Origin of the sequence: Paenibacillus sp. 1A_MP2, assembly GCF_052244825.1 — a bacterium.
Lineage (GTDB): Bacteria > Bacillota > Bacilli > Paenibacillales > Paenibacillaceae > Paenibacillus > Paenibacillus vandeheii.
Window position 1 is genome coordinate 2,477,519 of sequence record NZ_JBQQCS010000001.1, and the last position, 115,343, is coordinate 2,592,861.

General features: G+C 47.4%; 93 protein-coding genes, 1 other RNA gene, 18 pseudogenes and 1 other annotated feature (2 of these 113 running past the window's edge). Of the genes and pseudogenes, 98 read left to right on the forward strand and 14 right to left on the reverse strand.

Annotation, left to right across the window (positions count from 1 at the left end; translation table 11 throughout):
- A protein-coding gene (locus ACTWJ7_RS12135) for a metal-dependent hydrolase (protein WP_079349689.1) crosses the window boundary here: on the forward strand, positions 1 to 364 show its 3' portion. It extends 344 nt beyond the left edge of the window; only the last 364 of its 708 coding nucleotides appear in the window; its start codon lies off the left edge, out of view; it ends in the stop codon at positions 362 to 364.
- Between the two features lie 148 nt (positions 365 to 512).
- Here the strand turns inward: ACTWJ7_RS12135 and ACTWJ7_RS12140 are convergent.
- A pseudogene (locus ACTWJ7_RS12140) lies at positions 513 to 1,585 on the reverse strand (M42 family metallopeptidase).
- 603 nt (positions 1,586 to 2,188) lie between these two features.
- On the opposite strand from ACTWJ7_RS12140, the gene spoVAC reads away from it, so the two are divergent.
- The 16 genes and pseudogenes from spoVAC to leuS all read left to right on the forward strand — a co-directional run bounded on the left by spoVAC (position 2,189) and on the right by leuS (position 18,353).
- Positions 2,189 to 2,692 (forward strand): stage V sporulation protein AC, encoded by a 504-nt coding sequence (spoVAC, locus tag ACTWJ7_RS12145; RefSeq protein ID WP_079349687.1) that lies wholly within the window; start codon positions 2,189 to 2,191, stop codon positions 2,690 to 2,692.
- Positions 2,689 to 3,705 carry a stage V sporulation protein AD gene (spoVAD, locus tag ACTWJ7_RS12150; protein ID WP_024628528.1) on the forward strand — a complete coding sequence of 339 codons (1,017 nt, stop codon included), beginning with the start codon at positions 2,689 to 2,691 and terminating at the stop codon, positions 3,703 to 3,705. The genes spoVAC and spoVAD overlap by 4 nt, the downstream gene beginning before the upstream one ends.
- Positions 3,706 to 3,708: 3 nt before the next feature.
- Positions 3,709 to 4,059, forward strand: coding sequence for a stage V sporulation protein AE (gene spoVAE / locus ACTWJ7_RS12155; RefSeq protein ID WP_053781314.1), 351 nt, complete (start codon positions 3,709 to 3,711; stop codon positions 4,057 to 4,059).
- A gap of 210 nt (positions 4,060 to 4,269) precedes the next feature.
- Positions 4,270 to 5,225 (forward strand): annotated as a pseudogene (locus ACTWJ7_RS12160) (AAA family ATPase).
- 3 nt (positions 5,226 to 5,228) lie between these two features.
- Positions 5,229 to 6,475: pseudogene (locus ACTWJ7_RS12165) on the forward strand (DUF58 domain-containing protein).
- Entirely contained in the window at positions 6,472 to 8,685 is a 2,214-nt protein-coding gene (locus tag ACTWJ7_RS12170; RefSeq protein ID WP_301878055.1) for a DUF4129 domain-containing transglutaminase family protein, read from the forward strand. The pseudogene ACTWJ7_RS12165 and the gene ACTWJ7_RS12170 overlap by 4 nt, the downstream one beginning before the upstream one ends.
- 108 nt (positions 8,686 to 8,793) lie before the next feature.
- Positions 8,794 to 9,321 carry a YqeG family HAD IIIA-type phosphatase gene (locus ACTWJ7_RS12175; protein WP_064636329.1) on the forward strand — a complete coding sequence of 176 codons (528 nt, stop codon included), beginning with the start codon at positions 8,794 to 8,796 and terminating at the stop codon, positions 9,319 to 9,321.
- Positions 9,318 to 10,445 carry a ribosome biogenesis GTPase YqeH gene (gene yqeH, locus ACTWJ7_RS12180; protein WP_024628522.1) on the forward strand — a complete coding sequence of 376 codons (1,128 nt, stop codon included), beginning with the start codon at positions 9,318 to 9,320 and terminating at the stop codon, positions 10,443 to 10,445. Before ACTWJ7_RS12175 ends, yqeH begins: the two co-directional genes overlap by 4 nt.
- Positions 10,446 to 10,486: 41 nt before the next feature.
- Positions 10,487 to 11,350 carry a shikimate dehydrogenase gene (gene aroE, locus ACTWJ7_RS12185; RefSeq protein ID WP_301878054.1) on the forward strand — a complete coding sequence of 288 codons (864 nt, stop codon included), beginning with the start codon at positions 10,487 to 10,489 and terminating at the stop codon, positions 11,348 to 11,350.
- Positions 11,351 to 11,629: 279 nt separating this feature from the next.
- A complete protein-coding gene (gene yhbY, locus ACTWJ7_RS12190) occupies positions 11,630 to 11,923 on the forward strand; it encodes a ribosome assembly RNA-binding protein YhbY (RefSeq protein ID WP_024628520.1) in 294 nt (97 codons plus the stop codon).
- Between the two features lie 15 nt (positions 11,924 to 11,938).
- Complete coding sequence (locus ACTWJ7_RS12195) at positions 11,939 to 12,529, forward strand: nicotinate-nucleotide adenylyltransferase (RefSeq protein ID WP_301878053.1); 591 nt, start codon at positions 11,939 to 11,941, stop codon at positions 12,527 to 12,529.
- Complete coding sequence (gene yqeK, locus ACTWJ7_RS12200) at positions 12,513 to 13,079, forward strand: bis(5'-nucleosyl)-tetraphosphatase (symmetrical) YqeK (RefSeq protein WP_301878052.1); 567 nt, start codon at positions 12,513 to 12,515, stop codon at positions 13,077 to 13,079. The genes ACTWJ7_RS12195 and yqeK overlap by 17 nt, the downstream gene beginning before the upstream one ends.
- Before the next feature lie 22 nt (positions 13,080 to 13,101).
- A complete protein-coding gene (gene rsfS / locus ACTWJ7_RS12205) occupies positions 13,102 to 13,449 on the forward strand; it encodes a ribosome silencing factor (RefSeq protein WP_024628517.1) in 348 nt (115 codons plus the stop codon).
- A complete protein-coding gene (locus ACTWJ7_RS12210) occupies positions 13,446 to 14,351 on the forward strand; it encodes a CvfB family protein (protein ID WP_079349680.1) in 906 nt (301 codons plus the stop codon). The genes rsfS and ACTWJ7_RS12210 overlap by 4 nt, the downstream gene beginning before the upstream one ends.
- A gap of 139 nt (positions 14,352 to 14,490) precedes the next feature.
- A pseudogene (locus tag ACTWJ7_RS12215) lies at positions 14,491 to 15,260 on the forward strand (class I SAM-dependent DNA methyltransferase).
- 309 nt (positions 15,261 to 15,569) lie between these two features.
- Positions 15,570 to 15,837, forward strand: a binding site (T-box leader).
- A 71-nt stretch (positions 15,838 to 15,908) separates the two neighbouring features.
- On the forward strand, positions 15,909 to 18,353 hold the full coding sequence (leuS, locus tag ACTWJ7_RS12220; RefSeq protein WP_301878051.1) for a leucine--tRNA ligase: 2,445 nt from the start codon (positions 15,909 to 15,911) through the stop codon (positions 18,351 to 18,353).
- On the opposite strand, the gene comER is transcribed toward leuS, so the two are convergent.
- Positions 18,334 to 19,179: a late competence protein ComER gene (gene comER, locus ACTWJ7_RS12225; RefSeq protein ID WP_024628513.1), complete on the reverse strand. Its 846-nt coding sequence runs from the start codon at positions 19,177 to 19,179 to the stop codon at positions 18,334 to 18,336. The two genes, leuS and comER, sit on opposite strands and share 20 nt — an antisense overlap.
- Before the next feature lie 186 nt (positions 19,180 to 19,365).
- On the opposite strand from comER, the gene ACTWJ7_RS12230 reads away from it, so the two are divergent.
- The 6 genes and pseudogenes from ACTWJ7_RS12230 (at position 19,366) to ACTWJ7_RS12255 (ending at position 23,576) form a co-directional block, all read left to right on the forward strand.
- Positions 19,366 to 19,956, forward strand: a complete 591-nt coding sequence (locus tag ACTWJ7_RS12230) for a ComEA family DNA-binding protein (RefSeq protein ID WP_301878050.1) — start codon at positions 19,366 to 19,368, stop codon at positions 19,954 to 19,956.
- 134 nt (positions 19,957 to 20,090) lie between these two features.
- Positions 20,091 to 20,612 (forward strand): deoxycytidylate deaminase, encoded by a 522-nt coding sequence (locus tag ACTWJ7_RS12235; protein WP_301878049.1) that lies wholly within the window; start codon positions 20,091 to 20,093, stop codon positions 20,610 to 20,612.
- 156 nt (positions 20,613 to 20,768) lie between these two features.
- Positions 20,769 to 22,198: pseudogene (locus ACTWJ7_RS12240) on the forward strand (ComEC/Rec2 family competence protein); the annotation flags it as partial.
- A 345-nt stretch (positions 22,199 to 22,543) separates the two neighbouring features.
- A complete protein-coding gene (locus ACTWJ7_RS12245; RefSeq protein ID WP_443146370.1) occupies positions 22,544 to 23,200 on the forward strand; it encodes a ComEC/Rec2 family competence protein in 657 nt (218 codons plus the stop codon).
- On the forward strand, positions 23,164 to 23,337 hold the full coding sequence (locus tag ACTWJ7_RS12250; RefSeq protein ID WP_443145493.1) for a hypothetical protein: 174 nt from the start codon (positions 23,164 to 23,166) through the stop codon (positions 23,335 to 23,337). The genes ACTWJ7_RS12245 and ACTWJ7_RS12250 overlap by 37 nt, the downstream gene beginning before the upstream one ends.
- Entirely contained in the window at positions 23,331 to 23,576 is a 246-nt protein-coding gene (locus ACTWJ7_RS12255) for a ComEC/Rec2 family competence protein (protein ID WP_443145494.1), read from the forward strand. Before ACTWJ7_RS12250 ends, ACTWJ7_RS12255 begins: the two co-directional genes overlap by 7 nt.
- A 614-nt stretch (positions 23,577 to 24,190) precedes the next feature.
- Here ACTWJ7_RS12255 and ACTWJ7_RS12260 read toward each other — a convergent pair.
- Complete coding sequence (locus tag ACTWJ7_RS12260) at positions 24,191 to 24,493, reverse strand: hypothetical protein (RefSeq protein WP_024628508.1); 303 nt, start codon at positions 24,491 to 24,493, stop codon at positions 24,191 to 24,193.
- A gap of 350 nt (positions 24,494 to 24,843) precedes the next feature.
- Here ACTWJ7_RS12260 and ACTWJ7_RS12265 point away from each other — a divergent pair, with 350 nt between their 5' ends.
- The 3 genes from ACTWJ7_RS12265 to holA all read left to right on the forward strand — a co-directional run bounded on the left by ACTWJ7_RS12265 (position 24,844) and on the right by holA (position 27,914).
- Complete coding sequence (locus ACTWJ7_RS12265; protein WP_024628507.1) at positions 24,844 to 25,392, forward strand: RNA polymerase sigma factor; 549 nt, start codon at positions 24,844 to 24,846, stop codon at positions 25,390 to 25,392.
- Positions 25,389 to 26,639, forward strand: a complete 1,251-nt coding sequence (locus ACTWJ7_RS12270) for an anti-sigma factor family protein (protein WP_301878047.1) — start codon at positions 25,389 to 25,391, stop codon at positions 26,637 to 26,639. Before ACTWJ7_RS12265 ends, ACTWJ7_RS12270 begins: the two co-directional genes overlap by 4 nt.
- A 258-nt stretch (positions 26,640 to 26,897) precedes the next feature.
- The gene (holA, locus tag ACTWJ7_RS12275) at positions 26,898 to 27,914 is read left to right on the forward strand and encodes a DNA polymerase III subunit delta (RefSeq protein ID WP_301878046.1); all 1,017 of its coding nucleotides are present in this window, start codon (positions 26,898 to 26,900) and stop codon (positions 27,912 to 27,914) included.
- A gap of 165 nt (positions 27,915 to 28,079) precedes the next feature.
- On the opposite strand, the gene rpsT is transcribed toward holA, so the two are convergent.
- Complete coding sequence (rpsT, locus tag ACTWJ7_RS12280) at positions 28,080 to 28,352, reverse strand: 30S ribosomal protein S20 (protein ID WP_024628504.1); 273 nt, start codon at positions 28,350 to 28,352, stop codon at positions 28,080 to 28,082.
- Between the two features lie 175 nt (positions 28,353 to 28,527).
- Here rpsT and gpr point away from each other — a divergent pair, with 175 nt between their 5' ends.
- The 19 genes and pseudogenes from gpr to ACTWJ7_RS12375 all read left to right on the forward strand — a co-directional run bounded on the left by gpr (position 28,528) and on the right by ACTWJ7_RS12375 (position 46,401).
- Positions 28,528 to 29,529 carry a GPR endopeptidase gene (gene gpr, locus ACTWJ7_RS12285; RefSeq protein WP_079349674.1) on the forward strand — a complete coding sequence of 334 codons (1,002 nt, stop codon included), beginning with the start codon at positions 28,528 to 28,530 and terminating at the stop codon, positions 29,527 to 29,529.
- A gap of 289 nt (positions 29,530 to 29,818) precedes the next feature.
- A complete protein-coding gene (locus tag ACTWJ7_RS12290; RefSeq protein ID WP_443145495.1) occupies positions 29,819 to 30,028 on the forward strand; it encodes a hypothetical protein in 210 nt (69 codons plus the stop codon).
- Positions 30,029 to 30,048: 20 nt separating this feature from the next.
- Positions 30,049 to 30,981, forward strand: a complete 933-nt coding sequence (locus tag ACTWJ7_RS12295) for a stage II sporulation protein P (RefSeq protein ID WP_443145496.1) — start codon at positions 30,049 to 30,051, stop codon at positions 30,979 to 30,981.
- Positions 30,982 to 31,026: 45 nt separating this feature from the next.
- Positions 31,027 to 31,386, forward strand: coding sequence for a hypothetical protein (locus ACTWJ7_RS12300; protein ID WP_024628501.1), 360 nt, complete (start codon positions 31,027 to 31,029; stop codon positions 31,384 to 31,386).
- Positions 31,387 to 31,532: 146 nt separating this feature from the next.
- Positions 31,533 to 33,347: a translation elongation factor 4 gene (gene lepA / locus ACTWJ7_RS12305; RefSeq protein WP_301878044.1), complete on the forward strand. Its 1,815-nt coding sequence runs from the start codon at positions 31,533 to 31,535 to the stop codon at positions 33,345 to 33,347.
- Positions 33,348 to 33,527: 180 nt separating this feature from the next.
- Entirely contained in the window at positions 33,528 to 34,712 is a 1,185-nt protein-coding gene (gene hemW, locus ACTWJ7_RS12310; protein ID WP_024628499.1) for a radical SAM family heme chaperone HemW, read from the forward strand.
- A 116-nt stretch (positions 34,713 to 34,828) separates the two neighbouring features.
- Positions 34,829 to 35,298: pseudogene (locus ACTWJ7_RS12315) on the forward strand (N-acetyltransferase).
- Positions 35,299 to 35,552: 254 nt separating this feature from the next.
- The gene (gene hrcA, locus ACTWJ7_RS12320; protein WP_062328691.1) at positions 35,553 to 36,584 is read left to right on the forward strand and encodes a heat-inducible transcriptional repressor HrcA; all 1,032 of its coding nucleotides are present in this window, start codon (positions 35,553 to 35,555) and stop codon (positions 36,582 to 36,584) included.
- Positions 36,585 to 36,623: 39 nt separating this feature from the next.
- Positions 36,624 to 37,193, forward strand: coding sequence for a nucleotide exchange factor GrpE (gene grpE, locus ACTWJ7_RS12325; protein WP_301878043.1), 570 nt, complete (start codon positions 36,624 to 36,626; stop codon positions 37,191 to 37,193).
- Between the two features lie 156 nt (positions 37,194 to 37,349).
- Positions 37,350 to 39,194: a molecular chaperone DnaK gene (dnaK, locus tag ACTWJ7_RS12330; protein ID WP_079349668.1), complete on the forward strand. Its 1,845-nt coding sequence runs from the start codon at positions 37,350 to 37,352 to the stop codon at positions 39,192 to 39,194.
- Positions 39,195 to 39,323: 129 nt separating this feature from the next.
- A pseudogene (dnaJ, locus tag ACTWJ7_RS12335) lies at positions 39,324 to 40,444 on the forward strand (molecular chaperone DnaJ).
- Positions 40,445 to 40,593: 149 nt separating this feature from the next.
- Complete coding sequence (locus ACTWJ7_RS12340; RefSeq protein ID WP_063567301.1) at positions 40,594 to 40,962, forward strand: hypothetical protein; 369 nt, start codon at positions 40,594 to 40,596, stop codon at positions 40,960 to 40,962.
- A gap of 270 nt (positions 40,963 to 41,232) precedes the next feature.
- Complete coding sequence (locus ACTWJ7_RS12345) at positions 41,233 to 41,412, forward strand: YfhD family protein (RefSeq protein ID WP_079349667.1); 180 nt, start codon at positions 41,233 to 41,235, stop codon at positions 41,410 to 41,412.
- Positions 41,405 to 41,797, forward strand: coding sequence for a hypothetical protein (locus ACTWJ7_RS12350; protein ID WP_301878041.1), 393 nt, complete (start codon positions 41,405 to 41,407; stop codon positions 41,795 to 41,797). The genes ACTWJ7_RS12345 and ACTWJ7_RS12350 overlap by 8 nt, the downstream gene beginning before the upstream one ends.
- Positions 41,798 to 41,960: 163 nt before the next feature.
- On the forward strand, positions 41,961 to 42,926 hold the full coding sequence (gene prmA, locus ACTWJ7_RS12355; protein ID WP_301878040.1) for a 50S ribosomal protein L11 methyltransferase: 966 nt from the start codon (positions 41,961 to 41,963) through the stop codon (positions 42,924 to 42,926).
- A 3-nt stretch (positions 42,927 to 42,929) separates the two neighbouring features.
- Positions 42,930 to 43,607, forward strand: a complete 678-nt coding sequence (locus ACTWJ7_RS12360; protein WP_024628489.1) for a site-2 protease family protein — start codon at positions 42,930 to 42,932, stop codon at positions 43,605 to 43,607.
- 137 nt (positions 43,608 to 43,744) lie between these two features.
- Entirely contained in the window at positions 43,745 to 44,551 is an 807-nt protein-coding gene (locus tag ACTWJ7_RS12365) for a 16S rRNA (uracil(1498)-N(3))-methyltransferase (protein ID WP_443145497.1), read from the forward strand.
- Positions 44,511 to 45,857: a tRNA (N(6)-L-threonylcarbamoyladenosine(37)-C(2))-methylthiotransferase MtaB gene (gene mtaB, locus ACTWJ7_RS12370; protein WP_301878039.1), complete on the forward strand. Its 1,347-nt coding sequence runs from the start codon at positions 44,511 to 44,513 to the stop codon at positions 45,855 to 45,857. Before ACTWJ7_RS12365 ends, mtaB begins: the two co-directional genes overlap by 41 nt.
- Before the next feature lie 109 nt (positions 45,858 to 45,966).
- Positions 45,967 to 46,401, forward strand: coding sequence for an NUDIX hydrolase (locus ACTWJ7_RS12375; RefSeq protein ID WP_079349663.1), 435 nt, complete (start codon positions 45,967 to 45,969; stop codon positions 46,399 to 46,401).
- A gap of 56 nt (positions 46,402 to 46,457) precedes the next feature.
- Here ACTWJ7_RS12375 and ACTWJ7_RS12380 read toward each other — a convergent pair whose 3' ends face one another.
- Positions 46,458 to 47,459, reverse strand: a complete 1,002-nt coding sequence (locus tag ACTWJ7_RS12380; RefSeq protein ID WP_079349662.1) for a Na/Pi cotransporter family protein — start codon at positions 47,457 to 47,459, stop codon at positions 46,458 to 46,460.
- A 611-nt stretch (positions 47,460 to 48,070) separates the two neighbouring features.
- On the opposite strand from ACTWJ7_RS12380, the gene ACTWJ7_RS12385 reads away from it, so the two are divergent.
- The 31 genes and pseudogenes from ACTWJ7_RS12385 to rnpB all read left to right on the forward strand — a co-directional run bounded on the left by ACTWJ7_RS12385 (position 48,071) and on the right by rnpB (position 85,877).
- On the forward strand, positions 48,071 to 49,447 hold the full coding sequence (locus tag ACTWJ7_RS12385; protein ID WP_443145498.1) for a class I SAM-dependent rRNA methyltransferase: 1,377 nt from the start codon (positions 48,071 to 48,073) through the stop codon (positions 49,445 to 49,447).
- A gap of 193 nt (positions 49,448 to 49,640) precedes the next feature.
- Positions 49,641 to 53,146 (forward strand): annotated as a pseudogene (addB, locus tag ACTWJ7_RS12390) (helicase-exonuclease AddAB subunit AddB).
- A complete protein-coding gene (addA, locus tag ACTWJ7_RS12395) occupies positions 53,143 to 55,965 on the forward strand; it encodes a helicase-exonuclease AddAB subunit AddA (RefSeq protein WP_443145499.1) in 2,823 nt (940 codons plus the stop codon). The pseudogene addB and the gene addA overlap by 4 nt, the downstream one beginning before the upstream one ends.
- The gene (locus tag ACTWJ7_RS12400) at positions 55,944 to 57,458 is read left to right on the forward strand and encodes a PD-(D/E)XK nuclease family protein (RefSeq protein ID WP_443145500.1); all 1,515 of its coding nucleotides are present in this window, start codon (positions 55,944 to 55,946) and stop codon (positions 57,456 to 57,458) included. Before addA ends, ACTWJ7_RS12400 begins: the two co-directional genes overlap by 22 nt.
- 71 nt (positions 57,459 to 57,529) lie before the next feature.
- Positions 57,530 to 58,714, forward strand: coding sequence for an exonuclease SbcCD subunit D (locus tag ACTWJ7_RS12405; protein ID WP_301878034.1), 1,185 nt, complete (start codon positions 57,530 to 57,532; stop codon positions 58,712 to 58,714).
- Positions 58,711 to 62,130, forward strand: coding sequence for an SbcC/MukB-like Walker B domain-containing protein (locus ACTWJ7_RS12410; RefSeq protein WP_301878033.1), 3,420 nt, complete (start codon positions 58,711 to 58,713; stop codon positions 62,128 to 62,130). The genes ACTWJ7_RS12405 and ACTWJ7_RS12410 overlap by 4 nt, the downstream gene beginning before the upstream one ends.
- A gap of 508 nt (positions 62,131 to 62,638) precedes the next feature.
- Entirely contained in the window at positions 62,639 to 62,932 is a 294-nt protein-coding gene (locus ACTWJ7_RS12415) for a hypothetical protein (protein WP_285078309.1), read from the forward strand.
- 206 nt (positions 62,933 to 63,138) lie between these two features.
- The gene (locus ACTWJ7_RS12420) at positions 63,139 to 63,498 is read left to right on the forward strand and encodes a histidine triad nucleotide-binding protein (RefSeq protein WP_024628477.1); all 360 of its coding nucleotides are present in this window, start codon (positions 63,139 to 63,141) and stop codon (positions 63,496 to 63,498) included.
- 198 nt (positions 63,499 to 63,696) lie between these two features.
- Positions 63,697 to 63,870, forward strand: coding sequence for a 30S ribosomal protein S21 (gene rpsU / locus ACTWJ7_RS12425; RefSeq protein ID WP_005547957.1), 174 nt, complete (start codon positions 63,697 to 63,699; stop codon positions 63,868 to 63,870).
- 15 nt (positions 63,871 to 63,885) lie between these two features.
- The gene (locus ACTWJ7_RS12430) at positions 63,886 to 64,329 is read left to right on the forward strand and encodes a GatB/YqeY domain-containing protein (RefSeq protein WP_024628476.1); all 444 of its coding nucleotides are present in this window, start codon (positions 63,886 to 63,888) and stop codon (positions 64,327 to 64,329) included.
- Between the two features lie 334 nt (positions 64,330 to 64,663).
- On the forward strand, positions 64,664 to 65,986 hold the full coding sequence (locus ACTWJ7_RS12435) for an NfeD family protein (protein ID WP_179132823.1): 1,323 nt from the start codon (positions 64,664 to 64,666) through the stop codon (positions 65,984 to 65,986).
- 161 nt (positions 65,987 to 66,147) lie between these two features.
- Positions 66,148 to 67,158, forward strand: coding sequence for a flotillin-like protein FloA (gene floA, locus ACTWJ7_RS12440; RefSeq protein ID WP_079349654.1), 1,011 nt, complete (start codon positions 66,148 to 66,150; stop codon positions 67,156 to 67,158).
- Positions 67,159 to 67,171: 13 nt separating this feature from the next.
- Positions 67,172 to 67,792: a hypothetical protein gene (locus ACTWJ7_RS12445; protein WP_094937326.1), complete on the forward strand. Its 621-nt coding sequence runs from the start codon at positions 67,172 to 67,174 to the stop codon at positions 67,790 to 67,792.
- Positions 67,793 to 67,967: 175 nt separating this feature from the next.
- Complete coding sequence (gene yqfC / locus ACTWJ7_RS12450; protein WP_024628472.1) at positions 67,968 to 68,261, forward strand: sporulation protein YqfC; 294 nt, start codon at positions 67,968 to 67,970, stop codon at positions 68,259 to 68,261.
- A pseudogene (gene yqfD / locus ACTWJ7_RS12455) lies at positions 68,258 to 69,449 on the forward strand (sporulation protein YqfD). Before yqfC ends, yqfD begins: the two are co-directional and overlap by 4 nt.
- Positions 69,450 to 69,455: 6 nt before the next feature.
- Complete coding sequence (locus ACTWJ7_RS12460; protein WP_024628470.1) at positions 69,456 to 70,427, forward strand: PhoH family protein; 972 nt, start codon at positions 69,456 to 69,458, stop codon at positions 70,425 to 70,427.
- Positions 70,428 to 70,442: 15 nt separating this feature from the next.
- Positions 70,443 to 72,692 carry an HD family phosphohydrolase gene (locus tag ACTWJ7_RS12465; protein ID WP_079349651.1) on the forward strand — a complete coding sequence of 750 codons (2,250 nt, stop codon included), beginning with the start codon at positions 70,443 to 70,445 and terminating at the stop codon, positions 72,690 to 72,692.
- 33 nt (positions 72,693 to 72,725) lie between these two features.
- Positions 72,726 to 73,222, forward strand: a pseudogene (gene ybeY / locus ACTWJ7_RS12470) (rRNA maturation RNase YbeY).
- Positions 73,222 to 73,593, forward strand: coding sequence for a diacylglycerol kinase family protein (locus tag ACTWJ7_RS12475; RefSeq protein ID WP_024628467.1), 372 nt, complete (start codon positions 73,222 to 73,224; stop codon positions 73,591 to 73,593). Before ybeY ends, ACTWJ7_RS12475 begins: the two are co-directional and overlap by 1 nt.
- 277 nt (positions 73,594 to 73,870) lie before the next feature.
- Complete coding sequence (locus ACTWJ7_RS12480; RefSeq protein WP_024628466.1) at positions 73,871 to 74,284, forward strand: cytidine deaminase; 414 nt, start codon at positions 73,871 to 73,873, stop codon at positions 74,282 to 74,284.
- 41 nt (positions 74,285 to 74,325) lie between these two features.
- Positions 74,326 to 75,224 (forward strand): annotated as a pseudogene (gene era / locus ACTWJ7_RS12485) (GTPase Era).
- Between the two features lie 101 nt (positions 75,225 to 75,325).
- Complete coding sequence (locus ACTWJ7_RS12490) at positions 75,326 to 75,466, forward strand: YqzL family protein (protein WP_079349649.1); 141 nt, start codon at positions 75,326 to 75,328, stop codon at positions 75,464 to 75,466.
- Between the two features lie 33 nt (positions 75,467 to 75,499).
- Positions 75,500 to 76,252, forward strand: a complete 753-nt coding sequence (recO, locus tag ACTWJ7_RS12495) for a DNA repair protein RecO (protein WP_079349648.1) — start codon at positions 75,500 to 75,502, stop codon at positions 76,250 to 76,252.
- 402 nt (positions 76,253 to 76,654) lie between these two features.
- Positions 76,655 to 77,541 (forward strand): annotated as a pseudogene (glyQ, locus tag ACTWJ7_RS12500) (glycine--tRNA ligase subunit alpha).
- Complete coding sequence (gene glyS / locus ACTWJ7_RS12505; RefSeq protein WP_301877940.1) at positions 77,534 to 79,609, forward strand: glycine--tRNA ligase subunit beta; 2,076 nt, start codon at positions 77,534 to 77,536, stop codon at positions 79,607 to 79,609. The pseudogene glyQ and the gene glyS overlap by 8 nt, the downstream one beginning before the upstream one ends.
- Positions 79,610 to 79,815: 206 nt before the next feature.
- Positions 79,816 to 80,304, forward strand: coding sequence for a YaiI/YqxD family protein (locus tag ACTWJ7_RS12510; protein WP_029880647.1), 489 nt, complete (start codon positions 79,816 to 79,818; stop codon positions 80,302 to 80,304).
- A 46-nt stretch (positions 80,305 to 80,350) separates the two neighbouring features.
- A pseudogene (gene dnaG, locus ACTWJ7_RS12515) lies at positions 80,351 to 82,169 on the forward strand (DNA primase).
- A 43-nt stretch (positions 82,170 to 82,212) separates the two neighbouring features.
- Positions 82,213 to 83,352: an RNA polymerase sigma factor RpoD gene (rpoD, locus tag ACTWJ7_RS12520; protein ID WP_024628459.1), complete on the forward strand. Its 1,140-nt coding sequence runs from the start codon at positions 82,213 to 82,215 to the stop codon at positions 83,350 to 83,352.
- A gap of 184 nt (positions 83,353 to 83,536) precedes the next feature.
- Positions 83,537 to 84,295, forward strand: coding sequence for a tRNA (adenine(22)-N(1))-methyltransferase (locus ACTWJ7_RS12525; RefSeq protein WP_079349645.1), 759 nt, complete (start codon positions 83,537 to 83,539; stop codon positions 84,293 to 84,295).
- Entirely contained in the window at positions 84,271 to 85,386 is a 1,116-nt protein-coding gene (locus ACTWJ7_RS12530) for a Nif3-like dinuclear metal center hexameric protein (RefSeq protein WP_079349644.1), read from the forward strand. The genes ACTWJ7_RS12525 and ACTWJ7_RS12530 overlap by 25 nt, the downstream gene beginning before the upstream one ends.
- 81 nt (positions 85,387 to 85,467) lie before the next feature.
- Positions 85,468 to 85,877: RNase P RNA component class A (gene rnpB, locus ACTWJ7_RS12535), an RNA gene on the forward strand.
- A 242-nt stretch (positions 85,878 to 86,119) separates the two neighbouring features.
- Here rnpB and ACTWJ7_RS12540 read toward each other — a convergent pair.
- Positions 86,120 to 87,349, reverse strand: a complete 1,230-nt coding sequence (locus tag ACTWJ7_RS12540) for an aminotransferase-like domain-containing protein (protein WP_301877938.1) — start codon at positions 87,347 to 87,349, stop codon at positions 86,120 to 86,122.
- A 108-nt stretch (positions 87,350 to 87,457) separates the two neighbouring features.
- Between ACTWJ7_RS12540 and pdxR the strand changes: the two genes are divergently transcribed.
- Together pdxR and ACTWJ7_RS12550 are read left to right on the forward strand one after the other, a co-directional pair.
- The gene (gene pdxR / locus ACTWJ7_RS12545) at positions 87,458 to 88,978 is read left to right on the forward strand and encodes a MocR-like pyridoxine biosynthesis transcription factor PdxR (protein WP_301877937.1); all 1,521 of its coding nucleotides are present in this window, start codon (positions 87,458 to 87,460) and stop codon (positions 88,976 to 88,978) included.
- Positions 88,979 to 89,063: 85 nt separating this feature from the next.
- Complete coding sequence (locus tag ACTWJ7_RS12550) at positions 89,064 to 89,279, forward strand: hypothetical protein (protein WP_443145501.1); 216 nt, start codon at positions 89,064 to 89,066, stop codon at positions 89,277 to 89,279.
- Positions 89,280 to 89,415: 136 nt separating this feature from the next.
- Here the strand turns inward: ACTWJ7_RS12550 and ACTWJ7_RS12555 are convergent, their stop codons facing one another.
- Complete coding sequence (locus ACTWJ7_RS12555; protein WP_301877936.1) at positions 89,416 to 91,290, reverse strand: S8 family peptidase; 1,875 nt, start codon at positions 91,288 to 91,290, stop codon at positions 89,416 to 89,418.
- Positions 91,291 to 91,578: 288 nt separating this feature from the next.
- On the opposite strand from ACTWJ7_RS12555, the gene ACTWJ7_RS12560 reads away from it, so the two are divergent.
- Positions 91,579 to 92,085, forward strand: coding sequence for a YpuI family protein (locus ACTWJ7_RS12560; protein WP_079349640.1), 507 nt, complete (start codon positions 91,579 to 91,581; stop codon positions 92,083 to 92,085).
- A 9-nt stretch (positions 92,086 to 92,094) separates the two neighbouring features.
- Here ACTWJ7_RS12560 and ACTWJ7_RS12565 read toward each other — a convergent pair whose 3' ends face one another.
- Complete coding sequence (locus ACTWJ7_RS12565) at positions 92,095 to 92,358, reverse strand: hypothetical protein (protein ID WP_301878461.1); 264 nt, start codon at positions 92,356 to 92,358, stop codon at positions 92,095 to 92,097.
- On the opposite strand from ACTWJ7_RS12565, the gene ACTWJ7_RS12570 reads away from it, so the two are divergent.
- From ACTWJ7_RS12570 to thiI, 5 genes and pseudogenes are all read left to right on the forward strand, one after another.
- Positions 92,269 to 92,469 carry a DUF1540 domain-containing protein gene (locus ACTWJ7_RS12570; RefSeq protein ID WP_306440240.1) on the forward strand — a complete coding sequence of 67 codons (201 nt, stop codon included), beginning with the start codon at positions 92,269 to 92,271 and terminating at the stop codon, positions 92,467 to 92,469. The two genes, ACTWJ7_RS12565 and ACTWJ7_RS12570, sit on opposite strands and share 90 nt — an antisense overlap.
- Positions 92,470 to 92,503: 34 nt before the next feature.
- Positions 92,504 to 92,920 carry a hypothetical protein gene (locus ACTWJ7_RS12575; protein WP_301877935.1) on the forward strand — a complete coding sequence of 139 codons (417 nt, stop codon included), beginning with the start codon at positions 92,504 to 92,506 and terminating at the stop codon, positions 92,918 to 92,920.
- A 252-nt stretch (positions 92,921 to 93,172) separates the two neighbouring features.
- Positions 93,173 to 93,928 (forward strand): lytic transglycosylase domain-containing protein, encoded by a 756-nt coding sequence (locus ACTWJ7_RS12580; protein ID WP_301877934.1) that lies wholly within the window; start codon positions 93,173 to 93,175, stop codon positions 93,926 to 93,928.
- Positions 93,929 to 94,104: 176 nt separating this feature from the next.
- A pseudogene (locus ACTWJ7_RS12585) lies at positions 94,105 to 95,252 on the forward strand (cysteine desulfurase family protein).
- A 6-nt stretch (positions 95,253 to 95,258) separates the two neighbouring features.
- A pseudogene (gene thiI / locus ACTWJ7_RS12590) lies at positions 95,259 to 96,502 on the forward strand (tRNA uracil 4-sulfurtransferase ThiI).
- Positions 96,503 to 96,632: 130 nt separating this feature from the next.
- Here the strand turns inward: thiI and ACTWJ7_RS12595 are convergent.
- Positions 96,633 to 97,334 carry a TerC family protein gene (locus tag ACTWJ7_RS12595; RefSeq protein WP_301877931.1) on the reverse strand — a complete coding sequence of 234 codons (702 nt, stop codon included), beginning with the start codon at positions 97,332 to 97,334 and terminating at the stop codon, positions 96,633 to 96,635.
- A 105-nt stretch (positions 97,335 to 97,439) separates the two neighbouring features.
- Here ACTWJ7_RS12595 and ACTWJ7_RS12600 point away from each other — a divergent pair, with 105 nt between their 5' ends.
- The 6 genes from ACTWJ7_RS12600 (at position 97,440) to ACTWJ7_RS12625 (ending at position 103,163) form a co-directional block, all read left to right on the forward strand.
- Positions 97,440 to 98,099, forward strand: a complete 660-nt coding sequence (locus tag ACTWJ7_RS12600) for a TerC family protein (RefSeq protein WP_024628445.1) — start codon at positions 97,440 to 97,442, stop codon at positions 98,097 to 98,099.
- 280 nt (positions 98,100 to 98,379) lie between these two features.
- The gene (locus tag ACTWJ7_RS12605; protein WP_301878425.1) at positions 98,380 to 98,874 is read left to right on the forward strand and encodes a hypothetical protein; all 495 of its coding nucleotides are present in this window, start codon (positions 98,380 to 98,382) and stop codon (positions 98,872 to 98,874) included.
- 177 nt (positions 98,875 to 99,051) lie between these two features.
- Positions 99,052 to 100,893, forward strand: a complete 1,842-nt coding sequence (gene typA / locus ACTWJ7_RS12610) for a translational GTPase TypA (protein ID WP_443145502.1) — start codon at positions 99,052 to 99,054, stop codon at positions 100,891 to 100,893.
- A gap of 305 nt (positions 100,894 to 101,198) precedes the next feature.
- A complete protein-coding gene (locus tag ACTWJ7_RS12615; protein ID WP_079349632.1) occupies positions 101,199 to 101,495 on the forward strand; it encodes a YlaH-like family protein in 297 nt (98 codons plus the stop codon).
- A 90-nt stretch (positions 101,496 to 101,585) separates the two neighbouring features.
- Complete coding sequence (locus ACTWJ7_RS12620; protein WP_301877929.1) at positions 101,586 to 102,647, forward strand: LCP family protein; 1,062 nt, start codon at positions 101,586 to 101,588, stop codon at positions 102,645 to 102,647.
- Positions 102,648 to 102,746: 99 nt separating this feature from the next.
- Positions 102,747 to 103,163 carry a pyridoxamine 5'-phosphate oxidase family protein gene (locus ACTWJ7_RS12625; protein WP_443145503.1) on the forward strand — a complete coding sequence of 139 codons (417 nt, stop codon included), beginning with the start codon at positions 102,747 to 102,749 and terminating at the stop codon, positions 103,161 to 103,163.
- 79 nt (positions 103,164 to 103,242) lie between these two features.
- Here the strand turns inward: ACTWJ7_RS12625 and ACTWJ7_RS12630 are convergent, their stop codons facing one another.
- The 3 genes from ACTWJ7_RS12630 to ACTWJ7_RS12640 all read right to left on the reverse strand — a co-directional run bounded on the left by ACTWJ7_RS12630 (position 103,243) and on the right by ACTWJ7_RS12640 (position 105,170).
- Positions 103,243 to 104,127, reverse strand: coding sequence for an IS3 family transposase (locus ACTWJ7_RS12630; RefSeq protein ID WP_301879581.1), 885 nt, complete (start codon positions 104,125 to 104,127; stop codon positions 103,243 to 103,245).
- Positions 104,076 to 104,393 (reverse strand): helix-turn-helix domain-containing protein, encoded by a 318-nt coding sequence (locus tag ACTWJ7_RS12635; RefSeq protein WP_079350485.1) that lies wholly within the window; start codon positions 104,391 to 104,393, stop codon positions 104,076 to 104,078. Before ACTWJ7_RS12635 ends, ACTWJ7_RS12630 begins: the two co-directional genes overlap by 52 nt.
- A gap of 81 nt (positions 104,394 to 104,474) precedes the next feature.
- Positions 104,475 to 105,170, reverse strand: coding sequence for a YhcN/YlaJ family sporulation lipoprotein (locus ACTWJ7_RS12640; protein ID WP_024628439.1), 696 nt, complete (start codon positions 105,168 to 105,170; stop codon positions 104,475 to 104,477).
- A 152-nt stretch (positions 105,171 to 105,322) separates the two neighbouring features.
- Here ACTWJ7_RS12640 and ACTWJ7_RS12645 point away from each other — a divergent pair.
- Together ACTWJ7_RS12645 and ACTWJ7_RS12650 are read left to right on the forward strand one after the other, a co-directional pair.
- Positions 105,323 to 106,656 (forward strand): annotated as a pseudogene (locus ACTWJ7_RS12645) (PhoH family protein).
- 221 nt (positions 106,657 to 106,877) lie between these two features.
- Positions 106,878 to 108,158 carry an extracellular solute-binding protein gene (locus tag ACTWJ7_RS12650; RefSeq protein WP_301877927.1) on the forward strand — a complete coding sequence of 427 codons (1,281 nt, stop codon included), beginning with the start codon at positions 106,878 to 106,880 and terminating at the stop codon, positions 108,156 to 108,158.
- Here the strand turns inward: ACTWJ7_RS12650 and ACTWJ7_RS12655 are convergent.
- Both ACTWJ7_RS12655 and ACTWJ7_RS12660 read right to left on the reverse strand, forming a co-directional pair.
- Positions 108,150 to 109,229, reverse strand: coding sequence for a coiled-coil domain-containing protein (locus tag ACTWJ7_RS12655; protein WP_301877926.1), 1,080 nt, complete (start codon positions 109,227 to 109,229; stop codon positions 108,150 to 108,152). The two genes, ACTWJ7_RS12650 and ACTWJ7_RS12655, sit on opposite strands and share 9 nt — an antisense overlap.
- A gap of 180 nt (positions 109,230 to 109,409) precedes the next feature.
- Positions 109,410 to 109,646 (reverse strand): DUF2626 domain-containing protein, encoded by a 237-nt coding sequence (locus tag ACTWJ7_RS12660; RefSeq protein WP_017687281.1) that lies wholly within the window; start codon positions 109,644 to 109,646, stop codon positions 109,410 to 109,412.
- A 313-nt stretch (positions 109,647 to 109,959) separates the two neighbouring features.
- Here ACTWJ7_RS12660 and ACTWJ7_RS12665 point away from each other — a divergent pair, with 313 nt between their 5' ends.
- The 6 genes and pseudogenes from ACTWJ7_RS12665 to ACTWJ7_RS12690 form a co-directional block, all read left to right on the forward strand.
- Positions 109,960 to 110,610, forward strand: coding sequence for an RsfA family transcriptional regulator (locus ACTWJ7_RS12665; protein ID WP_024628435.1), 651 nt, complete (start codon positions 109,960 to 109,962; stop codon positions 110,608 to 110,610).
- A gap of 143 nt (positions 110,611 to 110,753) precedes the next feature.
- A complete protein-coding gene (locus ACTWJ7_RS12670) occupies positions 110,754 to 111,716 on the forward strand; it encodes a ketopantoate reductase family protein (RefSeq protein WP_301877925.1) in 963 nt (320 codons plus the stop codon).
- A pseudogene (locus tag ACTWJ7_RS12675) lies at positions 111,716 to 112,089 on the forward strand (DUF3397 domain-containing protein). Before ACTWJ7_RS12670 ends, ACTWJ7_RS12675 begins: the two are co-directional and overlap by 1 nt.
- 150 nt (positions 112,090 to 112,239) lie before the next feature.
- Positions 112,240 to 113,937: a peptide ABC transporter substrate-binding protein gene (locus ACTWJ7_RS12680; protein WP_079349625.1), complete on the forward strand. Its 1,698-nt coding sequence runs from the start codon at positions 112,240 to 112,242 to the stop codon at positions 113,935 to 113,937.
- A gap of 189 nt (positions 113,938 to 114,126) precedes the next feature.
- Complete coding sequence (locus tag ACTWJ7_RS12685; RefSeq protein ID WP_079349624.1) at positions 114,127 to 115,059, forward strand: ABC transporter permease; 933 nt, start codon at positions 114,127 to 114,129, stop codon at positions 115,057 to 115,059.
- Positions 115,060 to 115,124: 65 nt separating this feature from the next.
- Positions 115,125 to 115,343 (forward strand): annotated as a pseudogene (locus ACTWJ7_RS12690) (ABC transporter permease) (it continues 644 nt past the right edge of the window).

Consider the following 115,343-nt stretch of genomic DNA (forward strand, 5'->3'; position numbering starts at 1 on the left):
CTATGGCCATGCATTTGCACCATGGAATCTGATCGCGGGCAGTCTGTTAATGCTGTGCACGACGCTAACTCACCGGGGATTGACGCATTCCCTCTATGGAACCGCCGTATGGGCAGGATTGCTCTACAGTACGACTCATTTGCAGGGGCCTGAGATCTGGGTAGCTGGAGGTACGGCATATGCCATGCATCTGCTGGCTGATTCGTTGACGAATCGGGGTATTCGTCCATTGCCGCCACTCAAGTGGCGTATACGGTTCAATCTCATGAGTACAGGTACGAAACATGGGGCTGTTGTGGAGAATGTCTGCATTGTGCTGGCACTTATTTTGGCCTGGATTGCGTTTTCGCCTTTATTTCTGTAAACCACCAAATCATGCCAGTCTTTGCTTCTGCAGGGCTGGCATTTTACTATTCATTTCTACTTCGCACCTTAACCTGATGATTGAAACGAATGTCCTGTTCTGAACATAAAAAAGATGCCCTTAAAATTAGGGCATCTCTTAATGGTAGTTATGCGTTTTCGATTATTGTGTTCAGTGTTGTCTGATCCAGACCCTTCACCAGCTTCACGAGCAACTCTTTTGCTGCATCATAGTCATCCGTATGAATAATGGAAGAGGATGTATGAATGTAACGTGCGCAGATGCCAATTACCGTTGAAGGCACACCGATTCCGCTCAGATGAACCGCTCCGGCATCTGTACCCCCAGGAGAGATGAAATATTGCATTTTGATCTGATTGGATGATGCTGTGTCCTGAACATATTCAACAATACCGCGATGGGTGAACATGCCCGGATCGAAGATGCGCAGCAGGGCCCCCTGACCAATATGTCCGAATGATTGTTTATCTCCGGTCATATCATTCGCGGCACTGCAGTCCAGTGCAAAGAAAATATCCGGCTCAATCAGATTGGCAGCCGTGCGTGCACCACGGAGTCCCAATTCCTCTTGAACGGTTGCACCGCAATAGAGGGTGTTTGGCAACTTTTCCTTATGTAGTGCTTCAACCAGCTCAAGTGCAAGCCCTACTCCGTAACGGTTATCCCAAGCCTTTGCCATAATTTTCTTCGGATTGGCCATCGGTGTGAACTCACAGATCGGCACGATCTGCATACCCGGATGAATGCCCAAGATTCTGCTTCTGCACGGTTATCCGCCCCAATATCCAAGTACATATGGTTGAGATCAACCGGTTTATTACGCTGGGATTCATCGAGTAAATGAGTAGGTGTTGAACCGACAACCCCGGGAATTCGGCGTTCCGGAGTGATGAGTTCCAGACGTTGAGACAGTACAGCCTGACTCCACCATCCACCGAGTGGACGGAATTTGATCATGCCTGTTTCCGTAATGCCTGTAGTCATGAAACCAACTTCGTCGAAGTGACCTGCAACCATGACTTTGGGTCCGGACGCCTCTCCTCGCAACACGCCAAAAAGGCTGCCCAACCGATCCTGGACAAATTCATCTGTATAGGGAGACATTTGTTCCTTCATCCATCCGCGAAGCTCGCGTTCAAACCCGGAAACGGAAGGGAATTCCGTCAACGTTCGAAACATTTCCAACGTTTTTTGATTCATGTGTCGACAACTCCTCTGCTTGTATGTAGATCAGGTCTCAGCAGAACGGCTGCCGGACTGTTGTCCTTCGAAAGAGAAGAACGTTTATTTAACCACTGGTCACACTACAGTATGAACCTTGCGCAAGTAATTGTCCATGGTTATGTCACGTATCTCAGGCATGAATGATTGTGCGTTTGATGCTTCATCGGGCTATTAAATCCGCACCAAACACAGTCGCGAGGCTGTTGCAATGAATATGCATATAGTGAGGAACAGTTTTGCTTAACCTTTATTTTTAATAAACCCGTCATTTCACTTGCCTAACAACAGGAAGGAGCTTGGACAATAGATGATTCCACCCGATGAAGGCAATGAAACCATCCTTTGTATCGTCCTTTTTATTTTGCTCGTGATCATTCTGCTTTATTTATAAATTTCATCTGACCTCTGATCCGGCGCTGAGCGACTCATCTGATTCGGCTGCTTCATCTGCTGGAAACAAATGCTGTCTTCCGCCGGATACATAACTTTCCCAACCTTAACAAACAATGAATACAGGATTACACACAGTACATGCAGTCACATCAGTTGACTCATTTTCACTAAGGGAGGTTCTGTATATTGCCAGCTCAATCTAAGGGTAGTGGAAAAAAATCATCATCATCCCTGTCCATCAGTGAACAGGAATATAAAAAAGTCGCCAAAAAACACGAGCCTGCCCGTCCAATCTGGGCGAACTGTATTAAAGCATTCTTCGTCGGCGGATTCATCTGCGTCATTGGACAGGCTATCCAGGAAGCGTTTATGGCCGGGTTCCACATGACATCCAAGGAAGCTGCCAGTCCAACCGTTGCGGTCATGATTCTCATTTCAGTCATTCTGACTTGTTTGGGTGTCTACGATAAAATGGCGCAATGGGCTGGGGCCGGGACGGCTGTCCCTGTCACCGGGTTTGCCAACTCCATGTGCTCGGCAGCACTAGAGCATCGTGCCGAAGGGCTGGTACTTGGTGTCGGTGCGAACATGTTCAAACTGGCAGGCTCGGTCATCGTGTTTGGTGTCGTTGCTGCCTTCATCGTGGGGATCGTGTATGCCATTCTCGGCTTCGGAGGTGGACATCTATGAAACGCTTGGGCCAACAAACCTGGCAATTTGAGAACCGTCCACGCATTATCGGCAGGTCAGCAGTCGGAGGGCCGGATGAAGGCCAAGGGCCTCTTGCATCTGATTTTGATTATGTATATGACAATTTGGAGATTGGGGAGAAAACCTGGGAAAAGGCAGAGCGCAAGCTCCTTGAACAGGCCTCTCAAATGGCTTTGATCAATGCCAATATCACGAAGGAAGAGCTTCAATTCTTTGTTGGCGGAGATCTGATGAACCAGATTATCAGCAGTTCTTTTTCTGCCCGCAAGTTGGGTGTACCCTATCTGGGGGTATTTGGTGCCTGTTCAACCTCAATGGAGACCTTGGCTCTGGCCTCACTCATAGTGGATTCTGGTGCAGGGGATTATGTACTAGCAGGTACGGTGAGTCATAATTGTACGGTGGAAAAGCAATTTCGTTATCCAACAGAGTACGGTTCTCAGAAGCCGCCATATGCGCAGTATACTGTTACGGGGTCGGGTTGCAGTGTGATATCCCGCACGGGTCAAGGCCCTGTAGTCACCAAAGCGACAATTGGCCGAATTATGGATATGGGCATTAAAGATCCGTTTAACATGGGGGCTGCAATGGCTCCTGCGGCAGCAGATACCATTGTTTCGCATTTCCGGGATACGGGCCTGGAACCCGGTTATTATGATCTGATTGTTACAGGTGATCTTGCATCGGTAGGATTGCCCATCGTTAAGGAGCTTTTGCATAAAGAGGGTGTTCCGATGGAACAAACGGTCTTCAATGATTGTGGCCTGATGATATATAACCTGGAAAAGCAGCCTCAGGTTGTGGCTGGGGGCAGCGGCTGCGGATGTTCAGCGACCGTGACCTACGGTCATATTTTGAACCGGATGCAAAAGGGTGAACTCAATAAGGTATTGGTTGTTGCTACTGGTGCATTATTGTCCCCACTTTCATACCAGCAGGGCGAGAGCATTCCTTGTATTGCGCATGCCGTAGCCATAGAAAAGGAGGGATAAAGGATGCAGTTTTTGTGGGCATTTATTGTTGGCGGGTTGATCTGTGTTGTGGGACAGCTTCTGATGGATGGTGTCAAGCTGACTCCTGCACATACGATGAGTACACTTGTTGTGGCCGGTGCGGTTGCGGATGCGTTTGGACTATATGATCCACTCGTCAAATTCGCTGGGGCGGGAGCCTCCATTCCCATTACCAGTTTTGGTAACTCCCTTGTGCACGGGGCATTGACGGAGCTGGAGAAAGAGGGATGGATCGGTGTTATTACGGGGATATTCGATTTGACCGCGGCGGGTATTTCCTCAGCGATTATCTTTTCTTTTCTCGCGGCATTAGTGGTTCGACCCAAAGGATAACAAACAAAGCATGCAGAGCTAAACATTATATAAGGATCCAGCAGAGGCTTCGGATAACTTCTATCCGGGCCTCTTTTTGTCGTAATCATGCGATAACTGCGGTGAATCTGACGGATGGAAACAAAATATGAGTTCCTTCGAGTGTACTCGCGCCCGTGGATCATGTACAATAAAAGGAAATCTGTATGCTTTTTTAGGAGGTTAGACCACATGCCTGTGCGCAAAGAGTCGATCCAAATCATATCAGCAGTTCGTTCTAATCTGGAATCATGCATAATGGGGAAATCCTTTGAAATTCAACTTTTGCTCACAGCTTTGCTTGCAGGCGGACACGTTCTGATTGAAGACGTACCGGGAACAGGCAAAACGCAGTTGGTTAAAGCGTTATCGAAATCCATGCGCGGAGAGTACCGCCGCATTCAATGTAATCCTGATATTTTGCCGAGTGACATTACAGGGGTATCCGTTTTCCATCCGCGGGACGAGCGCTTTACTTCCGCCCGGGTCCGGTTATGACCAACATTTTGCTGGCAGATGAGATTAACCGGGCTACAACGAAAACGCAGTCTGCATTGCTGGAAGTCATGGAGGAGCGGAGTGTAACGGTAGATGGTGATACGTATGATCTGCCCCATCCATTTATGCTCTGTGCAACCCAGAATCCAATCGATTTTGAAGGAACGTACACATTGCCGGAAGCGCAGCTGGACCGGTTCATGTTGAAAATAAGTTTGGGTTATCCCGACAAAGATATCGAGAAAACGCTACTGAAACAGCATCAGTCCGGTCAGCCTGTGGATCGGCTTGAATCCGTAACCCACATGGATCAGATATCTGCCATTCAACAGGAAATCAAGGAAGTGTTCCTCGGTGATCCAGTCATGGATTATCTGCTTGACGTGGTTCGCAAAACACGCTCCCATCCATCCGTATTGCTTGGCGCCAGCCCAAGGGCAGCCATTTCATTTATGATGGCAGTGAAGGCTTTTGCCTTCTTGCAGGAACGTGACTACGTGCTTCCGGATGACGTGAAAACGATGGCACCTTACGTAATCTCTCATCGGATCGTGCTGCGTCCCGAATCGAGACTGGACAGCATGAGCTCCGAAGCTGTATTAAATTCCGTACTTCAGCAGGTTCGTGTGCCCGTCTCCATGGGGCAATAATTGATGAAGCCGCTTTTGAGTACAGTCCGAAGGGGAATACGCCACCCTCGCGTATGGAGCATCGCGGCGGTGTGGATGTGCTGTTTGGCTTATGTTTTATTCCAGGGCGGGAAGACCTCCCTGATGTTGCTGTCGATGGTGACTCTGCTTTGTCTTTACCTTGCGATTGCTGGTTTTAGCGGTGTACGGCGTACTCAAGGCGTACGCAAGCTCTCTTCCGGTCAGGATCATGAAGAGCTGCTGCATGCCGGTGACCAGGTACAGGTGCAGTTAAGTCTGAGCATCCCGGGATTTTTGCCACTCCCTTATGTGGTTGTGCGTGAAATGCTGCATCGGCATAACGGCGAATCTTGGTCTTTCAAAGAAAGCCTTATTCCGAGCATGCGTGGGTATGGTGAATTGTCATTTCAGACCCCACCGCTGGAGCGAGGCAAGTATGTCTTTTCAGAAACGGAATGTGCCAGCGAGGACATCTTTGGGCTGATGGAGCATCGGGGCACGTTCAAAGCGAAAGGGGAATTCCGGGTTCTGCCGCGGACCGTATTTATTCCGTACTGGCAGCTATATGACCGTAAATCGCGGTTATCCGGCCCCCAGACGGCCCTGACCCGCTCGCGCAGGGAAACGACCCAGATCAATGGTGTGCGTGATTATGTGTACGGAGACCGTCTTTCCCGGATTCACTGGAACGCTACTGCGAAGACAGGCGCGTGGAAATCCAAGGAATTTGAACATGAGTCTGTGCCGAAAACGATTCTGGTGCTGGATGCGCTGGCAGGCAGCTATGAACATGGTGAGGCCTTTGAACTGGCTGTGTCCACGGCTGCTTCCCTCCTGGAGTATGGCACAAGAGAACGAATGGGTATGGGACTGCTGACACTGTCGGAGAAGACTTCATTTTTTGCTCCCAGCGAAAGTTCGCTGGAACGGCAAAAGATGATTCATCATCTGGTGGATATCCAATATAACGGCCAGGAGAATCGTTTGCTGCCTGGTGTCGAGAAGATATCGCGTCAGTTTCCTCAAGGCGCTTATTTTGTAGTGATTTCTCCCAGAAAGATGAAAAAGTTCTGGAGCTGCTTCGATGGGCTGACACACGGGGAATGACTCCTTGTCATATTCTAATTGAGCCCAGTGATTCCCGCCGGAGTTCCGAGTGGAATGCGATGCTGCGCGGAAGAGGCACAAGATCCTTCACCGTTTCCCATTTGCAGGAGCTTCCAACGGTTATGGGGGGAGGTAATGTATGAGTACTAAAGGCAAAGAGCTGGCAGCGGGGAGAAGATCCTGGTATCATGCAGCTTCGTTGCTCTGGATTTTCCTGATTGGGATGCAGTGGATATCATTTACACAGGAAACCTGGTATACCGAGACAACTTCATTAGTGCTGTGGACGCTCGCAGCGGTAAGTATTCTGGAAGTGATTCTGCCTTTCAAAATTATGGTTCGAACTATAATCAAGGCGATAGTCCTTTTATATATTTTGCATAAGACATTAATCGATTATACGGTTTATATCCCTTACGGCACGTTAGCGGAGCGCACAGAGCAGTTCATAATGCATCTGACGCCTTACATCTGGTTCACTCTGTGCGCATGGGTCATGCTTGAAGCTGCCCTTCGCCTGGTGAACACGACACGCCGAATTCTTGTTTTTCTGGGCATCAACATTATTTCGATGGGAATTCTGGATTCCTTTACCCAGATTCCACTCTGGATTGAAATTGCCTGGGTCATGTTTGCGGGAATGGGATGGCTGGTATGCCAGCACTTCCGTAATTTTCAACTGCAATATCCACAAGGCTGGAAGCGAATTATCCGGTATCCTTACAAAATTCTGGCGAACATTGCAATCATATTTTCTTTAATTATCGTAGCCAGTGTGAACATGCCGGAAGTTCCTCCTACCTTGACGGACCCGTATACCGCGTGGCGTAATTATACCGGAAGTTCGACGAATCAGGCCGGGAATGGAACACTGGACATTCCGGCAGCAACCGAGTCGGGATACAGCAGGGAAGACAACCAGCTTGGCGGAGGATTTAACTTCGACTATACACCTGTCATGTCCGTCACCACCAATGAGCGCAGTTACTGGCGTGGGGAGACACGCGCTGAGTATACGGGAACAGGCTGGGATGATCGCGGACGAAGTGCGACAGAGGATGTTGAGGCGGGACAGGCTCTGGAGAATGACGAACCCGGAAATGTGAGCACCAAACAAGTCACTCAGAAAGTGACGATGTTGAATGACAACGTGTATCCGATCCTCTTCGGAGCCTATTCTATTTCGGAAGTAACGTCTGTCAATGGGGAAGCTAATTCGGAACGGATGTTATGGAATCCGGAGCAGGCAGAACTGCATGTCGTTACAGACCGCCAGCAGCCGCAATATCCGAAGACGTATACGATTGTATCCGAGGCGCCAGTCATTGTGGAAGATGAACTTCGCACCAAATCTTTTGATGATCTGTATACGAGCAATCCGACAGATGATATGTACCTGCAGCTGCCATCCCGATTTCCTGATCGGGTGACGGACCTGGCTGCTGAAATTACAGCATCGGCAAATACACCGTATGAAAAAGTAGCATTACTGCAAAACTATTTACAACATAATTTTGATTACACAAACAATCCGGATTTATCCCGAAAAGTAAGCAGTGACTTTGTCGAAGGATTTTTATTTGACATTCGTGAAGGGTATTGTGATTATTTCTCGACTGCGCTGGTTATGATGGCGCGCTCCGAAGGCATTCCTGCCCGCTGGGTGAAAGGGTACGCGCCTGGTCAGCTGTCGCTGAATTCGGACATGCAGGCCCCTCGTCAACCTGGGGCTGAGATCGAGACGACCTACACCGTAACGAATGCAGATGCGCATTCTTGGGCTGAGGTTTATTTTGGTGAGTATGGCTGGATTCCGGTTGAAGCGACTCCGGGCTTTGATATGCCATTGCTAACCGAACAACCCGATGTACAACCTGTAGATGAGCCTGAAGTACAACCTGAAGAGGAACCGGTAAAAGAGGAAGAGCAGACTCCTGCGCCTGAGCAGGCCTCATCCAGCATCCCGGCTTTTGTGATCTGGGCTGCGGGAGCCATCATTGTATTGTGGGTGGCTTATATGTTCTGGCGGAATCGCCTCTCACTTCGATTCTTCGTGCTTCGACTGCGGACAGGTGGACCGCTGACACCTGAACAAAAGGTTGTGGCAGAGACTGAGCGCTGGATTCGTTATGCGAAGCGCAAAGGATTAACCCGGAGCGGGGACGAGACCCTACGTGAATCGGTAACCCGCTGGAGTCAGGCGAAGCCAGCTGCAGCAGAGACATTGTACGAACTTCTCGCGAAGTTTGAGCAGACTCGCTATAGCCCTGCGTCTGTAACTGCAGACGACTGGAAGGCCGTCTATCAGACAGCCTCGAAGCTGCGTAAGGAACTTAAAGCGGAACGGGCGTAATGTCGCCCGTCCCGTTTTTCCTTTTTCCTAAGCTATCAGGCGCTGTATGCATTTTCAGGAAAGACGGATTTGTGATATAGTGTGTCGTATGAAACTGAGGTGACTTCTTTGTTTGAAATGTTAATGCCCAAGCTGCGTGTAGACACGGTTTTTGACATTAATCTGGAAGAGCTATACGCTCAAGGCTACCGTGGAATTATAACTGATCTGGACAATACGCTCGTTGGGGCCAAAGCTCCTGACGCCACGCCCGAACTGATCGAGTGGTTCGCACGTGTCAAAGAGGCTGGTTTCCAACTCATGATTGTGTCCAATAACAATTTGAATCGTGTATCCCTGTTTGCGACGCCACTGGATATCCAGTTTGTGCATAGTGCACGCAAACCATCGAATGTTCCGTTTCGTAGAGCAATGAAGATGATGGAGTTAACTCCAGAAAAAACGATTGTGGTAGGCGATCAGATGCTTACGGATGTCTATGGAGGTAATCGGCTGGGACTCTATACGGTTCTGGTGCTGCCGATCTCCATTGGAGATGAAGGCTTCATGACCCGCTTCAATCGGCGCGTGGAACGGATTGCTCTAACGAGTTTGCGCAAGAAAGGCTTATGGCTTGAGGAGGAAAAGAAGAAATGACAGAACCGCATAACGGCAATATTGCCGTAAGGTGCAGCGGATGCGGAGTGCATCTGCAAACGGAAAACCCGGAATTACCAGGATTCATCCCCGAGAAAGCGTTGGATCGTGAACCCGTCATTTGCCAGCGTTGTTTCCGTATCAAAAATTACAATGAGTCATCATCCGTTACAGTGGATCAGGATGAGTTCCTGGCCCTGCTGAGCAAAATCGGGGATAAGGATGCACTTGTCATCCATATCGTTGATCTGTTTGACTTTGATGGCAGTATCATCTCTGGTTTACAGCGTTTTGTAGGCAACAATCCGGTATTGCTTGCCGTGAACAAAACGGACTTGCTCCCGAAAGTAACCAACTGGAACAAGGTTCGCAACTGGGTACAAAAGCAAGCCAAAGAACAGGGTTTGCGTACGGTAGATGTCGTTCTGTGCAGTGCGAAGCAAAATCAGGGCTTCGATCGACTGCTTGAGCTAGTCGGAACGTATCGCGGAGATCGTGACGTATATGTGGTTGGTGGTACGAATGTGGGTAAATCCACATTGATTAACCGTCTGATTCGTGACTACAGTGATCTTGAGCAGGAACTCACAACATCCCGTTATCCGGGAACGACGCTGGATATGGTTAATATTCCGCTGGATGATGGAAAAGCTATTATTGATACACCGGGAATTGTATACCCTTGGCGTTTCAGTGAGATCGTATCCCGTAAGGATCTGGCTGCCATTATGCCTGAAAAACCGCTTAAACCTGCTGTTTATCAATTAAATTCTGGTCAGACGCTGTTCTTTGGCGGCATGGCTCGTTTTGACTTTGTGGAGGGGGATCGTCAGTCCTTCACTTGTTTTATCAGCACTGCGCTTGATATTCACCGGACGAAGCTGGAACGTGCAGACGACTTGTACCGTGACCATCTGGGTGAATTGCTGTCTCCGCCAACGCGTGAAGATGCAGCAGATATGCCTGAGTGGACCAGACATGAATTCCGTATCAAACGTGGCAGTCAGTCGGATGTATTTATTTCCGGCCTGGGCTGGATTAAGGTTAACGGAGAGAATGGGGCGCTTGTTGCTGTTCATGCTCCAAAAGGTATTCGTGTACTGATCCGTCCATCCTTGATCTAATGTAACCTCAGCAGCATTTTCATCAGATCGGAGGCGGAAGTATGTCGGAACAGAAAAAAGCCAATCCTTCACTCCCTGTCCTGCTTGGCGTTATGGGTGATCCCATTGCACATTCCAAATCGCCTGCCATGCATAATGCGGCTTTGCAGGCTGCAGGAGTGAATGGAATGTATATGCCATTGCATGTTCATCCCGCGCAGCTGGAAGCAGCCATTCGTGGAATAGTGGCGCTGGGGTACCGTGGTGTGAATGTAACTATTCCTCACAAGGAACAGGTCATGCAGTATCTTGATGAGATTGATGAAAGTGCACGTCTGATTGGTGCGGTGAACACCATTGTCAATGAAGAAGGCAAGCTGACAGGGTATAATACGGATGGCATCGGTTATGTGCGTTCTTTGAAGGAAGAAGCTGTTCCGGAACTCGCAGGTAAGCGTATCGCTGTTCTAGGGGCTGGAGGAGCAGCAAGAGGTGTGATCTATGCCCTCGCTTTGGAGAAGCCTGATCGGATTAGTATTCTTAACCGTACAGCCGACAGAGCCGTTGCGCTTGCTTCAGATCTGCGGGCCCATGGACTGGGTGATATCACAGGTGGCGGAATGGAAGAAGCCGCTGCGGTGCTGGCTTCAGCCGATATTGTGATTAACACAACAGCCGCAGGCATGCATCCGCATGTAGATGACGTGCCTGTTGATCCTGCACTCATTCGAGCAGGCGCAGCAGTAAGTGACCTCATCTACAATCCATTGGAAACTCGCCTGCTCCGTGAGGCAAGGCAGCGTGGATGTACTGTGCACGGTGGCCTGGGTATGTTTATATATCAGGGCGCGGTAGCGTTCGAGCACTGGCTCGGCATCCCGGCTCCCGTGGAGACGATGAGACGAGCTGTGTTAGACAGTTTTTGATATTGTAAAATGAAAATAAGATTACACGATGACGAAGAGTGCAGAACCAATCTGAAGAAACGAAGTGCTCGCCTTTATCCCCGGATTTCCCCCTTTAGAATATGAAATGAAGAAATCTGGGGATAACAGTGATCGTAAGATGGTACTGCAATCGTAGTCACACTGTGTAAACTTTGTTAGTTCGTTTTATGAATGTAAAAATATAATTGAACGGTCAAGCCTCGGACAGACATTGTACTGTTACTGAGGTTTGCTCACCATAAGGAGTATGGAGTATTCATGTTAAACGGTAAACAAAAGCGCTTTTTGCGTTCACAAGCACATCATCTGACCCCTGTGTTTCAAATTGGTAAAGGGGGAACGAATGAGCACCTGTTCCGTCATATCGAAGATGCGATTGAGAAGCGTGAATTGATGAAAGTGCAAGTGCTGAACAACAATCTGGATGACAAAAATGAAATCGCGGAAGAAGTTGCCCGTGAAACAGGAAGCGAACTGGTGCAAGTCATCGGTAGCACCATCATCCTGTATAAAGAATCACGTGACAACAAACAAATTGAACTACCTAGGTAAGGGAGAGTGACACGGGTGAAGATCGGCATCATGGGTGGTTCGTTTGATCCGATCCACATGGGGCACCTGCTGGCAGCCGAAGCGGCCAGGGATTCATATGCATTGGATGAAATCTGGTTTATGCCATCCCATGTTCCTCCTCATAAACGCGGAACCGGGGCATCGGGACAGCAACGTCTTGAAATGACGGAAGCAGCAGTGAAAGATGTGCAGCACTACGAAGTGCTTGGCATCGAGATGGAGCTTGGCGGCGTGTCCTATACCATCGATACGATGAAGGAGCTGTGGAACCGTTATCCGGAGCATGAATTTTACTTCATTGTTGGAGCGGATATGGTGAACTATCTTCCCAAGTGGGAACAGATCGAAGAACTCGCTGAACGTTTGATCTTCATCGGTGTGGGACGCCCGGGATTCCAGCTGCATCTGGATGACCTGCCTGACGTATTACAGGATCGGGTACTGTTGGCTGAGATGCCTTTGGTGGACATATCATCCACAGCAGTACGCAGACGTTTCTCCAAAGGGCATTCCGTGCGCTTTATGATTCCTGACGCGGTCCATCAATACATTGTAAGGAGCGGTTTATATGGAACTAAGCCGTGACGAACTGATCCGCGCAGTTTCCGGTCAAATGCCGGAGAAGCGTTGGAAGCATACGCTTGGTGTCATGGAGTCGGCAGTAATGCTGGCTGAAAAATATGGTGCTGACCCTGTAAAAGCGGATCTGGCAGCGATATTGCATGATGTGGCCAAGTATTGGCCTGTATCGGAGATGGAAGCGGTCATCCGTGATAATGGATTGAACGAAGAACTTTTGCAGCATGACAAGCAGCTCTGGCATTCCGAAGTGGGTGCTTTTGTTGCAAAGCGTGACTACGGCATTAGTGATGCCGAAATTATTAATGCCATCCGCTGGCATACCTCAGGTCGGGTGGGCATGAGTCTGCTGGATAAAGTGGTGTGTCTGGCGGATTATATTGAGCCTGGGAGAGACTTCCCGGGAGTGGATCATATCCGTGAACAGGCTGAGCATAGTCTGGAAGAGGGTTTAATTGCCGGTTTTGACTCGACGATCAGCTTGCTGATCTCGCAGCGCCGTGTCATTTATCCTTTGACCATGTTGTCGCGAAATGACTTGATTGCACAATTATAGATTAAATTATGGAGGTTGGTTCATGACAGTATCATCGAAAGAACTTATGAATATGGCGGTTGCCGCCGCTGACGATAAAAAGGCATCCAACATTGTAGCGCTGGATCTGATTAACATCTCGCTGGTAGCGGATTATTTTGTTATCTGTCACGGGAATTCCGATACACAGGTACAGGCGATTGCAACAGAAATTCGCAAACAGGCACATGCAGCCGGAGTGAATATCAAAGGCATCGAAGGTATGGATTCTGCACGTTGGGTATTGATGGATATGGGTGATGTGGTTGTTCATATCTTCCACCGCGACGAGCGTGAGTATTACAACATTGAACGACTGTGGTCTGATGCCAAAGTGGTGGAAACGGTATGAGTTTGATCGCAGGAACAGTTGTCAATTTGCCGGTTTCACGTGAAGTGTCTCCGTTTGGCTACTTTTTGACGACAGGATCGGAAGATGTACTGCTTCACTATACGGAGCTTACACGGGACGTTAAAATTGGTGAAATGCTGGAGGTCTTTCTGTTCTTTGATACGGAAGATCGTCTCGCGGCAACCATGAAAAAACCATATCTCACACTCGGTGAAATGGGACGACTGGTTGTGGCTGATATTCATCCACGCCTCGGCTGTTTCCTCGAAATGGGGCTTGGACGGCAATTGCTGCTCCCGATTCGTGAATTGCCTGAGTTGGAAGAATTGCGTCCCCATGTAGGGGATGAAGTTTTTGTTCTTATGGAGCATGACAAGCAAGGACGTTTGCGGGCAAAATTGGCTGGGGAACGTGAGCTTGCGCCATTGTCTTTCCATGCGCCAACCTCTTGGGTGAACGAATGGGTTGAAGCAACAGTGTACAAGCCACTTCAGATGGGTACTTTTGTACTTGTTGACGGTGGTGTGCTCGGCTTTGGCGCGATCGGCATGATTCATTCCTCGGAGCGAAATCGTATGCTGCGTCTTGGTGAAAAGGTAAAATGCCGGGTAACCATGGTACGTGAAGACGGACGTGTCAATCTGGCGATGTCCCCTCTCAAAGAGGTGGGTCGCAATGAAGATGCGGACAAACTGCTCGCTTTCATGAAAGAGCGCCCTACGGGCGGCATGCCCTATTCGGATGCTACCCCGCCGGACATTATCAAGCAGCGTTTTGGCATCAGTAAATCTGCGTTCAAGCGTGCCTTGGGCAAACTGATGAAGGACGGTCTGGTCACTCAAAAGGAAAACTGGACCTATCTGACAGAGTCTGTACCCCAGGATCAGAACGAGGACAAGTAAGCAAACAGCTATCATGGATCAAGCATGTGCTTGAATCCACACGTAAAGGCAGGGCAAGGCTGGGTGAACTCCGGACGCCCCTGCTTTTTCTTTTGTTCAAATGAGCTTCGAAAATGAAATTGAAAGTGCGGTGCCTGACATGTCTTACCGGAAATTTGCCTATGTGTACGATGAATTAATGGAGGATATGCCTTATCCGGACTGGATAAGGTTTGCGAGAACGGCTTGGGAACGGCATGGCATGCCAAAAAGTGTGGCTGAACTGGGCTGCGGTACCGGTTCAATTACGATCCCCCTGGTGAACTCCGGCTTCGAAGTTACAGGCATTGACCTGTCAGCGGACATGTTGTCTGTTGCACGCAGTAAAATGGAGGCTACACCTCAAGGTCACCGCTTATATCGGGAGGGCAGCGTCCGCTGGGTGCAGCAGGATATGCGGGACTGGAGAGTACCGGAGCCCGTGGACTCGGTGATATCGTTCTGTGATTGCGTGAATTATTTGCTTGAAAAGAAGATGTTGTCCGTACATTTCAGCGTACTTACGAGATGCTGAAGCCTGAGGGGACTTTCCTGTTTGATGTACATCATCCGAATACCCTTATTCGATACGAAGAGGAGCAACCTTTTGTGTTGGATGAACGCTCCGTGTCGTATATTTGGACCTGTGATATGGATCATGATCGGTGTGAGATTGAGCATCATCTGAGTATCTTTTCGCGTGCGGCTGAGAGTGGCAAGGATATGTACCAGCGGTTTGAAGAGGTTCATGTTCAGCGTGCATACGATCCAGACTGGATGAAGCTGGAGCTCACGAAGGCTGGTTTCAGAGATGTGCGTGTGTATGCTGATTTTGAGTGGAAAGAAGCGGGAGAAGGCGCACAGCGTCTGTTCTATGTAGCTGTGAAATAAGATTATGATGTTGAACTGTCCTTATGATACATAGGGGCAGTTTTTGTTACAACAGATAGCAAACGGAAAATAAGAAGGTTATATGAACTCTACTTTGATCTGATGCTGAGAGAGAATCAAGTGTACTTATCGTCAATACAATAACCAGGAACACATTCAGTGGACGATGGATAACCTGAAAGAAGGAATCAAGCGATTCCGGTCGTCTTGATGTGTATACTCATGCATGGCATTGTTTATAGTCAACAAACAGTGTAATATTGACTTTAATGCTTCTTTTTTATATAATGTTCCCGATCATATCGTATACATATTTCGATGATAAGGATCAGTAGTGAGTCCTGTACATGACAGAGAGCCGGCGGTTGGTGCAAGTCGGTTGACAGTATTTCACGAACTCGCCTTGGAGAAATGCGGTGATTACACCATCTTGCAACCGACCGAAGCAACACTCGTGTTCAGGAATGGAAATCCGCATCGGTTAACCGCCGTTACAGGTCCAAAGGGAGTGGATGACGAAGCACGATCGTCCGCTAACTAGGGTGGTACCACGGGAATTCAACCTCTCGTCCCTAGCGCTGCAAACGCTACGGGATGCTGAGGTTTTTTTGTTGCAATAAATGTGAATAACCAGAGGAGGAACAATAGATGAGCGAGAATCAACAGCCAAAACACGGCTATAAGCCACAAGTTATGGAAAAAAGTTGGCAGCAATACTGGGATGACAATAAAACGTTTAAAACGGGTGAGGACCCTTCTAAACCGAAGTTTTACGCACTGGATATGTTTCCGTATCCATCCGGCTCAGGCCTGCACGTAGGTCACCCGGAAGGATACACGGCAACGGATATCGTATCCCGTTTCAAACGTATGCGCGGCTTTAATGTACTGCATCCAATGGGTTGGGACGCTTTCGGCCTGCCTGCCGAGCAGCATGCATTGGATACGGGTGAACATCCGCGTGATATCACCTTCCGTAACATTGATAATTTCCGTCGTCAGATCAAATCACTCGGTTTTTCCTATGACTGGGATCGGGAGATCAGCACAACAGACCCTGAATATTACAAATGGACGCAATGGATCTTTATCCAGTTGTACAATAAAGGCCTGGCTTATGTTGATGAAGTACCTGTTAACTGGTGCGAAGCTTTGGGTACGGTACTGGCGAACGAAGAGGTTATTGACGGCAAGAGTGAGCGTGGTGGACATCCGGTCGTTCGTAAACCAATGCGCCAATGGGTATTGAGAATTACGGAATATGCAGAGCGTTTGCTGGAAGATCTGGAGGAGCTGGACTGGTCAGAGAGCATCAAGGATATGCAGCGCAACTGGATCGGCAAATCGACCGGGGCTGAAGTTACTTTTGCCATTGAGGGTCATGAAGAAGTTATCAAAGTGTTTACGACACGTGCAGATACGTTGTTCGGCGCAAGTTATGCTGTATTGGCACCTGAGCATGAGCTGGTGGATGTCATTACAACCCCAGAACAGCGTGAAGCAATCAAGGCATATCAGGAACAGGCTGCTCGCAAGAGTGATCTGGAACGCACCGACTTGGCTAAAGACAAATCAGGTGTGTTCACAGGAACTTACGCAATCAATCCGGTAAACGGAGCGAAGGTACCTATCTGGATCGCCGATTATGTTCTGGCTGGTTACGGCACAGGGGCAATCATGGCCGTTCCGGGGCATGACACTCGTGACTGGGAGTTTGCGAAACAGTTTGGTCTGGACATCATCGAGGTTGTACAGGGTGGCGACGTAACCCAAGAAGCGTATTCCGGAGACGGACCGCATGTGAACTCCGATTTCCTGAACGGATTGAACAACGAAGAAGCGATTGCGAAGATGATTGCCTGGTTGGAAGAGAACGGTAAGGGACAAGGCAAAACGACCTATCGTCTGCGTGACTGGTTATTCAGCCGTCAGCGTTACTGGGGTGAGCCAATCCCGATTCTGCATCTGGAAGACGGAACGATGAAGACGGTGCCGGAAGATCAGCTGCCTTTACTGCTGCCAGATATTGACCAGATCAAACCTTCGGGTACTGGAGAATCACCGCTGGCGAATGTTACGGAATGGGTTAACACCGTAGATCCGGAAACAGGAATGAAAGCTCGTCGTGAGACGAACACGATGCCACAATGGGCCGGTAGCTGCTGGTATTACCTGCGCTTTATCGATCCACACAATGACAAGGAACTGATCTCTCAGGAGAAACAGCAGCAGTGGCTGCCGGTTGATCTGTACATTGGGGGAGCTGAGCACGCGGTGCTTCACTTGCTGTACGCTCGTTTCTGGCATAAAGTGCTGTATGATCTGGGTGTGGTGCATACCAAAGAGCCATTCCACAAATTGGTCAACCAAGGCATGATCCTGGGAACCAACAACGAGAAGATGAGTAAATCCCGTGGTAACGTTATTAACCCGGATGAGATCGTCAATGAATTTGGTGCAGACACATTGCGTCTGTATGAAATGTTTATGGGGCCTTTGGAGGCTACAAAACCGTGGAACGCTAACGGGGTTGAGGGCATGCACCGCTTCCTGTCACGTGTATGGCGTCTGTTCATCAATGAAGATACAGGTGCAATCAATGACAAGATTACAGCAGATGGTGGTACCGATGAGTTCAAACGGACGGCTCAGAAAACCATCAAAAAGGTTACAGAGGATCTGGAACATCTGCGTTTCAACACAGCAATCAGCCAGTTGATGATTTTCATCAACGATGCATACAAAGCAGATACGCTGTCACGTGAAGCGATGGAGAACTTTGTACAGTTGCTGGCACCACTGGCACCACATATGGCAGAGGAGCTGTGGAGCCGTCTCGGTCATGAAGGTGGAATCTCTTACGTAGCTTGGCCTGAGTATGATGAGTCCATGACGGTGGATGCCGAAGTGGAGATTGTTGTTCAAGTGAATGGCAAAATTGTAACTCGTGCTACGATCGCGAAGGATCTGGACGCACAGGGCATGCAGGACTTTACAATGGAACTGGCACCTGTGAAGCAGGCACTGGAAGGCAAGACCGTTCGCAAGGTCATTGCCGTTCCAGGCAAACTCGTTAATATTGTTGCCGGTTAATCTCACCGGCTTTGAATAGCTCATCCAGCTTCAATAAATCTTCATCATATTTGTCATGAGTCGTCTGGATCAGGCTGTCAAAAACACCATCTAGACTCACCTTCAGCAGGGCTAGTGCCTGTGCGGTGATGCCGCCAGGTACAGCCACGCGAGCCTGAAGTTCTTGCGGTGTATATCCTCCCTCGGTGAGCAGCTTGCCTGTTCCCAGGAGCATCTCGCCAGCAAGAGCGCAGGCATCGGCTCGCTTGATATCTGTGAGCTTGACAGCACTCTCGATCCATTGCTCCAGAAAGAACGATATGAATGCAGGTCCGCAGCTGGAGAAGTCGGATGTGATCCGGGTACAGGCTTCATCCACTTGATAGGGTCTGCCGATATGACTGAGCAGCCCTTCCAGCAAAGCGCGGTCTTCGGTAGTCATTCGCTCACCGTGTATACACAGGGACGCTCCGCTGCCGACCTGGTGCGTAACACTGGGGATCACTTTGGAGACTTTGCAAGGAAGTGAAGATTCCAGATGGCGCAGCTGCACGGGACTGGTGATCGAGACGATTATATGATTGGGATTCACGACAGGCAGGATGTCGTCAATGACATGTTTGAATTCAAGCGGCTTCACGCATAGAAAGACGATATTGCTGCGGATGACGGTTTCCCGGTTGCTCTGTGATTCATGCAGACCAGGGTAACGGAGGGCTAGCTGCCGTACTTTGGAAGGGGTTCGATTGCTGGCGGCGATCTGCCGTGGCTCAAGTGCACCGGATTGAATCAAGGCATAGATCAGCAGGCTACCCATGCTGCCGGTTCCGATAAATCCAACCTTCATTGTTCAGGCCTCCTTTCATGCTTTACGGTAATGGCGCAGTTCTTTCCCTCTAGTGTATGCGTCAGGACCTGCTTGACATGACATGAAAAAAGTACAGCTTGGTTTACCAGGCAAGTCCAACGGTTCGGAAGCACCGCCCGTGTTCAGAATAGATTTATTTTGAATCCAGGGAGAGGTGTGGAAGACATGAGATGGAACAAGGGAATGACCATTGCTGCTGCGGTGGTTGGATGTATATTGATATTATGGTCGGGCAAAAGTGAACAGCCACCTTCTGGCTGGGAACCTATGCAGCTCGCCACCGAGAAGCCGACGATAGTGCAGGAAACCTCTGCTGTACAGTCGGCTACTTTGGTTCAGGAACAAACAAAGGCTCCCGGTGCAGATCAGAGACCTTCAACTACTGAGGCCTCCACAGAGACGAACCAGATTAATGCCACGACGGAAAAGGTAGCTAATCAGAGCAATGCAGGCAACAACCAAATGGATGTTTCAATAGGTGTGGCAGAAACGAAATCGGATGTACCTGTGGTTTCACCAGACAATAATCAAGCATTGGTCGGCAATGAAGCTGTTGACAATGGTAAAATTGATGTCAATACAGCTCCTGTAGTCAAGCTTATGGACCTCCCTGGAATTGGGGAGAAAAAGGCGCAAGCCATTATTGATTATCGTAATTCGCATGGACCTTTTACCAAAGTCAGCGACCTGACTAAAGTGAAAGGAATCGGAATGAAAATGCTGGAGAAAATGGCTCCTTATGTGCAGATCAGGTAGTAACAATATATTAAATATCACGATATAAGTTGGATTTGAAATGACATTACAGCAATCGTAAGGTTTTCTGTACGCTGAGTGTCTGGATGACATCTATATGGATTCAACTTGTATCGGACGGGAGGGAAACGGTAATGAGTACAACAGACGTACGCAAAGACTGGGATACGTATTTCATGGACATCGCATATATGGTCTCAACCCGTTCCCGCTGTTCACGCCGTCATGTTGGCGCCGTACTTGTTCAGGGGAAGAAACTGCTTGGAACAGCTTATAATGGTGCGCCCATGGGAGTTCCGGACTGCTCTGAAGCAGGGTGCATGATCTCGGAAGAATATGAGCTGGTAGTGACCGACGGTCAGGAGGAAATGGTCAAAAAGCAACGCTGTATTCGTACCATTCATGCGGAGCAGAATTTGCTTTTGTTCACTGATCGCATTGACCGCGAAGGCTCTTCTGTATATGTTACGGATGAACCTTGCTGGACTTGCTCCAATATGCTCGCGAATAGCGGCATTACAGAAATCGTATTTCATCGCCCATATCCCAAGGATACAGGCAAGGTTACGGACATGATGAAGCAAAAAGGCATTACGTTTCGCCGACTGGAAAATTACCAGGCTCCGCGTGAGACGATGATGACGGTAAGTAACTAGAACACATATAATATCAAATTTGCGGGGAAGAACCTCCGGTTGCTGGAACAGCTGCCGGGGTTTTTCTGTGTTCATACGCGTGAAAAGAAGGAGGCAAAGAAAATGAAAGGCAGACCTTTACTGGTATTTACCGTCTGCTGGTTATGCGGTAGCGGGATGGCATGTGCGTTATCAGGCTGGTCCCTGTTCATAGGAATGATTGGCGCTCTCGTTTGTCTGCCGTTGTTGCTACGAATGATTGATATACGCGGTTGGCCCATCTTGTTACTGATCGTAGCACTCATCGGCGGTGCTGTGCACTGGGAATGGAATGATACGCGGAATCGGAGCAGTCTGCCCGAGATCACACATACGGCTGCAGAGGATTTGGATGGTTATGCAGCTACATTTGAAGGAACCCTGATGTCGGATGTACGCATAGATGGGGATCGGGCCGATTTTGAAATGCAGATTACCTCCATGCTCCCGCAATCCGATATAACATCGGCATCAGCGTCAGAAGCGCGAACTGAGCCTAACTTGAGAGAACGTCTGATGGTCCAAGTCCGTCTGGCTGAGGAAGAAGAACAGCAGGTAGCAGCAGGCTGGAAGCGAGGGGATACGATAACGTTGACGGGTTCGCTTGCGCTTCCCGGCGAAGCCAGAAACTTTGGCGGATTTGACTATCAAAATTACTTAAGGACTCTTCATATCCATTGGTTGTTTAAAGTGAAGGGTGCCAACTCGGTAACGAACATTGCGCCTGAAGGGCTGGGGAAATTCAATATTCTTCGGTGGAATGACGTGGTCAGACATAAGCTCGGCTTAGCTGTAGAACAGTTATTCCCCGAACCTCATGCTGGCTACATGAAAGGTCTGATTATCGGGATGTCTAAAGATATCGATCCAGATACATATGGTCAGTTTTCACAACTTGGTTTAACTCATATCTTGGCGATCTCCGGAACACATGTTGCAGTGTATGTGGCATCGCTGCTGCTCCTTTTATCCTGGCTTAGGTTAACCCGGGAAACATCGCTCACCATTGTGTTGCTGCTAATACCAGCATACGTACTGTTGTCCGGGGTTCACCGTCGGTCATTCGTGCGGGAATTATGTCGATGATTGGTTTGTATATGGCGCGGCGTGGGCTTGCCAGGGATGGCTTGCAGATGATCAGTGCAGCAGCGTTGTTGATGATGTGGTGGAACCCTTATTTTTTATTAAGTGTGAGCTTCCAGCTATCCTTTCTGGTAACAGCCGGACTGATGATCTATATGCCGCTGATTAATCGACTATTTAGCAGTTGGCCCAAAGGACTTGCAGCAACAGCTTCCGTGACGGTAACGGCACAGCTGATTTCTTTTCCGGTAACGATTCTGTATTTCAACCAGTTTTCACTGCTGTCATTTGTTGCAAACTTCCTGCTAGTCTCCTTGATTAGCGCGATTGTGCTTCCGCTTGGAACGGTTGCCCTGATTTTATCGCTTCTTTGGATGCCTCTTGCTAAACCGTTGGCGTGGACTGCTATTTTGCTGAACAAAATGACCTTTGCAAGTATGGAGTGGATGAACAGCTTGCCGGGCTTTGTGCTGATCTGGGCTACACCTTCGTTGCTGTGGATTGCAGCATATTATGCTGTTCTCTATGCGCTTTTGCGTACCCTTCATCGCGGCTCAGGTGAACAGCCTATTGCCCAGGGCACAGAAGAGGACACGGCTCCTCTGGTTCATCGGCATGCTGGAGGATCGTCCAGAGCAGCTCTGGGTCTATCTGCGTTGTCTAACGCATCATCACCATCACAAGGATTAAATAAAGGTGGACGTGAAGCTAATCATGGTTCAATGACCACATTAAGTGCAAGCATTGCGTGGCCGGAATATAGCAGTGCATTTGCTGCGCGTGGAGCGGGTTTTTACTCTGGTGAACGGATGAACTTCTTCCACAAATGGATGTGTGCCCTGTTGGCCATTAGCTTTGTAGCGGGACTATGGTGGGCATACCAGACGCCCCAGCCTGCGGGTGCGGGAGTGGTGCAATTTTTGGATATTGGACAAGGCGACAGCACACTAATTACAACTCCCGGAGGTAAACATATTTTGGTCGATGGCGGGGGCACGGTCCAGTTTGGAAAGTCCGAACAATCCTGGAAGACACGGCGTGATCCATATGAAGTAGGGGTCAAGGTGGTAGTTCCTTTATTGAAAAAACGGGGCATTCATCGGCTGGACGCCGTAATCGTAACCCATGCTGATCAGGATCATGCCGGGGATTACAGGCGGTGCTCGAACAAATTCCGGTGGAACGATTCATGTTCAATGGGACAACCAGCGGTACAGCCAATTTTGAGAAATTGCTGGATACAGTTATCGAGAAGAAGATTCCGTTATATGCCATTCGCCAAGGGATGTCCTACGCGCCGGATGAAGAGACCAGATTACATTTTATATATCCGGATCTGGAGAAAACGATGGATACAGGAGAAAGATTGCCCGTTTCGGAACATCAGAATCATGACTCGGTTGTCTTTATGCTGGACATGGCAGGCGCCTACCTATTGTTCACAGGAGATATGGATGCTGCAGCCGAGCAGGATCTGCTCTATATGATTCAGGATGGATCGCTCGCAGCCTCATTTGGACAGCAGGGTGCAAATGCTGCATTAGCAGATGTTTCTGTTCAGGAGATGTTTACACGTCAGGCGGGGAGAATCATGAGGATGCTCCGGTCACCATTGATGTGTTAAAAGTTGCACATCACGGGAGCAAAACTTCTTCTACCGAAGCTTGGTTACAGTACTGGAATGCATCGGCTTCCGTGATATCTGTAGGAGCCAACAATACATATGGACATCCCAATTCTGGAGTGCTTGAACGTCTTGTGGATTCGGGTACAGACATCTATCGTACAGACCAGATGGGGGAGATTCAGATGAGGATTAAAGATGGGGAGATTGATGTGCGCTATAAACTAGAGGGTGGATGACGTTACCTTTATGACTAGATAGATAATTCATCTTAAGTAATGAGTTACCTTTTCTTACTTCTTATAGTAGAGGAAGATCTACAACGAATGGTTGGAACGCTAATAATCCCTTAGGGGAGCTGACTAATTGAATTATTTTCTTGCCTTCAAAATGCCTACTGTTAAGCTAATTATCGTAACACTGAATATGTTTAGTATATAATCGATTTCATTCCATGTTTTATGCTGTATCCCAATATTAAATACAATTATTAACAAATTATAGAGAACAAATAATCCTAAAAAGTATTTTAAAAAGATTTTTAATTTCATTTAATCTGCCACATTTCTATTTAAAGTGTGTTACAGGACTAACTCTCTTCAACTTTGGTTGTTGTATCCAAGGACAGGATTTACCACTAAGTGTATATATTTTCTATTTTATATTATTATTTGAATTGAATTGTATTCGCTTTGTTAATTTAATGTAAGTTATGGTATTACAGTTTCAATAACAAGTTGGTAATCACATTTGCACGTAGAATAATATAACAAAAGCCCGCTATCCGTTATACTCCTCGGGGAGAATACCGGAAAGAGGGCCATTTTTTAAACATTTGGGAATAATGTAAGAATTATTCAACGCCATCTTTGAAATGTTTGCTCCAATGTTTGTCGCCTTTGTGCAACAGATCTTCCACCGTTTTCTCAAGCGTCAGCAAGAGCTGTGCTCGTACATCAAGCACGGTTTCTCTGTACAAGCGTTCTTCCGTTCCGACGATTTTGTCGCCGTATAATGCTTGTGCAGCGGTGTACTTCCGATGTTCCTCAACCAGAGTATCAATAGACTGCAATGCATGTTCCACAAAATGGGATATGCTTTGATATTCTTTGGGCATTTGTTCTTTTAACGCTTGAATTTTTGCAAGAGCTGGCATGCTCATCACCTCGTGTTATGAATGTAAATTTACAATACACTGTTTTCATGAAAATTACATTAAAATGAGCTTAAATTTGTACAAAATTTGAACTTTTTTATTTTCAATGCTATAAGTGTTGTTAGCTATAATGTATGCCATTGTGATTAAATTGAGTCGTGTAAGTACTGGAATGACTTTTGAGCTGGCTTGATGACTCGTTATGCAATTTCTGTTATTCTAAGAGAAGATTTCAGCGGCCCCAATACATAAGCCGTTATTTTGTTATGGCAATATAAAAATATACTTAACTTTGCAACAATTTTATTGATGGTCACGTCTGTAAGGTTGCAGGGAGAGGGGGATCCTTTGTGGTAGAGCCGGAACTCATCAGAGCCGCTCAATCGGGCGATCGCGACGCTCTAATTACCCTATTGCGGGACATTGAACAGCATGTTTATCGGACCGCATATTACATTCTAAATAATGAACAGGACGCTTTGGATGCTGCTCAGGAAGCGTTGATCCGAATTTACACCAAGATTAACTCATATGAGGAAAAGGCCCAGTTTAAGACATGGGTACAGCGCATCGTCACGAATATCTGTATTGATAAATTCAGAAGAACCAAGCCTTCCGTCTCCATTGACGAGCATGATATGGTTTTTCAGGACAATCAGGACGTGGAATTCGAAGTGATGTCCACGTATGTGGCAAAGGATATACAGGATGCTATTAATAAGCTACCTGAGCATCACCGTACCGTTATTGTTCTAAGATATTTGCAGGACTTATCCTATAACGAAATTGCGGATTGCCTCGATCTTCCGTTGAATACGGTTAAATCTTATTTATTTAGAGCCAGACAACAATTACAGAATCTACTACAGGAGTATCAGAAAGGTGGTGTGACAGGATGAAATGCGAAGAGGTGGTGGAATGGATGCACCGGTATCTGGATCATGATCTGGGCGAGGCCGAAACCGCGCAGATGCTACAGCATGTAGCCCAATGCGCGGAGTGCGCCGAAAATTTTAGTTTGCTCAGAGCTCTCTCCAGAGAACTGGAAGATTTGCCGCAGGTAACCCCGAGATTCAGTCTGGTTGACGCCATTATGCCGCAATTGGATGCAATCGACGAAGCGAAAAGAGAACAAAGCAGTACTATACAGGAAATGAGTCCTGTCCCTGCTGCATTTGAGAATTTACAGCGTTCAAGTGAGCGGAAACCGAAGCAAAAATGGTTGAATTCCATGGCTGGTCGGATGTCCTTGGGTGCAGCAGCAGCAGCTGTTGTTCTCGGTATAGCAATCTTTGGATATCAGCCAGAGAAGATAGAGAATGCCGAAGTGATGATGAGCACTGGAAGTAATCAAGAAGGCGGAAATACCGATCAAAATCCAGTGAGCAGAGAGATTAACAACGATGAACCATCCGCTGCATCGAGTGATAGCAGTTCATTAATTGAAGATTTTAACCAGCCATTTGTTGAAGATAAAAAACTTCAAGAGACTGCTCCTGAGGAAGATGGCTCCGAGAAGGCACAGGAACCTGTAATAAAGGAAAATCCAACGCCTAAACAGCCAGCTTCCGGGTCCGAAACGAACAAGAGTACTGATACGAAGGGCACTCCTTCCAGTTCCGATTCTGCTGATAGTACGAAAAGTGTAAATCAGCAAAAAAATGAGGATACAGGAACTGCTACCGCACCACCAGCAGGCACTGATGGAAACGGAGCAACGGAGCCTGAAACTGGGGACGCACAATCATTCACTTCTCAGGATATGCCCGACATTAAGGTAGAAGAGCCAACGGAGAGTACGACGACTCCTGATTCCGAGACGGGCATGGATGCAGCGGGAGGCAACAAAGGATTCGCTGCCACAGATTCGGGTGCCCTTTCCAATACAACTCCAAAAGAATGGAAGTCACCAGATGGCTCCTATCTGGTCATGCTGCTCGACGATCAGATCAGCATCTACTCTAAATCTGCCAATGACCCGGATGTGCTTAATTTGGTCGAGCAGCGAAATGTGGGTGGTACGCTAAAATCTGCGAGTTGGTCCACGGATAGTACCGTATTCAATTATGAGACGGATAAAGATGGGACAACAGTGAAGAAATCATTTAATGTTTCCACTGCTTCGAGTGGAACTTCTGCCAAATAGGCGGTAAATCACACATTTGGACTCCAGACTTGCCGAACATTTCTGTTGCATTGAGAATATACTGGGAGTAACAACAACGTCCTATCTCAGTTACAACAACTGACGTCGTATGACCGCTATACCAGCCTTTTCTAGAATTGTTGGTGTTAGCGTTTATATAGATGTAGGACAGGGGGCCTTCATCCGTTAAGCGGATGTAAGGTCCCTTTGTTGTCTGTCACGTTTTCTGGTAGGATAAGAGGATAAGGGGGCACCGTGATGGATGTAAAGAGTGCGACAAAGGCAATACGTAGTGGGGAAACGGCTCCGGTATATGTGCTGTACGGAACGGAGAAATACCAGATACAGCAATTTACGGATATGTTAAAAGAACAGGTTATTGAAGAAGAACACCGTGATTTTGCAATCATTCCATATGATCTCTCCGAAACAGCTGTGGAGGTGGTCATTGAAGAAGCGGAGACGGTTCCTTTTCTTGTTCCACGTAAACTTATCATTGTTCGCGATGCCAATTTGTTTACAGCGGGCAAGGATTCTAAAATTGATCACCAGGTTGACAGACTGCTTACATATATGGACAATCCGGCAGATTATAGTACTATAGTTTTCCTGGCACAAGGGGATAAGCTGGATGAACGTAAAAAACTGGTGAAGGCAGCCAAGAAACAAGCGGTTGTCCTTGCATTTGCTCCGCTGAGCGGTGAGGAGCTGCTGAGTTGGATTATAAAGCTGGCGAAGCAACGGGATGTTTCTTTTGAAGCTGGAGCGGCTGAAACGCTTGTGAGTTATGCAGGAACAGGCCTGCAGACGTTATCTGCGGAAGTGGACAAGTTGTGTTTGTTCGCTGGTAACGGAGGCACGATCAAACGCGCAGATATCGAATCACTGGTGGCACGAAGTACGGAGCAGAATGTATTCGCAATGGTGGAAGAGCTTGCTAACTTGAGGCTGGAGAAGGCTTTGGGCCTTTTTTATGAGCTTCTGAAGCAGCGTGAAGAACCAATCAAAATTGCAGCGTTGATCGCCCGTCAATTCCGAATCATGATCCAGGTGAAAGAGTTAGGTCAGCAGAGTTACTCTCAACAGCAGATTGCCAGCCAGCTTGGTCTGCATCCGTACGCTGTGAAGATCGCCGGCGAGCAGGCACGTAAATTTCAGGCGGAACGTTTAAGGCTGATTTTGAGTCATCTCAGTGAACTGGATTATCAGATGAAGACAGGGGCAGTGGATAAAGTGTTGGGATTGGAGTTGTTCTTGTTAAGGCTTGGTGCATAAACATAGATATAACGGTAAGACAAAGCGGCCTCTATTCCGTTGATCGTATGATCATCCGAATAGAGGCCGCTCTGTATGTGGGAAGCTTATAGAATCAGATACTAAAAAATCCTGAAAGCTCTTGCTGTTCAGGATTTTTCCATTAGATCGTATAAGTAACGCTTCTTACGCTTGTGCGGAAAGAGCGTTCAGTTTTTTCGCCAAGCGAGACTTTTTGCGGGCTGCAGCATTTTTATGAACCAGACCTTTAGTTACAGCCTTGTCCAGCTTTTTGGAAGCAGCTTGAATCGCAGCTTTTGCAGTATCAACTTCGTTACTTACCAGAGCAGCATCAGCAGCTTTAACAGCTGTACGGAGTGCAGATTTCTGGGAAGCGTTGAGTGCGCGGCGCTTGTCGCTCGTTTTTACGCGTTTAACAGCGGATTTGATGTTTGGCATTACATTCACCTCCTGTAAGGCATTTGCATGAATACAAACGTTTCACAACTTAAAATATTCTAGCATGCTGGCATGCAAATTGCAACAGATTTTCCTATGATGTTCGATAGTGCTGCATAAAGCACACCATTTTCCCACACAATATGCTCAAATGCGGTAAGGGAGGCAGGGACAGATGACACTGGATTTGCAAAATTATGCAGTTCGCACCGACTTGGCGATTGACTCCAAGGAAATGGCGCAGGGTGGGCAGAAGCAGACGATTCCCGGGCTACGGGAAGATGTGGAAAAGAAAGATGGTATCACTATCACGCGTATTGACGTGCTGGATGAAGCAGCTGCTACAGCCATTGGACGTGTGAAGGGGCACTACGTCACATTGGAGGTCCCTTCGCTTCGTAATGGGGATACCGATCTTCAGGAACGGGTGGCTGCAGAATTTACGCGAGAGATGGAAGATTTTTTGGCAAAGGCAGGCATCAACAAGACCTCCAAGGTGCTGATTGTCGGTTTGGGCAACCTGAACGTCACACCCGATTCACTGGGTCCGCTGGTTGTGGAGAATTTAATGGTTACGCGCCAGTATTTTGAACTGGTACCGGATCAGGTTGCACCCGGTTATCGTGAAGTCAGTGCTATTGCGCCGGGCGTATTGGGCACAACAGGTATTGAATCCAGTGACATCGTGCAAGCGATTGTGGACCGGACGAAGCCGGATGCAATTATTGCGATTGATGCACTGGCCTCACGCTCCCTGGAACGTGTCAATACAACGATTCAGGTCGCAGACATCGGCATCCATCCTGGCTCGGGCATTGGCAACAAGCGACGTGGATTGACACGTGAAATATTGGGTGTTCCCTGCATCGCCATCGGTGTGCCTACCGTATGTTATGCGTCCACTATCGTGAATAACGTCATTGAAATGATGCGTACTCATTTTAGACAAGAGACCGATCAGACGAAACAGATCATGGGCATGCTGGACGATATCGGTGAAAATGACCGCCTCAGTTTAGTAAAAGAAGTATTGGAGCCGCTGGGTCATGATCTGATTGTAACCCCCAAGGAAATCGACGAATTTGTCGAAGATATTGCCAATATTATTGCAACAGGTCTGAACGCAGCTCTCCATGATGCGGTAAATGCTGAGAATGTAGCTGCCTACACTCATTAATTGAAATTTGTAAGTTAAATGTTTGAGGCTCCTGAGAAGAAGGTCCGAATCTATCGGACTTTCTTTTTGTGCAATCTTCTTTTTCCTGTTCTATCAAATCTGGCAGGCTCATAGAGTTGAAGTATAAGCGTTGTCCAGCAGGGAAGGAGACAGAAGCAATGAACAAAATATTGGCATGGAATATTGGTAAATGGAAAAAAGATGTTTGCACGTGCTGGCCATGGGCCGTACGTTGTTGTTGCTTATGATTATATCGGCTTTGTTTTTTGTAGTCCTCGGTCTGGGAGGTATGGCAGAGAAGCGTTTGAATAACTCGCCAGTCTCTTCTATGAAAGGATTTGCGGGAGCTGTATCAAGCAGCTTTTTTGTGGACATGCTCGGCATGGAGATGCCGCATCTAACTCAAAAGGAACAAGCTTCTGCATTTTCTGGTGAAAATCTCACTTCGTTTGTATTTCAACTGCTAACGAATGTGAACCCCAGGATCCCAAAAGCCTGATTGCTAGGGAAATGCCAGGCATGGGTTCCAATCAACCTGTACTGCTTCGACCAGGGTCAGGTAACGCCAAGGCTGAAGCCCCAGAAGATTATCAGCCGGGTCCGGGACTCATTGATACCGCCTCCGCAGGCGGTGGAAAGTCAGGTGGCGAGCAGCATGTTCCGCCGGGTCAGGATAATACCGATCCATCCAATCCCCAGGAACCGGGGGATGGCGAAGTCAAGGGAGATCCACCACCGCAGAGTGGCGGGAAGAATGAACCTAGTACACCAACGACAGGGAAAAAAGCGGTCCTTGTCTATCATTCCCACCCACGTGAAGGATACAACCCACTTTTGGGCACGAAAAGTGACAATCCTTCCTCTGGTAAATCTACGGGCAATGTTTTTCAAGTGGGAACCTACTTGTCCGACAGTCTGGAGAAGCTGGGCATTGGCGTGGAACACGCGCAGGAAGATTACCCGACCAAGGTTAAGGATTATAACTGGAATTATTCCTATAAATACTCCCGACAGACCGTGAAAGCTGCACTTGCTCAAAATGACGATCTTACGTACCTCATCGACATTCACCGTGACTCACAGCGTCATAACAAAACAACGACGACCATTAATAATCTGGGCTATGCCAAAGTATATTTTATTATTGGACATGAAAATCCAAACTGGCAGCAGAATGAAGCCTTTGCAGCGAAAATCCATAAAAAGCTGGAAGCCAAATATCCAGGGGTATCTCGCGGCGTGTGGGGTAAGGACGGTGGCGGAGCCAACAATGGCGAGTACAACCAGACGCTTTCACCCAACAGCATATTGATTGAGATTGGCGGCATCGACAATACAGCTGCTGAACTGGAGCGGACATCCAAAGTGCTCGCCGACATGATTGCAGAGGTGTACTGGGATGATCAGAAGGTGGACAAAGCGAGTGCGGAAAAAACATCTCAAGGCGGCTAGTATTCTTAAATAGAAGAATCAAAGATATAACAGGAGGCGAGGAATGTGTCCAGATTCGGTAAAAGATTGTTTTCCATCTGTGTATTAATGTTGCTGGGTGTTCTGTTTGGAATGCAGCTGGCAGGCAGCAACTTTAATAGAGGCGATGATTCGGCCGGCAACCCTGCAGTTGTGAAAACTCAGCCGGTGTCACCGTCTGCCGAATCTGTTCCGACCGAGCCTGTACAACAGGAGGTCAAAGAACCTCCAGCTGTACCTGTTCCGACACCGAGTCAGGTGCTTGGCGCAGAACAGAGTAAAGCACCCGTGGACGTGCTTGCCGACAAAACGGCAGGACTTCTTCAAAATCTGTCTCATAACGGAATGAAGTGGGTTGTATCCTTATTTAGCGGAGTCGCTGAATAAAAGACGTTGAAATACAGGCAAAATAAACCCTTGGGAGCTTGCGAATATGACGCATATTATAAAGTTGAGACAACGCGGGATTGATGCACCCTGCATCAACTGTTATAATGAAGTGATTGACACTAGGCTGTTTCTGGGGGTAAGGAATGACTGACATTCGGGCAAGACAACGTAAAATTCGTAACTTTTCTATTATTGCACATATAGATCACGGCAAATCAACACTTGCGGACCGGATCTTGGAGTACACAGGTGCGCTCACTTCACGTGAAATGCAGGAACAAGTTCTGGATAAGATGGACCTTGAACGCGAACGTGGAATAACGATCAAGCTACAAGCAGTAGCACTGACTTACAAAGCAGATGACGGTGAAGAGTATTTATTGAATCTGATTGATACACCGGGACACGTAGACTTCACGTATGAAGTCTCACGTAGTCTTGCTGCATGTGAAGGTGCTCTGCTGGTTGTGGATGCGGCTCAGGGAATTGAAGCCCAAACACTTGCCAACGTGTATCTGGCATTGGATAACAACCTTGAAATTTTACCGGTTATCAACAAAATTGACCTTCCAAGTGCTGATCCTGAACGGGTGAAACAGGAAGTGGAAGATGTCATTGGCTTGGATACAAGCAATGCAGTTCTGGCTTCGGCCAAAGCAGGAATCGGAATTAAAGAGATTCTGGAGCAAGTTGTACAGAGTGTACCGGCACCTCAAGGTGATCCTGACGAGCCTTTGAAAGCGCTGATTTTTGACTCGCACTATGACCCTTACAAAGGTGTAATCGTCTATGTGCGTGTGATCGATGGCATGATCAAATCGGGTTCCAAAATCAAAATGATGGCAACAGGTAAATCGTTTGAAGTGATTGAAGTTGGAGCGTTCAAACCTCGCATGACCATCGTGGACGAGCTGAACGTCGGGGACGTTGGATTTATCGTTGCAGGTATCCGGCATGTAGGCGATACACAAGTCGGGGATACGGTAACAGACGCCAAAAATCCAACGCTTGAACCGCTGGCGGGCTACCGCAAAATTAATCCAATGGTATACTGCGGTCTCTATCCGATTGAAACATCGGACTATGTTGACCTGCGTGAAGCACTTGAGAAATTGCAGTTGAACGATGCGTCTCTGAGCTTTGAACCGGAAACATCCAGTGCACTCGGTTTTGGATTCCGTTGTGGATTTCTTGGACTGCTTCACATGGACGTTATCCAGGAGCGGATCGAGCGGGAGTTTAACATTCCGTTGATCACAACTGCACCAAGTGTAATCTATCATGTAACCTTAACGAATGGTGAAGTGATGAGAATCGACAACCCATCCAACTATCCTGAGGTGGGACGGATTGATTACGTCGAGGAACCATACGTCAAGGCAGATATTATCGTACCGAATGATTATGTAGGTACTATTATGGAGCTGTGTCAGAATAAACGCGGTGAATATGTGAATATGGAATATCTGGACACCACGCGGGTTACCATTACCTATGAGATTCCGTTGTCCGAGATTGTATATGACTTCTTCGACCAGTTGAAATCCGGTACCAAAGGATATGCATCCCTGGATTATGAACTGTCCGGTTACCGTCAGTCCAATCTGGCGAAAATGGATATTGTACTTAATGGCGAACAGGTTGATGCTCTGTCCTTCATCGTTCACCGTGACCGTGCCTATAACCGCGGACGCATTGTCTGTGAGAAGCTGCGCGAGCTGATTCCACGGCAGATGTTCGAGGTGCCGATCCAGGCATCTGTAGGTACCAAGGTTGTAGCTCGTGAAACGGTAAAAGCAATGCGCAAAAACGTACTTGCCAAGTGTTATGGCGGTGACATCTCGCGGAAACGGAAACTGCTTGAGAAGCAGAAGGAAGGTAAGAAGCGGATGAAGCAGGTCGGTAACGTAGAGGTGCCGCAGGAAGCGTTCATGGCGGTGCTGAAAATTGATGATTAATAATTCAATTTTGGGTACAACACAGAATGTGTGTATCAAAATTGAATTGTAAGACGTTTGGTTACAAACGCGGGTACAATACAGAATGTGTGTATTCAAATTAGATTACAGAATAACCAATAAACCAAGCTGAAAGGGAAGCCGGATGGCTTTCCTTTTTCAAATAGAGGGGGACTTGCCATGACATTGGCAGCACACAGCCGGAAGACAGGTGCACCCCAAGCGGTGTATCTTCACATTCCCTTTTGCACAAATAAATGTTTCTACTGCGATTTTAACTCCTATGTATTGAAGGACCAGCCTGTTATGCAGTATCTTGAAGCGCTGGAACGGGAGATGGAACATACAGTTAAAGCGAATCCGCCGGGAGAAATCAAAACCATATTTGTAGGCGGCGGCACGCCGACTGCACTAAAACCGGACGAAATGGCCGTATTCCTGAAGTCCGTTAAAACCTATTTCCCGAACTGGGCAGACGATATCGAGTTTTCAATGGAAGCTAACCCGGGCACGACCGATGCAGAGAAGCTCGCAGTTATGAAAGAAGGCGGAGTGAACCGCGTCAGCTTTGGGGTACAGGCTTTTCAAAATGACCTGCTGACAGGCATTGGCCGGATTCATAATACAGATGATGTATACCGCAGTTTGGAAAATGCCCGAGCAGCTGGATTGCATAACTTGTCCATTGACCTGATGTTTGGTTTGCCAAACCAGACTGTCGAGATGCTGAACGAAAGTATCGACAAAGCGCTGGAACTGGATCTGCCGCATTACTCCATATACAGCCTGAAGGTGGAGGAGAATACTCTTTTCCATACGTTATATCAGAAGAACCAGCTGCCGCTTCCTCATGAAGATGACGAGTTGCAAATGTATCTTCTATTAATGAAGCGTATGAAAGAAGCAGGTTACGGACAATACGAGATCAGTAACTTTGCCAAACCCGGCTTCGAGAGCCGTCACAATATCACGTACTGGCGCAATGAAGACTATTACGGTCTGGGTGCAGGTGCACATGGATATGTAGGCCGCGAACGCCATATGAATATAAAAGGTATAAACCCGTATGTTGAAGCTTCCAAAGGAGGCCTGCCGCGTCTCGATCATTTTGAAATCAGCCGTGCCGAGGCCATGGAAGATTACCTGATGGTTGGGTTGAGAATGCTGGAGGGTGCTTCCTCCTCACGGTTTAGCGATCAGTTCGGCGAGCCTATGGAGGAAGTGTTTGCTAAGCCTTTGGGCAAAATGTTGAATGCAGGACTGCTGGAGAAGACGCCAGACGGCTTCCGGCTTAGTGAACAGGGCATCCTGTTCGGAAATGATGTTTTTGCTGAGTTTATCGGGTCCATATCGCTGAATTCGTAGCTTGAAATTCTATACGCTCTGTTGTATATTTATTCATATTGATTTTACAGAGCGTGTAATTTATACAACTACGAAGTCGGCTTTCCTCTGGAAAGCTTCTATAGGAGGAGAGCTGGATGTCGGCCATATGCAGAAAAGCCGTACCGGAAGATGTTGAACCATTATTTGAAATGATTAAGGGCTATGCAGAGCGTGGGATCATGCTTCCGCGTTCACGGGAAGTACTGCAACGGCAGCTGGATCACTTTGTCGTGGCTGAAGTGAATGGTGAGGTTGTGGGCTGTGGATCTCTCTGCCGTTTGGGCAATGATCTGGTTGAAGTCAGATCGCTCGGCATCTCCGAAGGTCACAAAGGCATGGGTATTGGTTCACTGCTGCTGGATCGGCTGGTAGAGGAAGCGGAGAAACAACAGATTCCCAAGGTCATGGCGTTGACATATGAAGTATCTTTTTTCTCAAAAACGGTTTTGCCGTGGTGGATAAGGAGATTTTCCCGGAAAAAGTATGGACGGACTGTGTTCATTGCAGCAAACAGGATTGCTGTGATGAGATTGCCGTATTGAAAGAGTTGAACATTTCAGCCTGATAAACGAATGAACCGTATGGATTGAGCCGAGTAACACTCTATCTCACCTGCGGTTCTTTTTAATTCATGAGATGTACAGTAAAGTGGTTATGTCTTGGAGACATTGGTCTATACTATAAATAGATGAGCGTACTCATCAAACTGACTTGACAATGTTCACGTCATTTTGGTATTTTTGTATTACCGCTTAGCACTCATCTAGCTGGAGTGCTAACGACATGGGACAGTGCAGTCAGAAGGAGGGAATACTCACCATGTTAACAGAGCGTCAACGAATGATTCTGAACGCTATAGTGGATGACTATATCCGTTCAGCTGAGCCCGTAGGGTCCCGGAGCATTTCCAAAAGGGGAGATGTTGGATACAGTCCGGCGACGATCCGTAATGAAATGGCGGACCTTGAAGATATGGGGTTTCTGGAACAACCGCATACCTCTGCTGGACGCATTCCTTCGCACAAAGGCTATCGATATTATGTCGATCATTTGGTTCCGTGGAATCAGGTGGAGCCGCAAGAGCTGGACGATCTAAAGTCATTCTTTGCGGAAAAGCTGAACGTGATGGAACAAGTGATTCAGCATGCCTCGGTCATTTTGTCTCATATGACGAACTATACTTCGATCCTGCTCGGACCGGAAGTTTTTCACACGTCACTTCGTCATTTTCAACTGCTTCCGCTTAATGAAAGCGAGGCTGTGGCCATAATCGTAACGAACACGGGTCAGGTGGAGAACAAGACCGTTCAGATTCCACCCGAAATTTCGGTAGCGGAGATGGAAAATGTAGTTCGTTTATTAAACAGCAAGCTGGTCGGCGTGCCGATTTACAAATTAAAGTCTCGTCTCTACACCGAGCTTGGGCAAGAGATGGAACGGCATATTACACGTTATGAGGAAGTCATGCAGGTGCTGAACAGCGCCTTTGACAACGAGCATGACAATCGTCTGTTCCTTAGCGGTGCCACCAATATGTTGACCCAGCCAGAGTTTAAGGATATCGAAAAAGTAAAAGATATTCTGGACTTGCTAGATGAAACACCAACACTCATGAAATTGATGATGCCCGTGCAGGGTGGATCTGGTATTCAGGTGCGAATAGGCACCGAGAATGATCATGAAGCCTTCGCCAATTGCAGCCTGATAACGGCATCCTATTCATTGGATGGAGAGGCTTTGGGCTCCATCGGAATATTGGGACCTACGCGAATGGATTACGCACGTGTCATTCATATTTTAAATACATTATCCCGTGATTTGACGGCAATGCTAACACATCGCTTCAAATAAGGGAATGAATCATTTCATTCTTATAAGGAGGTGAACATCTTGAAAGAGGAGCAATCATTCGCAGCAGAAGAACAGGAAGCAACTACAGCAGCTGAGCAGGAGCCTGTCAACGAAGCCGGAGCTGCAGAAGCACAGGCGGAAGAGATGACAGATCAGGAGCAAGATGAGATCGCACATTTGAAGGCGGAAGCTGAGGAACAACAACAACGTTTTGTTCGTGCGCAAGCTGATTTTGATAACTTCCGTCGTCGTACACAAAAGGAAAAAGAAGAACTGGCGAAATACGCTTCGATGAAGCTGGTTACCGAACTGGTGCCGGTCATTGATAACTTCGAGCGTGCCATGGCTACTGTACCGGAAGGTACTGAAGTCGAGTCCTTCTCCAAAGGCATCGAAATGATCTTCCGTCAGCTGGAGACAGTACTGAGCAATGAAGGTCTGACGTCAATGGATACGGTAGGACAACCGTTTAATCCCGAATTCCACCAAGCAATCATGTCCGTGGAGAGCGACGAGTATGAAGAAGGTACCGTTGTTGAGGAAGTCCAAAAAGGCTATATGCTGAAGGATAAAGTACTTCGTCCGGCTATGGTTAAAGTTAGCTCATAATTTCTGTTACAGAATGAATTGAGTTCACTCTTGATTGTACGATGCCACCGAAGTTTAATATAAAGGTCAGTACACACATAGAGCACGATTAGGAACAACAAATACAAATAAGGATCAATCTGATCCATTTAAATTGTCGAGGGAGGAAATTTTCCGATGAGCAAAGTAATCGGTATTGACTTAGGAACAACAAACTCATGCGTAGCGGTTATGGAAGGCGGCGAGGCTGTCGTTATTCCAAATCCGGAAGGCGCACGTACAACCCCATCCGTAGTGGGTTTCAAAAAAGATGGAGAACGCGTTGTCGGTGAAACGGCTAAACGTCAAGCAATCACAAATCCGGATCGTACAATTATCTCGATCAAACGTCATATGGGTACATCCCACAAAGAAACAATCGATAGCAAAGATTACTCTCCACAAGAGATCTCTGCAATCATCCTGCAAAAACTGAAATCCGATGCTGAAGCATATCTGGGTCAAACCGTAACTCAAGCGGTTATCACGGTACCAGCTTACTTCAATGACAGCCAGCGTCAAGCAACCAAAGATGCAGGTAAAATCGCAGGTCTGGAAGTTCTGCGTATCGTCAACGAGCCAACAGCAGCAGCTTTGGCATACGGTATGGAGAAATCCGAAGACCAAACGATTCTCGTATATGACTTGGGTGGCGGTACGTTCGACGTATCCATCCTTGAACTGGGTGACGGCTTCTTCGAAGTTAAAGCGACCAGCGGTGATAACCAACTGGGTGGCGATGACTTTGACCAAGTAATCATTGATTATCTCGTAAGTGAATTCAAAAAAGATCAAGGCATTGACTTGAGCAAAGATAAAGCAGCGGTTCAACGTTTGAAAGATGCAGCGGAAAAAGCGAAAAAAGAACTTTCCGGCGTATTGACTACAACGATTTCCCTGCCGTTCATCACGGTAGCTGATGGCGTTCCTCAACATTTGGAGTTGAACCTGAGCCGTGCGAAATTCGAAGAAATCTCTGCTGGTCTGGTTGAGCGTACGCTTGAACCAACTCGTCGTGCACTGAGCGATGCTGGAATGACAGCTAATGATATCGACAAAATCGTATTGGTTGGTGGCTCCACACGTATTCCTGCAGTACAGGAAGCAATCAAAAAACTGACAGGTAAAGAGCCTCATAAAGGCGTTAACCCGGATGAAGTTGTAGCTTTGGGTGCTGCTGTACAAGCGGGCGTACTGACAGGTGACGTGAAAGACGTTGTATTGCTTGACGTAACTCCATTGTCCCTGGGTATTGAAACTGCGGGTGGCGTATTCACTAAGATGATCGAGCGTAACACAACGATCCCTACAAGCAAATCCCAAGTGTTCTCCACTTACGCAGACAACCAACCGAGCGTTGAGATTCACGTTCTGCAAGGGGAGCGCGAAATGGCAGCGGGTAACAAATCCCTCGGTCGCTTCATGCTGGGAGACATTCCACCAGCTCCACGTGGCGTTCCGCAAATCGAAGTTAGCTTCGATATTGATGCCAATGGTATCGTTAACGTATCTGCAACAGACAAAGGTACAAACAAAACTCAAAAAATCACCATCACTTCTTCCAGCGGTCTGAGCGATGCTGAAGTTGAACAAATGATGAAAGATGCTGAGTTGCATGCAGAAGAAGACAAAAAACGCAAAGAACTCGTTGAAGCGAAAAACAGCGCAGATCAACTGATCTACTCTGTTGACAAAACGATCAAAGATCTTGGCGAAAAAGCAGATGCTGGTGAAGTTGAAAAAGCGAATGCTGCAAAAGAAAAACTGCAAGGCGTTCTGGCTTCCGACAATCTGGAAGACATCAAAGCTGCTACAGAAGAACTGACAGAGATCGTTCAACAACTGTCCGTAAAACTGTATGAGCAAGCACAAGCTCAAGAGCAAGCAGCTCAAGGCGCTGAAGAGCAACAAGGTTCTGCAAAACGTGACAACGTCGTAGACGCTGATTACGAAGTTGTGGATGAAGATAAAAAACAAAACTAATTCACGTTTTTTGGTGAATTAATCATCGGTGACGTTCGGATCGAGGGGAAAGTCATAGCCGGGGCTCCCGTGCTTTGGCTTTCCTTTTGTCACGATGTGCGATATGGTGAATGATATGGGGGTGGAAGAGTGGCTGAAAAACGTGATTATTATGAGGTACTCGGCGTCAGCAAAAATGCCAGCGACGAGGATATCAAAAAGGCATACCGCAAGCTTGCCCGTCAGTATCACCCTGACGTAAACAAGGCTGCTGACGCGGAAGCCAAGTTTAAGGAAGTTAAAGAAGCTTATGATGTAGTCAGTGACGGCCAGAAACGGGCACAGTATGACCAATACGGTCATATTGATCCGAATCAGGGCGGCTTCGGCGGCGGTGGCGATTTTGGCGGCGGCGGCTTTGGCGACATCTTCGATATGTTCTTTGGCGGCGGCGGTGGACGACGTGATCCGAATGCTCCGCAACGGGGAACGATCTGCAATACACCATGACGATTGAGTTCAAGGAAGCGGTATTCGGTAAGGAAACCGATATTACCATTCCACGCACCGAAGGCTGTGATACTTGTCATGGTTCAGGTGCAAAACCAGGCACCAAACCGGAAACCTGTTCCGTCTGCCAAGGTAGCGGTCAACAGGAAGTAGTCCAAAATACACCGTTTGGCCGTATGGTCAACCGTCGCGCTTGTTCGAACTGTAACGGTTCCGGACAAATTATTAAGGAAAAATGTACAACGTGCAGCGGCAGCGGTAAAGTACGCAAACAACGCAAAATTCATGTTCGCATTCCAGCGGGTGTAGATGACGGCGCTCAATTGCGTATGACTGGTGAAGGAGAAGGTGGTCTGCGCGGTGGACCAGCAGGAGATCTGTATATTGTCATCCGTGTGAAATCACATGACTTCTTCGAGCGTGAAGGCGATGATATCTATTGCGAAATTCCACTCACCTTTGCTCAGGCAGCACTGGGAGATGAGATTGAAATTCCAACGCTGTCCGAGAAAGTGAAGCTGAAAGTACCTGCCGGTACACAAACGGGAACGTATTTCCGTCTCAAAGGCAAAGGCGTACCACGCTTGCGCGGCATGGGACAAGGGGATCAGCATGTGAAAGTCGTTGTAGTTACGCCTAGCAAGCTGAATGACGAGCAGAAAGATCTGCTACGCCAAATCGCTGCGCTGGATGGAGAACAAACTCATGAGCATGAGCAATCCTTCTTTGACCGGGTGAAACGGGCCTTCCGTGGAGACTGAGTCTTAATCATTAATATAAAAGGACACCACAGCGGTTTTTTCCGCAAGGTGTCCTTTTTTGCATAATATAGGCCCGGTTGCGGAAAGATACCAGACATGAGCATTCAGTGGTTTGCTGTGTGCCGAATCTAGGGAAGCAGGTGAACCAGATGACCGAGAAAAATATTTTGGCTTATTTTCATAGCCCGGAGCAGGCGGAAGGGGCGGCCAAAAAACTGGAGGCATTACGAGTGGAAGACCTGTCCATCAATCGATTCAGTCGTTATGCGGGCGTTGGGCCAAGTGGAGCATCCTATACGCCAGGTGTATCAGGCAGTTTTTCTTCCTGGGTACCAGGTGCTCTAGGCACGAATGCCAGCGCGGGAATTATGGCTGCAGCAGATCCTTCTGCGAGTGGTATGAGCGATGGCGGACAAGAGGGTCCGACAGGCAGAGATGTATTGCTGACCGTCGTCGTAGATGAGGCCGTACATCACCGCGCCCTATCCATTATCGAACAAGCCGGCGGTATGATTTAGTTTCACCAAATCTATATAAGATGGACAGAGAATTACACTTTAACGGAGGGTGTAGAACCAATCTGAAGAAGCGAAGCGTTCGCCTGAAAGCTTTCGTAAGAAAGCTACTTCGGAAGCATATGCTATCACCGGATTTCTCCCTTTAAGAAGGGAGATGAAGAAATCTGGGGATAACAGCGATCGGAGGATGGTACTACAATCGGAGTGGTACAGTGTAACAAGTATTAGTTCATTTTATATAGATACCTAATTTGAAGGAGGAGCATAACGATGGCAGAACATGAACGTCCAGGCAAGATTTTGACGAAAACGGAAAAGATGAAACGAATGCAGTCCGCCAAAAATGAGGATGTAGAATTCAGTGCGGAAGCTGCGGATCATGAAGATGTAGAGGCTTTGCGCCGCAGTGAAGCAGCCGATCGTCGTCAGGGTCGGGAGATTCATGACTGAAGATCGCTCTGTAGTAATTATCGAAGCGGTATTTACGAGCTGGTCCGAGGCTGAATCTGCACGCAGAGCGCTGGAATTGCTGCACCCGAACCAACTGAGTATCGAGAGTCTGAATGGCTCGTCGTCTTCAATGAATTCAGGAGCGCCTGAGGGCAACGATAACTCGACCATGGCTGTGATTGGGGGATTCAGTGGTGAGCTGAATGTACTTTCGCTCATTAGCGATGAGACCGAGTTGTTGTCGGGTGGACAGGTGTATGACGATACGGAAGCTGGCTCTGAAGGCAGGTCCAAGCAAGAAATCTTGCTGACCGTATCCGTATCCAGTGACTCTCTCCCGCAAGCTGCAGAGATGATTATGCAGAACGGTGGACGCTTTTATTAACAAGTTAATCAAGTCATGTCAGAATTAAAACAGGGTATTCGAGCAGTGAAGGCTGCGGGTATCCTGTTTTTGTTGTTTCTTTTACTGCTGCGGTTTTGTACTCCTGCTCGCTTGTGTAGTACAATGGTGGGGATGTTTGAAAAATGAGGAGGAAAAACGAAGTATGTTATGGCATGAACTAACAATACATACCACAGAAGAAGCTGTGGAGATGATTTCGAATTTTTTACATGAAGCGGGTGCTGGAGGGGTCTCGATTGAAGAGTCCGGTACTTTAAATAAAAAACGGGATACGACGTATGGCGAGTTGTACGAGTTTCCTTTGAATGATATTCCTGAAGGCTTTGCCGTCATTAAAGGATATTTCTCCGAAGGTACGGACATGGAGGCATTGCAACTGGAAGTAAGTCCACGAATTGAACAGCTTTCCGAATTCGATATCCAAACGGGTGAGGTACGTTTTGAGACTCGAACAGTGGATGAAAATGACTGGGCGAATGCCTGGAAACAATACTTCAAACCGGTACGTGTCTCGGAACGTCTGACCATTAAACCAACATGGGAAGAGTATACACCGGAAAGCCCGAATGAGAAAATAATTGAGCTTGATCCAGGCATGGCATTTGGTACGGGAACGCATCCAACCACTTCGCTATGTCTGCGCACACTGGAATCGGTCATTCAGGGTGGTGAGGAAGTCATTGACGTAGGCACAGGCTCTGGCATTTTGGCCATCGGAGCGATCCACCTTGGTGCAAAACATGTATTGGCGCTGGACCTCGATCCTGTTGCCGTAATCAGTGCCAAGGAAAATGTGGAACTGAATGGGTTGGAACAACAAATTACCGTTAAAGAAAGTGATCTACTGTCGGTTCTGGGTAGTCAGGACCCTGCGCTGGGCGTGAAGCTTCCGGTGAAAGTTATCGTTGCCAATATTTTGGCCGAGGTTATTATGATGTTTGTGGATGATGTCTACAATGCACTTGAGTCAGGCGGCGTTTATATTACTTCAGGCATCTGGAAAAATAAAGAACAGATTGTCCATGATGCGCTCGTTGCTTCCGGCTTCGAAATCAGTTCGGTGCACCGCGATGAGGACTGGATCGCGTTTGTGGCCAGAAAGAGGTAACCGATGGATTTGAACTCGTTCTTTCGTTATCCGCTGGATCAACTGCCGTTTTTCCTGCTGACCATCCTGATTGCTTTTACCGTGCATGAATTCTCTCATGCGTATTTTGCCAACAAATTTGGTGATCCGACGGCTAAGCTTCTAGGTCGGGTCACACTGAATCCGGTCGTACACTTTGACTTGTTCGGTGTACTGCTGCTCGTTATTGCCGGTTTCGGTTGGGCCCGTCCGGTTCCGGTCAATCGGGCCAATTTTGACAAACCAAGACTAATGGGCGTCATAGTATCCGTTGCTGGGCCTGTAAGCAATTTGCTGCTGGCGATCATCGGTACGATCATCTATGCTTCGTTGGTTGGTTCGGGAGCACTGGGTAGCATTGAAAATGAGCGTTTGCTTACAGCAATTTCCATGTTTTTCTCCATATTTAACCTAACGAACTTTTTCCTGTTTCTCTTTAACCTGATTCCGTTGCCTCCATTGGACGGATATCGAATTCTGGAGGATATTCTGCCGCCTTCGATCAGCCGGAAGCTGCAAGGGGTAGAGCAATGGTCCATATTTATTTTCCTTTTGATCCTTGTCATTCCTCCATTGCAAAATGCGACGATTCAACCTTTATATCAATTTGCCCAGAATATGTATGTAGATCTGGCAAGGTTAATCATCGGTTTATATCGTTAGAAACGTATAGTGTATGGGACTGAAATACTGGTCAGAAGCACATAAAAGTTGTATGATCATCTGTGGCGATTGGATTCACGCCTGCCTTTAGCGGGGTGAATTCCAGTCATAACAGGATAGAATGGGTGGACAGACTTATGCAGCGTTATTTTGTATCTGCAGAACAGTTTAATGAACATTCCGTGGTCATCACGGGTGATGATGCGCGCCATATCGGCAAAGTGATGCGTGGTAAACCTGGAGATAAACTGATTGTCAGTGATGGAAACTCCAAAGAAGCTTTGGTGGAGATTGAAAGCATCGAGGCTCAGCAAGTAACAGCGAATATTGTGGAACCTCTCGAAATGGACCATGAAGCGCGTATACGTGTAACTGTGGCTCAAAGCTTGCCCAAAGGCGATAAGATGGAGACGGTCATCCAAAGATGTACAGAAATCGGAGCAGTTTCCTTTGTTCCTTTCCTGTCTGAGCGTACCATTGTACAATATGATGCCAAGAAAGAAGGCAAACGGTTGGAGCGGTGGCGGAAAATCGCCAAGGAAGCCGCTGAACAGAGCCATCGGAACCGCATTCCATCCGTCGAGCAGCCACTTTCCTGGAAAGGGCTGCTATCTTCTTTTGAGGGCTACAGTCTGGTATGTTATTGTTATGAAAAGGAAAACGGCAAGCAGTTAAGAGACGCATTGAAGCCGTTTGTAGAGCAGCTTGCACCTGGTGCGAGTGCTGAAGTGTTGATTGTTGTTGGACCTGAGGGCGGATTTTCCGAGAAAGAAACGATGGAAGCCGATCAGGCGGGTGCTGTATCCGTTGGACTGGGCAAACGCATCTTGCGGGCCGAGACGGCCGGAATGGCGGCGCTAACTTGTGTCTTATATGAATCCGGAGAAATGGGGGAATGTAATTATGCCATCCGTGGCGTTTTACACCTTAGGCTGCAAAGTTAATTTTTATGATACAGAGGCGATTTGGCAATTGTTCAAAAACGAAGGATACGATCAGGTAGACTTTGACGAACAGACAGCGGATGTATACTTGATTAATACTTGTACAGTAACCAATACCGGCGACAAAAAGAGCCGCCAGATTATCCGTCGTGCCATTCGGCGCAACCCGGATGCGATTGTAGCCGTTACAGGCTGTTATGCGCAAACTTCTCCGGCAGAAATTCTGGACATCCCTGGGGTGGATCTTGTCATCGGTACACAGGATCGGGACAAAATCTTGCCATATGTCAAAGAAATTCAGGAATCACGTCAGCCTGTCAACGCGGTACGCAACATTATGAAAACGCGGGTATTTGAAGAGATGGATGTACCGGATTTTGCTGATCGTACCCGTGCTTTCCTGAAAATTCAGGATGGCTGCAATAACTTCTGCACATTCTGCATTATTCCGTGGTCGCGTGGACTGTCCCGCAGCCGGGAAGCAAACAGCATTATCCAACAGGCTCATCAACTCGTACACGCCGGATACAAGGAAATTGTCCTGACAGGCATTCATACCGGTGGATACGGCGATGACATGGAGAACTATGATCTGACGGATCTGTTATGGGATTTGGACAAAGTGGAAGGCCTGGAGCGTATTCGAATCAGCTCGATTGAAGCGAGCCAGATTGACGATCGGATGCTGGATGTGATCAAACGTTCAGACAAACTTGTACGTCACTTCCACATTCCGCTGCAAGCGGGCGATGATATCGTACTGAAACGCATGCGCCGTAAATATACGACCGAAGAGTTTTACAATAAAATGCTTCGCATTCGGGAAGCGATGCCGGATGTAGCGATTACAACTGACGTTATTGTTGGGTTCCCGGGTGAGACGGATGAGATGTTCCTTAACGGCTATAATCTGATGAAGAAAATCGGTTTTTCCGAAATGCACGTATTCCCATATTCCAAGCGGACTGGAACGCCAGCAGCACGTATGGAGGATCAGGTGGATGAGGAAGTCAAAAATGCACGCGTGCATGAACTGATTGATCTGTCTGAGCAAATGCAACTGGCATACGCCAAGCAGTTTGTGGGGAAGGTACTGGATGTCATTCCTGAAGGTGAAGCCAAGGGCCGTGAGGGCAGTGGTAAACTGCATGGCTACAGTGACAACTACATTCAGCTGGTCTTTGATGGTTCCATGGATATGGTTGGCAAAGTGTGCCGTGTCAAAGTGACCGAGGCGGGTGTGAATGAAAGCCAGGCTACGCTGGTTCGTGTGTTGGAGGAAAATCTCAAGTCCGCAGCGATGTAATCGAGGCGTCAGAAACAAGGATTTCATTTCCTTGGGGAGCGTACCCGTGGAGATGAGGTCCTTCTTTTTCCAAAAAAGATGAAGACAATTCCGAAATGGGGAGAGCAGCATGAACAGAAAAGAAATTTCGGCAGGCGGAGTCGTCTACCGCACGGGAGAAGACGGAAAGCTTCAAATTCAACTGATTGTAGATCGCTACGGCAAAACAACTCTCGCCAAGGGCAAGATGGAAGACGGAGAAACGGTGGAACAGACCGCGCTTCGTGAGATTCTGGAAGAGACGGGCATGGTTGGCCGCATTATAGAACCCGTCGATATCATCGCCTATACGTATCAGCATGCTGATTTTGGTTCAGTGGACAAGGAAGTTCATTATTATCTCGTTGAAGCGGAAAGCGGCGATCTGCAGCCTCAGATTGAAGAAATCAAAGGTGTGGATTGGTACACTCCGGAAGAAGCTTGGTCGAGACAGCAGCATAGCGGATACGATAATAACGATGACATTTTACGTGTGGCGCTGAACAAATTAGGCATTACCGTATAGCGGTTTTCTTTTGAGTGAGGATGTATCGCTGCTGATTGTCGAGAGAGTTCTAAACATCAGGCCACGGGTGACTTCGCCACTGGGGTGGAGACCGGTGGTTTTTTGTGCCAAATCGGCAAGTAACAGAACGGCAAGGCAAGCAGTGAACTGGTGACGTTAAAAAGGGTCTGGGCATGCGCAATCTGTGCCCCGTTATCCGCTGACAGCCAGGCCGAAGCTGCATGCAGCTGGCCGATCAGCGGCATAAACAGCAGCGCCCCCGCTATGTTTAATACAACATGGGAGGCTGCGACAAATTTGCCTGCGGATGCTCCGCCAGCGGCAGCAATCACGGCGGTGATACAGGTCCCCACGTTCGACCCGATCACAATGGCAATGCCGATCTCCACAGGCAGTACTCCTGTGGCTGCAAGCGTAATGGCCATGCTGATAACGGCTGCGCTGCTATGAATGAGCGCCGTCAGACAGGCACCTGCCAGAAAGCCCCACCACAAGCTGTCTGCTGAGCGGTCCAGGAACCACTGGAATACGCCCATACTCCGCAGCGGTATTGCAATGGATTGCATCACTTGAATGCCTGTCATGACGAGGGCAAATCCGGCGGACGCAAGAAAGCTGTATTGCATGGTAAACAGCGTCCGGCGTGTGCGCTCAGGAGCCAACTGATTTCGTTCACCAAGCACAACAAAGACGGCCCAGCCTGTCAGGGACAGGGCAAGCAGAGGCAGGGAGACTCGTCCGATCTGCAGTCCGACCAGCTCGGTGGTCAGGCACGTTCCGATGTTCGTTCCAAGAATAATGCCAAGTGTGCGTCCATAGGTAATCAATCTGGCGTTTGCCAGTCCAATGGTTAGCACCGTGACAGCCGTACTGCTTTGCAGCAGGGCTGTAGCGCCTGCACTGAAAGCCATGCCTTTCCAGGGTGCAGAGGTGGCCCGGCCCAGAAAACCAGCCAGCATCGGCCCGGCCATCCGTTGCAAGGCTGTTTCCATCAGCTTCATCCCACCCAAAAAGATAAGAAGCCCATATAATAGGGGCAGCACAACATCTCTGAACATGAGTTAACATCATTCCTTCCGTGCATGTCCTTATCTCATCCTATGAGAAAGCAAGGACAACCATGACAGGCTAACGGAATTCTGGAGACAATAGCATTTGAAAGACCAATAAGTTATCTTAACGGTCGCCCAAATTACCGCACCCCTATTCGAAAGATACGGAGATTCTGCAACGGAGGGGATGGAATTGGAACTGAAGAAGCGAAGCGCTCGCCTTTATCCCCGGATTTTCCCTTTGGAGAAAAGGAATCAAAAAAATCTGGGGATAACAGCGATCGGAAGGTTGTTCTGTCATCGTAGTGGTAAGTGTGAAATTTGAGATTCATCTGTACAATGCAACAGCGATCGAAAGTCCGACCCATCCCCGAAGCGATCACCTAAATTACCGCACCCCTATTCGAAAGATACGGAGATTCTGCAACGGAGCGGAGGGGATGGAATTGGAACTGTAGAAGCGAAGCGTTCGCCTTTGTCTCCGGATTTTCCCTGTGGAGTAAGGGAATCAGAAAAATCTGGAGACAACAGCGATCGAAAGTCCAATCCATCCCCGAAGCGGTCTCCTTTGCACCAAGCCTATCTTTTTAACTAACTATGAAAGAAGTGGATCTATCTTGCCATCAGTTACACTGGAACGCAGTCGCAAAAAGCGGCTTGAACATGCACATCCATGGATATATAACAATGAAATCGCCTCTGTTGAAGGAAACCCCGAGCCGGGAGATCTGGTCAACGTATTAAATCATCAAGGTCGCTATCTCGCGACGGGGTACGATAATCCTGCATCTCAAATCACAGTTCGAGTCGTGGCCTATCAACCTCTGGAGTTTGAACAAATGGATACTGCGTTTTTTGCAGCGCGTTTCCGCGATTGCTTGCGCCACCGGGAGCGTTTTATCCAGGATGGTGAGGCATACCGTCTCGTTTATGGCGAAGCTGATTTTCTGCCAGGACTAATCGTTGACCGTTTTGGCAGCATCCTTGTTGTTCAATTGCTCACATTGGGCATGGACCGTTGCCGCGAAGCGATCGTACAAGCTCTAATTGAAGTGATGCAGCCGGAAGGCATCTATGAACGCAGTGATGTGTCTATTCGTGAACTGGAAGGCTTGGAGCAGACGAAAGGGCCACTGTATGGGGATTGCCCGCGTCATGTCACGGTAACGGAAAACGGCTTGCTCATTAAGGTAGATATCGTGGAGGGTCAGAAAACAGGGTACTTCTTCGACCAGCGCGAGAATCGTGCAGCCATCGAACCGCTTATGAAGGGCTGGGGTTACAAGAGTGGCATTACGCTCCAACAGACCGAGCAGGATGGTACGCAGCAGTTACTTCCTGTCAATAAAAGCGGCAAGGTTGTGACGTTCCCTTATTGGGACGGAGCCACTGTGCTGGAATGTTTCTCTCACACAGGCAGCTTCACATTGAACGCCTGCAAATATGGAGCCAAAAAAGTAACATGCCTTGATATCTCAGAGCATGCGATTGAAAGTGCACGAACCAACGTAGAGCTGAACGGTTTCACTGACCGGGTCGAATTTGTCGTTGCGGATGCGTTCCAATACTTGCGTGAGCAGGTCAAAGGACTGGATGATCGTAATGTACGTGCGCGTGCTGGTGAACAGAAAGTGGATACTTCCAAAGCGCTTGCAGCCGGTGGTAAAACATTTGATGTGGTCATCCTGGATCCGCCAGCGTTTGCCAAAACGAAATCAGCAGTCAAAGGCGCATGCCGTGGATATAAGGACATCAATCTGCAAGGAATGAAGCTGGTGAATGAGGGCGGGTATCTGGTAACAGCAAGCTGTTCTTACCATATGCGTCCGGATCTCTTTCTGGAAACGATAGCAGATGCAGCCGAAGACGCAGGCAAAGTGCTGCGTCTGATCGACTGGAAAGCAGCCGGTAAGGATCATCCCCAAATTTTGGGTGTAGACGAAGGTCACTATCTGAAATTTGCCATCTTCGAAGTACGCAGCAAAAAGAATTAATTGAGCGATTTCAATCTAAATCGGACATACATTTAAGCAAAAGCCCACAGTTTGGATAAGCTGCGGGCTTTTTGCTATGCTGCACAGATGATCTCTAGAATTGCCGGATAGTGGCAAACGTATGTTCCGAACCAAGTCAAATATGTTATACTGGGAATTAAAATCTTGTTCGTGATGATTTGGAGGATTAAACATGTCCGTACGCTTTGTTATTGGCCGGGCAGGCAGCGGTAAAAGCGCGCTGATTACCCGGGAAATCACATCCCTGCTTCAAAAGGAACCACAAGGTAAACCGCTGATTCTGCTGGTTCCGGAACAGAGTTCGTTTCGAACCGAGCAGTCACTGGTGTCTTCAGGGGCTATTAAAGGTACCATGCGTGCTGAAGTGCTTGGTTTTCGCCGATTAGCCTACCGGGTAATGCAGGAGGCAGGTGGTTCTGCGCGAATTCCCATTGGCGCTGAAGGAAAAAAAATGCTGCTCTATAAAGTGCTCCAGCGCCGTAAAGAAGAATTGAAGCTGTTTGGAGCATCGGGCAGCCAGCTGGGATTTATAGGAGAACTGAATGACTTATACAGTGAGTTTAAACGTTATGAACTTGACCCCACTTCGCTGGAAGAAGGACTTTCCGCATGGAATACTTCCTCCTCCTCAGCACCGATTCTGGGAGACAAGCTGCATGACTTGCTTCTTATATACCGTGACTATGAAAAGGAATTGACTGAACTATATATCGATGATGAAGACACGTTGACTGAACTGACAGAGCGGTTGACGGAAAGCGCGTTACTGCAAGATGCACAGATCTGGATTGATGGATTTCAAGGATTTACCCCGCAGGAAATGAGTGTTATTGGAAGATTAATGCTGCAAGCTTCTTCCGTCACAATTGCATTGACGTTGGATCGTGCTTACGACCATGGTGCACTTCCAGGAGAATTGGAGCTGTTCCATCCTACAGCGAGTGCTTACGCGCGCCTCAAAGGCATGGCAGAGGATTTGGGGGTCCTTAGTGAGACGACCGTGCTTCAACCGGAAATTTTGCATAGATATGAAGGCAGTCCTGGACTGGCTCATTTGGAGGCTGGTTTTGATCGCAGGGTTCGCTGGATGAGTGAAGGTCGCGATGCAGGTATCCGACTTTACACAGCTGAGAACCGTCGGGCTGAGATGGAAGGGGCACTCCGTGAGATGCGTCGTCTGGCTCAAGATGAAGGTGCGCGTTACCGTGATATGGCAGTGCTCGTTCGTCAGCTGGATACATATGCGGACATTGCTGAGCCCCTATTTAGGGACTATGGTGTGCCTGTCTTTCTGGATCGGAGAAGAAATGAACTACATCATCCATTATCTGAATTTATTCGTTCGGCACTGGATATCGTTCGCCGCCGCTGGCGTTATGAGGATGTATTTCGCTGTGTCAAAACGGATCTGCTGCTTCCACAAGACGGATCCATCACACGTGAAGATATGGACCAGCTCGAAAATTATATACTGGCTTGCGGAATTCACGGATACCGCTGGACAGATGGAAAGCCATGGAAGTACGTACCCAGTCTTTCTCTGGAAGACAATGATCAGGATGTCCGCAGTCGGGGACGGGAGCAGATGCTGTCCTTAATGGAAAAATGCCGAACAGTGATTGTTGATCCACTGGGTGCTTTTGAGAAACGAATGAGTAAGGCAAAGACAGCCAAAGACCAATGTGCGGCGCTTTATCGATTGCTGGAGGATGCCGAGATTCCCTGGAAGCTGGATCATATGTCTGCTGAAGCCAAGGTCCAGGGTGATCCGGAACGATCGAGAGAGCATCGTCAAATGTGGGGTGCCGTCCTTGATCTGTTAGATCAGATGGTCGATATGATGGGGGCGGAACGGCTGGATATCGATCTGTTCGCCGGGCTTATGGAGACCGGGTTAACCGAACTGAAGCTGGGACTCGTTCCTCCAGCGCTCGATCAGGTGTTGGTTGGATCGATGGATCGTACACGTCTTCAGGATATCAAGTACGTATTTATTCTGGGTGCGGTAGATGGGGAGCTGCCTGCCGTGCCTCAGGATGATGGTGTATTAACCGAGCAGGAACGACTGCTCTTGACGGAGAGAGGTATGGGGCTTGGACCAGGGGCAACAAGACAAATGCTGGACGAACGCTTTTTGATATACACCGCCCTGACAGCGGCAAGCAAGCAGTTGTGGCTCAGTTATCCCATCGCAGATGATGAAGGCAAGACACTATTGCCCTCGGAAATTGTACGACATGTGCGGAAGATGTTCGGTCTGAATGAGCAGCCATTACTTGCCCAGCCGCCGGTCACGGATGTGGAAGAGGTACACTGGTCTTACGTTATCCATCCTGATCAGAGCCTTTCCTATCTCATCGGACAATTGCGCAGATGGCGTCGTGGAGAAGATATTCCTGAAATGTGGTGGGCGATCTATAACTGGCATGTCTCTCGGGAGACGAGCAGGCCTCAGCTGGAGCAATTGCTTGGATCGGTCTTTTATCGCAATCGGGCGTTACCTCTGCGTACCGTTACCAGCCGTAGATTATATGGCACAGAGGTAAGGACCAGTGTCTCGCGAATGGAGCGTTTTGTGGCGTGTGCGTTCTCCCATTTTGCCTCCCATGGACTGCGGCTGAAAGAGCGCCAACTGTATCGCTTACAAGCTCCCGACATTGGACAACTGTTCCATGCTGCCTTGAGTCAGCTTGCAATACGTTTGCGTGAGCAAAATCGCAGCTGGGGAGTCTATCTCCGGAGGAATGCCGGAAGGAAGCGGAGCACACCGTGGAGCAGATTGCACCACAGCTGCAGGGAGAGATTTTGCTCAGCACGAAACGGTATGGTTACATCTTCCGCAAGCTGAAGGACATCGTTAGCCGGGCGTCGGTTATATTGGGTGAACAGTCCAGACGGGGAAGCTTTGAGCCGATTGGATTGGAGCTTGATTTTGGACCAGGTAAACCGCTGCCACCGCTTCGTTTTGAATTGGAAAATGGCTGTGTGATGGAGATTGTGGGTCGGATCGACCGTGTGGATGTGGCTGAAGGAGAGAACGGCCTGCTGCTGCGAGTCATTGATTACAAATCGAGCCAGACCGATCTCAAACTGCATGAGGTGTATTATGGCCTGTCATTACAGATGCTCACGTATCTGGAGGTGCTGCTTAGTGCTGCCGAGGAATGGCTTGGAGAATCGGCGATGCCTGGAGGAACACTCTATTTCCATGTGCATAATCCGTTGCTTCAATCCGCGAACGGCATGACATCTGAGCAGGCAGGACAAGAACTGCTGAAACGATTCAAAATGAAAGGCCTGCTCCTGGCGGACCGGGATGCGATCGCTCAAATGGACAATACCCTGGACAAAGGCTATTCAGCCATTATTCCGGTTGCGCTTAAGGCGGATGGCAGCTTTTATAGCAGTGCTGCTGTAGCTACACCGGAGCAATGGGATACTTTGCTTGCTTCAGTTCGCAGTAATATCCGCGAGATTGGCACCCGAATTACGGAAGGGGATGTGGCGATTGAGCCTTATCGTATCCAGCAGGAGGTTGCTTGCACTTTCTGTCCGTATAAACCGGTCTGTCAATTTGATGAAAATATCGAAGGTAATGAATATAATCTGTTGTCCAAACCGGGCAAACAGCAAATCTGGGACATGCTGTCTCAGGGCAAGGGAGGGGAAACATCATGACGAATATGCCAAAACCGGAGGGAAGCTTCTGGAGTGATGACCAATGGAGTGCCATCTCACAGAGTGGAGAAGACATTCTGGTTGCTGCTGCAGCGGGTTCCGGGAAGACGGCTGTATTGGTTGAACGGATTATTCGCAAGATCGCAGACCCTTCCCGTGGATTCAGCGTAGATCGTTTGCTGGTCGCCACATTTACCAAAGCTGCTGCTGCCGAGATGAAGCAGCGGATTCGGGAAGCGCTGGAACGCGCACTTGAAGAGCAGCCTGCGGAGGAACATCTGCGCAAACAACTGTCCCTGCTTGGGCGCGCTTCGATTACGACACTGCATTCATTCTGTATGGAAGTCATTCGTCGGTATTATCAGCAAATACCACTAAACCCGGCTTTTCGAATTTTAAATGAAAATGAAGCCGAAATCATGCGGCAGGAATTGTTGGAGCAGTTGTTCGAAGAAAAGTATGGGGAAGAAGACGAAGGCAGTACATTCCGTGAATTGGTGGATTGGTTCAGTGGGGAACGGAACGATGATGCAATGCATCGACTTGTGCAGCGATTGTATGATTTCTCGCGCAGTCATTCCTGGCCTGATCATTGGCTTGCGGAGATGGCATCTGCTTTTCAGGTAGAAAGTGTTGAGGCGCTTGGCCATTCTGCTTGGGTTCAGAGTATATTGCGCGATGCCGCTCTTGCCCTGAGTGGTGCGGCGGGTCTTCTGCGCCAAGGGATCAGTATATCGATGCAGCCGGAAGGCCCGAAACCTTATGCAGATACGTTAAAAGAAGATTTGGCTATGGTCGAAGAGCTTCTTTCTGCTGTTGAGGTTATGCCGTGGGAAAGATTGCCTGAAGTGTTTCAGCCCGCAGCTTTTGGCAAGCTGAAGCCTTGTAAAAAGGACCAGACGGACCCGGGGTTGCAAGAACAGGTCAAGGAACTGCGTGAGGCTGCAAAAAAAGCCGTTACAGACCTGAAAGGGTCCTTGTTTGGAAGAAGTGCTTTTTCTTTCTGGCAAGAGCTGGAGCAGGCGGCACCACTCATGCAAGAGCTGTCCAAGCTGGTCAGTGCATTTGGAGAGCGATATCGACAGGCCAAGCAAGAGCGCAGTCAGGTCGATTTCAGTGATTTGGAGCATTACTGTCTTCACATTTTGCGTCATGAGGATTCTACGCCTGAGCTTTCCATGCCTTCGGATGCAGCAATGGAATACCGGGCACGTTTTGATGAAGTGCTGCTGGATGAATATCAGGATACCAATACGGTACAGGAAGATATCGTCAGATTGATCTCCAGAGAAAATCCGGGGAACCGCTTTATGGTCGGTGATGTAAAACAGAGCATTTACCGTTTTCGTCTGGCTGAACCCGGCCTATTTCTGAATAAATACCGTCAATATGCAGCGTATACGGATGCGGACGGAGAGAACGGCTCATTACGTGCAGGACGACGTATTGATCTTGCACGGAACTTCCGCAGTCGTGCAGAAGTAGTCCATTCGGTCAATATGTTATTCAAGCAGCTCATGAACGAAGGGGTTGCCGAGATTGCCTATGATGAACGAGCGCAGCTCGCTTATGGGGCTACTTTCCCGGCAGAGACGCTTGGAGATGAGGCATACACACCTGAACTTATGTTGATCGATCGTCAAGGCGGAGGACCTGATCTCACGGAAAGCACGGACGAGAATGGGGATGCGTTGCCTTCTGCTGAGCTGGAGAGTGCCGAGCTCGAAACCGCTCAGCTGGAGGCACGAGCCATGGCTCGCCGTATTCGTGAAATGGTCGGAGATACGGATAAACCAGCCCTTAACGTTTATGATAAAGCCCTCAAATCCATGCGACCTGCGCGTTACGGAGACATTGTTATTTTGCTGCGTTCTGCCCTGATGTGGGCGCCACTCATGATTGAGGAATTCAGACAGCAGGGTATTCCTGCCGGAGGGGAACAGAGCAAAGGGTATTTTCAGGCGACGGAAGTGGAAGTAATGTTGTCCCTGCTGCAGATTGTGGATAATCCAAGGCAGGATATTCCGCTTGCTTCCGTGCTTCGTTCACCAATTGTCGGACTGGATGAAGAGGAGTTGGCCCAGATTCGCCTTGGGGACAAGAGACAGTCTTTCTATGATGCTGTTGTATCCGCTACAGGAGCGTTCGCAAGTTCGTCGAACATCTCCAGACAGCATGGAGAGTACGCTTCGCATCCTGATTCATCCGCAATTCAGCTGCAATGGCCGGAAGTCTGGTCAGAGATTGAACAGGGGCAGCGGGAATCGGCGGTATCCGCCGAGGCAGATGTTATGGAAGGCATACATGAATCCTCTGCACATGCAAATATAGATGAGATTATGGATGCTGGTATAGATGCAAGTATGGGTGGACGTATAAGCGATGATGCGGATAGGGAAAACGGTACCAGCACAGAGCTGCAGCATAAGTTAATTCGTTTTATGCGTCAGCTGGAGCAGTGGCGGGTTGAAGCCAGACAGGGCAGCTTGAGCGAACTCATTTGGCGAATGTATCGGGAAACGGGTTATCTGGACTGGGTTGGTGGCCTACCTGGAGGTATGCAGCGTCAAAGTAACCTGAAGGCCCTATATGATCGCGCGCGGCAATATGAGGAGGCAACGGCCAACCGTGGATTGTTCCGCTTCCTGACCTACGTGTCCAGACTACGTGAGAACGGTGGAGATCTTGGGACTGTAGCAGGTGGTTCTGGTGAGCAGGACAATGCAGTGCGCATCATGACGATTCACCGGAGTAAGGGCTTGGAATTCCCTATTGTTTTTGTTGGGGTATATCCAAAATGTTCAATCAGCAGGATCTGAATTCGCCGTTTCTGATGCATAAGGAGCTGGGATTTGGCCCGAGGTTTGTAGATCGTGAGAATCGGGTTGCCTATCCAACCTTGGCAAATCTGGCGATTCGTCGTCGTGCCCAGTTTGAGCTGCTTGCCGAAGAGATGCGGGTGCTCTATGTGGCTTTGACCCGTCCGAAAGAGAAAATGATTTTGGTCGGTACCGTGAAAGACGTTGTTAAAAAGGCAGTCGCCTGGTCTCAGATTAAGGACAGTCCGGAACGGGTGCTGCCTGACTACCTGCTTGCAGCCGGACGGAGTTATCTGGACTGGATCGGTCCATCCCTGATGAGACATCCAGATGCAGCTTTACTGCGTGAACTTGCGGGAGGCACTGATTCATTTGCTGCCTGCCTTGTGGATGATGAATCACGCTGGGGCATTTCCGTCATTTCAGCTGATCAAGTATCCCGAGAAATAGTTGTGGATCAGACGCTTGGTGAGGATGAAGGCATGACAGAAGTGCGGAAAGAGCGGATTGCTGCCCTAAAAGCAGTTCAGCCTGTGGAGCTGTTTCCCAGCCCAACAGAAATAGGGATGACCGAGGATGGACAAGATGCAGCCCTACGAGACATCGGGGATGAAGATGTATCTTCAGCAGCAGGTCTGCAAAAGGGAGTACAGCTAATTCGCGAGGTTGATAAACGACTGTCGTGGACATATCCCCATCAAGCAGCAACGCAAGTGGCTGCCAGCACTTCGGTCACCGAGCTGAAAACATTGCTTGCGATGCAGGACCATCCGTCCGTTCAAATGATGGATGAAATGGAAGAACAAGTGGAGGCTTTCACGGTTTCTGAGAACCGTGGGCTGAAGGATGGAAGCTCGACCTTTAAATTGCATCTGCGTCGTCCCAAATTTATGGAGGAGAAACAACTGACCGGAGCCGAACGGGGAACCGTATATCATACGTTGATGCAGCATCTTCCTGTAGATGGCTCACTCGTTGATTCGCAAATCGTTGAGCAGACACTTTTGCGGTTAGTCGAGCTTCAGATTCTGCTCCCCCATCAGGCAGAGGTGATTGATTCTGAACAACTGGCTGGATTCTTCTATACAGAACCTGGCACAGAATTGCTGCGTGCGGAGTGGGTGAAACGGGAGATTCCGTTTATTTATGGACTTCCGGCACATCAGTCTCCTGCCGAATGGCTTCATGAACTGTCACCGAATGCCGGCATGCAAACGGTGGAGGAAGACGGTAAGATGCAGGCATCATTAGAAAATGAAACGGTGCTGGTACAGGGGATTATTGATTGCCTGTATGAGGTGGATGGCGAACTTGTTTTACTCGATTACAAGACAGATCAGGTGTTAGAGCATCGTGGCGGATTGGACAAACTGACGGAAAACTATCGTTTCCAGCTGGAGTTGTACGGCCGGGCCATTGAAGATATCTTGGGTCGGAAAGTAGACCGGAAGTGGCTGTACTTTTTTGATGGTGGACATGCTGTGAAGCTATAAAGTGAAATTTTCAAACGGCCGGATGAAATTTGTATCATTGGATATTGCATGAGAGAGGAGTTGAACGGACGATGCGTATTTTGCACACAGGAGACTGGCATCTGGGAAAAACGCTGGAGGGACGGAGCCGGCTACGAGAGCAGGAGGATTTTGTGGATGAGCTTGTTAGACTTGCGGATGAGCAGCAAGCCGATGCCATATTGATGGCTGGAGACGTGTACGATTCCGTTAATCCACCTGCATCGGCGGAACAGCTGTTTTACGAGGCAGCGGCGCGTCTGACGGAACAGGGAAGACCACTTGTGGTCATTGCCGGTAATCATGATCAGCCGGAGCGAGTGGCTTCGGTGACCCCGCTTGTGGACAGACAGGGAATTACACTTGTAGGTATGCCTACTTCAGAAGTAGTAACCATCCATGCAAAGCGAACTGGAGAGACTGCACAGATTGCTGCATTGCCATATCCCTCGGAAGCCCGATTGAACGAACTATTGACAACGGATGGGGACGAGAATGTGCTTCGCCAGGCATACAGTCGCCGGGTTGGCATGTTAATGCAGCGTCTGGCTGCTTCTTTTCGTCCGGAGACGGTGAATTTGGCGATGAGCCATATTTATGTTCTGGGCGGGGTTGAAAGTGATTCGGAACGTCCGATTCAGGTAGGGGGCGCCTATACGGTTGACCCTTCAGCACTATCAACAGGTGCGCAATATACAGCTCTGGGTCATCTCCATCGTGCGCAGGCCGTTAAAGGGGAAGGTGTGATCCGATATAGTGGTTCTCCGCTGGCTTACAGTTTCTCCGAAGCGGGGCAGAGCAAGTCCGTCACGATGGTTGATCTGGCACCAGGTGGGGCTGCAAATGTGGAGGAATTTCTGTTGACCTCGGGCCGCCCACTTGTGCGCTGGAAGGCGCGTGGCGGTCTGGCTGAGGTCTATCGGTGGCTAGATGAAGGGCGCGATCCTCAAGCCTTTATCGATATGGAAGTATGGCTGGATGATGCCATGTCTCTGAAGGAGATCCAGCAGCTGCGGAAGTCTCATGAAGGGATCATACATATTCGTCCGGTCTATCCCGAGATGGCGGCAGCGGGGCTTCTGGAGCAACGTTCCGAGCTTCCGGTGCATGAGCTTTTTCGTAAATTTTATCAGCGTCAGACGGGTGGAGCATTACCTGAAGACAGCCTGGTACAGCTGTTCCTTGAACTTGTCGATGAGGACGAGCCGGGTGTACGTGAGGAGGTTGAAGGAAATTGAAGCCGATTCTATTAAAAGTTGCGGGTCTGCAAAGCTATCGAGAGGCACAGGAGATTGACTTCACCGTATTGACTGAAACCGGTTTGTTCGGCATTTTTGGTCCTACAGGCAGCGGCAAATCTTCCTTGCTCGACGCGATTACGCTCGCGATGTACGGAAAAGTGGAACGTGCGGTTAACGGTACCCAAGGGATTATGAATCACGCGGAGGATTCATTGTCAGTTGCCTTTACATTTGAACTCGTATCAGCAGAAGGCACAAGAAGGTTTCGGGTGGAACGACGCTTCAAACGAAACAATGAAATTTCGGTAAGCAACACAATCAGTAAATTCATCGAAACTGTCAACGGAGAGGAGCAGGTGCTGGCTGACAAGCTGGCAGACGTGAATCGCTGTGTTGAAGACGTCATCGGGTTGAAAATGGATGATTTTACGCGGGCCGTTGTGCTTCCGCAAGGGAAATTCGCGGAGTTTCTGTCACTGAAAGGCAGTGAACGGCGCCAGATGCTGCAACGTTTGTTCCATCTGGAGAAGTATGGAGATCAGCTTGCCATTAAGCTCAGCCGGCGGGTGAAGGACAATGATATGGTTCATCAAGCCCTGGCCGCGGAGCAGCAAGGGCTCGGTAATGCCAGCAAAGAGACGTTGGCAGAAACGGAGCTTCTTCTTCAAGCTGCTGTGAAGCAGTCCGAGCTGTCGCGTAAAGCGCTTGATGAAGCGATGAAGGAAGCCGAACAGCTCGGCAAATTCCGTGAGTTAAGTCAAGAACGGCAGGTACGTACGGAGGAACATGAAAAGCTGAAAGCACGTGCACCACAGATCGAAGCGGGTGAACAACGGCTGAAGCAGGCCGGGGCGGCAGATGCGATACTCCCTTCATTGCAGACGATGCGTGATGCAGCAGTGCAGCAGAAGTTGCGTCAGGATGCAGCCGAGATGGCTCACCAGCAAGCGCTGGAACATGAACGGCTGTCTGTGTTGGAAGGCGAGAAGGCTGAAACGGCCCGTGTGCAGATGGCTGAGGAAGAACCCAAGTTGCTGCTTCGTTTGGAACAGCTGGAACAGGCCAAGGAGTTACAGCGGGAACGGGACGGACTTCGAGAGGATAGTACCCGTCTTAAGCAACTTCTGGACAAAGGGCAGGCGGAACAGAACGTCATCGGACAGCAGCTAGAGAAAGAAAAAGAACTTCAGCAGCGTGGCCGCAAACGACGGGAAGAATTACAGGAAAGCCTTAAGCCGAATGAAGTGAAGTCCGAAGAACGCAGACAGCTGCAGGCTGCACTGGAATTGAGACATCGTCTGGATACGGCGGCGGAGCAATTACGCCAGAACAAGGCTGAGATGGAAGCCAATAAGCAGTCGGCAGAACAGGGGGCGGACAGGCTTAAGCTGGCTGCCCAGGAAGAGGGCCGTCTGAGTGAACAGCGTCAGCAGCTGATCGAACAGGCGGCAACGGGTCTTGAGGCCTTGCTTGCCTGTGAGCAGGACATTGGCCGCGAACAGAGCCTGCTGGCCAGGGCGGAGGAGCAGCTGCGCGGAACGATGCGCGAGCAGGAGCTGCACCGGCTCTCCTCCGCCTTGCGCGCCGAGCTGCGCGACGGCGAGCCATGCCCGGTGTGCGGCTCCGCACACCACCCGCTCCCGGCTGCGCCGCCGGGAGAAGGTCCGCCCGCAGGCGATGCGGACCTGGAACTGCTGCGCAGCCTGCACGCGGAGCTGCAGGAGCTGCGCTTTGGGCTGCGTCAGCAGCTGCACGAACGTCGCAGCCTGCTGACGCAGCTTGGCGCTGCGGCCGGCGAAGCCCCGGCCGCAGCCGAGGCCGCGCCTGCGGCTGCGGAGCCGGAGCCCGCCGGGTCGCCCGTACACGGGCGCTCCCCGGCGGACTGGGCGGAGCGTGCCGCCGCACTGCGCGAAGCCGCGCGGGCGCTGGCCGCTGCCGCAGCGCCGCTGCAAGCGGAAGCCGCCGCGTTGCAGCAGGCGGCTGTGGGCGCGCAGCAGCGCCGCATGGAAGCGGCTGCTGCGCAGGAGGCCGGCCAAGCCGGGCTCGCCCAGGCGGAGCGCCGATTGGCCGAGAGTGAGGCCGCCGCAGCCGCCTTGCACGGCCGCTGGGCCGCGGAACTGCCAGGCATCGCTCAAGAGGAGGCTATGGCCCTCCACCAGGCGATGCAGGAGCGCGACGCGCGCGCAGAAGACATCAAGGAACGTTTGAATAAGAGCGTGACGTTTCTTGAAGAGAAAGAACAGCTGGTACAGTCTCTCCAGCAGAAGCTGGTCGAATTGGACAAACAGCTGATTCAGTGGCAGACGGAATGGCAAGGCAACAGCAAACAGCTTGCTGAGAAGGAAGAGCGTCTGCGTCAATGGGTTGGCGAGCAACGGGTCGAGGACTTGATTGCTGCGGCCCAGACTCGACTGGATGAACTGCGAAGAGTGGCTGCTGAGTCGGTACAGCGTTTCAAGGAAGCCGATGCGTTGAAGCAGGAATCAGCCAAGAAGGATGTCATGGCTCATCAAGCCGCAGCCTCGGCAGCAGAGCATTTGCAGCAGGCGCAGGAACGCTGGAAACAATTACTGGATCAATCGCCATTTGACTCCGAGACTGCCGTTGTGGAAGCTGCCCTTCCTTCCCAGGAAGCGGAGCAGCTGGCCGCGGAAATTCAGCAGCATCGTGATCGTGATCGTGAACTTGTTTCTCAATTACGTGAGCTGGAACAGAAACTGGGCGGAGCTGTTGTATCTGAGGAACAATGGTTGGCATGCACAGAGCGACTGCAGATGTCTCGTGCAGAGGATGAAGCGGCTCTAAGAGCCAAGGCGCGTGCAGAACGGGATCTGGAAGATGTGCAGCAGCGACACGTTCGATGGACCGAGTTGGAGAACAAACGAGTGGAAGTAAGCCGGCAAGGTGAAATGCTTAGCAAACTGCAAGCAGCTTTCAGAGGTAACGCATTTGTCGAGTATATTGCAGAAGAACAGCTGATGCAGGTTAGTCAGGCTGCTTCACAGCGCCTGCGCTTCCTGACCAAACAACGCTATTCACTTGAGGTGGATTCGGGCGGTGGCTTTGTCATCTGTGACGATGCAAACGGTGGGGTTAAACGTCCGGTGTCCACCTTGTCTGGTGGAGAGACGTTCCTGACTTCGTTATCACTGGCTCTGGCTCTGTCTGCCCAGATTCAGCTGCGCGGTCAATACCCGCTGCAATTCTTCTTTCTGGATGAAGGCTTTGGCACATTGGACCCTGAACTGCTGGATACTGTCATTACCTCGTTAGAAAAACTGCATGATGACCGTCTTGCCGTCGGTATTATCAGCCACGTTCCGGAGCTGCGGGCACGCTTGCCACGCAAACTTGTGGTTATTCCCGCGGGTGAAGCCGGAGCTGGCTCTCGTGTGGTTCTGGAAACGTTATAGGAGACGGAACACATTATGGTTTTAAATGAGTCCCAATTGTGACTCCCTCAGGAACCAACCTTAAAAGTTGTTGATCCTGAGGGGAACTCTTAACTGACTAAGGTTTGTTGGTTTGAATCTCATTTCTATACTCGCTGAGTCAGTGGAGTGAGATAGCTCACAGATACAGGTTCATCCTGTTGTTATACTACAGTTAAGCCGACAAACTTTATGTTAAGTACCCCGGCGGACGTCTGATCAGGAATACTCCTGGATAGACGTCCGCGACAGCAGAACTCCGTATGGAAACTGCAACGGGGTGCTTCTTTTTTATTTTTTTATTTCACAGGCACAACTCCTATACTGATTTCACTCTTTTGGACACCGATTCCCGATTCTGAAACTCTTGTCATTCACAGTGTCATTTCGCCCAGATCTGAATACCATGAAAGGGTGATGAAGAGAAGAGCATATCCGGAGGCGATGAAACGTGGAAAAGGTAGAAGCGAAGAAACTGTGTAAGGAACACATGCATCGCTATGTGTGTGTACAGATGCATGACGGTGCCCATTATGATGGCATTATGGAAAACGTGGATGATGACATGATTTATTTGGCTGTTCCCGTGGGAAATGAAGCCATGGTTAATCAAGCGAACTGGGGACCCAATATGATGCCAGTTACTTATCCCGCTCATTCGCGGGGATTCTTCCCGGGCTTTGGCTATCCATACCCCTATTATGGTTACGGTCGCAGACGGTTTAACAGACTGGTATTACCTTTGGTTGGACTGACTGCATTATCCTTATTGCCTTATTATTAATAGAAAAAAATGAATCATTATGCTTGTACCAATATAATCGTTCACATCTTTGGTGTACGCTCAACAGTCCACTAAGTGTGAACGGTTTTTTGTCCATCATCCTGGTTTGGATGACATACCTGAAGAGGTTCGATTGGAATTTACTTTTCAGTTCCGGTATGATAGAAGGGTATACATAATTTTTAATCCAAAGGAGGGTGTGAACAATGGATTGCTTATTTTGCAAAATTGTAGAGGGCAGCATTCCCTCCAATAAGGTACTGGAGAATGACCATGTCATCGTCTTTCATGACATCCAGCCCGCTGCACCGACCCATGTACTCGTTATTCCCAAGAAACATATTGCTTCCATGAATGAAGTAACCGCAGAAGATTTGCCGTTGATCGGTGAGATTCATTTGGCTGCGCAAGAAGCGGCCAAGCGTCTCGGTGTGGAAGAAACAGGTTACCGACTGATTAATAACTGCGGCAAGGATGGAGAACAAACCGTTCATCATCTGCACTATCATTTGCTTGGTGGGACTCGACTCGGCGTGTTGACAAGTTTGTCTGACTCCCACAAATAAACGAGCAAGTTTACTCAGTTTACTCTGATTCAGGACTTATCCATATATACTTAAAAGGCATGAATATGGAGTTGAAGTTCACATAAAATAAATGATCATTACGTTAAGGTTGACACCTTTATTACCTTTCGCCTATAATGAAAGGTGATGAACCGTGTTATTGCTCTTGGACGGTCTGGTCGGAGGGAGGGAAAACTGGTGTCTGAAACTAAAGTTCGCAAAAACGAGACTATTGATGCTGCACTTCGTCGCTTTAAACGTTCCATCGCAAAAGATGGCGTATTGGCTGAGGTGAAGAAACGTAAGCATTATGAGAAGCCAAGCGTAAAGCGCAAGAAAAAGTCCGAGGCTGCTCGTAAGAGAAAGTTTTAGGAGGATTTTAACTACATGAATCTTAGCGAACGATTGAACGAAGATATGAAGCAAGCGATGAAGAGCAAGGACAAGTTCAAGCTCTCCAACATTCGGTTGATTCGTTCGACGATCAAGAATCTTGAAATAGATTTGAAAAGAGATTTGGATGATAACGAAGTGCTTGATATTCTGAGTCGTGAAATCAAACAGCGCAAAGATGCCCTCCAAGAATTTGACAAAGCGGGCCGTGATGACCTCGCGGCAAATGCAAAAGCGGAAATTGAATTACTCAGTCAGTACCTTCCCGCACAGCTTACCGAAGAAGAAATTAAAGTTATTGTACAGCAGACCATCCAGGAAACCGGTGCTTCTTCGAAAGCCGAGATGGGGAAAGTCATGTCTGCCCTTATGCCGAAAGTCAAAGGCAAAGCGGATGGCAAACTGGTAAATCAAGCAGTTCAACAATTTCTGCAATAAAGCAAATCAATGAACACCTCCTGACTTGTCAGGGGGTGTTTTTTCCGTTTACACCATTGGATACGGTACTCAGTTTGAGAAGAAACCTGAAGCCGGCTGGGAAGTCATTCATCTGTTAAAGGAAATTCACAAATATTGCTTTTAAATGGATAATATATATGATAATGGATTTGGAATGTTGCAATTGCTGGCGATTTCAAATATAATTCTAAGATTTTGAAACGAAATGTTGCATTGTACGTAATAAATACCATAAGCTGGACAGTATAACATTAATGGAAAAGGGGGACTATTTGTGAAGGGAAAGCGCCGGAAGAAGCTTACGGGGTCATTAATGCTCATGATGCTACTGACGCTGCTGCTTCCTGTTTGGATTGGATCACCGTCAGCACATGCAGCTGAGAAAAGTGGCGCCGTATATATCATTCCGGTGGATAAACCAATCGAGCAGGGACTTGGCAAGTTTATGGAACGCGGGTTCAAGGAAGCAGAAGAGATGAATGCTGGCCTGATCGTTCTGGATATCAATACGCCGGGAGGGCGTGTTGACACGGCTGAAGAACTGGGTACCTTAATTAAGGAAAGTCCAATTGAAACCGTTGCATTTGTCCGTGGAGATGCTGCCTCAGCCGGAAGTTTTCTGGCTCTGAATGCAGATAAGATCGTAATGTCGCCAGGCAGTATGATCGGTGCGGCAGCGATGGTGGACAGCACGGGTAAACATGTCGATGATCCGAAGCTGGTTGCATTCTGGAAGAGCAAGATGCAGGGAGCGGCAGAGAAAAGTGGCCGTGACGGCAAAATTGCAGCTGGAATGACGGATGTTAACATGGTCGTGAAGATGCCTGAGATTAACAAAACCAAAGAAAAAGGTGAAATTATTGCTCTCTCGGCCGACGAAGCGCTGAAAGTGGGTTATGCGGACCATATAAGCAATACGCCGGAAGAAGCCGCAGCCTGGCTCGGTTACAGTCAGGATGATGTGTTCACCGTTCAGAGAACAGCCGCCGAGAACATATCTACATTTCTGACCAATCCTGTCGTCATGACGGTATTGCTATTCCTTGGAATAGCTGGTGTAATCATTGAGTTGATTGTACCTGGATTCGGAGTGCCTGGTATTGTTGGTATAGTGTGCTTTGTGCTTTATTTCTCAGGGAATTACATCGCTGGTTTTGCCGGTGCGGAGACATGGGTGTTATTCACTGTCGGACTCATCATGATGATTCTGGAGATGTTTATTCCGAGTATGGGGATTCTTGGCATACTGGGATCAATTGCACTGGTGGCAGGCGTTGTACGGGCAGCTTATGATACAAGCGATGCTTTCATATCGTTGGGTATTGCTTTTGGGGCTGCGCTTGTAGTCATTGCGATTGTCGTTATTCTGTTTAAGGATCGAGGCATATGGAATCGATTCATCCTAAGCGACAGATTGTCAGCTGACCGGGGATATTCTTCCGCTACAGAACGTAAAGAACTGATCGGGCTGCAGGGAATCAGCCTGACACCACTTCGTCCTGCCGGAACAGCGATGTTTAATGGGGAACGAATTGATGTCGTATCGGATGGGGATTTCATTCCGGTGAATACACCGATTGTCGTAATTAAAGCGGAAGGTACACGCATTGTTGTTCAACAATCGTTACCGGTTTAATCCGCTCAGTTGCCAGGCTGCTCAGGCTTAGGCAACCGTACATAACCACTATGCTGAAGGTGCATGCGAAGTGGTGTAATCTTTAATTTAGTAGCAGATTTATGAATGTATGTTCATATAATTTTTGCCAAAATCAAAACGAAAATGGAGGAATTTATACTATGGAACCAACCATGATTACGGTTTTGCTCATTGCGGTTGTTGCAATTATCGTATTGAGCGTATTCTTCAGCTTTTTCCCAGTAATGCTCTGGATCTCGGCAATTGCATCCGGTGTACGTGTGAGTATTATTACGCTCGTAGCGATGAGACTCAGACGTGTAACACCTAGCCGGATCGTAAATCCTATGATCAAAGCAACTAAAGCAGGTCTGCAATTATCAATGAACCAACTTGAGAGTCACTTCCTTGCTGGTGGTAACGTGGACCGTGTTGTAAATGCCCTGATTGCTGCTCAACGTGCAAATATTCCACTCGAATTCGAACGTGCTGCTGCGATTGACCTTGCAGGCCGTGATGTATTGCAAGCTGTACAAATGAGTGTTAACCCACGTGTAATCGAAACGCCTGTAGTTTCTGCTGTAGCCAAAGATGGTATTGAAGTCAACGTACGAGCAAGAATTACAGTTCGTGCCAATATTGATCGACTTGTTGGTGGTGCGGGTGAAGAGACGATTATTGCCCGGGTCGGTGAAGGTATTGTAAGTACGAACGGTTCAGCGGACTCCCACAAAGAAGTTTTGGAAAATCCGGACCTGATCTCTCGTACTGTCTTATCCAAAGGTCTGGATTCCGGGACTGCTTTTGAGATTCTGTCCATTGATATTGCGGACGTAGATGTAGGTAAAAACATTGGTGCGTTTCTACAAACTGAGCAGGCAGAAGCTGACAAGCGGATCGCTCAGGCCAAAGCGGAAGAGCGTCGTGCAATGGCCGTAGCTCAAGAGCAAGAGATGAAAGCACGCGTCGTAGAAATGAGAGCGCGTGTTGTTGAGTCAGAATCCGCAGTACCGCTTGCGATGGCAGAGGCTCTACGCACTGGTAAAATCGGTGTTATGGATTACATGAACCTCAAAAATATTGAAGCTGACACTCAAATGCGTAACACACTGGGAAAACCTGCTGAGGGCTCGAATTCTAACGATCAGGGTGATTCCAAAAACGGAAGATAGGCGGTGAGTATATATGGGCCTATTCGAATGGATTTTTAATAATCTGTATATCGTGGCTGTCATCGGTTTTGCGCTCTTTTCTTTTCTTGGAAAAGCAGCTAAATCATCTGATCCAAACAAAAAGCGTCAGAACAATGGAATGCCGACCTTTGGAGGCAGTGGTGACTCCGATCAGTCCGACCGTTCACCAGCGCAGACCTCTCCAAAGAAAACTGCCAGCACTGAAGCTGCTGGTGAAACTCGTTATGATGAACCGTATGAGAACCAGTACGATGAACCATATGAGAACCAGTATGATGAAGGTCGTTATGATCAGCCGTATTCAGGACCACAAGCTTCCTCACGTCCTTCAGATGAAGTAGGTAGCCGAAACTTTAGTGGTGAGATGGAACGTTCGCTTGACCAACAAAAGAAAGAATTCGAAAGGCAACAACGTCTGATTCAAGAAAGGCTAAATCGCTTTTCTTCTTCAAACAAACCTGTTGTGGCTGATTCCAGTTGGGATCAAGTGGAGTCAAGTGAATCGGGAAATTCCCAGCTTCGTCCGGAAGACATTCGTACGGGTGTTTTATGGGCAGAAGTATTGGGTGCTCCTCGATCCAAGCAGCCTTTCGGTTCAAGAGGGAAACTTTAACAATCTAAGTGATGTAGAAGGAATAGAGCCGTTTCTGGTGAGCAATATGCCGGAGACGGCTTTTTTTGCGTTCATCATCTTTTTCTCACATTTCACATCTAACACGGTCCGTAGTTTTCATAATTTCATGAATCTGCGCATAAGTTGAACTGTAGAGGAAGGGGAAGACCTTCGAATGACCCGGATCAGCCGCAAGCTGCGCAGATGGACCAGTGAAGTTCTGGATCTGCCGCAGGACGTGCTTTACGATATGCCACGGTTAACCCTGATCGGCACAAAGCAATTGTATATAGAGAATCATCGTGGTGTCATTCATTTTACACCGGATCGCATCGTTCTGGCTCTCTCCCAAGGCCAACTGGAGATCAAAGGGACTGAACTGATGATTCGCAATATATTGCCGGATGAAGTGGCTGTTGAAGGAACAATTCTGGATATTCATATGAATGGAGCGGAGGGGAACGGATGAAGCAGCCCAGTCTGTACAAACTGCGTGGAGCAGTCCGAATCACGGTCACTGGGGGGATATTGAAGCATTGATCAACACGGTGGCAGAGCAGGGACTGGAAGTATGGGACCTGCGTGCCCATGACGGGCGCAAGGCAGAAATGTATATTCTGCTACCGCATTTTTTTAGGCTGCGTCCTTTGCTGAAACGGACAGGCTGCCGTGTAAAGGTGACACACCGGAGTGGATTTCCTTTTTTGCAGCCCGTTTATTGAGAAGGAAGTTCTTTCTGGGCGGCATGCTGTTTTTTATAGCAGCTCTGTTTGCGTTGTCATCGATGGTTTGGAATATAGAAGTCAAAGGCAATGTGACGATTCCCACGGATGAAGTGCTCGCGGCAGCAAAGAAAGAAGGCATTTACCCCTTCCAGTGGGCATTTCGACTGCAAAGCCAGGACAAGCTCTCCAGACAGCTCGCGCTCGCTTTGCCGGATGTAACCTGGATTGGGGTGAGCAAAGAAGGGACAACCATCACCATCCAGGTTGTGGAGTCTGCACAGCCCAAGCGTGAACCGCTGCTGAACCCGAGACATCTGGTCAGTAAAACAGACGCTGTAATCACTCAAATATACGCGGAGCAGGGACGCCCTGTCGTGCAGAAGGACATGCGTGTCAAGAAGGGACAGGTACTGATATCGGGTATTTTGGGAGATGAAGAGAATACAAAAACCATTGTTGCCAAAGGGGAAGTACGTGGACTGGTGTGGCGTGAGTATCAGGTCGAAGTCCCCCTTGTGCAAAAACATAATACGATGACCGGGGAGAGCAAGGAACGTTTTTACATTGTGCTGGGGAAATGGGCGATTCAGCTCTGGGGATACGGGAATACGCCTTTCACCTCATTTGATACCGAAAGTGATCATAAACCGCTAACCTGGAGATCCTTCACACTTCCCATGGGATGGCTGACAGAGAAAGATTTGGAAACTCAGGAAAAAGAGCAGCAAAACACGATAGAATGGGCTAGAACAAAAGGACTGGAAGGAGCGAGAAACGATATTATCGCCAAAAATGGCAAAGGAACGAAAATTTTAAGTGAAAAAATTTTGCATGAGAAGAAAGAGAATGGTAAAGTTTATATGAAAGTATTGTTTGAAGTAGAAGAAAGCATTGCGGAAGAACTTCCGTTAGTCCATAGTCAAGGAGAATGAGGCTATTTGTCAGAGCAAACACGCAGCATACGAATCTCCCTCCAAAGTGCGGGAGAGGGTCAATCTCTTTTTGGACCCCAAGATATTTTTCTGAAACTGATTGAATCCGAGATTCCCGCCCAGATCGCATCCCGTGAAGCGGAGATTGTGATTCATGGCAACATTCAAAATGTGGAATCACTTGAACAATTATTTGATGTGTTGTTGCAATTGGTACGTAACGGATATGTGTTAACCGAAAGGGACGTTAAGTATGCCATTGAGCTTGCAAAGGAACTGCGTGCAGACCAGCTTCTGGATCTGTTCAAAGGCGAGATTACAACGACCTACCGTGGTAAACCGATCCGGGTTAAGACGATTGGACAGAAACATTATGTAACTACAATTAAAAAACGTGATGTTGTATTTGGTATCGGTCCTGCCGGTACAGGTAAAACGTATCTTGCAGTTGTGCTGGCTGTGGCAGCACTCAAGGAAGGAAGCGTCAAACGGATCGTGCTCACAAGGCCTGCTGTTGAAGCGGGAGAAAGTCTTGGCTTCTTGCCTGGTGATCTTCAGGAGAAGGTTGACCCTTATCTACGGCCCTTGTATGACGCCTTGTATGACGTTATGGGACAAGAGCAGACGGCCAAGGCACTGGAGCGCGGATTGATCGAAATTGCACCTCTAGCCTATATGCGGGGACGTACACTGGATGATTCGTTTATTATCCTGGATGAAGCCCAGAATACGACACCGGAACAGATGAAAATGTTTCTGACCCGTCTTGGTTTTGGTTCCAAAATGGTCATTACCGGTGACGTGACACAAATTGATTTACCGCGCGGCAAAAAGTCGGGGCTTGTGGAAGCAAATACAATACTGGGCCAAGTGGAAGAGATTGGATTTGTCTATTTTGCCGAGCAAGACGTTGTACGGCACTCCCTCGTCCAGAAAATTATCGTCGCCTATAACCACGCCGCAGAAAATCAAGAATAGAAAGGGATTGTCTCGATGACCTCGAAGGAACTGTCAAAAGGCAAATCTTTTCAAAATAGAGCTACAGGATGGAAGTATAGCGTGTGGGCACGCTATCTTCTGTTTTTGTTTCTGGTGATCCTTTTCTACGTGAGTCTTGCTTCCAAACTGCTACCTGAGCGGTATGATATTCAGGAAGGCACACGAAGTGAAGTGAATATTGCTGCGCCCATGCAGATTCCCAATACCAAGGCTACACTGAAAGCGCAAGAAGAAGCCGCTGAACGTGTGCAGCCGATGTTTCAGATCGTGCAGATGCGGAACGAAAATCTGATGACCACGCTGCTCGATCGTATTGATCGATTGAATCAGGATGATCAGATTTCCAGTCAGGACAAGATCGACATCTATCGTGATGAAATACCGCAGCGCCAGAAAGACTTTGTGTCCAATTTTATCAACAACAACCGGAAAGCGGGTACATACTCCGAAACTCTTTTGGAAGAGATCAGAAATGTGGTACAGGAGCAAAGCTACCGTATCCCGGAAGAAACATATATCAAAATTTCACGTCTGACTTCGGATGATATTCAGGAGATGAAGGCCGTTGCCCGGGATATCGTCTCCAGATTAATGACCGACCAGATTAGCGAGGCTACAACAGCTCGTGCCAAAGTGGCCGAGATGGTGAGTGTTAGCTCCCTTAGCAAACGTACACAGCGTGAGGTTGTACAGGAGCTTGCGCGTCTTGTAGTAACGTCGAACCGCTTCTACGATGAAGAGGGTACAAAAGAAGCTAAAGTGCAGGCGCGTGAGAACACTCAAACGGTCTTTATCAAGCAAGGTGATACGCTCGTTGCCAAGGGTGAGATGATCACCCCGGAGATGTACACTCTTTTGGGCGAGAACGATTTGCTGAAAAACGAAGTAAACTATTGGCCTCAGCTTGGATTGCTTATTCTGTCCTGTCTGTTGTCGGCAGCGATTCTCATGTATATTCAGCAATTCAGCGGAACGCATTTCAAGTATAACAATGCTCAGCTGCTGATGCTTGTTCTCATATTTATTATCACCATTGTGGTTATGCACGTCACAGCGATACTCCAGACCAGTGAGAATTCATATGTAGGCTTTCTTGCCCCTGTTGCCGTAGGCGCAATGTTAATTGCATTACTGCTGGATACATCACTTGCATTTGTATGTTCGATTATTATCGGCATGCTGTCGAGCATTATTTTGAATACACATCAGGGTCAGATTTTTGACTTTGAACTTGGTTTCTTCGCGGTGTTGGTATCGTTTGTTGCGATCTTTGCCACCCATCGGGCAAGTCAGCGGTCTACGATTCTGAAAGGCGCCATTATGGTCTGTCTGTTCGGGTCAATCGCGGTCTTCACGCTGGCTCTGATTGACTCAAGTGACTGGAACCGGACGACAACGCTGTATGGCATTGGATTTGCGTTTGCTGGAGGCGTACTGACCGCCATATTAGTCATTGGGCTGATGCCGTTTTTCGAAACCTCGTTTGGCATCTTGTCTGCCCTGAAACTGGTGGAATTGTCTAATCCCAATCATCCGCTATTGCGCAAACTGCTAACAGAGACACCCGGCACATATCATCACAGTGTGATGGTCGGAAACCTGTCAGAGGCTGCAGCGGAGGCAATTGGTGCCAACGGCTTGTTATGTCGGGTCGGCTCGTATTACCATGATATTGGCAAGACCAAAAGACCCATTTATTTTATTGAAAATCAAAATAATATGGAAAATCCGCATGATTCGATTGATCCCAAGCTGAGCAAGTCCATCATCGTTGCTCACGCACGGGATGGTGTGGAGATGCAGAAGGACTATAAGCTGCCAAGGCCTATTCGAGACATTGCCGAGCAGCATCATGGTACAACCTTCCTGCATTACTTCTATCACAAAGCGCTGCGTCAGGCCGAGGAAGCTGGGGTGGAACCTGATTTCACGGAAGATGATTTCCGTTATCCGGGTCCCAAGGCCCAGTCCAAGGAGTCGGCAATTGTTGGTATTGCTGACAGCGTGGAAGCTGCAGTTCGTTCCTTGCGTAAGCCTACCGTGGAACAAGTGGAATCCATGATCGAAAAAATAATTAAAGGTCGTTTGGACGATCATCAGTTTAACGACTGTGATCTGACGATGCGCGAACTGGACATCGTTGCCAAAACCCTTAAGGAAACCGTCATGGGTATATTCCACTCCAGGATTGAATATCCGGAGGAAATGAAGAAACCGAAGCCAACATCGCCTGAGGCGGGTTGATTCGCTAATATGAGAAGACAGGAGTATGAAAGAATGAGTCTTAACCTAGCATGGAATAATGAACAACAGGACAAAGAAATTAGCGAACCGATGATTGCAATGCTGGAGCAACTGCTGAACCTTGCCGGAGAAGCAGAAGGTGTTGCGGACGGGGAAGTGGCTCTGACTTTTGTAGATGATGAACAGATCCATGAGTTGAACCGTGACTATCGCGGCATTGATCGTCCAACGGATGTATTGTCTTTTGCAATGAATGAGACTGTGGATGAGGAACTGGATATTATCTACGAACTGGACGAGGATGAAGAAATGGAAGAAATGCCGGATGTTCTGGGGATATTATTATTTCGGTTCCACGGACCATCCTGCAGAGTGAAGAATATGGGCATTCATTTGAACGTGAGCTCGGCTTCCTGTTTGTTCATGGATTCTTGCACCTGCTTGGATATGATCATCAGGATGAGGCCAGTGAAGCCGAAATGATGGGCAAACAGGAAGCGGTACTCGCTCAAGCCGGGTTGACACGATAATGAAAAGGCGCTCCTGGGGGATGGTATTCCGCAATGCTGCGGAAGGAATCGTATACGGGCTGCGGACTCAAAGGAATGTAAGAGTTCATACAGGAGTCGCCATTTTGATGTGTGCAGCCGGATTTTTTTTCGGGATTTCAAGAACAGACTGGATGTTTGTACTGACAGCCGTATTTCTGGTTCTTGTGACGGAGTTGATGAATACAGCAGTGGAAGCTGCTGTAGATCTGGCGCATCCGCATATACATCCGCTGGCAAAAGCGGCGAAGGACACCGCGGCCGGTGCAGTTTTGCTGGCTGCGGTGTTCGCCGTCATCATCGGGTGTATCGTTTTCATCAAGCCAGTGATGAGCTGGCTGGGATTGCTTTGATTGGATTTTAATATTACACACTAATTGTAAAGTTGGACTCATTTTTTAAGTTAAACTTCTGGTTTGCACAATAACGGAGAGGTCAGAAATAACCTGTAGAAGCGAAGCGTTCGCCTTTATCACCGGATTTTCACTTTGGAAAAGGGAATCAATAAAATCCGGGGATAACAGCGATCGTAAGGTTGTTCTGGCAGCGAAGAGGCCAGTGCAAATTTTTTAAGTTGAACTTAACTCATTGAGTGAAACTTTATATACACCCCAAAGGGAGAGATTGATTATGGATAATGGTTTGCTGATGCAAGAAGCGATTAAGGCACGTACAAAAGCGTATACCCCTTATTCTCATTTTGGAGTAGGCGCAGCTTTGCTTGACAGCGAGGGACATGTGCATCATGGTTGTAATATTGAGAATGCTGCTTATACGCCAGGCAACTGTGCTGAGCGTACAGCTATGTTCAGTGCAATTGCAGGAGGCAAGCAACCACGCAGCTTTAAAGCTATTGCAATTGTAGGAGATACGGACGGTCCAATTGCTCCGTGCGGTGTATGTCGTCAAGTGATGTACGAACTGTGTGATCCGGATATGAAGGTCATTCTGGGTAACATGAAGGGTGATCTGCAGGAGACTACAGTTGCCGAACTATTGCCATGGGCCTTTGGGCCATCTGATCTGAACTCTGCTAAAAAGTAAAAACCAATACATTCCAGGCCTAGGCGCCTGAGGAGGAACATATGAAAAAACAAGCATACAAATCCGGTTTTGTAGCCATTATCGGTCGTCCCAATGTAGGTAAATCCACGCTGATGAACCAAGTCATTGGACAGAAAATCGCCATTATGTCGGACAAGCCGCAAACGACGCGTAATAAGATCCATGGCGTATACACATCGGAACAACAACAAATCGTTTTCCTGGATACACCAGGGATTCACAAACGTCAATCCAAGCTGGGCGATTACATGAACCAGACTGCTTTGAACACACTCGGAGAAGTCGAAGCTGCTCTGTTCCTGATTGATGCTTCGGAAGGTATGGGCGGTGGTGACCGTTATATTGCAGAACAATTGAAAAATGTGCGAACGCCTGTCATTCTGGTCATGAACAAAATTGATAAAATTGAGCCGGAAGCACTGCTTCCGCTGATTGAGGCATATCGGAAGCTGCACAATTTTGCCGAAATCGTTCCGGTATCTGCCATGCTTGGCAGCAATGTAAGTACCTTGCTGGAGCAGCTCGGTAAATATTTGCCGGAAGGCCCTCAGTACTATCCTGATGATCAGGTTACGGACCATCCGGAGCAGTTTGTTTGCGCCGAGTTGATTCGGGAGAAATTCTTCAGATGACGCGTGAAGAAGTGCCACACTCCATTGCAGTAACAATTGAGGATATGAAAGTACAGGATAACGGGGTTGTTTATATTTCAGCCGTTATTTTTGTGGAGCGTGATTCACAAAAAGGAATCATTATCGGGAAACAGGGTGCCTTGCTTAAAGAAGTGGGAAAACGTGCTCGCCAGGATATTCAAAATCTGCTCGGTTCCAAAATCTTTATGGACCTGTGGGTTAAAGTGAAGAAGGACTGGAGAAACCAGGAGCGTGTGCTGCGAGATCTTGGCTTTGGTCGCGAATAATAAATTCAGTATCCAGTAATTGCAACACATAGTTTACCTTGCAAGACTCCATCCTATCTGGTAGAAGCAAATGTCATTTTCGAAGAGAGGATGAAATTCCGATGCGAGATTTTTCGTGGAAGGTTTTTGCGATGACGGGGGATGTGGAGTCCTATCTGTTGTATACCGAGGCATGCAGCTCGTTGGGACAGGAGTCGGAACCTGCAAGGGAAGTGATTGAAGATGAAGAAGCCGAAGGTTAATTGGCTGATTCGGGAATGGTTAGGTGACGAGGCATGCTATACAGGGTGGAAGGGATTGTCATCCGCAGCATGGACTACGGCGAGGGGAACAAAATTATTACGCTTTGCACCGAAAGCGGCGGGAAAGTAGGGGTACTCGTCCGCGGTGCCAAAAAGCCCAAAAGCCGACATGCTGCACTGGTGCAGCCATTTACGTACGGTCAATATGTTTATTTTCGCAACACCGGACTGGGAACGCTAAACGCAGGAGAAATCATTGAATCATATCATGAGTTGCGTGAAGATTTGGTTAAGGCTTCCTATGCATCTTATGCTTGTGAACTGCTGGATCGTGTATTGCAGGATGAAGAGACAGGAACGTTCTGGTTTAAACAACTGAAAGCCTGTCTCCAGGCGTTGAAGGAAGAGAAAGATCCGGTTGTCATTACCAGCCTGTATGAAATGAAAATACTGCAGGCAGCCGGGTACGGTCCTCAGCTGGATGATTGCATATCTTGCGGTCAAGAGCGACCGGATGAGCAATTATTTGTTAGTCCAAGGCTTGGTGGAGTCCTGTGTCGTGCCTGCAAGCACTTTGATCCTCCGGCACTGTCTGTGAGTCCGAAAGCGTTGAAGTTGTTGCGTTTGTTTGCACAGCTGGATCTGCAACGACTCGGTAATATATCGGTAAGTGAAGGCACGCGGGATGAGATCAAAAAGATTATGCGGGCCTTTATGGATCATCAGCTTGGCTTGAATCTGAAATCCCGTTCTTTTCTTGATCAAATGGAAAAGTACGGGATTTGAGTCGTCCTATTATGAAATAAGTAATATATCTTGACTTCGTACTTATTTTTATATATTATGAACTATAATTTCTCTTTTGGAGACATGCATTGAACGAGAAAGTAGGAGACTTGATTTATTATATTCAAGAAGAGGTTGATTGACCTAATCTTGTGTGAGCGAGCCGGGGATGGTGGGAGCCGGGTTGAATCGGTCTGTGAAATGGCACTCGGGAGCATGAATGGACACGGAAAAGTGGGCTTGTTTGAACAGGATCTTCTGTTTATATCCAAGCCAAGTAGGGTGGAACCGCGGGAATAGCTCTCGTCCCTATGTCTGTATAACAGGCGTAGGACGAGGGCTTTTTATTGTCTGTACCGTTCTAGGCTTGTTTATCACAAACCATCGAAAAGGAGCATGATTATGAATTTTCAGCAGATGATTCTCACGCTGCAACAATTCTGGGCCGAGCACAACTGTATTATTGTTCAGCCATATGATACGGAAAAGGGGCAGGTACGATGAACCCGATGACCTTTTTGCGTTCGCTTGGACCCGAGCCTTGGAAAGTAGCTTATGTAGAGCCGTCCCGCCGTCCTTCGGATGGTCGTTATGGAGAAAATCCAAACCGTCTCTATCAGCATCATCAATTCCAGGTTATTATCAAGCCTTCTCCGGACAATATTCAGGAAATTTACCTGGAAAGTCTGAAACAATTGGGCATTGATCCGCTCAAACACGATATTCGGTTTGTTGAAGACAACTGGGAGAACCCTTCCCTCGGCTGTGCCGGTCTTGGCTGGGAAGTATGGCTAGACGGTATGGAAATCACCCAATTTACGTATTTCCAACAAGTCGGCGGGATTGAGACAAATCCGGTAGCGGTTGAAATTACGTATGGCATGGAGCGTCTTGCTTCATACATTCAGGAAAAAGAAAATGTGTTTGAACTGGAATGGGTAGACGGGATTACATATGGTGATGTGTTCCGTCAGCCTGAATTCGAACACTCCAAATATACGTTTGAAGTATCTGATGTCAAAATGTTGTTTACACTCTTCAACATGCATGAAGAGGAAGCAAACAAAGCTATGGCACAGAATCTGGTTTTCCCGGCATATGACTATGTTTTGAAATGTTCACATACGTTCAACCTTCTGGATGCGCGCGGAGCAATCAGTGTAACGGAGCGTACCGGGTACATCACCCGTGTCCGTAATCTGGCTCGTCAAGTGGCTGCAACATATGTGGAAGAGCGTGAGAAGCTCGGCTTCCCGCTGATCAAGAAAGGGGGAGCTGAGCATGTCTAAGGATCTGTTGTTTGAAATTGGTCTGGAGGAAGTGCCTGCACGCTTCATGCGAGCAGCAATTGAACAGCTGCAGGATCGTGTCGTGAAATGGCTGGATGCCTCCCGTATTGCTTATGGTGAAGTGAATGCCTATGCCACACCGCGCCGACTGGCTGTTTTGATCAAGGATGTTGCCGAGAAGCAGGAAGACGTGGAGGAAGAGGTAAAAGGACCTTCACGTAAAATAGCATTAGACGATAGTGGTAACTGGAGCAAAGCTGCACTCGGATTTGCCCGTAGTCAGGGTGTTGAACCGGACCAGTTCACATTCAAGGAACTAAGCGGCGTGGAATATATCTATGCGACCAAGAGCAGCAAAGGCGTAGAAACATCCTCTGTAATCGGTCAGGGTTTGCTGGCTATCCTGCATGCTATGACGTTCCCGAAATTCATGCGATGGGCTTCGTATGATTTCAAATTTGTACGTCCGATTCGCTGGATTGTTGCTCTGCTCGGCAGTGATGTGATTGAGTTGGAAGTTGCAGGAGTGAAGTCTGGCAATGTAACACGTGGACATCGTTTTCTCGGAAAAGAGGCGGTCATAACGGACCCCGCTTCGTATGTAGAAGTGCTGCGCTCCGAGCATGTCATTGCAGATATTAAAGAACGTGAACAGATGATTGTGTCCCAGATCCAGGCACTGGCTGCCGAGAAGAAATGGGACATTGCGATCAAGGAAGATTTGCTGGAAGAGGTCTTGTTCCTGGTGGAGACACCAACGGTGCTGTTTGGAACATTCGAGTCTTCATTTTTGAATATTCCACAAGAGGTATTGATCACTTCGATGCGCGAGCATCAACGTTATTTCCCGGTGCTTGATAATGATGGCCAATTGTTACCATACTTCGTTACGGTTCGTAACGGCGGCAGCGATTCACTGGATGTCATTGCAAAAGGAAACGAAAAGGTACTACGTGCGCGTCTGTCAGATGCCAAGTTCTTCTATGAGGAAGACCAGAAGCTGGAGATCAAGGACGCATTATCGAAGCTGGAGAGCATTGTCTTCCAGGAAGAGCTGGGCACGGTTGGAGATAAAGTACGCCGTATTCGCAAAATTGCGGATGGTCTGGCTAACAAGCTGCAAGTACCAGCTGATGTAGCTGAAGCGGTGAGTCGTTCTGCGGATATTTGCAAATTCGATCTTGTTACACTTATGGTGGGAGAATTCCCTGAACTGCAAGGTGTGATGGGTGAGGATTATGCTCGTAAAGCTGGTGAAAAAGAAGAAGTGGCCAAAGCGGTATTTGAGCATTATCAGCCACGTTTCGCCGGAGATCAATCTCCTGCTTCGCTCGTTGGTGCCATTGTCAGTGCTGCGGATAAAATGGATACGATCGTAGGCTGCTTCTCGATCAATATCATTCCAACTGGATCTCAGGACCCTTATGCGCTGCGTCGTCAGGCAGCAGGTATTGTTCAAATTTTGCTGGATCACAATCTTCCACTGACACTGTCCGACGTGTTCGGCGTTGCACTTCAAGTGCATGCCCAGATGAACTTGTTGAAACGTGCGGATGAAGAGGTACGTAAAGATTTACAGGACTTCTTCGGTCTTCGTGTGAAGAAACTGTTGTCCGAAACGGTTCGTTATGATGTGGTTGATGCAGTAATTTCTTCCGGATTTGATGATATCAGCGCGGTAGTTCCAAAAGGTGAAGCCCTTATGGCAGCTGTTCAAACGGGAGATGCTTTCAAAACTACCGTTGAATCTTTCAACCGTGTCGGTAATCTGGCTGCCAAAGCATCCAATGCTTCGGTACATGCAGAACTCTTCACAGAAGAAGGAGAGCGTCAGTTGCATGAGGCTTGGAGTAAAACCAAGGAAGAATATCGACAGGTATTGTCTCAGCATGCAGCAGCTGAAGCACTCGCGATTGCATCGGCTTGGAAGGAAGCTATCACCGTATTCTTTGATTCAGTTATGGTTATGGCTGAAGACGAAGCTGTGCGGGCGAATCGTCTGGCACTGCTTGCAGCGATTGACCGTGATCTGAAAGCTTTTGCTGATTTCTCCAAACTGGTCTGGTAATCGGGTCCGTTTTTGCTCCGGGAGCACAGATCTGAGACAAAGCACAAATTCAGTATTAAAGAAGGATATATGAGGGTATAAATATACGGAACGGATTGTGAGAAATTTATATTTACAGCCGTTCCGTATTTTAGCCTTTGATTTCCATAGACTGGTCAGAAGGATTTTGGCTGGCTGGGTCGTATATTACAATATGCAGCTATTTTATGAAACCGGGTGGTCTGGGTTTGAGTGAGTTGAATGTACGCCACATTGTTGTGGATGGTGATGCTTGCCCGGTCAAGGCCGAGATCGCAGAAACAGCACGCCAATTCAAAGTTCCTGTACTGATGGTTTCTTCATTTGATCATTTTCTTCAGGGCGGAGAGGGAGTGCGCACCGTTCAAGTAGATCGAAGTGATCAGAGTGCAGACTTGTACATTGCCAATCACATCAAGCCATACGATGTGGTCATTACACAGGATTATGGACTGGCGGCGCTCGCACTTGGCAAACGGTGTTATGTTTTATCATTTCGTGGTCGTGAGTTTAATGATCGTGACATTGATTTCATGCTGGATTCCCGTCATACTGCGGCCAAAGCACGTAAAAGAGGGCATTATGGAAAAGGCCCAAAGCCTTTCACAGAGCAGGATCGGGAAATTTTTCAACATAAACTGACAAAACTTTTGAAAGATTTGCAGGAGAATGTGTAAGTTTATCGAATAATATTTACGTGTTAAGAGATGAAGGTGGATCAAGATGAGTACCGGACAAGGCGGTATACCCGAAAGCATTATTGAATCGGTGTTACAGCAGCATGATATCGTCGATACGGTGAGCCGATTTGTACATCTGACCAAACAGGGGAAATATATGAAAGGCCTCTGTCCTTTTCATTCTGAGAAGACGCCTTCGTTTACAGTTACACCTGAGAAACAAATTTTCTATTGCTACGGTTGCGGCACGGGTGGAAATGCCATCAAATTCAGGATGGAAATCGAAGGGTTATCCTTTCCCGAGGCTGTCAAGACGATGGCAGAAGAAAGTCACATCTCAATGGGGACTGGCAAGGGCGTGAATCGGCTCATGTTAATCCAGAGACTGAACGTTTATTGGAAGCCTATGAGCTTACCGCGAAGCTGTATCATTTCTTATTGAAAAATACAGAGCACGGTAAAGTGGCTATGGAATATTTACGCTCACGCGGGTTTAGCGACAAGCTGATTGACCAGTTCCAGATAGGCTATGCGCCGAATCGCTGGGATACCTTGGTACAATTTCTGGAAAAGCGCGAATTTCCGCTTGAAGAGATGGAGAAGGGCGGCTTACTGTCGCCGCGAAACGAAGGTCAGGGATATGTGGACCGTTTCCGAGACAGAGTCATGTTTCCGATTAATGGCCGGAGCGGAAAGCCGATTGCATTTGCAGGTCGCATTTTGGGAGACGGGCAACCGAAGTATCTAAATTCACCGGAAACCCGGTTATTTAACAAAAGCCGTGTTCTCTACAATCTGCATCATGCCAAAAATGCAATTCGCAAACAAAGGCAGGCCATATTGTTCGAAGGGTATGGCGATGTTATCTCCGCTTGGGATCAGGATATCCAAAATGGTGTAGCGGCAATGGGTACTGCGCTCACTGAGAATCAGGCACTGATGCTTAAGGGCATGTGTGATGAAGTCATTGTATGTTATGACGGCGATCGAGCGGGACAGGCTGCGGCTCTCAAAAACTTTCCTATTCTTGAGGAAGCGGGGTTGCAGGTCAAAATTGCTCTAATACCGGATGGACTCGACCCGGATGATTTTATCCGCAAGCATGGTGGCGAGCGGTTCCGAAACCAGATTGTGGACGGCGCCGTAACGACTACAAAATTTAAGCTTATAAACCTTAAAAAAAACCATATACTGCTAGAAGGCGGCGGACAGATCGCTTATTCCAAGGAAGCGGTGAAACTTATTGCTCCTTTGTCTTCTCCTACAGAACGGGAAGTATATCTTCGGGAACTGGCTGCGGAAGTGGACGTATCATTTGAAACACTGAAGCAGGAGTGTAATGAAGAACGGGAGGCCATGAAAAATAACCTCCAGTATGGGGATAATAACCCGAAAAGGTGGAATAATGGTAGGCAACAAAATAGGCAGGTGCCTACACCCAATCTGTTGCCGGCTTACCACGCTGCTGAACGCAAACTGCTCGCCTGGATGCTTCAGGATGAAGAGGCTGCCCAGTACGTGAATGAGCATCTTGGTGAAGCTTTTAACTTGGATGATCATGCAGCTATTGCTGCTTATCTATATGCCTATTATGCGCAAGGCAAACCGTCGGATACAAGCCGTTTTATGTCTTCACTGCATGACGACCGACTGGAAAAAACAGTTAGTTCAATCTCGATGATGGATGGTCCAGGTGAATGGAGTGTTCAAATGCTCGATGATTGCATCAGGGAAGTGCTGAAATATCCGCGTAAGAAAGAGTACGATCTGAAAAAGAAGAAATGATTGCTGCAGAGCGGGCAGGTGATTCTGTACGCGCGGCACAAATTGCAATTGAAATGATTGCCCTAGAGAGACAGTGAACGTCTGAATGTTGGATGTTTCTAGGGAGGAGGGAGTCGAGTTATGGCGAATGATCAGCATACTGAACTAGAAACAGAATTGACGCTGGATCAGGTTAAGGATCAATTGATTGAATCAGGTAAGAAAAGAGCTTCGTTGAACTACAAAGAAATTATAGAGAAACTCTCCCCGTTTGAGCAAGACGCTGAGCAGATGGATGAGTTTTATGAACAACTGAGCGACCTGGGTATTGATGTAGTGAACGAAAATGATGAAGAGGTAACCCTTCGCCCTAGTGAAGATTCCGAGAACAACACCAGAGAGGGAGACGATGAATTCCACTTTGATGATGATCTGAGCCTTCCACCAGGAATCAAAATCAACGACCCTGTTCGTATGTATCTCAAAGAAATTGGTCGTGTACCTTTGTTGTCTGCGGATGACGAAGTAGAACTGGCTAAACGGATTGAAAACGGGGATGAAGAAGCGAAACGTCGTTTGGCTGAAGCTAACCTTCGTCTCGTGGTCAGTATCGCGAAGCGTTATGTTGGACGTGGAATGCTGTTCCTGGATCTGATTCAGGAAGGTAACATGGGTCTGATCAAAGCGGTTGAGAAGTTCGACCACAAAAAGGGTTATAAATTCAGTACGTATGCAACATGGTGGATTCGCCAAGCGATCACCCGTGCGATTGCGGACCAGGCGCGTACCATTCGTATCCCTGTGCATATGGTGGAGACGATTAATAAGCTGATCCGGGTATCCCGTCAGCTGTTGCAGGAACTTGGGCGTGAACCGACACCAGAAGAAATCGCTGCGGAGATGGATCTGAGTGTGGAAAAAGTTCGTGAGATTACGAAGATTGCTCAGGAACCGGTTTCCCTGGAAACACCGATTGGTGAGGAAGATGATTCCCATCTGGGCGATTTCATCGAGGATCAGGAGGCACTGGCTCCGGCGGATGCTGCTGCTTATGAATTGCTGAAAGAACAGCTCGAAGATGTCCTGGATACATTGACTGAGCGTGAAGAGAACGTACTTCGTCTGCGTTTCGGTCTGGACGATGGACGTACAAGAACGCTGGAAGAAGTGGGCAAAGTATTTGGTGTTACGCGTGAGCGTATTCGTCAAATTGAGGCCAAGGCTCTTCGTAAATTGCGTCACCCTAGCCGTAGTAAACGGCTTAAGGATTTCCTCGAATAACATCACTATTGGAGACTTTCCGCAAGACGCTTTAGCGGCGGCGGGGTCTCCTTTATTTTTAAATTGAACATCTAAATTTCTTGGTTTTGGTAATTCATCCTTGAAATGTTTTATTGGATTTCATTTTATCGCTTTTCGTTGTTCAATGCAAATCAATAAATTAAATGAATGGTGTAGGTGCTTCATGAAACTTTCGAATCGATTACAGCGAATACATGATCAAATTCCCGAAGGCAGCCGCTTGGCTGACATTGGCTCGGACCACGCTTTGCTTCCAGTAGCTGCAGTACGCAGCGGAAAAGCAGCAAGTGCAGTAGCCGGTGAAGTGAACCCTGGCCCTTATGAAGCTGCACGTAAGCAAGTCAGCGATGCAGGTCTGAAGGAACGTATTATAGTACGGCGTGGGGATGGATTGGATGTCATCTCTGCAGGAGAAGTGGATGTTGTGACCATTGCCGGGATGGGAGGGGCACTAATTGCCTCCATTCTGGATCGTGGTCTCTCTAAACTTGATGAGGTCAAGCTTCTTATTTTGCAGCCTAATGTGGGTGAAGATATTCTCAGACGTTGGTTGCTCGAGCATCACTGGGTGGTGGTTGCAGAACAACTGCTTGAGGAAGATGGCAAAGTGTACGAAATCATTACAGCAATGCCGCAAGAACTCAGTCCGATCGCCAATGAGGAAGTGTATCGCGCACGTCCCCTTGAAGGCGGGGTAGAATTGACATCAGATCTGCTGCTTCGCATGGGGCCTTATTTAACAGACCGTCCAACGGATGTGTTTTTTGCCAAATGGGAGAGCGAAATTGTCAAGCTGCAAAGCGTTGTTCAGTCCATTTCCAAATCCGATCAGGAGTCTTCCCGGGAGAAGGCGGCAGAGGTAGAGCAGCTAATTGTGAACTTGAAGGAGGTACTCTCATGTTTGCGAAAGGTCAAACGGTAATTCAAATGATGGAGCAGCTTGCTCCCAAACATCTGGCCGTGCCGGACGATCGAATTGGTCTTCAGCTTGGCAGTTTGCAAAAGGAAATTACACACGTGCTTATCGCGCTTGATGTTACGAACGAAGTTGTTGACGAGGCGATTTGCATTGGGGCCAATTTAATTATTGCGCACCATGCTATCATTTTCCGTCCGGTCAAATCGTTGAGCACCGACACTCCCATGGGGAAATTGTATGAAAAGCTGATCAAGCATGATATTGCGGTATACATTAGTCACACCAATCTGGATGTGGCTGAGGGCGGCATGAATGACTGGATGGCCGAGGCCATTGGAATAGAGAGCAAGGAGTCACTTGAGGATGTACATACAGATCATTTGTACAAACTGGCTGTATTTGTACCCCGTACTCATCATGAGCAGGTGCTCCAGGCCATTCTCGAAGCTGGGGCTGGCAGTATTGGTCAGTACAATAAATGCAGCTTCAATACGGAAGGCATAGGCACTTTTGTCCCGGGAGAGGGGACACAGCCTTTCATCGGTACAGAGGGACAGATGGAGCGTGTAGAAGAAATACGGATTGAGACGATCGTACCGCAGAGTTTGCGCAGCAAGGTTGTTCAAGCGATGCTTAAGGCTCATCCGTATGAGGAAGTGGCCTATGACCTGTATGCAATGGATTTAAAAGGCCGTACGCTGGGCCTGGGGCGCTTGGGACCACTCAAACTACCAAAGACACTCGGTGAGCTGGTGGAGGTCGTGAAGGCCCAACTGGATGTGCCTTACGTCCGGGTAGTAGGCGATCTTACTCGGCAAATCAAAAAAGCAGCAGTGCTTGGCGGTTCAGGTAGCCGTTATACCCTTCCTGCACGATTTAAAGGTGCTGATGTCATCGTGACTGGAGACATTGATTACCATACGGCTCACGATGCGTTGATGGCGGGTATGTGTATCATCGACGTCGGGCATAATGCCGAGAAAATCATGAAACCCAAAACGGCGGACTGGCTGCGTTCACGTTTGGAAGACAAACGTTATGAGACGAAAGTAACTGCATCAGAGGTAAACACGGAAGTATTCCAGTTTATCTAAAAGCTCTGGGGTTCATTGCTTCCAGTAAGATTAAGCTTGTTTGTAAACTCAAATGCCTGTATACTATGTAATGTTGTTCGGAAAGCTTGACAGACAATCGCTGGTGGCCTTCGTTGCCACGAGAGGAAAGTCCGGGCTCCACAGGGCAGGATGCTGGATAACGTCCAGTCAGCGCGAGTTGAAGGATAGTGCCACAGAAATGGACCGCCGATGGCCGGATTTTCCGGCACAGGCAAGGATGGAACCGAGGTGTAAGAGACCCCGAGGAACGCTGGTGACTTCGTTCCTGGTAAACCCCATCTGGAGCAAGACCTAATGGGACACAGTCGACTCTTCGGAGAAGACAGCCTTAGCCCGAGGTGTGTCTAGGTTGGTCGCTTGAGCTGTGCAGCAATGTATGGCCTAGATAGATGATTGTCGCTTGTGGTGGGAGGGTAGTTCCCGTCTGAACCACGAAGAGCACAGAACCCGGCTTACGGTAAGCTTTCCTAACTACAACACAACAGTAATAAGTACAGTCCACTATCAGTCAAGGGCAAACAGAACGATTGTACCTGATGTGCCTGACTGATCAGAAGGACGCCATTACATTTCAAAAGACTTCTTCCTGCTCTTGCAGGTCATATAAATAAGGCGTCAGACTTCGAGCTTTCTCGGGTCTGACGCCTTATTTTTGTTGTTAGTTTGTGCGGAATGAAAAATGGTTTCTAATGATACAGTGGATGACAGTTTGTTACAGTGTAACTACACTGTCCGACTGTAATGATGCATGCCAGCGTTGAATGGCGCGATCCATACGCTCTACAGCCTCAGGAAGCAGATCTGGATCGGTATGGGTGAAGTTAATCCGCATACGGTTGAGCTCCGGTGTACCTGCATAGAAGGAATCTCCAGGTACGATGCATACTTTCTCTTGAATTCCATAAGTGAACAGATTGCTGGCCAGCATGCCCTCAGGCAGTTGCAGCCATAGGAACATACCGCCTTGTGGTGAATTCCAGGAAATACCTTCCCACGCTTTTGCTGCCATTAGAGTGGTCATTTTTTTCATCCGTTGTTCATAATCCTGTGAGATATTGCGAATATGCCCGTCCAGATCGAAAGACTCCAGTAGCGCATGAAGTGCTCTCTGGTCAATGCTGCTGGAATGCAAATCTGCACCCTGTTTGGCGCGGGCGGCTATTTTGATAACATCCGGAGCAGCCAGTATCCAGCCAGTGCGGAGGCCTGGAGCTACTGTTTTGGAGAATGTGCTGGTGTAGATGACATTGGACGGTCCCTCGTAGGATGCTGCATCCAGCTGCGCCAGCGCAGGGGCATCCAGTTGTTCCGGTTTAAAACGTATTTCACCATAGGGGTCGTCTTCCAGGATCAATACCCCATATTTCCGGCACAGGTCCACGGCTTGTTGCCGTCTCGCTCGAGACCATACTTTGCCCGACGGGTTAGAGAACGTAGGATTGATGTAGACGAGCTTGGGACGATGCAATTGCAGCTGTTCTTCCAGTGATTCAGGCAACATTCCGTCATCATCACAAGCAACACCTTGCGCTTCAGCCTGATAGGAATGAATGACTTGAAGCGCAGCCAGATAGGTTGGTGATTCAACTAGTACGCTGTCGCCTGGATCAAGCAAAATTCGGCATACCAGGTCAATGGATTGCTGGGATCCGGTAGTCAGAATCATATGATCAGGTGAAGCCGGAATGCCTTTGGATTCAAGACGTTCAGCAATTTTGGCACGTAATGGTCGGAAACCTTCCGTCTCTGCATATTGAAGAGCCGCTGAACCGCCCATAAATACTTTTTCGTATGCGTCACGGATAGCTTCAAGCGGGAACGATGTTTGAGCAGGTAAACCTCCGGCAAGCGAAATCATTCCAGGCGCCTGTGCAGCCTGTAACATGTCGCGAACGACAGAGGACGGGGTGTTTTGTGCCATTTTGGACCAAGGGATATTCATATTATTCTCATCTCCTGTTATTCACTGTTATACTGATATTATAAACTATAATAGACGGAATGCAGTATAACAGTAAAATGCTGATCATAACAGTTGGGAGGTGCATGTGTGCATATTGAATTAAAGCGGGGAAGCAGCACTAAATTGTATGTTCAGATTGCACTCACCCTTGCGGACCGAATAAGGTCTGGATTAATCGAGCCTGGTACCCGTTTGCCATCGGTTCGTAAAATGACCACAGATCTGGGCGTCAGTCTGGTCACCGTGTCCAAAGCCTATGCAGAGCTTGAAGCCATACAGCTGATTACCTGTTCCCAAGGGAAGGGGTGTTATGTACGGGGGACGCAGGAGTTGGAGAAAACAGAAGATATGGAGAGGACACACCGTACTCAAGCAAAGAATGAATCCAGCACGCCATGGAACTGGCAGATGGCTCTTGTGGATTATTTGCCCCGGGCTCAGCTATGGAGACATTTTGATGCATCTCCTCAAGTTAGATATGAGCTGCATATGTCGGCCATTCAGCCTGAATTGTTGCCAACGCGAGAGATTATCGATAGTGCCTACCGACTGTCCTCGGATCATCCGGAGCGAATGGCTACCTACGGGTCCTTTCAGGGGGATCGGGAACTCCGTCAGACGTTCTCCGGGCATTTTGCGGAAAGAGGTCTGCGGGTAATGCCCGAACGGATGCTGATAACGAGCGGTACCCAGCAGGGAATCGATCTTGTGGCGCGTACGTTTGTTGGTCCTGGTGACGTCGTTTACATGGAAGCACCAAGTTATACCGGAGCGATTGATGTGTTTACAAGCAGAGGAGCAAAGATCATTACAGTGCCGATGGATGACGATGGTATGCGTATTGATCTGTTAACCCGGTTATGTGATACATACCCGCCTAAATTAATATATACCATTCCTACGTTTCACAATCCTACAGGCATTACGATGAGCGCCAAACGACGTGCACAACTGCTGAATCTTGCTCAGAGTTATCATTGTCTCATCCTGGAGGATGATCCGTTCGCTGATTTGTATTTCCGTGATCCGCCCCCTGCTTCCATTAAATCCATGGATGGGACGGGCCACGTGATATATATCAAGAGCTTCAGCAAAGTGCTGTCTCCCGGCTGTCGAGTGGCGTGTGCGGTTGCAGACGGAAGTGTACTCACCCGGCTTGTTGCTGCCAAATCCACTGCTGATCTCGGGAGCCCGCTGCTCACGCAGAAAGCATTGCAATCTTTTATTCAACATCAATACAGTGCGTATACAGCCCGTCTGAGGGATGAGTTGTATTCTCGTCTGTGTGCCGCAGCGGATGTGCTGGAGGAACATGGTCCTCCGGGGATGTACTGGACTTTACCTGATGGGGGATTAAACCTGTGGCTGCAATTGCCGGATGGTTTGGATATGCGTGAGCTGCACCGCCAGTCACTTGCTGCAGGTGTTTCCTTTTTGCCGGGTTCTGCCTGTTATGTGGGGGAAACGGATACGGCGAGTCTGCGGATCTGCTTCACGGTTACGAATATGGAACTGTTATGTGAAGGGCTACAGGTGTTATGCAGGGTTATTGAGAACATTACACCGCAGCAGGGTGGGACAACGGCGGACAGGCTCCCGCTTATTTAATTTTCTCGAACACGGACATACATCCAATCCACATTGGACCATGTGCAATACGTTATAGTATCACTTGAAAGGGAGTTGGTTTGAAATGAACCATTTCTGTCCACCGCTTTGTCCGATTGTATGTGACCCGATCCAGGTTGTTGAAGATTACTACATCCCACAAATCGTACCCGTAATTCACCCGATCGAAGTCATCAAAAAACATCACTGTGTGCCAATTCATCATCACATGTATCCTGTCGTGGTCAAGAAGAAGAACCTTGTTTTGTTTCAAGCCATAACGGTAAGAAAAAATCCGTGAAAAAATCAGGCAAATCCCGCACAACTACTCGCAAGCGCTAGTCGCAGCGGGTGCCCGGGGGAATAGGTAAACATACCAAAGAGCAGCATACGCCCCGGGGCGCAGCTGCTTTTGTTTTTTTACATTCAGTGTTCGGCTAATGTTTGATGTACTTTTTCATCGCATTATCCATTTGCTGTCTCACATGCTGCGGCCAGAATTGAAGTGGGGCGCTGCTGCCAGAGGCCGCCTCCAATGCTTTAAACACATCGATTTGACCGTAACCGAAATACTTGTCATGACCTGGGTCACCAAGATCTATGACGCTTTGACGCATGAGATCCATAACTTCCGTGTTGGTCAGATCGGGATTGAGCGAGCGAATCAAGCCTGCAAGTGCCGCTACATGGGGGCTAGCCATGGACGTTCCGGACAAGGCTGCATATTGGTTGTTCGGATACGTACTTGCGATGCTGGACCCTGGAGCCGTTACATCCACGTAATCCCCGTAGTTGGAATAGGAAGCTTTGCTCATGTCCGGATCCGTAGCGGATACCGCAAATACTTCCGGATAGGCGGCAGGGTATCCTGGACGCTCCGTATTGTCGTTACCGGTCGCTGCAATTAATACGATATCGCGATCAAAAGCGTATTTGATGGCATCATGAAGAAATTGGGCATCGGCGTAATTCCCCAAACTCATATTAATGACCTTGGCTCCATGATCAGCGGCCCAAATGATGCCTTCGGCAACGGCATAGGTTGTGCCTGAACCCGAATTGTCCAGCACTTTAACAGGAAGTACCTTGTTATACCAGCTCATGCCTGCTACACCTTCGTTATTATTCACAACAGCGCCGATGATGCCTGCTACATGTGTACCATGGCCCACATCATCAAGCGGTTTGCATGCTGGATCAACAACGTTATAACCATCCAGCAGCTTGCCCTTCAAATCGGGATGAGTCAGATCGACGCCGGTGTCTACCACGGCAACGATAACATCCTTGTTGCCCTTCGTAATATTCCAGCCGCGGTTAGTCTCAATGGCGGGCAGGTTCCACTGGTAGTCGGAGAACAAGAGATCATTGGGAACAGTTACATCTTGTTCAGGTAAGGTCTCATTGGTTAAATACATGTAGTGGGGTTCCATGTACAGCGGATTCCATTTACGTTCAAAATAAGCATGCAATTGCTCATAATTCATATGTTCTGACCGAAAAACATACGTATATCCAAGCTTACGTGCCGATTGAGTGCGCAGATCGGATTTAATGATGCGCATATCCCGCTCCCCTGGCTCCTGACGGAAACGGATGACGATTTCATTTTCGTAAAAATGACTGGCATTGGCGTTATCATGCCCTGTCTTTACGGTGATTTCGTTAAGGGTGTCGGGGTGTACAGATTCGATTTTGAACTTGCCTTCCCGCGGATAAGGGATCATGCGCAAATTTTTGCGCTGGTGCTGCTCGACAGCATTCAGGACATTTTGGCTAAACAAAGCGATGACTGCTCTTTTTCCATCTTTGGAAGGCTGCCCCATGACAAAAAACTTTTCTTTCCCCAGAGGAAAGGATGAAGATTCGAAGCTTTGACGTTTACTCACGGCTTTTTTGGCCAAGGCGAGAGAATGTTCCAGCTTCTGCTGTTCCACTTTGCTTCCTTTTGCTGCTGTTTTGTCAAAGTGCCGACTGTGTGATCCATTGGTATTCATTATATCAATAGACCGGATATGATCATGTGTTTGTTGTAGTTCATTAACGTATTTGCTTATTTGCACATCATTCATTTTGGAGGTCTTCTCAAGCATGATGCTAAGGTGCTGTTTGGCATCTGCGCGGGTTAGCAGATCGGTTGACTTTACATCCTGAACTTTGAGACGTTGTTTGCTTGCATGCTCCTCGTGTGGAGAATCGGGCATGGCACTTGGAGTAGGAACAGGACGATTGGACGTTGGAAGCAAAAGTGTCAAGGCAAGTGCGCCTGCACCCGCGGCAATGGCCCAATTAATCCATTTCGGTCTGGACATAAGGGATGGAACCTCCTCGTTTGTTTTGACAATCATCTTACAGTGCTCTAATTTCATCGTTGTCACTGGATATATGTATCGTTAGGAAAAGCGGTTATTTTTATGCAGGTGAAGATCAGGGGAGCTGTGGGTAATGGGCATGTTCAGGGGCAGGAAGGGAAAGCCTGATTAAGGGATACCGCTCGTCATCTTTTTATGGTAGGATAGTAGCTGAGAATTCAAGGTCAGGGGAGAACCTCCCGTTGGCCGATCTATATGTAAGGACTTATTTAAGGGGGAGCTACCTTTATGTCAGCAGCCAATGTACAGAAAACATGTGAGTCAACTAGGGAAAAGTTAAAACCGGCTATCGATCGGATCGAACAATTTTTGAATGAAAATGCCTTGCCTGAACTGGATCAGAATCAGACGGAGGAGTCATCAGCCTTCTACAAAGGATTTCTTTCGGATCTCCGTCATTTGCTCGTTTTTTCTGAAGTTTCTTACGAAAAACTTGGCGTTGTGCTGCGTCGTGCCAATTTTGATGTCGATTTTGCCGAGAAGGCTCTCTATAACACATACCATCAAAGCATAAACAGCTTTTTTTATCCTAAAAATGAATGTTACTCCGAAGATGGAAGATATGCTTACACTGGTCAGGATGCAATCCGTTTCCGTGATAAGCCCATTCGTGCAGTACGGGATGTCATTCTTGAGATATCAAAAACGTACGAAGAATTGCGCGATGACCTGGCATATTATGAAAGTGACTACCTAACGCAGCGTCGGATGCAAAACCAACGCAATCACGCGTAAATCAATTTTTTAACTCATATGCGAATTGGACAAAACCGCCCTTGGGCGGTTTTTTTGCGTTTTCTTCAACTGGAATTGCGGAGAAGGGCCCATGTCATCATCTGGCATTTCGTTGGAGAATAGCTCATTTACGGTGCGGAGACAATAGATGTCGAGGTGATAAAAATGAGCCATGAGAAGCCAATAGTCAAATGCAGTGTTGCTAACTGTCACTTTTGGGGAGAAAACAATTTCTGCCAGGCCGATGCCATCATGATTGACATTGACCAACATGCCACCCGCCGCTTACATGAGGAATTTGCCGGAGAGACCTTTGATTCCGATCATCATGATCATGCACGTACATCTTCTGCGACATGCTGCCACACATTTAGACCGAAATGAGCAGTCATTCCCATTTATATGGAGGTGCTTTGCATTGAATAAGGACCATAGAGATGATTACCCGTTCCATCGTCCAAAAAAAACTTCGTTAGATGAAAAACAGCGTGAACGTGTAGATTATCCAAGACGCAGCCACAAGGAAGAGTATGGTGCAGAGGTAGCACCTACAACTGGTTCTATTCGAACAGAACCAACGGAAAGAACAGATCATACACCTGTAAAGCACGAAGAAGACGGTGTCATGAAATCTACCGGCCGAATCTCCGGTTATATGGGGCTGGCCTTTGGTATTGCTTCCTTGTTCATGTGGTCCATTGTTCTGGGTCCGGCAGCAGCAGTGCTTGGATACTATGCTTATGTCAACGGCCGTAAAACGGCGGGGGCGTGGTCCATTGGACTTGGGGCCGTGGCAACACTCAGCTATTTCTTCATGATTCCATTCGCTCGCTGATACGTAAAAACATGATCTGAACAAGCAATCCTAATGAGCATATAACCGACTGATATGAGTTGCTTGTTGTAGCCTTCTGCTTCCACCTTACTTAAAGGTGATAGCAGAAGGTTTCTTTCGCATTTACGCAATGATGTTGTACAATCGGTTTATTTTTTTGAAAATATTTTGAAAACGATAGAACCTTCCTGTAAAATAATGTAGAATAAAGTCATAATCTACGTTTACATTATACGGGAGTGAATATAACTCATGCAGATTGATCCGCGCGCGTCGCGGCAGTTGCTGGAACTGCAATTGTCCAATAGTCTCAACGAAACAAATGCATCGGATGGAAATTCCGATTCAACGGTGGATTTTGCCAGTATGATGGACGGGCTGCTCGGGACGAATTCAACTTCTTTAAACCATACCGTAGGAGAAGACGTGAACTCTGCTGCGATCTCCAAACGATCCAGTGATGGTCTGTTGTGGCTGCAACTGGGCAGCATGTATAGTCCAGATGCAAGTTCTGTTTCTTCCTCAAACAGTAATGTGGCTTCTTTATCTTCTCTGATAAACATTGGAGTAGTGGATTCGGGTGCATCTGTACCTACGGATTTTGAATCTTTGATTGCTTCAGCGAGCGCCAAATATGGGGTGCCTGAATCTTTGATTAAGGCAGTCATTGATACAGAATCCGGCTTCAATCCAAATGTAGTGTCTTCCGCAGGTGCCAAAGGACTCATGCAGTTAATGGATGGCACGGCAGCAGGGTTGGGGGTAAGTAACGCTTACGATCCCGCTCAAAATATAGATGGTGGAACCAAATACCTTTCTCTTCAGCTCCAGCGTTTTGGTGGCGAGGTGAAGATGGCACTTGCTGCATATAATGCCGGACCGGGACGGGTTTCGAGTTTGGGTGTATCGAATGACGCTGAATTGATGAGTGTACTTAACCGTCTCCCTTCGGAAACACAGGCTTATATCTCCAAAGTGGAGAAAGCGCAGTCGAAATATATGGTGTGAATGGTCTATACCAAAGAAATGGCAAACACAACAGTACGTCCAGTAAAAGATCAAACGCGGGAACAGCAGCCCTTAAATGTGCGTAGTTCCTGTTTGGTCTTTTTGTGTTGAGCGGGGATCGTGTTACAATGCTCACTGTAGATTCCACAACGAAGAGACAAGGAGGGGAACCTCATTTGAAATATTTTGATCATGCCGCAACGACGCCGCCTCATCCGGATGTCATTCGTACAATGACCGAGATTATGGAGGCACAATATGGGAATCCGTCATCGATTCATGGATATGGTGAGCGAGCCCATCAACTGTTGCGCCGAGCGCGATCTGTCTGTGCAGCTGCTATTGATGTGAAGCCGGAAGAAATTATATTTACCTCAGGTGCAACCGAGAGCAACAACCTTGCCATCAAAGGCGCGGCATTACAGTATCAGTCTCGCGGCAAGCACATGATTACAACGGCAACGGAACATGCTTCGGTATATGAAAGTTTTGCACAGTTGCAGCAGTGGGGCTGGGAGGTCACATGGCTTCCCGTGGATTCCGACGGGCTGATTAGCGCCCAGCAGATGATGGATGCCATAAGATCGGATACGGTGCTTGTGAGTTTGATGCATGTGAATAATGAAACAGGAGCTATACATCCAATTGCTGAAATCGGAGCACGTCTGAAAAGGAAGCACCAAAGGTGCTTTTTCATGTGGATGGGGTGCAGGGCTTCGGCAAGATGGAGGCTAAACCTGCAGCATGGGGCGCGGATCTGTACAGCTTGTCTGCTCACAAGATTCGTGGCCCCAAAGGAGCGGGACTTCTCTATGTACGAAGTGGAGTGCAGCTTACGCCTCTACTGTCAGGAGGTTCCCAGGAGCAGGGACTGAGAGCGGGAACTGAAAACGTACCTTTGCTTGTCGGTATGGCGAAGGCGATGCGTCTCGCAGCAGAACGTCAGGCTGATTTTGCACAGCGTACAACGATTTTGCGAGATCGTATTATGGAGGTCATCGATACGATTCCCGGACTTGTCCTAAATAGTCGTAAAGAGGGAGCACCGCACATAGTTCATTTTTCTTATCCTGGAATGAAGGCAGAAGTGGCGCTTCATACCCTGGAACAACTTGGAGTAACCGTTTCTACACAATCTGCCTGCTCTTCGCGATCAGCAGAACCCAGCAGGGTATTGCTTGCCATGGGCAGGGATAATGCTTGTGCTGCGGGTGGATTGCGTATTAGTCTTGGAGATGAACATACAGAAGAAGATGTGGCTCTGCTCGGGCAGGCTTTACATCAGATGGTGGCGCAGCTGCGCCCGTTGGAAAGGCGGATGTGATTTTAGATGAAATATGATATGCTGCTTCTCCGTTTCGGAGAGTTTATGTTAAAAGGAAAAAACCGTGCCCGGTTCGAAAAAACGATCATTACCCAGGTACGTTCCCTGCTCAAACCGTATCCAGGCGCAAGTCTCCGGAAGGAGTTTGGACGGTTGTATGTCGATTTGGGTGGCGAATCTCATACTGAACTGATTGCTGTGCTGAAACGAGTGTTCGGTGTTATGTCGATCAGTCCGGTTAAAGTGACTCCATCTGAGCTTGATCTGATCGTGGAGACGGCCGTTGCTTTTATGGATGAAAGAGTGAGTGAATTCAAAGAAGGGACTACATTCAAAGTTAATGTGCGGCGTGTATGGAAAGAGTTCCCCAGTTCTTCGCATGAAATGAACCATCTGGTCGGTTCTCCGATTCTTCGGAAATTCCAGCAGTTAAGTGTAGACGTGCGTCAGCCTGACATTGAACTGCGCGTGGAAATTCGGGATCAGGGCACATATATCTTCAATGAGGTTATTCCGGCTGTAGGCGGATTCCCCTTGGGTACGAATGGAAAAGCGATGCTCTTACTATCGGGTGGCATAGACAGTCCGGTAGCGGCATGGTCTTCGATGCGTAGAGGCCTGGAAGTGGAATGCGTCCACTTTTACAGTTATCCGTTCACAAGCCAGCGAGCCAAAGAAAAGGTCATTGATTTGGCGCGTGCCCTTGCTGATCATGCAGGCACAATTAAACTGCATCTGGTTCCTTTTACGGAAATTCAAACGGCATTTACCCAACTGGGACAAGATAACTTGATCATTACACTGATGCGCCGCTCCATGTTACGTATTGCCACCAAGCTGGCTGAACGTGAGCGTGCGCTTGCACTAATTACCGGAGATAGTCTGGGTCAGGTAGCAAGCCAAACCCTGCCGAGTATGAATGTTATTGGGCGTGCGACGGATCTGCCGTTGCTGCGACCACTTGTCATGATGGATAAACAGGAGATTATAACGCTATCCAAACAGATCGGGACGTACGATATATCGATTCTGCCCTATGAGGATTGTTGTACTCTTTTTGTACCGAAATCTCCAACCACGAACCCAAATCTTCGCATTGTGGACAAATCGAAGCAACCATGAGTCAGTTGCCGGAATGGGTGGAACAGGCAGTGGAGCAGACAGAAACAATTACGCTGCATGCAGGCGAAAACTTTATGGTAACCAATCAGCAGGATGAAGCTAATGAAATGAAAGAAGAGTGGTTCTAAGGACCGTATTCTGGTTTGAATGACATAATAAGGACTATGTTATCTTCAAGAAGAAAAAGGACTGGCCGATGTATTATCGGTCAGTCCTTTTTATGCTGCCTGTGGTTAGTGGGAGCAACATTTATTAAGCTTAGGAATAGGAGTGCTGCCGCTCTCCACCTGTTTTTTTGCTGCTTGCACGTTTGCGATATCCGGCGAACACAACACCAGCAGTGACGAGAACGATAAATAAGATTCTCAGTGCAGGATGCTCAGTGAAGAAAGGCACAAGACGATGTTCCTCTGTAATCATGTTAGAAGCCGTATACCCCAGTACGATGGCTCCAAGATAAATGATCCAAGGGAAACGGTTAATTAATTTGATGAACAGCGTACTGCCCCAAACGATAATAGGCACACTGATCAGCAGTCCAAGTATAACAAGTACCAGATGCTGCTGTGCTGCACCAGCAACGGCGATGACGTTATCCAGTCCCATGGCAGCGTCTGCGATCACAATCGTTCGCACAGCTACCCAGAGAGAGCTGCCGGCCTTGATATCCGAATGCTCTTCCCCTTGATCTGCCAATAGCTTGTACGCAATCCAGATTAGCAGTAATCCCCCAACAAGAAGTAGCCAGGGCACTTTGAGCAGCCAGAGCACAATCACAGTGGCCACAATGCGAATCAATAGTGCACCGCCTGTTCCATAAAGAATCGCCCTTTTTTGCACAGAAGGGTGCAAATTTCGAGCTGCGAGACCAATTACGATGGCATTATCGCCAGCCAGAATTAGATCAATAAATACAACGTTCAACAACGCTAGCCAAAAAGCGGGGCTAAACAGCTCCATACGATGTCACTCCTTCATATATTTCCAACCCTAAGAAAGCTTGTTCAACGTTTAAGAATAGCATGGACAACTTTGACATACAAGTTAGAGTGGGGGATGAGAAGCATGGATACGTTATGGCTATTGACCGAAATATTAATGATCAATCTGGTTCTGAGTGGAGATAATGCGGTTGTTATTGCACTTGCAAGCAAGGATTTGCCAGCAACACAGCGCAAGCAGGCGGTGTGGTGGGGAGCTTTCGGCGCGGTTGTTTTACGTTGTGTGTTAACCTTTGCAGCGGTGCTGCTCCTGGGCATTCCTTTTATTCAGGCGGCAGGTGGCCTGCTTTTGCTCTGGATTGCCGTCAAGCTGCTGCTTCAGAATGAAGATGAAGTACATATTCGTAAGGCGTCCACCACCTGGAAAGCAATCCAAACGATTTTGGTTGCTGACTTTGTCATGAGTCTGGACAACGTTCTCGCAATTGCAGCTCTGGCGGATGGGGACCTGGCGCTCACGGTCATCGGGATTGCCATAAGTATTCCGATTGTGGTGTGGGGGAGCGGATTAATTGTCGGTTTGTTGAAGCGATTTCCGATTCTCGTGTTTGCCGGTTCAGGTATTCTGGCCTTCACAGCAGGTGAAATGGTGATGAATGATCCAAAGCTGGGCCAGTGGCTTGGCGGCATGGCAGCTGAGGCACATACATTCCTGCCTGTAGCTATGGCTTGTCTTGTAGTCGCGGTTGGCGGAGCCCATAAATTTGTTCGTCGAAACGTGTAAATTGAATTTGATAAATGAATGATAAATATACCTGTAGACTGCCCTCTTAGGGCAGTTTTTTGTCGTATTCAATGTGCTCTGCAAAATCAGACTGATTCGATTAAGTCATAGTCCGGCCATTTTAGGGTAATACAGGATAAGGGAGGGAGGGGAAGTACGACATTAAGTGTAGTTTTTTGCATACACATCGGCTAAACTAGAAGCAGGCTGGAAACAGTCAGTCATCATGGATGCTTATAGTTTAGCTTACGGGATACATAGCCAAATGTTATAAGAGGTGATTTTGATGAGAAATGAAAAAGCAATTGGGATATTTATATTGGTTGCAGGTATTATCATTTTACTAGGTAAGTTTGGTGTGTTTGGCTTCATTGGACGGCACTTCTGGCCTTTGCTCATCTTGTTGCCAGGTATTGCTCTTCATGCTTGTTATTATGCAAGGCTTACGCCATCCTGGTCACTCGTTCCAGCAGGTACGTTAACCGTCTATGGTCTGTTGTTCGGGATTACGAATACTTGGGGCGGGGGATTGATGAGCAGCCTTTGGCCTGCATTTTTGCTTGGGATTGCCATAGGTTTGCTGGAATATGCACTGGCCGATCATCGAAGACCTGCATTGGTACTTCCGGTTGCACTGGGCGTGGGTGTCCTTTCAATTATTTTCTTCGGATTTACACTGCTCCACACCGGAATTATCTACGTGCTGGCAGTACTTTTGATTATTGGCGGGATGTGGTTGCTGTTTGGTCGTAGACGCCAAGGGAGAGGCTGGTAACATTCCCAGTGGTCTTTCCAGCGAAATATCTTGATTTTTACCTATGATCAACTATAATATAAGGGATATAGGCATGCGTCGGGATATCACCGACGCTTATTTTGGGTGAGTAACCTGCGAAATTGCGGGAAGTTTAGTAGATAAGAATTGAAATTGGAAAGGATATGGATACAAACCATGCATTCAAGAGAACACATTCGCAATATTGCGATTATTGCCCACGTCGACCACGGGAAAACAACGCTCGTCGACAAGTTGCTCCAGCAATCCGGTACTTTCCGTGATCACGAAACGGTACAGGAGCGCGCAATGGACTCCAACAATTTGGAGCGTGAACGCGGTATTACGATTCTGGCCAAAAACACAGCTATTACCTATAAAGATTACCTGATTAATATTGTGGATACACCAGGACACGCCGACTTTGGTGGTGAAGTGGAGCGTATCATGAAAATGGTTGACGGCGTATTGCTCGTTGTTGATGCATACGAGGGTTGCATGCCGCAAACGAAATTCGTATTGCGTAAAGCACTTGAGCACAACCTGACACCTATCGTTGTTGTAAACAAAATTGACCGTCCAGCGGCTCGTCCGACTGAGGTTATTGATGAAGTACTGGACCTGTTCATTGAACTGGGTGCCAACGATCAACAACTTGAATTCCCTGTTGTATATGCTTCCGCATTGAACGGAACATCCAGCATGGAGAATGATCCTGCGAAACAGGATGACAACATGATGGCGATCTACAATACCATCGTTAGTCATATCCCACACCCTACCGAAAATGTTGAAGAACCACTTCAATTCCTCGTTACTTTGATGGACTACAATGAATACCTTGGCCGTATTGCCATTGGTCGTGTTAACCGCGGTGTGATCCGTCAAGGACAATCGGTAACGGTTATTATGCGTGATGGTAAAAGCAAAACTGCACGTATCGAGAAACTGTTTGGTTTCCAAGGTCTCAAACGTGTTGAGACAGAAGAAGCAGGAGCAGGCGACATCGTTGCGATCGCAGGAATCAAGGACATCAACATTGGTGAAACCATTGCTGATCCGAACAACCCAGAAGCACTTCCAGTTCTGAAAATTGATGAGCCTACATTGCAAATGACGTTCCTCGTGAACAACAGTCCATTCGCAGGTCGTGAAGGTAAATGGGTAACTTCCCGTAAACTGCGCGAGCGTTTGTTCAAAGAATTGGAAACTGACGTATCCCTTCGTGTTGACGAAACGGAAAGCCCGGATGCATTTGTCGTTTCCGGACGTGGTGAGCTTCACTTGGGTATCCTGATTGAGAATATGCGTCGTGAAGGATATGAATTGCAAGTATCGAAACCGGAAGTTATCATTAAAGAAGTTGACGGTAAGAAAATGGAACCGGTTGAGCGCTTGTTGATTGATATCCCTGAAGAAAGCATGGGTTCCGTAATGGAGAGCCTGGGCGCACGTAAAGCAGAGATGGTTAACATGGTCAACACAGGTAGTGGTCAAGTTCGTCTGGAGTTCCTGATTCCAGCACGTGGTTTGATCGGATATAGCACAAACTTCCTGACATTGACTCGTGGTTATGGAGTAATGAACCATGCATTTGACAGCTACGCTCCAGTAGTATCCGGTCAAGTGGGTGGACGTCACCAAGGTGTACTGATCTCAACTGAAACTGGTACGTCTACGTTCTATGGAATGATGGGCGTTGAGGATCGCGGTACGCTCTTCTTGGAGCCAGGTACTGAAATCTACGAAGGTATGATTGTTGGTGAACATACACGTGACAATGATATCGTTGTTAACATCTGCAAAGAAAAACAACTGACTAACGTTCGTTCTTCAGGTAAAGATGATACGGTTAAAATTAAAACTCCGATTATCTTCTCGTTGGAGCAGGCTCTTGAATATCTGAATGAAGATGAATATTGTGAGATTACACCGAAATCTATTCGTCTTCGTAAGAAGATCCTGAATAAATCAGAGCGTGAACGTGCAGAGAAACAACGTAAAATGGCTACAAAATAACGCCTAACGACAACTAAACTAGAAGATAAAAGTTAATGTTTGAGGATACACGGAAAGTAACGAAAGGTTTGTACAGCAAAAGTAGTGAAGGGATCGGAATCGATTCTGAAGAAGCGAAGCGCTCGCCTTTGTCTCCAAATTTTAACCTTTGAAGATTCGTTCAAGAAAATTTGGAGACAACAGCGATCGAAAGAACGATCCGAAACCGAAACGGTCACCACGCATGTACTTCCCTTGAGTTATCGAAAGGGTATAATCAACAATTAACTTATATTTAGCATGAACACGAAAGGAGCTGGCTGTGCATGCAAGCATGGTTCGCATCACACCCGATCGTAGCCTACATCGTCATCTTTGTATTGATTACTTACGTATATAACAAGGTGTTTCGGGTACGTCAGAAATTGCCACTTGGTAAGGAAATCGTTCTCTATATATTGATGGCGATGGGCACATTCATGCTTCTTGTTTTTCAAATCGACAAGCTGCCGATCATTCAATGTTTGTTGGTGGCGGTTGGTTTGATGCTGTTAGTGCGAGTGCGCTATTTCATTGAAGGTCGTCAAAAGAAAAAAGCGGAAGCTGCCGCTCGAAACTCATAAATTCTGTATAGTATAGACCATCCGTTTTCCCTAGGGAAAGCGGTTGTCTTATATATAGGCCAAAACAGATGTGATAAAGGTGTTGAAGATATGAACTCGAATTCGAACGGACTGCCTCCACGGAGACAGGCACCGACTCAATCCGGCGCTTCTGGATCGAAGAACGGTAAAGGCAAGCAACCAAAGAAGAAAAAACGGATGCGTACCTTTGGCAGACTAATTTTAAGTTTATTGGTTATTGCAATTGTGGTAGGCGGCGGATATGCGTATTGGGTATACAACCAGGTAGCGGATACGGGCATTGACAAGCCAGTACCTCCGGGGATGTCAGCCAAGACCAAACCGATTACGATGTTGTTACTAGGCACAGATAACCGTCCTGAGACGGGTACGTACCTTTCAGATGTGGTCATGGTTGCTTCTCTAAATCCGGAGACCAAGACGGCAACTATTGTGTCTTTACCTCGGGATACGCGTATTCAGTTGGATGGCTATAAAGCAAACAAGTTGAACTCCTACTATCCCAAATTCAAAGCACAAGAAAAAACCTCTGGCAAAAATGCAGAGGATCAGATGAAAGAAATGATGGGCAAATATTTGGATGTGGATATCAATTATACTACGGTCCTGAATTTTCAAGCGTTCCGTGATGCGGTCAATGCTGTAGGTGGCGTGGATGTAACGGTGGATAAAAACATGTGTTACAAAGATACGGCCGATGGCACAGATATTAATCTGGTAGCTGGCGCACAGCATTTGGATGGCAAAGAAGCACTTGATTTTGTTCGTTATCGTAAGTCGAACTGTAAACCAAAAACAGATGAATCCAACGATTTTGACCGAAATAAACGTCAGAATCAAGTGCTGAATTCCATGTTGGATCAGTTGAAATCATTGGGCGGTGTAACGAAGATTGGTAAAGTGATCGGTGCCGTTGATGAGAACATGACAACAGACGTGGAATCAGAACAAATGAAGAACTTCATCTCTACCTATTGGAATATTTCCAAATCGGATGTGCACTACACACCTGTAACCGGAGAATGGAGAAGTCCTTATGTGTATATCAACGAAACCGAATTGGCAACTGCCAAACAGGCGTTGAAGGATACACTCTCAGGTAAAGTAACAGCTTCTCCATCAGCCGAGTAACATGCATTCTTTTAGGATTGGAAGCAGCTTTGGTGGTATGATATAATAACATCAACAACGAATCAAGAATTGCATAAAGAAGATTAGGGGGCTGGTTGGATGTCCGAAGCCGTCACACAATTGACTGAATCTCTTTTACAGCAATTCAAGAACGAAACATTTGTGCTCTTGAGCACCGTGGACGTTGAAACTGGAGGTCCAACATCAACAGCAATCTCCTGGGTTTATGCGGAGAATGCTTCTACCCTGCGTGTGGCGATTGATCATCGTTCACGTCTCGTGAACAATATGATCGAAAATCCGGCTATTACCGTCACCATTTTTGGAGAAGAGATGGTGTATGCGGTAAACGGACGTGCTTCCGTACGACAAAATCCGTTACAGGATGTTCCGTTTAATATGTGCTGTTTCGACATTTCCATTGAAGCGGTAAGAAATGCGCTTTTTATGGAGCCCAACTGTCCTCTGTGCCTCAATATGTCAAAATATATGATCAGCGTGCTGCTGAGAAATTAGATGAGCAGGTTTTTACTGCCATGAAAAAAGCCTAGTGAGAGTGGTCAAGACCCCATTTAGTAGACATTATAAAAAGACCCTAGGCTGCAAACTGGCGTCGGTACTCTACCGGCGTCAGTTTTTTTAGTTTCCGTTGTGGCCGTTTTCGGTTGTAAAAACGGATATATTTTTCGATTTTGCTTTGTGCTTCGCTAAGCGTTCGGATATGATAAGGATAGAGTCCTTCCGTTTTGAGATGCGAGAAGAAACTCTCCATCGAGGCATTGTCATAACAATTTCCTCGGCGAGACATGCTGATTCGGGCGCCAACCTTTGGCAGCATGTCGTGGTAAGCATGAGACGTGTACTGGAATCCTTGGTCGCTATGAACGACCAGTCCGGTCACGTCTTTTTGCTTCGCAAACGCCTTGCTGAATGTGCGAAGCACCAGTTCATTGTCGTTGCGTTCGCCTATTTCGTAAGCCACAATTTCGTTATTAAACAGATCCTTTATGGCTGAAAGATATATCCAGCGCTCTCCCACACGATACTGGGTAATGTCCGTTACCCATTTCTGATTCGGTTTTTCTGCACTGAAATCTCGCTTCAAGAGGTTCTCTGCTACACGCTGCGCAGGTGTATACGAGCTGCTGGAGCGCCGTTTACGACGGATTCGAGATTGAATACCGAGCATTTGCATCAGGCGGAGCACCTTTTTGTGGTTCATCCAAATCCCCTGATCTTGCCAAAGGAACAACTGGAGCTGCCGATAACCATATTTGCCTTCATATCGTTGATACGTTTGAAGCACTTGTTTCTTCGCCTTTGCGTCGCGATCGAATCGTTTACGTTTTACATAGGCATAAAATCCACTCCGTGACACGCCAAACACATCACAAAGTTTCTGGATATCACCGTATGCCGCTACTTTTTCTATGATCTGAAATCTTTCTTGTTTGCTTCCTCCTTCCAGATGACCAAGCACTTTTTTAGCAACTCATTCTCCCGTTTCAGTTTTTGTACAAAGCGGTCTTGATCCAAGTATTCTTTACGTCGACCTCGCTGATCCATCAGTCCAAACTCACCTTGTTCCCGATATTTTCGCATCCAGCGCTTCATTCGTCCTGGATCATGAATCCCCAGATGTTCATTAATCTTTCGATAAGTCCACCCCTCAACCGTATGCAAACGAATAGCCTCATTTTTTATCTTCTCCGAATACGTTTTAAACTTTTGTCCCTTAATCGCCATAAAAAAATACACCCCCTAGAATTTCATCGGCTAAACCCAGGGGTTTTTCCAATGTCTATTCTAAGGGGTGCACTTCAGAGATCACTGGGCTTTTTGTTGTCTTTTGTCAGACGAATGCAGCTGCTGCATTTGTTGTTTACGCTCTACATGTTCATCCGGATTTTGACGGACTTTGACATCTTTGGGCAGTTGGGGAATGATTCGGCCAACCATGTCAGCAAGTTCTGAGGCAAAACCGGATATCGGATGACCTTGACGAATATGCTCACCAATTTCCTTGATTCGTTCAGAAACATCGGCATCTGCGGTAACAATGGAATCCACACCTTCCGGATCTTTGCGGAGGGCTTCGGCAACAGAGTATTTAATGGTACCCACTCGTGCTCGTTCCAGTTCACCGTCAACATCAATGCCAACTACGGCTGTATTGCCAAGAATGACACAGTTGGCGTCTTTAACACCTTCCACTTGCTTGGCAAGTGTTTTGAGGTGGGTTACCCTTTTTTCATTTGGCATCCGATCAGCCGTGGTGTTGTTCTTGACGTTTTTCTCATGAACCTCACCTGTATTCTCGGTCAGATGATCCACAGCAGAAGGGTGCAACCGATCCTCCTGAGTATTGAGCATGTGAGATCCTTTACGTTGATCTTGCTGAGTTGTAACATTTCCTCCGTAGCCTTTGGCATGCTGACCTTGTTGCTGCGAGGCATTACGCGTAGAACTGTTGCAGCCTGTAAGTATAAAGATCAGAAGCAGCGTGCAAACCCAATATTTCATAAATGTTCATCCTTTCCTGGAGTTTTTCAGAATGGTTGACAATTATTTTGTCCTAGTCGAATACATTTATGTATGGGAGCATGATTGTCCATGCCGCTGCTGAAAGATCACACTATCCATGCCTTTAACGACGCCGCTTTGGAGGGGATTGAATGAAAAAGATTTTTGTATTGGATACGAACGTGCTTCTGCATGACCCCAATGCCATATTTGCCTTTGAAGAACATGAGGTAATCATTCCCGCGGTTGTACTGGAGGAAATCGACTCCAAAAAGAGAAATGCTGATGAAATTGGCCGCAATGCCCGCAATGTATCGAGACTTCTTGATGGATTACGTGAATTGGGACATTTGCACAGTGGGGTGCCTTTGGCTAATGGAGGCAATCTGAAAGTGGAACTGAATCACCGCAGTTTTGTGAAAGTACAGGAAATGTTTGGAGAAGTGTCCAATGATAATCGAATTTTGGCCGTCGCCCTGAATTATCAGATTGAGGAAAATGAGAAAGAGGTTGTTGAACGACAAGTGGTTCTGGTCAGCAAGGATGTGCTTGTTCGTATCAAAGCGGATGTACTCGGCCTATTCACACAGGATTACTTATCTGATCGGACGGCAGGTCTCAGTGAATTATATCCAGGATATACTGCACTGAAGGTTCATCCTTCGGTCATTGATGAGTTTTACACATATCGCTTTCTACCAATCAAACCGTTACAGTTGTCTTATTCGCTTTACCCGAATGAATTTGTAATTCTCAAGGATGAGATGGGAACCAATAAATCAGCTTTGCTCAAAGTAAATACAGAGGGAACGAAGCTGGAGCCACTTTTCCTGAGTAATGATAATGTATGGGGCATCAGTGCACGTAACGCGCAACAGCGTATGGCTCTGGAGCTGCTTCTGAATGATGACATTCCACTTGTCACGATTACAGGGAAGGCGGGAACGGGGAAAACCTTGTTGGCACTTGCAGCGGGATTACTTAAAGTGGAGGATGATCATAAATATAAAAAATTATTGATCGCCCGTCCGGTTGTTCCGATGGGGAAAGATATCGGTTATCTACCCGGAGAAAAGAAGAAAAACTGAGACCGTGGATGCAGCCGATTTATGATAACTTGGAATTCTTGTTTGATACCAAAAAAGCAGGCGACATTGATAAAATTTTGATGGGTCTTGGCAGCATTCAGGTTGAAGCCCTCACTTATATTCGTGGGCGTTCCATACCAGGACAGTTCATTATCATCGATGAAGCACAGAATCTATCTCGCCATGAAGTGAAGACCATTGTATCAAGGGTGGGCGAAGGCAGTAAAATTATTTTGATGGGTGACCCTGAGCAAATTGACCACCCTTATCTGGATTCAGCAAGTAATGGTCTGACGTATATTGTGGAGCGATTCAAGCAAGAGGGGATCAGCGGACACATTATGTTGGAAAAAGGAGAACGTTCCAAGCTGGCTCAGCTTGCAGCGGATTTATTATAGGATTACGGGGAGTTATTTCCCGGAAAATGTTTCTATTTAACCGGCTCTTAGAGCCGGTTTTTTTGCTGAAAAAATAAAAATCACTTATTACACAGAACTCGATATGCTCGAAGTATGCAAAATATCGGAAAACTGTTTTTTGGCAGGATAGGACAAGAGCACTACTTATTTGTTACAATGAACGTTGCAGGAAAAAATTAGGGAGCAAGGAGGAGAAGTTAATGAAGCGTGGTCACCAAGTTGTTTTGTTTGCAGTACTGCTGCTTTCGTTAACGATTCTGTCTCCCAGCTTTGATTTTAGAGGTTCACAGCTTAATCAAGAACGGGATCAGGAAAAAGATGCATTTCCTAACACGTCATCTCGCAATGAGGATCATCATGCCCCGCTAGAGATTGTGGTGTCAATGTCTGAGACAGACTTTCAGTTGTTTAAAAGAATGGCTGATGAAGTAGCAGATTCTCAGCATGTGGAAATTAATTTGCGCAATTTAGAGCCGGATACATATAAGCGAGTGCTTGATAATCAATTTTCGGTAGGAGAGAGCGGAGATATTATTCTTCTGGACAGCGCAGAAGTTCAATACCATGCCAAAAAAGGACATCTGTATCCGTTAAACGGTACAACGCTGTCCAAGTCTTTGGGAGAGACGGTAGTGGGCTTGCGGGAAATGACAGAGTGGAATGGGTATCAATGGGGAATGCCGTTTGATTTTGATCCCTATGTAATGGCAGCTCGCTCTTCATTCCTAGACGAAGCCGGTTTGGCAGCATTGCCTGAAAGTAAGGAGCAGTGGATTAAACTTGTACAACAGGCAGCACAGGATAGAACGGATTTAATTAGAATAAACTTGAATGACCTTCACGCGGTAAGTGCATGGTTGAATCAGTTTGAACCAGGCATGGCCCCCGACAAAATCAAGAAAGCGCAAACTTCTTCCCAAACGGAGGCGTACCAACAGGTCATACAACTACTGGATCAGATCCAGCCTCATATTACGGGTGAATCAATAAATCCGACGCTTTCTGCTCCTAATGATCAGACGGATACTCCTATGGTAGTAACGTTACTGTCTCGTTTGTTAAGCGGAAATCAAGGCGTGGCAGGCAATCAGGGTTCAATGGAGAGGATAGCCATCAGTAAGTTGGAACCTTTAGGCTCAAGAAGCCTTGTTATCGCAGCTGGCTCACTTGAGGCGGAAGAGGCCAGCCGCTGGATTGAAGGTATGACTTCCTCTTCCGTGCAATCGGAGTGGTACAAGGAGGCTAACTATTTGCCAGCAAAGCAGCAAGAACTAGATCTTGAGTCACAGAAACTAATAACAAAATATGGTGCCACTGATATAAAATCTTGGGTTCCAGCTGAATCTTCACAGTCTGTAATGACTGAAAGCCTTGTACAGACTGCTGCCTTTCAAAAGAAGGTTCAACAACTACTTGCGGGAGAGATCACGGCGAATCAATACGTAAAAAGCATTATCGCTCTGCAGAGCGAATCAAAATGAAATAGCAAGCTTCACTTCAAGTATGCCTTCACTTGTGGATACCTCAGTGGCTTTGACAAACGACAGAATTTTCTGTGGGTAAAATCCGAGATCAAATTCCCGTTCCAGCATACGACGTGTAGTATCGGGGAGCTCTAACTGATTAAACACAAGTTTATCCACATGAAAGCGAATCGAATTCTGAGGTTCACTCTCGACCGTATAATGGCCTTCAATACTTAATTGCAACTGATCACGCTGTCCCGAGGCGGTAATCTGATCTTTTTCAAACTTGAAGGCGAAGTCTTCGAAGATGGGGTTTTGGGAACGAAGAAACGTATTCAGTTCATCTTGTCCAATTCGAATGGTGTAAGATGTTCCGGTAGTAGAGATGCCCCCGTTTTGTTCCTGGATAAATTGTGGCAGGTTCTGCATGGCTGCTGCCAATGCTTTGAAGTATCGCTTGACCTCGTATATGCCGATGTTCTCCCAATAGATGGTTAACTCATCCATCAATTTTTGCATGGCTGCAGCATCCCCGCTGGCGGCTACTTTTCCGTCCACTTCTTTTTGTAAGGCAAGTACGCGTTCACGTTGATTTTGAAGATTATTTTTGAGTTCAGACAGTTCTGAAGAGGTTTGGTTAATCTGGGCAGATGTTTGCTGCATGGAACGATATCGATCCTGATACTTGTCCAGAACAGCCTGATCCCTGCCAATAATAATCTGATAGTAATCGTATAGAACAAACAGGTCTTTAAAGGATCTTGCCCCCAGAACCGTCATCAAGAGACTATCACGCTCCCCGGTATAGTAGGATCTTACAACTGAACCTGCACGGTCTTGCTGAGTATGTATCTGTTCTTTCTGTTCCTGAAGCTGAATGGATAACGTCTGACGCTGTTCGTCCAGCTGTTTTTGTCTTTCTGCAATACGTTCGATTTCATGATCGATTTCGACGATGGATAGGCTTTGTTGCAAAATTTCGCGTGTATCCTCAGAGGAAGGCTCTCCGTAGGCATAAGTCCAAGGTAGCTGGATCAAAAATATAATGCATACAATAAAGCCAGGAATGCCGTATCGACGTTTCACCTATCATTCTCCTTTCCTTATCTAAATAGATGCGAACAGGCTTATCTCTTCCAGACAATATATGAAATAGATACGTGAATTATCCGTAGTGGTTACATAACACAAAGAATAGTCATTTAATCTGAAAACGACAAAAAAGCAATCCGACTATAGCCGGATCGCTTTGATGCTGCTGGCGGATTAAAGCGGCAATCCCATTTCGAATACGGTCCAGTAGCTGAACCCGGTGAAAGTCACGATCATATAACCCCAGAAGAGCAATATGTACGTACGTTCGGTGAATTTCAAATATCCCAAAATGACAAAAAACGCAGTCTGCAGGAAAAAAAGCAAAGCCATTTCGACCAAGTCTCCCGCAAAAGCCATTAGGCCAATCGCTAGCGTGAAGAACCCGAGTACCCGAAACATGCGCGCCACGGTAAGTCCTCCTCTCCTATGTACGTTCATAGATTGTCTACACAACATTATACCGGGAAAGGAAAATGGTGTAAACAAATTTGGATATGAAAGCGAATTCTTTTTAGCCAAAACGAGTTAACGTATGGTTTGTTTTGTATATGCAACGTATGAGCACACATAAATGTGGAAATACATTTTAGTATGAAATCAATTCTATGAACTCTATGAGAGGCATAAGAATGAATGAAGCAGCTTTTATACCTAATTCACATGCCGGGAAATCGGTTATGGGGACGGTTATTTTAGGATGTTGTTAGGAGGGTATTATAGCATGACTGCAGTGAGACAGGATGCTTGGAGTACAGAGGACGATTTGATTTTGGCAGAGGTTACTTTGCGTCATATTCGGGAAGGAAGCACACAACTGGCTGCTTTTGAAGAGGTTGGCGAAAAAATAGGCAGAACCTCTGCCGCTTGCGGTTTTCGCTGGAACAGCTGTGTACGTAAGAAGTATGAGTCTGCCATTAGCAATGCTAAGGCTCAACGACAAAAGCGGAGTTATCTTCGCAAACAACCGGTTTTGCTTGGACCACAGGTAGCAGCTTTGTCTACCCTGGATACGGAAGAAAATCTGTACAAAGCGGATGGGATTTCGGAAGACTCTCTATCCATTGATGCGGTTATACGATTCTTGCGGCAATGGAAGGGAACAGTGCAGGAAAACGGTCGCCAGCTAAAGATGCTTGAGAAAGAGCTTCGTGAAAAAGAGGATGAACTTCATGAACTGCGTTGCGAGAATGACCGTCTGTCCAAGGAAGTGAATGAAGTACAGACCGATTATCGTGTCGTAAATGACGATTATAAAGCATTGATTCAGATTATGGATCGTGCTCGCAGACTCGCATTTCTGACGGAAGAAGAAGAGGAACTCAAAACGAGATTCAAAATGGACGCCAACGGGAATCTGGAACGAATTGAATAATCGGAAAATGTATTTGTGGATCAGCATTAGATTAGGCCCGTCACACCTCCGTTACATAACGGCGGGTATGACGGGTTTTTTGTTTACTGTTTTTGTTCTATTATAGATAAAAGCAACTATTGGAGCAGAGGTAGGGATGCAGCATGATCATTGACGTTGTAGGATCAGGGTCACTGGGTCTTTTGTATGGAGGAAAGCTTCAGGACGCAGGTAATGAGGTTCGATTTTGGACCAGAACGGCTGAACAGGCGGATAAACTAAGTGTAGAAGGATTTAAGATCATCGAAAGGGAGAAAACCATCCAGATTCTACCTGACTATATCCAGGTCAAGCCGATTACGGAGTTAACCCGAGTGTGGAAAGACTTACCTGGAGATTGGCTATTATTAATGGTGAAGCAGACAGCAATACATGATGTTATTCGTGAAATTAGTTCGTTGGAGAAGCAATCCATAAACATCGCATGTTTTCAAAATGGGGTCGGTCATCTAGATCATGTACAATCCAACTTGCCGCACTCCAATATATACAGCGTCATAACCACGGAAGGGGCGAAACGTCAGCAGGATGGAGTCGTTCGTGCTGGGAAAGGGGAGACCTGGGTAGGAAAAAGTGAAGAGAAACCTTACTCAGCCCTAATGCCAATGGATCAGAATGAGTCCATTCGTTTACAGGGACTTTTGCAACAGGCAGGATTTGGCTGTACAGTGTCGAATGAAATCGATAAGCTTATTTATAGGAAGCTGTTAATCAATGCTGTCATTAACCCACTTACTGCGATATGGCGTATTCCCAACGGTGAGTTAATTAAAAAGGAAGAGCGAATTGTATTTATGCGTCAGCTATATGATGAGGCGTCAGGAGTATACAAAGCAAACGGGATAATTCTAGATGTAGATGTGTGGGAACAAATACTCTCCGTCTGTCGTTCTACAGCCTCGAATACATCTTCCATGCTTTCGGATGTTCTGCATGGACAACCAACGGAGGTGCAAGCCATTAACGGACAAATCGTAAGGCTGGCGAGTCAATGTGGCCTGACTGCACCGATGCATGAAGTACTGCTTCATCTGATTGAAGGTATGCAACCGGAAGGAGTGAGTTAATGGGATTTTTTATAGTGCTGAGCATCTTGCCGTTCTTTCCGTTTTTTCTGGTTTATTGGATCATGTATGGATGGAAGAAAGATAAGCGTGTGGCGTTGCGCTCGGCCATGGATGTGACAACCGTATTCCTTATTTTCTCTGTGTCGGCGTTATTCAACTTAACATTTGATTCGAATTTTGGATTTTATTTAACACTAATACTCATACTAATAGCACTTGGATTCATCGGCGGAGCACAAAATCGACTCAAAGGTAAGGTCGATGGGGGTAGATGTTCCGGGCCGTTTGGCGCATGGCTTTCGTAATAATGAGTTTTGGGTACGTTTTGTTTACTATATTTGGACTATTTAGATACTTTTTGAAACAGATGTGAGGATACATAACGCAAAAGGGCTAAAAAATGTGTCGATTTTGTCGAAAACTGAAAAAAACATTACTTTCTGAAAAAGTAATGTAGATTTTTTTGACCGGTGGTTGTATAATCTATAAACATATACCACATCAATTTAGGGGAAAGTGTTAGATGAAAAGGAAAAGTCTATTAGTCCTTTTGACGCTGATTTTGGCGTTCGGTACCGTACTTGCAGCGTGCGGTTCGAAAAACGAAGGCACAGGTAACACCGATAATGGTTCTGCAACCGAAGGAAATGGTCTTGCTAAAGATCAAGTCTTGAAAATTAACCTGTCAGCTGAACCTCCTACGTTGGACCCGGCTCAAGCAAAAGACAGCCAAACCAACACTGTTCTGAAATTCTTGTATGAAGGTCTTGTGCGTATCGGCGCTGATGGCAAAGAAGCTCCAGGCGTTGCTAAAGACTGGACAATCTCCGAAGACGGCCTGAAATATGTTTTCAACCTGAACCCGGATGCTAAATGGAGCAACGGCGATGCAATCACTGCCGAAGACTTTGTACGTTCTTGGGAACGTGCTTTGAAACCGGAAACAGCTTCTCCATATGCTTACCAATTGTATTACATCAAAGGCGCTGAAGGATTTAACCGCAGTGTTGATGAAACATTCAAAGGCACTAAAATTACTGATTTCTCCCAAGTAGGGGTTAAAGCTACTGATGAGCACACGTTGGAAGTGACGTTGGAAAACCCAACACCTTACTTCTTGGGTCTTACAGCATTCTACACGTACTACCCAGTACACAAGTCTGCTGACACGAATGACAAATTCTTTACAGACTACAAAAACATGATCGTTAACGGACCATTCACAATGGATCAATACGCTAAAGGTCAAAAAATCGTCGTGAAGAAAAACGAAGGCTACCATGCAGCTTCTGATATCAAATTGTCTGAAATCAACATGTCCCTGACAAACAGCAGTGCTTCCGAACTGCAAGCTTACAAGTCTGGACAATTGGACTATACAGGTGCACCTAACGGTGAAATTCCTTCCGACCAAATTCCTTCTGTAAAAGCGGAATTGCCGGACGAGTTTAAAGCTACTGGTATTGCTAGTACGTACTACTATCAGTTCAACGTTAATGAAGCTCCATTTAACAATGTTAAAATCCGTAAGGCTTTTGCAATGTCAATCGAGCGTCAATTGATTGTTGACAAAGTAACACAAGGTGGACAAATTCCAGCTTTCGGCTTTGTACCTCCAGGTATCCGCGGTGAAAACGGCGAATTCCGTGATGAGCACAAAGATGACTACTTCACTGAAAACGTAGAAGAAGCTAAGAAATTGCTTGCTGAAGGTATGAAAGAAGAAGGTTACACAACATTGCCAGCAGTGACATTGATCTATAACACTAGTGACGGTCACGCGAAAATCGCTCTTGCTGTTGCTGACATGTGGAAGAAGAACCTTGGTGTTGACGTGAAAACGGAAAACCAAGAGTGGGGCGTATTCCTTGAGAACCGTCAAAACCAAAACTTCCAAGTGGCTCGTGCAGGCTGGTCTGCGGACTATAACGATCCATACAACTTCTTGGAAATGTGGACTACTGGAAACACAAACAATGATTCCAAATTCAGCAACGAACAGTATGACAAAGATGTTAAAGAAACTGTAAAATCGGCTGATCCAGCTACGCGTATGGCTGCATTTGCTGATGCAGAGAAAGTTCTGATTCAAGATGAAATGGGCGTAATGCCGATCTATTACTACACAAATGTATCTTTGACTAAGCCTTACCTTAAAGGCGTACAACTTGATTTCAGTGGAGCAATTGACTTCACTCGTGCATATCTGGAAGAGAAATAAGTTGTTCTGAAGTCTATATGATTACTTCGGGATATATATGTGGAATTCCATATATATCCCGATTTTTTTGTATGTGCACCGATTTTCCTTATAATTCTTGAAATTTCCGATAAATGGATTGGACATTATTCTTGTCTAATTCTACAATCGATTTGTATACAAAATATTGTTTGTGGAGGTGTGCAAGGGTTGGTTAAGTACGTGCTGAAAAAACTACTATTTATGCTGCTATCGCTTTTCATACTCGCATCAGCAACCTTCTTCCTGATGAAGGCCATTCCAGGTGACCCTTTTACATCCGAGAAAAAAGTCTCACCTGAAATTCGGGCACTTTTGGAAGTGAAGTACGGTCTGGACAAACCGATGTATGAACAATACCTGAAGTATATGGGTGGAATCATTCAGGGTGATTTCGGGGTTTCTATGAAATACCTGAATCAAGATGTATCTGGTATGATCACTCAAACGTTTACAGCATCGCTGAAGCTTGGAATCTTTGCAATTATTATCTCAATTGTTGTGGGTGTCTTGTTGGGGCTTCTTGCCGCCGTTTACCATCGCAAGCTGATTGATGATATTACGATGATCCTCGCTGTTATCGGGATTGCTGTACCGAGTTTCTTGCTCGCATCCCTGGTACAATATGTGTTCGCATTCAAACTCGGCTGGTTTAACGTTATGGGCTTCGATGGCCCACTCGACTATGTGCTTCCTGTTGCAGCTTTGTCTGCATCACCAATTGCCTTTATCGCTCGTTTGACGCGTTCAAGCATGTTGGAAGTGTTGCATGCCGATTACATCAAGACAGCCAAAGCGAAAGGCTTGAAATGGCCTGCTATTATGTTTAAACACGTTTTACGGAACGGTATTCTGCCAGTCGTTACTTATGTTGGTCCAATGACAGCGAATATTATTACAGGTTCCGTTGTTATTGAACAAATCTTTAACATTGGTGGAATTGGTAAAGTATTCGTAGAGAGTATTACGAATCGTGATTATACGATGATTATGGGGATTACAATCTTCTATGGTATTCTCTTGATGCTTGCACGTTTCCTGACGGATATTGCTTACGTGCTGATCGATCCTAGAATTAAGCTAGAAAGCCGGAAGGGGGCATAACGTTGTCTGGCACGAATAAAAACAATAATGAAACGGTGAACACAGGCCTGGATAGTCAGGCAGCGTTGAAATCGCAAGAGAGTGTATCGCTATTCAAAGACGCTATGTATAGACTTGCAACCAACAAGGCCGCTATGATTAGTTTGGCTGTTCTAGTCCTTGTTGTCATTTTCTCTATGATTGGTCCAACTTCGTTGTTCTCAAGCTATAATTATTATTCCAATGATTTGTTGAATGCCAATGCCGCACCGAGTGCGGAACACTGGTTTGGAACAGATGAACTC

What these genes read in the sequence shown, in the direction of transcription:
- recO (WP_079349648.1), top strand. Translation starts at nt 75,500, where the DNA reads ATGCTATACAGGGTGGAAGGGATTGTCATCCGCAGCATGGACTACGGC.
- ACTWJ7_RS12620 (WP_301877929.1), top strand. Translation starts at nt 101,586, where the DNA reads ATGAACTCGAATTCGAACGGACTGCCTCCACGGAGACAGGCACCGACT.
- ACTWJ7_RS12550 (WP_443145501.1), top strand. Translation starts at nt 89,064, where the DNA reads ATGAACCATTTCTGTCCACCGCTTTGTCCGATTGTATGTGACCCGATC.
- prmA (WP_301878040.1), top strand. Translation starts at nt 41,961, where the DNA reads ATGTTATGGCATGAACTAACAATACATACCACAGAAGAAGCTGTGGAG.
- ACTWJ7_RS12430 (WP_024628476.1), top strand. Translation starts at nt 63,886, where the DNA reads ATGAATCTTAGCGAACGATTGAACGAAGATATGAAGCAAGCGATGAAG.
- ACTWJ7_RS12235 (WP_301878049.1), top strand. Translation starts at nt 20,091, where the DNA reads ATGAGTACAACAGACGTACGCAAAGACTGGGATACGTATTTCATGGAC.
- ACTWJ7_RS12540 (WP_301877938.1), bottom strand. Translation starts at nt 87,349, where the DNA reads ATGAATATCCCTTGGTCCAAAATGGCACAAAACACCCCGTCCTCTGTC.
- ACTWJ7_RS12480 (WP_024628466.1), top strand. Translation starts at nt 73,871, where the DNA reads ATGGATAATGGTTTGCTGATGCAAGAAGCGATTAAGGCACGTACAAAA.
- comER (WP_024628513.1), bottom strand. Translation starts at nt 19,179, where the DNA reads ATGAAGGTTGGATTTATCGGAACCGGCAGCATGGGTAGCCTGCTGATC.
- ACTWJ7_RS12600 (WP_024628445.1), top strand. Translation starts at nt 97,440, where the DNA reads ATGGATACGTTATGGCTATTGACCGAAATATTAATGATCAATCTGGTT.
- ACTWJ7_RS12565 (WP_301878461.1), bottom strand. Translation starts at nt 92,358, where the DNA reads ATGTTGGTCAATGTCAATCATGATGGCATCGGCCTGGCAGAAATTGTT.
- spoVAE (WP_053781314.1), top strand. Translation starts at nt 3,709, where the DNA reads ATGCAGTTTTTGTGGGCATTTATTGTTGGCGGGTTGATCTGTGTTGTG.
- ACTWJ7_RS12465 (WP_079349651.1), top strand. Translation starts at nt 70,443, where the DNA reads ATGACCTCGAAGGAACTGTCAAAAGGCAAATCTTTTCAAAATAGAGCT.
- holA (WP_301878046.1), top strand. Translation starts at nt 26,898, where the DNA reads ATGGATGTAAAGAGTGCGACAAAGGCAATACGTAGTGGGGAAACGGCT.
- ACTWJ7_RS12510 (WP_029880647.1), top strand. Translation starts at nt 79,816, where the DNA reads ATGAAACCGGGTGGTCTGGGTTTGAGTGAGTTGAATGTACGCCACATT.
- ACTWJ7_RS12435 (WP_179132823.1), top strand. Translation starts at nt 64,664, where the DNA reads ATGCTCATGATGCTACTGACGCTGCTGCTTCCTGTTTGGATTGGATCA.
- ACTWJ7_RS12405 (WP_301878034.1), top strand. Translation starts at nt 57,530, where the DNA reads ATGCGTATTTTGCACACAGGAGACTGGCATCTGGGAAAAACGCTGGAG.
- ACTWJ7_RS12170 (WP_301878055.1), top strand. Translation starts at nt 6,472, where the DNA reads ATGAGTACTAAAGGCAAAGAGCTGGCAGCGGGGAGAAGATCCTGGTAT.
- ACTWJ7_RS12525 (WP_079349645.1), top strand. Translation starts at nt 83,537, where the DNA reads ATGAAACTTTCGAATCGATTACAGCGAATACATGATCAAATTCCCGAA.
- addA (WP_443145499.1), top strand. Translation starts at nt 53,143, where the DNA reads ATGACGAATATGCCAAAACCGGAGGGAAGCTTCTGGAGTGATGACCAA.
- dnaK (WP_079349668.1), top strand. Translation starts at nt 37,350, where the DNA reads ATGAGCAAAGTAATCGGTATTGACTTAGGAACAACAAACTCATGCGTA.
- gpr (WP_079349674.1), top strand. Translation starts at nt 28,528, where the DNA reads ATGACACTGGATTTGCAAAATTATGCAGTTCGCACCGACTTGGCGATT.
- ACTWJ7_RS12640 (WP_024628439.1), bottom strand. Translation starts at nt 105,170, where the DNA reads ATGAAATATTGGGTTTGCACGCTGCTTCTGATCTTTATACTTACAGGC.
- ACTWJ7_RS12345 (WP_079349667.1), top strand. Translation starts at nt 41,233, where the DNA reads ATGGCAGAACATGAACGTCCAGGCAAGATTTTGACGAAAACGGAAAAG.
- ACTWJ7_RS12595 (WP_301877931.1), bottom strand. Translation starts at nt 97,334, where the DNA reads ATGGAGCTGTTTAGCCCCGCTTTTTGGCTAGCGTTGTTGAACGTTGTA.
- ACTWJ7_RS12490 (WP_079349649.1), top strand. Translation starts at nt 75,326, where the DNA reads ATGCGAGATTTTTCGTGGAAGGTTTTTGCGATGACGGGGGATGTGGAG.
- ACTWJ7_RS12350 (WP_301878041.1), top strand. Translation starts at nt 41,405, where the DNA reads ATGACTGAAGATCGCTCTGTAGTAATTATCGAAGCGGTATTTACGAGC.
- ACTWJ7_RS12625 (WP_443145503.1), top strand. Translation starts at nt 102,747, where the DNA reads ATGTCCGAAGCCGTCACACAATTGACTGAATCTCTTTTACAGCAATTC.
- ACTWJ7_RS12245 (WP_443146370.1), top strand. Translation starts at nt 22,544, where the DNA reads ATGTGTGCCCTGTTGGCCATTAGCTTTGTAGCGGGACTATGGTGGGCA.
- spoVAD (WP_024628528.1), top strand. Translation starts at nt 2,689, where the DNA reads ATGAAACGCTTGGGCCAACAAACCTGGCAATTTGAGAACCGTCCACGC.
- rsfS (WP_024628517.1), top strand. Translation starts at nt 13,102, where the DNA reads ATGACAGTATCATCGAAAGAACTTATGAATATGGCGGTTGCCGCCGCT.
- ACTWJ7_RS12380 (WP_079349662.1), bottom strand. Translation starts at nt 47,459, where the DNA reads ATGTTCAGAGATGTTGTGCTGCCCCTATTATATGGGCTTCTTATCTTT.
- hrcA (WP_062328691.1), top strand. Translation starts at nt 35,553, where the DNA reads ATGTTAACAGAGCGTCAACGAATGATTCTGAACGCTATAGTGGATGAC.
- ACTWJ7_RS12270 (WP_301878047.1), top strand. Translation starts at nt 25,389, where the DNA reads ATGAAATGCGAAGAGGTGGTGGAATGGATGCACCGGTATCTGGATCAT.
- leuS (WP_301878051.1), top strand. Translation starts at nt 15,909, where the DNA reads ATGAGCGAGAATCAACAGCCAAAACACGGCTATAAGCCACAAGTTATG.
- yqeK (WP_301878052.1), top strand. Translation starts at nt 12,513, where the DNA reads ATGGAACTAAGCCGTGACGAACTGATCCGCGCAGTTTCCGGTCAAATG.
- ACTWJ7_RS12475 (WP_024628467.1), top strand. Translation starts at nt 73,222, where the DNA reads ATGAAAAGGCGCTCCTGGGGGATGGTATTCCGCAATGCTGCGGAAGGA.
- ACTWJ7_RS12635 (WP_079350485.1), bottom strand. Translation starts at nt 104,393, where the DNA reads ATGGCGATTAAGGGACAAAAGTTTAAAACGTATTCGGAGAAGATAAAA.
- ACTWJ7_RS12560 (WP_079349640.1), top strand. Translation starts at nt 91,579, where the DNA reads ATGTCAGCAGCCAATGTACAGAAAACATGTGAGTCAACTAGGGAAAAG.
- ACTWJ7_RS12365 (WP_443145497.1), top strand. Translation starts at nt 43,745, where the DNA reads ATGCAGCGTTATTTTGTATCTGCAGAACAGTTTAATGAACATTCCGTG.
- yqfC (WP_024628472.1), top strand. Translation starts at nt 67,968, where the DNA reads ATGACCCGGATCAGCCGCAAGCTGCGCAGATGGACCAGTGAAGTTCTG.
- ACTWJ7_RS12400 (WP_443145500.1), top strand. Translation starts at nt 55,944, where the DNA reads ATGTTCAATCAGCAGGATCTGAATTCGCCGTTTCTGATGCATAAGGAG.
- ACTWJ7_RS12420 (WP_024628477.1), top strand. Translation starts at nt 63,139, where the DNA reads ATGGATTGCTTATTTTGCAAAATTGTAGAGGGCAGCATTCCCTCCAAT.
- ACTWJ7_RS12650 (WP_301877927.1), top strand. Translation starts at nt 106,878, where the DNA reads ATGAAGCGTGGTCACCAAGTTGTTTTGTTTGCAGTACTGCTGCTTTCG.
- ACTWJ7_RS12615 (WP_079349632.1), top strand. Translation starts at nt 101,199, where the DNA reads ATGCAAGCATGGTTCGCATCACACCCGATCGTAGCCTACATCGTCATC.
- ACTWJ7_RS12340 (WP_063567301.1), top strand. Translation starts at nt 40,594, where the DNA reads ATGACCGAGAAAAATATTTTGGCTTATTTTCATAGCCCGGAGCAGGCG.
- ACTWJ7_RS12360 (WP_024628489.1), top strand. Translation starts at nt 42,930, where the DNA reads ATGGATTTGAACTCGTTCTTTCGTTATCCGCTGGATCAACTGCCGTTT.
- ACTWJ7_RS12230 (WP_301878050.1), top strand. Translation starts at nt 19,366, where the DNA reads ATGAGATGGAACAAGGGAATGACCATTGCTGCTGCGGTGGTTGGATGT.
- ACTWJ7_RS12415 (WP_285078309.1), top strand. Translation starts at nt 62,639, where the DNA reads ATGCATCGCTATGTGTGTGTACAGATGCATGACGGTGCCCATTATGAT.
- hemW (WP_024628499.1), top strand. Translation starts at nt 33,528, where the DNA reads ATGACATTGGCAGCACACAGCCGGAAGACAGGTGCACCCCAAGCGGTG.
- lepA (WP_301878044.1), top strand. Translation starts at nt 31,533, where the DNA reads ATGACTGACATTCGGGCAAGACAACGTAAAATTCGTAACTTTTCTATT.
- ACTWJ7_RS12295 (WP_443145496.1), top strand. Translation starts at nt 30,049, where the DNA reads ATGGGTTCCAATCAACCTGTACTGCTTCGACCAGGGTCAGGTAACGCC.
- ACTWJ7_RS12250 (WP_443145493.1), top strand. Translation starts at nt 23,164, where the DNA reads ATGGATGCTGCAGCCGAGCAGGATCTGCTCTATATGATTCAGGATGGA.
- rpsT (WP_024628504.1), bottom strand. Translation starts at nt 28,352, where the DNA reads ATGCCAAACATCAAATCCGCTGTTAAACGCGTAAAAACGAGCGACAAG.
- yqeH (WP_024628522.1), top strand. Translation starts at nt 9,318, where the DNA reads ATGACAGAACCGCATAACGGCAATATTGCCGTAAGGTGCAGCGGATGC.
- ACTWJ7_RS12375 (WP_079349663.1), top strand. Translation starts at nt 45,967, where the DNA reads ATGAACAGAAAAGAAATTTCGGCAGGCGGAGTCGTCTACCGCACGGGA.
- typA (WP_443145502.1), top strand. Translation starts at nt 99,052, where the DNA reads ATGCATTCAAGAGAACACATTCGCAATATTGCGATTATTGCCCACGTC.
- ACTWJ7_RS12580 (WP_301877934.1), top strand. Translation starts at nt 93,173, where the DNA reads ATGCAGATTGATCCGCGCGCGTCGCGGCAGTTGCTGGAACTGCAATTG.
- ACTWJ7_RS12290 (WP_443145495.1), top strand. Translation starts at nt 29,819, where the DNA reads ATGGCAGAGAAGCGTTTGAATAACTCGCCAGTCTCTTCTATGAAAGGA.
- ACTWJ7_RS12445 (WP_094937326.1), top strand. Translation starts at nt 67,172, where the DNA reads ATGGGCCTATTCGAATGGATTTTTAATAATCTGTATATCGTGGCTGTC.
- rpoD (WP_024628459.1), top strand. Translation starts at nt 82,213, where the DNA reads ATGGCGAATGATCAGCATACTGAACTAGAAACAGAATTGACGCTGGAT.
- ACTWJ7_RS12530 (WP_079349644.1), top strand. Translation starts at nt 84,271, where the DNA reads ATGTTTGCGAAAGGTCAAACGGTAATTCAAATGATGGAGCAGCTTGCT.
- ACTWJ7_RS12260 (WP_024628508.1), bottom strand. Translation starts at nt 24,493, where the DNA reads ATGCCAGCTCTTGCAAAAATTCAAGCGTTAAAAGAACAAATGCCCAAA.
- ACTWJ7_RS12665 (WP_024628435.1), top strand. Translation starts at nt 109,960, where the DNA reads ATGACTGCAGTGAGACAGGATGCTTGGAGTACAGAGGACGATTTGATT.
- ACTWJ7_RS12670 (WP_301877925.1), top strand. Translation starts at nt 110,754, where the DNA reads ATGATCATTGACGTTGTAGGATCAGGGTCACTGGGTCTTTTGTATGGA.
- floA (WP_079349654.1), top strand. Translation starts at nt 66,148, where the DNA reads ATGGAACCAACCATGATTACGGTTTTGCTCATTGCGGTTGTTGCAATT.
- yhbY (WP_024628520.1), top strand. Translation starts at nt 11,630, where the DNA reads ATGTTAAACGGTAAACAAAAGCGCTTTTTGCGTTCACAAGCACATCAT.
- ACTWJ7_RS12555 (WP_301877936.1), bottom strand. Translation starts at nt 91,290, where the DNA reads ATGTCCAGACCGAAATGGATTAATTGGGCCATTGCCGCGGGTGCAGGC.
- ACTWJ7_RS12680 (WP_079349625.1), top strand. Translation starts at nt 112,240, where the DNA reads ATGAAAAGGAAAAGTCTATTAGTCCTTTTGACGCTGATTTTGGCGTTC.
- aroE (WP_301878054.1), top strand. Translation starts at nt 10,487, where the DNA reads ATGTCGGAACAGAAAAAAGCCAATCCTTCACTCCCTGTCCTGCTTGGC.
- ACTWJ7_RS12210 (WP_079349680.1), top strand. Translation starts at nt 13,446, where the DNA reads ATGAGTTTGATCGCAGGAACAGTTGTCAATTTGCCGGTTTCACGTGAA.
- glyS (WP_301877940.1), top strand. Translation starts at nt 77,534, where the DNA reads ATGTCTAAGGATCTGTTGTTTGAAATTGGTCTGGAGGAAGTGCCTGCA.
- mtaB (WP_301878039.1), top strand. Translation starts at nt 44,511, where the DNA reads ATGCCATCCGTGGCGTTTTACACCTTAGGCTGCAAAGTTAATTTTTAT.